At 71.7% G+C, this 115,343-nt stretch carries 93 protein-coding genes, 2 tRNA genes, 3 pseudogenes and 1 riboswitch (1 of these 99 running past the window's edge); of the genes and pseudogenes, 54 read left to right on the top strand and 44 right to left on the bottom strand.

Features of this window, described 5'->3' with window-relative positions; genetic code table 11:
• Positions 1–798: the 5' portion of a sodium:solute symporter family protein gene (locus ACIHAA_RS22050; RefSeq protein WP_399819675.1), read on the bottom strand. Its footprint begins 903 nt before the window's first position; only the first 798 of its 1,701 coding nucleotides appear in the window; the start codon lies at positions 796–798; its stop codon lies beyond the left edge, outside the window.
• Positions 799–1,000: 202 nt separating this feature from the next.
• On the opposite strand from ACIHAA_RS22050, the gene galT reads away from it, so the two are divergent.
• From galT to galK, 3 genes are read left to right on the top strand one after another with little or no spacing between them, the layout of a single operon-like run.
• Complete coding sequence (gene galT / locus ACIHAA_RS22045) at positions 1,001–2,068, top strand: galactose-1-phosphate uridylyltransferase (RefSeq protein ID WP_399819673.1); 1,068 nt, start codon at positions 1,001–1,003, stop codon at positions 2,066–2,068.
• The gene (gene galE / locus ACIHAA_RS22040; RefSeq protein ID WP_399819671.1) at positions 2,065–3,030 is read left to right on the top strand and encodes a UDP-glucose 4-epimerase GalE; all 966 of its coding nucleotides are present in this window, start codon (positions 2,065–2,067) and stop codon (positions 3,028–3,030) included. Before galT ends, galE begins: the two co-directional genes overlap by 4 nt.
• A 3-nt stretch (positions 3,031–3,033) precedes the next feature.
• Positions 3,034–4,176, top strand: a complete 1,143-nt coding sequence (gene galK / locus ACIHAA_RS22035) for a galactokinase (RefSeq protein ID WP_399819669.1) — start codon at positions 3,034–3,036, stop codon at positions 4,174–4,176.
• Here galK and ACIHAA_RS22030 read toward each other — a convergent pair.
• On the bottom strand, positions 4,118–4,624 hold the full coding sequence (locus ACIHAA_RS22030; protein ID WP_399819863.1) for a GNAT family N-acetyltransferase: 507 nt from the start codon (positions 4,622–4,624) through the stop codon (positions 4,118–4,120). The genes galK and ACIHAA_RS22030 overlap by 59 nt on opposite strands.
• Positions 4,625–4,878: 254 nt before the next feature.
• On the opposite strand from ACIHAA_RS22030, the gene ACIHAA_RS22025 reads away from it, so the two are divergent.
• Positions 4,879–5,643, top strand: a complete 765-nt coding sequence (locus tag ACIHAA_RS22025) for a LuxR C-terminal-related transcriptional regulator (RefSeq protein WP_399819667.1) — start codon at positions 4,879–4,881, stop codon at positions 5,641–5,643.
• Here ACIHAA_RS22025 and ACIHAA_RS22020 read toward each other — a convergent pair.
• Both ACIHAA_RS22020 and tamR read right to left on the bottom strand, forming a co-directional pair.
• Positions 5,624–6,484 (bottom strand): annotated as a pseudogene (locus tag ACIHAA_RS22020) (IS5 family transposase). The gene ACIHAA_RS22025 and the pseudogene ACIHAA_RS22020 sit on opposite strands and share 20 nt — an antisense overlap.
• Positions 6,485–6,521: 37 nt before the next feature.
• Complete coding sequence (tamR, locus tag ACIHAA_RS22015) at positions 6,522–7,019, bottom strand: MarR family transcriptional regulator TamR (RefSeq protein WP_399819665.1); 498 nt, start codon at positions 7,017–7,019, stop codon at positions 6,522–6,524.
• A gap of 167 nt (positions 7,020–7,186) precedes the next feature.
• On the opposite strand from tamR, the gene ACIHAA_RS22010 reads away from it, so the two are divergent.
• Together ACIHAA_RS22010 and ACIHAA_RS22005 are read left to right on the top strand one after the other, a co-directional pair.
• Positions 7,187–7,996, top strand: a complete 810-nt coding sequence (locus tag ACIHAA_RS22010; protein WP_399819663.1) for a trans-aconitate 2-methyltransferase — start codon at positions 7,187–7,189, stop codon at positions 7,994–7,996.
• A 3-nt stretch (positions 7,997–7,999) separates the two neighbouring features.
• The gene (locus tag ACIHAA_RS22005; protein ID WP_399819661.1) at positions 8,000–8,371 is read left to right on the top strand and encodes a VOC family protein; all 372 of its coding nucleotides are present in this window, start codon (positions 8,000–8,002) and stop codon (positions 8,369–8,371) included.
• On the opposite strand, the gene ACIHAA_RS22000 is transcribed toward ACIHAA_RS22005, so the two are convergent.
• The 3 genes from ACIHAA_RS22000 to ACIHAA_RS21990 all read right to left on the bottom strand — a co-directional run bounded on the left by ACIHAA_RS22000 (position 8,358) and on the right by ACIHAA_RS21990 (position 10,765).
• Positions 8,358–8,972: a Uma2 family endonuclease gene (locus ACIHAA_RS22000; RefSeq protein WP_399819659.1), complete on the bottom strand. Its 615-nt coding sequence runs from the start codon at positions 8,970–8,972 to the stop codon at positions 8,358–8,360. The two genes, ACIHAA_RS22005 and ACIHAA_RS22000, sit on opposite strands and share 14 nt — an antisense overlap.
• A 99-nt stretch (positions 8,973–9,071) precedes the next feature.
• Positions 9,072–9,758: a TetR family transcriptional regulator gene (locus tag ACIHAA_RS21995; protein ID WP_399819657.1), complete on the bottom strand. Its 687-nt coding sequence runs from the start codon at positions 9,756–9,758 to the stop codon at positions 9,072–9,074.
• Positions 9,755–10,765, bottom strand: coding sequence for an acyl-CoA desaturase (locus ACIHAA_RS21990; protein WP_399819655.1), 1,011 nt, complete (start codon positions 10,763–10,765; stop codon positions 9,755–9,757). Before ACIHAA_RS21990 ends, ACIHAA_RS21995 begins: the two co-directional genes overlap by 4 nt.
• A 309-nt stretch (positions 10,766–11,074) precedes the next feature.
• Here ACIHAA_RS21990 and ppc point away from each other — a divergent pair, with 309 nt between their 5' ends.
• Positions 11,075–13,819: a phosphoenolpyruvate carboxylase gene (ppc, locus tag ACIHAA_RS21985; protein WP_399819653.1), complete on the top strand. Its 2,745-nt coding sequence runs from the start codon at positions 11,075–11,077 to the stop codon at positions 13,817–13,819.
• An 82-nt stretch (positions 13,820–13,901) separates the two neighbouring features.
• Here the strand turns inward: ppc and ACIHAA_RS21980 are convergent.
• The 7 genes and pseudogenes from ACIHAA_RS21980 to ACIHAA_RS21950 all read right to left on the bottom strand — a co-directional run bounded on the left by ACIHAA_RS21980 (position 13,902) and on the right by ACIHAA_RS21950 (position 19,476).
• Positions 13,902–14,382, bottom strand: a pseudogene (locus ACIHAA_RS21980) (hypothetical protein).
• Entirely contained in the window at positions 14,331–14,933 is a 603-nt protein-coding gene (gene pth / locus ACIHAA_RS21975; protein ID WP_399819651.1) for an aminoacyl-tRNA hydrolase, read from the bottom strand. The pseudogene ACIHAA_RS21980 and the gene pth overlap by 52 nt, the downstream one beginning before the upstream one ends.
• Before the next feature lie 77 nt (positions 14,934–15,010).
• Complete coding sequence (locus tag ACIHAA_RS21970; RefSeq protein ID WP_399819649.1) at positions 15,011–15,610, bottom strand: 50S ribosomal protein L25/general stress protein Ctc; 600 nt, start codon at positions 15,608–15,610, stop codon at positions 15,011–15,013.
• A gap of 219 nt (positions 15,611–15,829) precedes the next feature.
• Positions 15,830–16,804, bottom strand: coding sequence for a ribose-phosphate diphosphokinase (locus tag ACIHAA_RS21965; RefSeq protein WP_399819647.1), 975 nt, complete (start codon positions 16,802–16,804; stop codon positions 15,830–15,832).
• Positions 16,805–16,950: 146 nt separating this feature from the next.
• Positions 16,951–18,396 carry a bifunctional UDP-N-acetylglucosamine diphosphorylase/glucosamine-1-phosphate N-acetyltransferase GlmU gene (glmU, locus tag ACIHAA_RS21960; RefSeq protein ID WP_399819861.1) on the bottom strand — a complete coding sequence of 482 codons (1,446 nt, stop codon included), beginning with the start codon at positions 18,394–18,396 and terminating at the stop codon, positions 16,951–16,953.
• Between the two features lie 122 nt (positions 18,397–18,518).
• Positions 18,519–18,592, bottom strand: a tRNA-Gln gene (locus tag ACIHAA_RS21955).
• Positions 18,593–18,615: 23 nt separating this feature from the next.
• Positions 18,616–19,476, bottom strand: coding sequence for a hypothetical protein (locus ACIHAA_RS21950; RefSeq protein ID WP_399819645.1), 861 nt, complete (start codon positions 19,474–19,476; stop codon positions 18,616–18,618).
• 166 nt (positions 19,477–19,642) lie between these two features.
• Here ACIHAA_RS21950 and ACIHAA_RS21945 point away from each other — a divergent pair, with 166 nt between their 5' ends.
• Entirely contained in the window at positions 19,643–20,959 is a 1,317-nt protein-coding gene (locus ACIHAA_RS21945; RefSeq protein WP_399819643.1) for a sensor histidine kinase, read from the top strand.
• 39 nt (positions 20,960–20,998) lie between these two features.
• Here the strand turns inward: ACIHAA_RS21945 and ACIHAA_RS21940 are convergent, their stop codons facing one another.
• Positions 20,999–21,532 (bottom strand): SUKH-3 domain-containing protein, encoded by a 534-nt coding sequence (locus ACIHAA_RS21940; RefSeq protein ID WP_399819641.1) that lies wholly within the window; start codon positions 21,530–21,532, stop codon positions 20,999–21,001.
• Between the two features lie 192 nt (positions 21,533–21,724).
• Complete coding sequence (locus ACIHAA_RS21935) at positions 21,725–22,225, bottom strand: YwqJ-related putative deaminase (RefSeq protein ID WP_399819639.1); 501 nt, start codon at positions 22,223–22,225, stop codon at positions 21,725–21,727.
• A gap of 265 nt (positions 22,226–22,490) precedes the next feature.
• On the opposite strand from ACIHAA_RS21935, the gene ACIHAA_RS21930 reads away from it, so the two are divergent.
• From ACIHAA_RS21930 to ACIHAA_RS21920, 3 genes are all read left to right on the top strand, one after another.
• Positions 22,491–23,525, top strand: coding sequence for an SMI1/KNR4 family protein (locus ACIHAA_RS21930; protein ID WP_399819637.1), 1,035 nt, complete (start codon positions 22,491–22,493; stop codon positions 23,523–23,525).
• Between the two features lie 9 nt (positions 23,526–23,534).
• Complete coding sequence (locus ACIHAA_RS21925; RefSeq protein ID WP_399819635.1) at positions 23,535–26,534, top strand: SUKH-4 family immunity protein; 3,000 nt, start codon at positions 23,535–23,537, stop codon at positions 26,532–26,534.
• Positions 26,535–26,866: 332 nt separating this feature from the next.
• Positions 26,867–27,751 carry a cellulose-binding protein gene (locus ACIHAA_RS21920; RefSeq protein WP_399819633.1) on the top strand — a complete coding sequence of 295 codons (885 nt, stop codon included), beginning with the start codon at positions 26,867–26,869 and terminating at the stop codon, positions 27,749–27,751.
• Between the two features lie 24 nt (positions 27,752–27,775).
• On the opposite strand, the gene ACIHAA_RS21915 is transcribed toward ACIHAA_RS21920, so the two are convergent.
• Positions 27,776–29,299: an MFS transporter gene (locus ACIHAA_RS21915; protein ID WP_399819631.1), complete on the bottom strand. Its 1,524-nt coding sequence runs from the start codon at positions 29,297–29,299 to the stop codon at positions 27,776–27,778.
• A 575-nt stretch (positions 29,300–29,874) separates the two neighbouring features.
• Between ACIHAA_RS21915 and ACIHAA_RS21910 the strand changes: the two genes are divergently transcribed.
• The 4 genes from ACIHAA_RS21910 (at position 29,875) to ACIHAA_RS21895 (ending at position 38,063) form a co-directional block, all read left to right on the top strand.
• Positions 29,875–30,663, top strand: a complete 789-nt coding sequence (locus ACIHAA_RS21910) for an ABC transporter ATP-binding protein (RefSeq protein WP_399819629.1) — start codon at positions 29,875–29,877, stop codon at positions 30,661–30,663.
• Positions 30,660–33,236, top strand: coding sequence for an ABC transporter permease (locus ACIHAA_RS21905; RefSeq protein ID WP_399819627.1), 2,577 nt, complete (start codon positions 30,660–30,662; stop codon positions 33,234–33,236). The genes ACIHAA_RS21910 and ACIHAA_RS21905 overlap by 4 nt, the downstream gene beginning before the upstream one ends.
• Positions 33,237–33,490: 254 nt before the next feature.
• Positions 33,491–37,030 carry a transcription-repair coupling factor gene (gene mfd / locus ACIHAA_RS21900; RefSeq protein ID WP_399819625.1) on the top strand — a complete coding sequence of 1,180 codons (3,540 nt, stop codon included), beginning with the start codon at positions 33,491–33,493 and terminating at the stop codon, positions 37,028–37,030.
• Between the two features lie 259 nt (positions 37,031–37,289).
• Positions 37,290–38,063, top strand: coding sequence for an HNH endonuclease family protein (locus ACIHAA_RS21895; protein ID WP_399819623.1), 774 nt, complete (start codon positions 37,290–37,292; stop codon positions 38,061–38,063).
• Between the two features lie 70 nt (positions 38,064–38,133).
• On the opposite strand, the gene ACIHAA_RS21890 is transcribed toward ACIHAA_RS21895, so the two are convergent.
• On the bottom strand, positions 38,134–38,883 hold the full coding sequence (locus ACIHAA_RS21890) for a hypothetical protein (protein WP_399819621.1): 750 nt from the start codon (positions 38,881–38,883) through the stop codon (positions 38,134–38,136).
• Positions 38,884–39,141: 258 nt separating this feature from the next.
• Between ACIHAA_RS21890 and ACIHAA_RS21885 the strand changes: the two genes are divergently transcribed.
• The 3 genes from ACIHAA_RS21885 (at position 39,142) to ACIHAA_RS21875 (ending at position 43,547) form a co-directional block, all read left to right on the top strand.
• Complete coding sequence (locus ACIHAA_RS21885) at positions 39,142–41,292, top strand: N-6 DNA methylase (RefSeq protein ID WP_399819619.1); 2,151 nt, start codon at positions 39,142–39,144, stop codon at positions 41,290–41,292.
• A 150-nt stretch (positions 41,293–41,442) separates the two neighbouring features.
• Positions 41,443–42,027, top strand: coding sequence for a hypothetical protein (locus ACIHAA_RS21880; RefSeq protein WP_399819616.1), 585 nt, complete (start codon positions 41,443–41,445; stop codon positions 42,025–42,027).
• Complete coding sequence (locus ACIHAA_RS21875) at positions 42,024–43,547, top strand: protein kinase (RefSeq protein ID WP_399819614.1); 1,524 nt, start codon at positions 42,024–42,026, stop codon at positions 43,545–43,547. The genes ACIHAA_RS21880 and ACIHAA_RS21875 overlap by 4 nt, the downstream gene beginning before the upstream one ends.
• A gap of 49 nt (positions 43,548–43,596) precedes the next feature.
• Here ACIHAA_RS21875 and ACIHAA_RS21870 read toward each other — a convergent pair whose 3' ends face one another.
• Positions 43,597–44,040 (bottom strand): hypothetical protein, encoded by a 444-nt coding sequence (locus ACIHAA_RS21870; RefSeq protein WP_399819612.1) that lies wholly within the window; start codon positions 44,038–44,040, stop codon positions 43,597–43,599.
• 396 nt (positions 44,041–44,436) lie between these two features.
• Between ACIHAA_RS21870 and ACIHAA_RS21865 the strand changes: the two genes are divergently transcribed.
• The 12 genes from ACIHAA_RS21865 to ACIHAA_RS21810 all read left to right on the top strand — a co-directional run bounded on the left by ACIHAA_RS21865 (position 44,437) and on the right by ACIHAA_RS21810 (position 58,280).
• Entirely contained in the window at positions 44,437–45,264 is an 828-nt protein-coding gene (locus ACIHAA_RS21865) for a glycoside hydrolase domain-containing protein (protein WP_399819610.1), read from the top strand.
• Positions 45,265–45,446: 182 nt separating this feature from the next.
• Positions 45,447–46,100, top strand: coding sequence for a SurA N-terminal domain-containing protein (locus ACIHAA_RS21860; protein ID WP_399819608.1), 654 nt, complete (start codon positions 45,447–45,449; stop codon positions 46,098–46,100).
• 124 nt (positions 46,101–46,224) lie between these two features.
• Positions 46,225–47,247, top strand: a complete 1,023-nt coding sequence (locus tag ACIHAA_RS21855; protein WP_399819607.1) for a nucleoside triphosphate pyrophosphohydrolase — start codon at positions 46,225–46,227, stop codon at positions 47,245–47,247.
• Positions 47,244–48,614, top strand: coding sequence for a cytochrome P450 (locus ACIHAA_RS21850; protein ID WP_399819605.1), 1,371 nt, complete (start codon positions 47,244–47,246; stop codon positions 48,612–48,614). The genes ACIHAA_RS21855 and ACIHAA_RS21850 overlap by 4 nt, the downstream gene beginning before the upstream one ends.
• A gap of 177 nt (positions 48,615–48,791) precedes the next feature.
• Positions 48,792–49,868 (top strand): transglycosylase family protein, encoded by a 1,077-nt coding sequence (locus ACIHAA_RS21845; protein WP_399819603.1) that lies wholly within the window; start codon positions 48,792–48,794, stop codon positions 49,866–49,868.
• 210 nt (positions 49,869–50,078) lie between these two features.
• Positions 50,079–50,248: riboswitch (cyclic di-AMP (ydaO/yuaA leader) on the top strand.
• Positions 50,249–50,251: 3 nt separating this feature from the next.
• Positions 50,252–50,965, top strand: coding sequence for a transglycosylase family protein (locus ACIHAA_RS21840; RefSeq protein ID WP_399819601.1), 714 nt, complete (start codon positions 50,252–50,254; stop codon positions 50,963–50,965).
• A gap of 336 nt (positions 50,966–51,301) precedes the next feature.
• Positions 51,302–52,588, top strand: coding sequence for a phosphopyruvate hydratase (gene eno, locus ACIHAA_RS21835; protein WP_399819600.1), 1,287 nt, complete (start codon positions 51,302–51,304; stop codon positions 52,586–52,588).
• A gap of 101 nt (positions 52,589–52,689) precedes the next feature.
• The gene (locus tag ACIHAA_RS21830; protein WP_399819599.1) at positions 52,690–53,166 is read left to right on the top strand and encodes a septum formation initiator family protein; all 477 of its coding nucleotides are present in this window, start codon (positions 52,690–52,692) and stop codon (positions 53,164–53,166) included.
• Positions 53,167–53,224: 58 nt separating this feature from the next.
• Positions 53,225–53,893 (top strand): DUF501 domain-containing protein, encoded by a 669-nt coding sequence (locus ACIHAA_RS21825; protein ID WP_399819597.1) that lies wholly within the window; start codon positions 53,225–53,227, stop codon positions 53,891–53,893.
• Positions 53,890–54,831: an exopolyphosphatase gene (locus ACIHAA_RS21820; protein WP_399819595.1), complete on the top strand. Its 942-nt coding sequence runs from the start codon at positions 53,890–53,892 to the stop codon at positions 54,829–54,831. Before ACIHAA_RS21825 ends, ACIHAA_RS21820 begins: the two co-directional genes overlap by 4 nt.
• A gap of 497 nt (positions 54,832–55,328) precedes the next feature.
• Positions 55,329–56,711, top strand: a complete 1,383-nt coding sequence (locus ACIHAA_RS21815; protein WP_399819593.1) for an NAD(P)/FAD-dependent oxidoreductase — start codon at positions 55,329–55,331, stop codon at positions 56,709–56,711.
• A gap of 273 nt (positions 56,712–56,984) precedes the next feature.
• A complete protein-coding gene (locus tag ACIHAA_RS21810) occupies positions 56,985–58,280 on the top strand; it encodes a class I SAM-dependent methyltransferase (protein WP_399819590.1) in 1,296 nt (431 codons plus the stop codon).
• Positions 58,281–58,357: 77 nt separating this feature from the next.
• Here ACIHAA_RS21810 and ACIHAA_RS21805 read toward each other — a convergent pair whose 3' ends face one another.
• Together ACIHAA_RS21805 and ACIHAA_RS21800 are read right to left on the bottom strand one after the other, a co-directional pair.
• Positions 58,358–60,886 carry an ABC transporter permease gene (locus tag ACIHAA_RS21805; protein WP_399819588.1) on the bottom strand — a complete coding sequence of 843 codons (2,529 nt, stop codon included), beginning with the start codon at positions 60,884–60,886 and terminating at the stop codon, positions 58,358–58,360.
• Between the two features lie 71 nt (positions 60,887–60,957).
• Entirely contained in the window at positions 60,958–61,728 is a 771-nt protein-coding gene (locus ACIHAA_RS21800; RefSeq protein WP_399819586.1) for an ABC transporter ATP-binding protein, read from the bottom strand.
• A gap of 451 nt (positions 61,729–62,179) precedes the next feature.
• On the opposite strand from ACIHAA_RS21800, the gene ACIHAA_RS21795 reads away from it, so the two are divergent.
• Positions 62,180–62,262, top strand: a tRNA-Leu gene (locus tag ACIHAA_RS21795).
• 575 nt (positions 62,263–62,837) lie between these two features.
• Entirely contained in the window at positions 62,838–63,725 is an 888-nt protein-coding gene (locus tag ACIHAA_RS21790; protein ID WP_399819583.1) for a Bax inhibitor-1/YccA family protein, read from the top strand.
• Positions 63,726–63,812: 87 nt separating this feature from the next.
• Here the strand turns inward: ACIHAA_RS21790 and ACIHAA_RS21785 are convergent, their stop codons facing one another.
• Positions 63,813–64,040: a DUF4287 domain-containing protein gene (locus ACIHAA_RS21785; RefSeq protein ID WP_399819580.1), complete on the bottom strand. Its 228-nt coding sequence runs from the start codon at positions 64,038–64,040 to the stop codon at positions 63,813–63,815.
• Between the two features lie 101 nt (positions 64,041–64,141).
• Here ACIHAA_RS21785 and ACIHAA_RS21780 point away from each other — a divergent pair, with 101 nt between their 5' ends.
• Complete coding sequence (locus ACIHAA_RS21780) at positions 64,142–64,453, top strand: hypothetical protein (protein WP_399819578.1); 312 nt, start codon at positions 64,142–64,144, stop codon at positions 64,451–64,453.
• A 330-nt stretch (positions 64,454–64,783) separates the two neighbouring features.
• Here ACIHAA_RS21780 and ACIHAA_RS21775 read toward each other — a convergent pair whose 3' ends face one another.
• The 3 genes from ACIHAA_RS21775 to ACIHAA_RS21765 all read right to left on the bottom strand — a co-directional run bounded on the left by ACIHAA_RS21775 (position 64,784) and on the right by ACIHAA_RS21765 (position 68,272).
• Entirely contained in the window at positions 64,784–65,596 is an 813-nt protein-coding gene (locus tag ACIHAA_RS21775) for a hypothetical protein (protein ID WP_399819858.1), read from the bottom strand.
• 287 nt (positions 65,597–65,883) lie between these two features.
• Positions 65,884–67,104, bottom strand: coding sequence for an acetyl-CoA C-acetyltransferase (locus tag ACIHAA_RS21770; RefSeq protein ID WP_399819576.1), 1,221 nt, complete (start codon positions 67,102–67,104; stop codon positions 65,884–65,886).
• Positions 67,105–67,237: 133 nt separating this feature from the next.
• Positions 67,238–68,272: an SGNH/GDSL hydrolase family protein gene (locus ACIHAA_RS21765; protein ID WP_399819574.1), complete on the bottom strand. Its 1,035-nt coding sequence runs from the start codon at positions 68,270–68,272 to the stop codon at positions 67,238–67,240.
• A gap of 176 nt (positions 68,273–68,448) precedes the next feature.
• Between ACIHAA_RS21765 and ACIHAA_RS21760 the strand changes: the two genes are divergently transcribed.
• A complete protein-coding gene (locus ACIHAA_RS21760; protein WP_399819572.1) occupies positions 68,449–69,837 on the top strand; it encodes a cystathionine beta-synthase in 1,389 nt (462 codons plus the stop codon).
• Between the two features lie 455 nt (positions 69,838–70,292).
• On the opposite strand, the gene ACIHAA_RS21755 is transcribed toward ACIHAA_RS21760, so the two are convergent.
• Positions 70,293–70,727, bottom strand: a complete 435-nt coding sequence (locus ACIHAA_RS21755) for a hypothetical protein (RefSeq protein WP_399819570.1) — start codon at positions 70,725–70,727, stop codon at positions 70,293–70,295.
• A gap of 10 nt (positions 70,728–70,737) precedes the next feature.
• On the bottom strand, positions 70,738–71,463 hold the full coding sequence (locus ACIHAA_RS21750; RefSeq protein ID WP_399819568.1) for a carbonic anhydrase: 726 nt from the start codon (positions 71,461–71,463) through the stop codon (positions 70,738–70,740).
• A gap of 314 nt (positions 71,464–71,777) precedes the next feature.
• Between ACIHAA_RS21750 and ACIHAA_RS21745 the strand changes: the two genes are divergently transcribed.
• Both ACIHAA_RS21745 and ACIHAA_RS21740 read left to right on the top strand, forming a co-directional pair.
• Entirely contained in the window at positions 71,778–72,620 is an 843-nt protein-coding gene (locus ACIHAA_RS21745) for a MurR/RpiR family transcriptional regulator (RefSeq protein ID WP_399819566.1), read from the top strand.
• A 145-nt stretch (positions 72,621–72,765) separates the two neighbouring features.
• Complete coding sequence (locus tag ACIHAA_RS21740) at positions 72,766–73,359, top strand: hypothetical protein (protein ID WP_399819564.1); 594 nt, start codon at positions 72,766–72,768, stop codon at positions 73,357–73,359.
• A gap of 19 nt (positions 73,360–73,378) precedes the next feature.
• Here ACIHAA_RS21740 and ACIHAA_RS21735 read toward each other — a convergent pair whose 3' ends face one another.
• The 5 genes and pseudogenes from ACIHAA_RS21735 to ACIHAA_RS21715 all read right to left on the bottom strand — a co-directional run bounded on the left by ACIHAA_RS21735 (position 73,379) and on the right by ACIHAA_RS21715 (position 77,869).
• Entirely contained in the window at positions 73,379–73,753 is a 375-nt protein-coding gene (locus ACIHAA_RS21735; RefSeq protein WP_399819562.1) for a hypothetical protein, read from the bottom strand.
• A 16-nt stretch (positions 73,754–73,769) separates the two neighbouring features.
• Complete coding sequence (locus tag ACIHAA_RS21730; protein WP_399819560.1) at positions 73,770–74,288, bottom strand: roadblock/LC7 domain-containing protein; 519 nt, start codon at positions 74,286–74,288, stop codon at positions 73,770–73,772.
• A gap of 715 nt (positions 74,289–75,003) precedes the next feature.
• Positions 75,004–75,753, bottom strand: a pseudogene (locus ACIHAA_RS21725) (hypothetical protein); the annotation flags it as partial.
• Entirely contained in the window at positions 75,750–76,148 is a 399-nt protein-coding gene (locus ACIHAA_RS21720; protein WP_399819558.1) for a hypothetical protein, read from the bottom strand. The pseudogene ACIHAA_RS21725 and the gene ACIHAA_RS21720, both read right to left, overlap by 4 nt.
• A 332-nt stretch (positions 76,149–76,480) precedes the next feature.
• A complete protein-coding gene (locus ACIHAA_RS21715; RefSeq protein WP_399819556.1) occupies positions 76,481–77,869 on the bottom strand; it encodes a diaminopimelate decarboxylase in 1,389 nt (462 codons plus the stop codon).
• A 251-nt stretch (positions 77,870–78,120) separates the two neighbouring features.
• On the opposite strand from ACIHAA_RS21715, the gene hutU reads away from it, so the two are divergent.
• The 4 genes from hutU to hutI all read left to right on the top strand — a co-directional run bounded on the left by hutU (position 78,121) and on the right by hutI (position 83,607).
• Positions 78,121–79,788 (top strand): urocanate hydratase, encoded by a 1,668-nt coding sequence (gene hutU, locus ACIHAA_RS21710; protein WP_399819555.1) that lies wholly within the window; start codon positions 78,121–78,123, stop codon positions 79,786–79,788.
• Between the two features lie 68 nt (positions 79,789–79,856).
• Positions 79,857–81,065, top strand: coding sequence for an allantoate amidohydrolase (locus ACIHAA_RS21705; protein ID WP_399819856.1), 1,209 nt, complete (start codon positions 79,857–79,859; stop codon positions 81,063–81,065).
• Positions 81,056–82,396 (top strand): formimidoylglutamate deiminase, encoded by a 1,341-nt coding sequence (locus tag ACIHAA_RS21700; protein ID WP_399819553.1) that lies wholly within the window; start codon positions 81,056–81,058, stop codon positions 82,394–82,396. The genes ACIHAA_RS21705 and ACIHAA_RS21700 overlap by 10 nt, the downstream gene beginning before the upstream one ends.
• A gap of 35 nt (positions 82,397–82,431) precedes the next feature.
• The gene (gene hutI / locus ACIHAA_RS21695; RefSeq protein WP_399819551.1) at positions 82,432–83,607 is read left to right on the top strand and encodes an imidazolonepropionase; all 1,176 of its coding nucleotides are present in this window, start codon (positions 82,432–82,434) and stop codon (positions 83,605–83,607) included.
• Positions 83,608–83,748: 141 nt separating this feature from the next.
• Here hutI and ACIHAA_RS21690 read toward each other — a convergent pair whose 3' ends face one another.
• A complete protein-coding gene (locus ACIHAA_RS21690) occupies positions 83,749–84,675 on the bottom strand; it encodes an RNA polymerase sigma factor SigF (protein WP_399819854.1) in 927 nt (308 codons plus the stop codon).
• A gap of 249 nt (positions 84,676–84,924) precedes the next feature.
• On the opposite strand from ACIHAA_RS21690, the gene ACIHAA_RS21685 reads away from it, so the two are divergent.
• The 4 genes from ACIHAA_RS21685 (at position 84,925) to ACIHAA_RS21670 (ending at position 88,424) form a co-directional block, all read left to right on the top strand.
• Positions 84,925–85,293: an STAS domain-containing protein gene (locus ACIHAA_RS21685; RefSeq protein WP_399819549.1), complete on the top strand. Its 369-nt coding sequence runs from the start codon at positions 84,925–84,927 to the stop codon at positions 85,291–85,293.
• A gap of 273 nt (positions 85,294–85,566) precedes the next feature.
• Positions 85,567–86,109 (top strand): ATP-binding protein, encoded by a 543-nt coding sequence (locus ACIHAA_RS21680; RefSeq protein ID WP_399819547.1) that lies wholly within the window; start codon positions 85,567–85,569, stop codon positions 86,107–86,109.
• 242 nt (positions 86,110–86,351) lie between these two features.
• Entirely contained in the window at positions 86,352–87,035 is a 684-nt protein-coding gene (locus ACIHAA_RS21675; RefSeq protein ID WP_399819545.1) for a peptidase, read from the top strand.
• Positions 87,036–87,140: 105 nt separating this feature from the next.
• Positions 87,141–88,424, top strand: a complete 1,284-nt coding sequence (locus ACIHAA_RS21670; RefSeq protein ID WP_399819543.1) for a hypothetical protein — start codon at positions 87,141–87,143, stop codon at positions 88,422–88,424.
• Here the strand turns inward: ACIHAA_RS21670 and ACIHAA_RS21665 are convergent.
• Complete coding sequence (locus ACIHAA_RS21665; RefSeq protein ID WP_399819541.1) at positions 88,396–89,934, bottom strand: peptide MFS transporter; 1,539 nt, start codon at positions 89,932–89,934, stop codon at positions 88,396–88,398. The two genes, ACIHAA_RS21670 and ACIHAA_RS21665, sit on opposite strands and share 29 nt — an antisense overlap.
• A 575-nt stretch (positions 89,935–90,509) precedes the next feature.
• On the opposite strand from ACIHAA_RS21665, the gene ACIHAA_RS21660 reads away from it, so the two are divergent.
• A complete protein-coding gene (locus ACIHAA_RS21660) occupies positions 90,510–91,187 on the top strand; it encodes a response regulator transcription factor (RefSeq protein ID WP_086747411.1) in 678 nt (225 codons plus the stop codon).
• Between the two features lie 184 nt (positions 91,188–91,371).
• On the top strand, positions 91,372–92,649 hold the full coding sequence (locus ACIHAA_RS21655; RefSeq protein ID WP_399819539.1) for an ATP-binding protein: 1,278 nt from the start codon (positions 91,372–91,374) through the stop codon (positions 92,647–92,649).
• Positions 92,650–92,715: 66 nt separating this feature from the next.
• On the opposite strand, the gene ACIHAA_RS21650 is transcribed toward ACIHAA_RS21655, so the two are convergent.
• Positions 92,716–93,267 carry a GtrA family protein gene (locus ACIHAA_RS21650; protein WP_399819537.1) on the bottom strand — a complete coding sequence of 184 codons (552 nt, stop codon included), beginning with the start codon at positions 93,265–93,267 and terminating at the stop codon, positions 92,716–92,718.
• Between the two features lie 232 nt (positions 93,268–93,499).
• Here ACIHAA_RS21650 and ACIHAA_RS21645 point away from each other — a divergent pair, with 232 nt between their 5' ends.
• The 3 genes from ACIHAA_RS21645 to ACIHAA_RS21635 are packed head-to-tail and all read left to right on the top strand — an operon-like array spanning position 93,500 to position 96,353.
• Positions 93,500–94,639, top strand: coding sequence for a 5-(carboxyamino)imidazole ribonucleotide synthase (locus ACIHAA_RS21645; RefSeq protein ID WP_399819536.1), 1,140 nt, complete (start codon positions 93,500–93,502; stop codon positions 94,637–94,639).
• Positions 94,636–95,166: a 5-(carboxyamino)imidazole ribonucleotide mutase gene (gene purE, locus ACIHAA_RS21640; RefSeq protein WP_399819533.1), complete on the top strand. Its 531-nt coding sequence runs from the start codon at positions 94,636–94,638 to the stop codon at positions 95,164–95,166. Before ACIHAA_RS21645 ends, purE begins: the two co-directional genes overlap by 4 nt.
• Positions 95,167–95,171: 5 nt before the next feature.
• Complete coding sequence (locus ACIHAA_RS21635) at positions 95,172–96,353, top strand: dipeptidase (RefSeq protein ID WP_399819852.1); 1,182 nt, start codon at positions 95,172–95,174, stop codon at positions 96,351–96,353.
• Positions 96,354–96,394: 41 nt separating this feature from the next.
• Here ACIHAA_RS21635 and ACIHAA_RS21630 read toward each other — a convergent pair whose 3' ends face one another.
• From ACIHAA_RS21630 to ACIHAA_RS21620, 3 genes are all read right to left on the bottom strand, one after another.
• Complete coding sequence (locus tag ACIHAA_RS21630) at positions 96,395–96,910, bottom strand: CbrC family protein (protein WP_399819531.1); 516 nt, start codon at positions 96,908–96,910, stop codon at positions 96,395–96,397.
• 151 nt (positions 96,911–97,061) lie between these two features.
• Positions 97,062–98,030 (bottom strand): hypothetical protein, encoded by a 969-nt coding sequence (locus tag ACIHAA_RS21625; RefSeq protein ID WP_399819529.1) that lies wholly within the window; start codon positions 98,028–98,030, stop codon positions 97,062–97,064.
• Between the two features lie 359 nt (positions 98,031–98,389).
• Positions 98,390–99,547: an acyl-CoA dehydrogenase gene (locus ACIHAA_RS21620; RefSeq protein WP_399819527.1), complete on the bottom strand. Its 1,158-nt coding sequence runs from the start codon at positions 99,545–99,547 to the stop codon at positions 98,390–98,392.
• Positions 99,548–99,774: 227 nt separating this feature from the next.
• Here ACIHAA_RS21620 and ACIHAA_RS21615 point away from each other — a divergent pair, with 227 nt between their 5' ends.
• On the top strand, positions 99,775–101,118 hold the full coding sequence (locus ACIHAA_RS21615) for a UDP-glucose dehydrogenase family protein (RefSeq protein ID WP_399819524.1): 1,344 nt from the start codon (positions 99,775–99,777) through the stop codon (positions 101,116–101,118).
• A 201-nt stretch (positions 101,119–101,319) separates the two neighbouring features.
• On the opposite strand, the gene ACIHAA_RS21610 is transcribed toward ACIHAA_RS21615, so the two are convergent.
• The gene (locus ACIHAA_RS21610; protein WP_399819522.1) at positions 101,320–102,591 is read right to left on the bottom strand and encodes an LCP family protein; all 1,272 of its coding nucleotides are present in this window, start codon (positions 102,589–102,591) and stop codon (positions 101,320–101,322) included.
• A 120-nt stretch (positions 102,592–102,711) separates the two neighbouring features.
• Between ACIHAA_RS21610 and ACIHAA_RS21605 the strand changes: the two genes are divergently transcribed.
• Entirely contained in the window at positions 102,712–103,308 is a 597-nt protein-coding gene (locus ACIHAA_RS21605; RefSeq protein ID WP_399819520.1) for an acyl-CoA thioesterase, read from the top strand.
• A gap of 15 nt (positions 103,309–103,323) precedes the next feature.
• On the opposite strand, the gene ACIHAA_RS21600 is transcribed toward ACIHAA_RS21605, so the two are convergent.
• Complete coding sequence (locus tag ACIHAA_RS21600; RefSeq protein WP_399819850.1) at positions 103,324–104,712, bottom strand: LCP family protein; 1,389 nt, start codon at positions 104,710–104,712, stop codon at positions 103,324–103,326.
• A gap of 222 nt (positions 104,713–104,934) precedes the next feature.
• Here ACIHAA_RS21600 and ACIHAA_RS21595 point away from each other — a divergent pair, with 222 nt between their 5' ends.
• Positions 104,935–105,963: a glycosyltransferase family 2 protein gene (locus ACIHAA_RS21595; protein ID WP_399819518.1), complete on the top strand. Its 1,029-nt coding sequence runs from the start codon at positions 104,935–104,937 to the stop codon at positions 105,961–105,963.
• A 63-nt stretch (positions 105,964–106,026) separates the two neighbouring features.
• On the opposite strand, the gene ACIHAA_RS21590 is transcribed toward ACIHAA_RS21595, so the two are convergent.
• The 4 genes from ACIHAA_RS21590 to ACIHAA_RS21575 form a co-directional block, all read right to left on the bottom strand.
• Positions 106,027–107,697, bottom strand: coding sequence for an LCP family protein (locus ACIHAA_RS21590; RefSeq protein ID WP_399819516.1), 1,671 nt, complete (start codon positions 107,695–107,697; stop codon positions 106,027–106,029).
• A 215-nt stretch (positions 107,698–107,912) separates the two neighbouring features.
• Complete coding sequence (locus ACIHAA_RS21585) at positions 107,913–109,649, bottom strand: LCP family protein (RefSeq protein WP_399819514.1); 1,737 nt, start codon at positions 109,647–109,649, stop codon at positions 107,913–107,915.
• A 238-nt stretch (positions 109,650–109,887) separates the two neighbouring features.
• The gene (locus ACIHAA_RS21580; protein ID WP_399819848.1) at positions 109,888–111,099 is read right to left on the bottom strand and encodes an LCP family protein; all 1,212 of its coding nucleotides are present in this window, start codon (positions 111,097–111,099) and stop codon (positions 109,888–109,890) included.
• 262 nt (positions 111,100–111,361) lie between these two features.
• Positions 111,362–112,135 (bottom strand): TIGR03089 family protein, encoded by a 774-nt coding sequence (locus ACIHAA_RS21575; protein WP_399819512.1) that lies wholly within the window; start codon positions 112,133–112,135, stop codon positions 111,362–111,364.
• A 138-nt stretch (positions 112,136–112,273) separates the two neighbouring features.
• On the opposite strand from ACIHAA_RS21575, the gene ACIHAA_RS21570 reads away from it, so the two are divergent.
• The gene (locus ACIHAA_RS21570; RefSeq protein WP_399819510.1) at positions 112,274–113,761 is read left to right on the top strand and encodes a peptidoglycan recognition protein; all 1,488 of its coding nucleotides are present in this window, start codon (positions 112,274–112,276) and stop codon (positions 113,759–113,761) included.
• Between the two features lie 282 nt (positions 113,762–114,043).
• A complete protein-coding gene (locus ACIHAA_RS21565) occupies positions 114,044–115,126 on the top strand; it encodes a sugar phosphate nucleotidyltransferase (protein WP_399819508.1) in 1,083 nt (360 codons plus the stop codon).
• Positions 115,127–115,343: the final 217 nt, after the last annotated feature.

Genomic DNA, 115,343 nt, shown 5'->3' with positions numbered 1-115,343 from the left:
GCCGAGGCCGAGGACGATGGTCAGCCAGTTGGCGCCCAGCGGGTTGGCGTGGCCGATGCCGGTGCCGCCCCACGCGGTGACGAAGTCATGGCCGTGGGCGGCGCTGAGCTTGTCGGTCAGCCCGTCCCAGCCGCCCGCCTTCTTCAGGCCCAGCACGGTGAGCGGGATGAGGGCCGCAAGGATCACGAAGAACTGGAGCACCTCGTTGTAGATCGCGGAGGACAGCCCGCCGAGGGTGATGTAGGCGAGGACGAAGAATCCGGCGACCACGATCGCCACCCACTGCGGCCAGCCGAGCAGCGCCTGGACGACGATCGCGAGGGCGTAGAGGTTCACCCCGGCGATCAGGATGGCGGCGAAGGCGAACAGGGCGGAGCTGAGCAGATGCGCCGACTTGTTGAAGCGGAGCAGCAGGAACTCGGGGACCGAGCGGACCTTGGAGCCGTAGTAGAAGGGCATCATCACCAGGCCCAGGAAGACCATGGCCGGGATGGCGCCGATCCAGTACCAGTGCACGGTGTAGGCGCCGTACTGGGCGCTGTTGGCGGCCATGCCGAGGATCTCGGTGGCGGCCAGGTTCGCCGAGATGAACGCCAGACCGGTGATCCAGGCAGGCAGGGACCGCCCGGAGAGGAAGAAGTCGAGGCTGGTCTTCACGGAGCGGCGGGCGGCGAAGCCGATGCCCAGGACCACGACGAAGTAGATCGCGAGGATCGCGTAGTCGAGTCCGTTGGTCGGGAGTCTGAGCCCGGCGGCCAGCACTGTGGGGCCGTCGGCCAAAGGAACGGGGATCTGCATGAGTACTCGCTTCGTTGCGTGAACCGAACTGTGCGGAACCTACGCCCCCTCGTTCGATTTTTGAACAGTTTTGATGATGCTCTTTGTTGGATTGTGATGTTGACTGGTGTGGTGGGTTGTGATTTGTTGTGTTGGGTTATGTTTGAAGGGCGGCCCCGGTACGGATGAGGCGTCCGGCAGTGCAGCAGAAAGGCAAGGCGTCGTGAAGAAGACCCCGACCCGGCTGGCCGACGGTCGCGAACTCATCTACTACGACCTCCGCGACGACGTCGTACGGGACGCACCCGACCGCCGCCCGCTGGAGCGGACCGTCACCACCTCCGAGATCCGCCGGGACCCGCTGCTCGGCGACTCGGTCGCCGTCGCCTCCCACCGTCAGGGCCGCACCTATCTGCCGCCCGCCGACGAATGCCCGCTGTGCCCCTCCGACGGGGACCGGCTGAGCGAGATCCCCGACTCCGGCTACGACGTCGTGGTCTTCGAGAACCGCTTCCCCTCGCTCGCCGGGGACTCCGGGCGCTGCGAGGTCGTCTGCTTCACCCCCGACCACCACGCGTCCTTCGCCGACCTCACCGAGGAGCAGGCCCGGCTGGTCCTGGACGCCTGGACCGACCGCACCGCGGAGCTGTCCCACCTGCCCTCCGTCCGGCAGGTCTTCTGCTTCGAGAACCGCGGCCGGGAGATCGGCGTGACCCTCGGCCACCCCCACGGCCAGATCTACGCCTACCCCTTCACCACCCCGCGCACCGCCCTCATGCTCCGCTCGGTCGCCGCCCACAAGGCCGCCACCGGCGGCGAGAACCTCTTCGACGCCGTCCTGGCACGCGAGCTGGCCGGTGAACGGGTCGTCCTGCGCACCGAGCACTGGGTCGCCTTCGTCCCCTACGCCGCGCACTGGCCCTACGAGGTCCACCTCTACCCCCGGCGCCGCGTCCCGGACCTGCTCGCCCTGGACGAGGCCGTCCGCGCCGAGTTCCCCCGGGTGTATCTGGAGCTCCTGGCACGCTTCGACCGGATCTTCGGTGAGCAGGAGGCTCCGACGCCGTACATCTCCGCCTGGCACCAGGCACCGTTCGGCGCGCCCGAGGAGTGCGGCGGCACCGTCGTCGGCCGTGACGACTACGCCCTCCACCTCGAGCTTTTCACCATTCGCCGCACTTCCGGCAAGCTGAAGTTCCTCGCGGGTTCCGAGTCCGGCATGAACGTGTTCATCAACGACGTGCCGCCGGAATCCGCGGCCCAGCGACTGCGAGAGGTAGCGAGTTCATGAGTGGGAAGTACCTGGTCACCGGTGGGGCCGGTTATGTGGGCAGTGTGGTCGCGCAGCATCTGCTGGAGGCGGGCCACGAGGTCGTCGTGCTCGACAACCTCTCCACCGGCTTCCGCGAGGGTGTGCCGGCCGGTGCTTCCCTGATCGAGGGCGACATCCGTGACGCCGCCAAGTGGCTGGACCCCGGCTTCGACGCCGTCCTGCACTTCGCCGCGTTCTCCCAGGTCGGCGAGTCCGTCGTCAAGCCCGAGAAGTACTGGGACAACAACGTCGGCGGCACCATGGCGCTGCTCGGCGCGATGCGCGAGACGGGCGTGCGCAAGCTGGTCTTCTCCTCCACCGCGGCCACCTACGGCGAGCCCGAGCAGGTGCCGATCGTCGAGACCGCCCCGACCCGGCCCACCAACCCCTACGGCGCCTCCAAGCTCGCCGTCGACCACATGATCAGCGGCGAGGCGGCCGCGCACGGCCTGGGCGCGGTCTCCCTGCGCTACTTCAACGTGGCGGGCGCCTACGGCAGCTGCGGCGAGCGCCACGACCCGGAGTCCCACCTGATCCCGCTCGTCCTCCAGGTCGCCCAGGGCCGCCGGGAGGCCATCTCCGTCTTCGGCGACGACTACCCGACCCCGGACGGCACCTGCGTCCGCGACTACATCCATGTCGCGGACCTCGCCGAGGCCCATCTGCTGGCCCTGGACGCCGCCACCCCCGGCGAGCACCTGATCTGCAACCTCGGCAACGGCAACGGCTTCTCGGTGCGCGAGGTCGTCGAGACCGTCCGCCGGGTCACCGGCCACCCGATCCCCGAGGTCATGGCCCCGCGCCGGGGCGGCGACCCGGCGGTCCTGGTCGCCTCCGCGGACACCGCCCGCGAGCGGCTCGGCTGGAACCCCTCCCGGGCGGACCTCGCGGGCATTGTCGCGGACGCCTGGGAGTTCGCACAGAACATCACAAGGGAGTAGCAGGTGGGCGTACGCGAGGGCTTCACGGGCCTCTACGGCAGGGCACCCGAGGGGATCTGGTCGGCCCCGGGCCGGGTCAACCTGATCGGCGAGTACACGGACTTCAACGAGGGCTTCGTGATGCCGTTCGCCCTGCCGCACACCGCCCTCGCCGCGGTCTCCCGCCGCACCGACGGCGTACTGCGCCTGCACTCGGCGGACATCCAGGGCCCGGTCGTCGAACTCGACGCCGACGCCCTGACCCCGCAGGAGGGCCACGGCTGGGCCGCCTACCCGGCGGGCGTCGTCTGGGCGCTGCGCCGGGCGGGCCACCCGGTCACCGGCGCCGACCTCCATCTGTCCTCGACGGTGCCGACGGGCGCGGGCCTGTCGTCCTCGGCGGCCCTGGAGGTGGTCACCGCCCTCGCGCTCAACGACCTCTACGGGCTCGGCCTGAGCCGCCCCGAGCTGGCGCGGATCGCCCAGCGCGCGGAGAACGACTTCGTCGGCGTGCCCTGCGGCGTCATGGACCAGATGGCGTCCGCGTGCGGCACCGAGGGCCACGCCCTCCATCTGGACTGCCGTGACCTGTCCACCCGCCAGATCCCCTTCGACCTCACGGCCCGGGGGCTCGCACTCCTCGTCGTCGACACCCGGGTCCAGCACGCGCTGGGCGACGGGGCGTACGCCGAGCGGCGCGCGGGGTGCGAGGAGGGCGCGCGGCAGCTCGGGGTCTCGCATCTGCGGGACATCGCCTACGAGGACCTGCCGCACGCTCTCGCGCGCCTGTCGGACGAGCGGGTGCGCCGCTATGTGCGCCATGTGGTCTCCGACGACCGCCGGGTGGCGGAGGTCGCCGCCCTGCTGGACGCGGGCGAGGTCCGGGCGATCGGGCCGCTGCTGACGGCGGGTCATCTCTCCCTGCGGGACGACCTGCGGATCTCCTGCCCGGAACTGGACCTGGTGGTGGACACGGCGAACGCGTCCGGCGCGCTGGGCGCCCGGATGACGGGTGGCGGCTTCGGCGGCTCGGCGGTCGTCCTGACGGAGGCCGCGGACGCGGACACCGTGGCCAAGGCGGTCGAGGAGGCCTTCGCCGCCGCCGGATTCACGGCGCCCCGGGTGTTCCCGGCGGCGCCGTCGGCCGGGGCCCGCCGACTGGACTGAGCCTCTTCACCAGCGTGTACTCCGTGGTCCCCGGCGGATAGTCGGGGACCACGCCCACCACGTCGTAGCCCTGCTTCCGGTAGAAGTCCGGCGCCTGGAAGTCCCAGGTCTCCAGGCGCGCGGCCACACAGCCGTGTTCCTCGCGCGCCAGGCGCTCCGCCTCGGCGAGCAGCCGCGCGCCCAGGCCCGCCCCGCGATGGCGGTCGTCCACCCACAGCAGGTCCACATGCAGCCAGGCGGCCCAGGTGTGACCGGCCAGTCCGCCTGCCGGCTCCCCCGCCGCGTCCCACGCCCAGACCTGGAGCGGGACATCGCGCTCCGCCGGGGTGCCGCGCAGCGCGCGCAGCACCGGTGAGGCCGCCGTGTTCGTCTCCCGCAGCCGTGCGCGGAGCAGATCGCGCCGCTCGTTGTCGACTTCCGCCTCGATACGAAACATGCGGCACACCATAAACGCCCTGGCCAACCAGTTCTGCAAATGTCCTTCCGCTCCAGGCCCACGGCCCTACCCTGTGATGAACAGCGCCGGTGGGGGCCGGTGCTGATCAGGGGGCGAAACAGTCGGGTACGACGCCCGGGGCGGGGGTAGCAGTTCCGGCACGGCGGCTGCCGTGCCGGGCGGCGCCCTTCCCAGGCGGACAAACCGGGGAACATGCCGGGCGTCGTACGCGCGCCGGACGTCCCCCGAGCAGTGGGGGTTTTTCAGTGGTGCGCATCCGAGTCCTGGTCGTCGACGACCACCGCATCTTCGCCGAGTCGCTCGCGGCCGCCCTGGCCGCGGAGCCCGATGTCGACGTGTCCGCCGCGGGCAGCGGTCCGGCAGCCCTGCGCTGCCTGGACCGGGCGGCCGCGGACGGGCGCAGATTCGATGTGATGCTCGTCGACGCGGACCTCGGCGGGAATCTGCCCGGACCGCGTCTGGCGGTCCCCGTCCAGGAGGCCGACAAGGACGGGCTCGTCGACGGCATCTCCCTGGTGACCGGGGTCCGCTCCGGGCATCCGGGCGTGAAGACCGTCGTCCTCGCCGAGAAGGACGACCCGCGCCGGGCGGCCCTGGCGCTGGGCGCCGGTGCCTCCGGCTGGGTCGCCAAGGACTGCTCGCTGTCCCGGCTGCTCACCGTCATACGGGGCGTGCTGCGGGACGAGACACACCTTCCGCCCGCCCTGCTCACCGGTGTCCTGCGGGAGCTGACCGCGGCCCGCAAGCACCGCACCGAGAGCGAGCGGCTGGTGGAGTCCCTGACGCCCCGGGAGCGGGAGGTGCTGCGGTGCATGGTCGCCGGGCTCGGCCGCAAGGCCGTCGCCGAGCGGCTGTTCCTCTCCCCGCACACCGTCCGCACCCATATGCAGAACGTGCTGGGGAAGCTGGGCGTCCACTCCACCCTGGCCGCCGTCGCCCTCGCCCGCCGCGCCGGGGTCGGCCCGGCCGACCTAGGTTCTGTCTCTTTGGTCAGCGCCGGGTCCAGATGAGGATGCCCGCGAGGTGGAGTGCGGCCTGGTAGGCGATCGCCAGCTTGTCGGTGCGGGTGGCCAGGCCGCGGCCACTGCTTGAGGCGGTTGATGCACCGCTCGACGGTGTTCCGCTGCTTGTATGCCTCGCTGTCGAAGGCGGGCGGACGGCCACCGAGTCGGCCTCGCCGCAGTCGGTGGCCCACCTGGTCGGACGGCTGCGGGATGACCGCACGGATGCCCCGGCGCCGCAGGTGGCTGCGGATGGCACGTGAAGAGTAAGCCCGGTCGGCCAGAACCGTTAAGGGCCGGGTCCTGGGCCTGCCAGGGCCGGTGCGGGGCACGCGGATGCGGGACATCACCGTTTCGAAGGCGGGTGCATCACCTGCCTGGCCTGCGGTGACGGTGAAGGCCAGGGGCCGAGCGTGGCCGTCCGCGGCCAGGTGGACCTTGGTGCTCAGCCCGCCGCGGGAGCGTCCCAGCGCGTGATCGGCGGGCTCTTCCGGGCGGGCCGCCCCCTTTTGCGTGCTCCAGCAGCGTGCTGGTGGGCCCGGACGACCGTGGAGTCCACTGACACCGTCCAGTCGAGGTCGTCGTCGGCGTCCGCTGCCGCCAGGACGGCGGCGAGGATCATCTCCCAAGTGCCGTCGATCGCCCATCTGATCAGCCGTTTGTGAGCGGTCTGGAAGGAGCCGAGCTCGTCGGGAAGGTCCCGCCAGGGCGAGTTGGTGCGGTACTTCCACGCGATGGCCTCAAGAGTGCGGCGATGGTCGGCCCATCGCCGCCCGCGGACCGGATCGGCTGGCATCAGCGGCTCGATCCGGTCCCACATAGCATCGGTGATCACTAATCGGACAGACACATCCGATCAACTGACCAACCCATCAAAGAGACACGCTCTAGCCGGGGATGTTGTCGAACGGGGCGGTCAGCTGGCGTAGCAGCGCGGCCAGTTCACCGCGCTGGGCCGCGCTCAGCTCCGCCAGGATCGCGCGCTCCTGGGCGAGCAGCCCGGCGAGCGCCTGGTCCGCCCGGTCCCGGCCCTCGTCGGTGAGGCGCACCAGCACCCCCCGGCGGTCGCTGGGGTCGGGCAGCCGTTCCACCAGGCCCTTCTTGGCCAGGCGGTCGACGCGGTTGGTCATGGTGCCCGAGGTCACCAGAGTCTGCGTCAGCAACTGGCCGGGGGAGAGCTGATAGGGGCTGCCCGCCCGGCGCAGCGCGGTGAGGACGTCGAACTCCCAGGGCTCCAACTGGTGCTCGGAGAACGCCAGTCGCCGCGCACGGTCGAGATGCCGGGCCAGTCTGCTCACCCGGCTGAGGACCTCGAGCGGTTCCACGTCGAGGTCCGGGCGCTCCCTGCGCCATGCCGCGACCAGCCGATCGACCTCGTCCTCCATGGCGGCCAGTGTAGTGGTTGTGTCGACGTGAAGTCTCTTCATGTGAAGTCTCTTGACGTCGAGATAGTTGGGGTACGAGGATGGACGAGGTGTACGGAGGTGTCGTCGAACGGGGGTGACACCTCCGTACGCGGACATCGAACCGTGCACCACGAGGAGGCCCCGCCATGCCCGCCGCGCCCACCTGGGATCCCGCCCAGTACCTCCGCCACGCCGGTCACCGCGCCCGTCCCTTCCTCGACCTGCTCGCCCGGGTACCCGAACCGGGGCCCGGACACCCGCTCCGCATCGCCGACCTCGGCTGCGGCCCCGGCAATGTCACCGCCCTGCTCGCCGACCGCTGGCCCACCGCGCACATCACCGGCTACGACAACTCGCCCGAGATGCTCGACGGGGCCCACACCCACCACGAGGGCCCCACCGGGGGCGGCGGGCGGCTCGACTTCGCCCACGCCGACGCCCGCACCTGGACGCCCTCGGAGCCGTACGACCTGATCATCAGCAATGCCACCCTGCAATGGGTGCCCCAACACGCCGGACGATTCCCCGACTGGGTGGCGGCACTGCGGCCCGGCGGCGTCTTCGCCTTCCAGGTCCCCGGAAACTTCGACTCCCCGAGCCACCGGCTGATGCGGGAACTCGCCCACTCCGCCCGCTGGAAGGACCGCCTCGCCGACACCCTCCGCCACGACGACGCCGTCCTCACCCCCGAGGCCTATCTGGAACACCTCATCGGCACCGGCTGCGCCGCGGACGTCTGGGAGACCACCTATCTGCATCTGCTCCAGGGCGAGGACCCGGTCCTGGACTGGGTGAAGGGCACCGGCCTGCGCCCGATCCTCACCGAGCTGGGCGAGGAGGCGGAGGACTTCCTCACCGACTACCGCGCCGCCCTGCGCACGGCCTACCCGGCCACCGCCCACGGCACGGTCTTCCCCTTCCGCCGCATCTTCGCCGTCGCGACCAGGAAGGGCTGAGCGATGCTCACCGCCGTCGACCACGTCCAGCTCGCGGCCCCGCCCGGCTCGGAGGACCTGCTGCGCGCGTACTACGCGGATGTGCTCGGCATGACCGAGATCCCCAAACCGCCGGTGCTCGCCGCGCGCGGCGGCTGCTGGTTCCAGGCGGGCACGGTGCAACTGCACCTGGGCGTCGAAGAGGATTTCCGGCCCGCACGGAAGGCGCACCCGGGACTGCGGGTCACCGGCATCGAGACCTACGCCGCCCGGCTCGCCGCCCGGGGCGCCACCGTCACCTGGGACGGCAATCTGCCGGGCCATCGGCGCTTCTACTCGGAGGATCCGGTGGGGAACCGGCTGGAATTCCTGGAGCCGGTGGCTACAGACGCCTGAGGGCGTCCAGGGTGATGTCGATGTCGATGCTGTAGGGCACGGTGAGGTCCAGCTTGTCGTGGTGGATGCCGGTCAGGGCGTAGACCTTGTTGACCGGGTCCAGCTCATAGGTGCGGACCACCGGGTGCTGATTGCCCTCGGCCATCTCGACCAGCCAGAAACACGGGATCCCGGCGGCCGCGTACTTCAGCGGCTTGGCCTCGTGATCGCGCGCCTCGGAATCGGGGGACACCACCTCCACGGCGAGGAGCACGTCCTCCGCCGCGAAGCGGGTCTGCTCAAGACCGGTGTCCGCGTCCGCACGGATCACGCTGATGTCCGGCTCCGGAGCGTTGCGACGGTCGAGCACGACCGTCATCTCCTGCTTGACCTTGAGATGGCCCGGCACGGTCGACCGCAGCCCATGAGCCAGCAAGTAGATCATCAGCATATGGAAATTCCGCTGCGGACTCACGAAGACCAAGCTCCCGTCGATCAACTCGGTGTGCGGCGGGAGGTCCGGCAGGGTGAACAAATCATCGACCGTGAAGCCCTCGGGCGGCGGCACGGGCAGGTGGATGCCGGGCTCGGACTCGTGTGCGGCGAACGGCTCGGCAGACATGGTGATTCCTCCCATGAACGGGATTCTCGGACCGTGTACCCACCGTAGCGGCCGGAACCGACAAAGGTCATCACATCGGGTGATCAACGCCCCCGGGCGTCAGTTCTTGCGGTGACCGATCAGCCGCGGCTTCGGCTCCAGGCCGTCCAGACCGTGCCACGCCAGGTTCACCAGATGCGCCGCCACCTCGGCCTTCTTCGGACGGCGCACGTCCAGCCACCACTGGCCCGTCAGCGCCACCATCCCGACCAGCGCCTGCGCGTACAGCGGGGCGAGCTTCGGATCGAAGCCCCGGCTCTTGAACTCACGGCCCAGGATGTCCTCCACCTGCGTGGCGATGTCCGAGATGAGCGAGGCGAAGGACCCCGTCGACTGCGGAATCGGCGAATCGCGCACCAGGATCCGGAAGCCGTCCGTGCACTCCTCGATGTAGTCCAGCAGTGCGAAGGCCGCCTGCTCGCACAGCTCACGCGGATGCCCGGCCGTCAGCGAACTCGTCACCATCTCCAGCAGGCGCCGCATCTCGCGGTCCACCACCACCGCGTACAGGCCCTCCTTGCCGCCGAAGTGCTCGTACACCACCGGCTTGGAGACCCCGGCCTTCGCCGCGATCTCCTCCACCGACGTGCCCTCGAACCCCTTCGCGGCGAACAGCGTCCGGCCGATCTCCAGCAACTGCTGGCGGCGCTCCGCCCCGGTCATCCGGGTGCGCCGGACGCGCCGCGGTTTGTCGGTGCCGGTCGTTCGGGGAGTGCTGGAGGAGTCGGTCGCCACGCCGTCAATCATGCCGTGCCGGCGGTCGTCCTCCCGCGCCGGGAGCCCTCCCCGTCGGCGGCACGCCGGGAATCGATACGGGAGCGTGACGGCCAGCGCACGTCATACGCCCAGCCCAGCAGCTCGAACCAGCGGATGATCCGCGCCGAGGAGTCCAGCTGCCCCCGCTCCACACCGTGCCGCGCCGACGTCGGATCCGCGTGGTGCAGGTTGTGCCAGGACTCACCGCACGACAGGACCGCCAGCCACCACACGTTCCCCGAACGGTCGCGCGACTTGAACGGCCGCTTGCCCACCGCATGGCAGATGGAGTTGATCGACCAGGTCACATGGTGCAGCAGCGCCACCCGCACCAGCGACCCCCAGAACAGCGCCGTGAAGGCGCCCCACCAGGACATCGTCACCAGACCGCCGATCAGCGGCGGCAGCAGCAGCGACAGGCCCGTCCACAGCACGAACTGGCGGGAGACCGCCCGCAGCGCCGGGTCCTTGACCAGATCCGGCGCGTACTTCTCCTGGGACGTCTGCTCCTCGTCGAACATCCAGCCGATATGGGCCCACCACAGGCCCTTCATCAGCGCCGGCACCGTCTCCCCGTAACGCCACGGAGAGTGCGGGTCGCCCTCCGCGTCCGAGAACTTGTGGTGCTTGCGGTGATCGGCCACCCAGCGCACCAGCGGCCCCTCCACGGCCATCGACCCCGCGATCGCCAGAGCGATCTTCAGCGGCCGCTTCGCCTTGAACGAGCCATGGGTGAAGTGACGGTGGAAACCGATCGTGATGCCGTGGCAGCCCAGGTAGTAGAAGAAGACCAGCAGGCCCAGATCGAGCCAGCTCACACCCCATCCCCAGGCCAGCGGCACCGCCGCGACCAGCGCCAGGAACGGGACCGCGATGAACATCAGCAGCGTGATCTGCTCGATCGAACGCTTCTGTTCGCCGCCCAGCGTCGCCGAGGGCAGCGGAGTGTCGTCGGGCGCCTGCGGGGCGTCATCGATCACATCGGAGCTTGTGGCCATGGGGCGTCCCCTGTGGGGTCGAGGGTCGAGGCAGATGCCCGGAATACGGAGTGCAGGATGCCCCCGGGAACTGACGGGAGACCCTACGGCTCCGTAACCTACGGCGACGTAAGTATGGCAGTGCGCCGCCCACCGGCAAGAGCCCGCGAGCCTGCGCGTCCGTGTGGACACCTATCCTGGGAACCGGTCGGACAGCGCGGTCCGCTCTGATTTCTTCCCGGATGCCCGGTCCGCATGCGGTACCCGCCGCGCGGCACCCGTCCGGGGCCCCCTCCCAGACGAGCTTCACCACTGCAAGGAGCCGCACCTGTGAGCAGTGCCGACGACCAGACCACGACGACCAGCAGCGAGTTGCGCGCCGACATCCGCCGACTGGGTGATCTGCTCGGCGAGACCCTCGTCCGGCAGGAGGGCCCCGAACTCCTGGACCTGGTCGAGCGAGTCCGCCGGCTGACCCGTGAGGACGGGGAGGCCGCCGCCGAACTGCTGCGTGGCACCGAACTGGAGACCGCCGCCAAGCTGGTGCGCGCCTTCTCCACCTACTTCCATCTCGCCAACGTCACCGAGCAGGTCCACCGCGGCCGCGAGCTGCGCGCCCGGCGCGCCGCCGAAGGCGGACTCCTCTCCCGCACCGCCGACCGCCTCAAGGACGCCGACCCCGAGCACCTGCGCGACACCGTCGGCAACCTCAATGTGCGCCCCGTCTTCACCGCGCACCCCACGGAAGCCGCCCGCCGCTCCGTCCTCAACAAGCTGCGCCGCATCGCCGCGCTCCTGGACACCCCGGTCATCGAGAGCGACCGGCGCCGCCACGACACCCGGCTCGCTGAGAACATCGACCTCGTCTGGCAGACCGACGAACTCAGGGTGGTCCGCCCCGAACCCGCCGACGAGGCCCGCAACGCCATCTACTACCTGGACGAACTCCACGCCGGAGCCGTCGGCGACGTCCTGGAGGACCTCACCGCCGAACTGGAGCGGGTCGGCGTCAAGCTCCCCGACCACACCCGCCCCCTCACCTTCGGCACCTGGATCGGCGGCGACCGCGACGGCAACCCCAATGTGACCCCCGAGGTCACCTGGGACGTCCTCATCCTCCAGCACGAGCACGGCATCAACGACGCCCTGGAGATGATCGACGAGCTGCGCGCCCTGCTCTCCCAGTCCATCCGCTACACCGGCGCCACCCAGGAACTCCTGGACTCCCTCCAGGCCGACCTCGACCGGCTCACCGGCATCAGCCCCCGCTACAAGCGCCTGAACGCCGAAGAGCCCTACCGCCTCAAGGCCACCTGCATCCGGCAGAAGCTCCTGAACACCAGGAAGCGCCTCGCCAAGGGCACCCGGCACCAGCCCGGCCGCGACTACCTGGGCACCACCGAACTCCTGAACGACCTCCGGATCGTCCAGACCTCGCTGCGCGCCCACCGCGGCCACCTCTTCGCCGACGGCCACCTCGCCCGCACCATCCGCACCCTGGCCGCCTTCGGGCTCCAGCTCGCCACCATGGACGTCCGCGAACACGCCGACGCCCACCACCACGCCCTCGGACAGCTCTTCGACCGGCTCGGCGAGGAATCCTGGCGCTACGACGACATGCCGCGCGAGTACCGGCACAAGCTCCTCGCCAAGGAACTGCGCTCCCGGCGCCCCCTCGCCCCCACCCCCGCCCCCCTCGACGCCGCGGGCACCAAGACCCTCGGCGTCTTCGAGACCGCCCGGCGGGCCCTGGACGTCTTCGGCCCCGAGGTCATCGAGTCGTACATCATCTCCATGTGCCAGGGCGCCGACGACGTCTTCGCCGCCGCCGTCCTCGCCCGCGAGGCGGGCCTCGTCGACCTGCACGCCGGCTGGGCGAAGATCGGCATTGTCCCCCTCCTGGAGACCACGGACGAGCTCAAGGCCGCCGACACCATCCTGGAGAACATGCTCGCCGACCCCTCCTACCGGCGTCTCGTCGCGCTCCGCGGCGACGTCCAGGAGGTCATGCTCGGCTACAGCGACTCCTCCAAGTTCGGCGGCATCACCACCTCCCAGTGGGAGATCCACCGCGCCCAGCGCCGCCTGCGCGACGTCGCCCACCGCTACGGCGTACGGCTGCGCCTCTTCCACGGCCGCGGCGGCACCGTAGGCCGCGGCGGCGGCCCCACCCACGACGCGATCCTCGCCCAGCCCTGGGGCACCCTCGAGGGCGAGATCAAGGTCACCGAGCAGGGCGAGGTCATCTCCGACAAGTACCTCATCCCGTCCCTCGCCCGGGAGAACCTCGAACTCACGGTCGCCGCCACCCTCCAGGCGTCCGCCCTGCACACGGCACCCCGTCAGTCCGACGAGGCGCTCGCCCGCTGGGACGCCGCCATGGACGTCGCCTCCGAAGCCGCCCACTCGGCCTACCGCCGCCTGGTCGAGGACCCCGACCTCCCCGCCTACTTCTTCGCCTCCACCCCCGTGGACCAGCTCGCCGAACTCCACCTCGGCTCCCGTCCCTCCCGCCGTCCCGACTCCGGTGCCGGCCTCGACGGGCTCCGCGCCATCCCCTGGGTCTTCGGCTGGACCCAGTCCCGGCAGATCGTCCCCGGCTGGTACGGCGTCGGCTCCGGCCTCAAGGCACTGCGCGAGGCGGGCCTGCGGGACGAGGGCGACACCGTGCTCCGCGAGATGCACGAACACTGGCACTTCTTCCGCAACTTCATCTCCAACGTCGAGATGACCCTCGCCAAGACCGACCTGCGGATCGCCGGTCACTACGTCGACACCCTCGTCCCCGGCGAACTCAAGCACGTCTTCGAGACCATCCGGGCCGAGCACGAACTGACCGTCAGCGAGGTCCTGCGGATCACCGGCGAGAAGGAACTGCTGGAGGCCGACCCCGCCCTCCAGCAGACCTTCGCCATCCGCGACGCCTACCTCGACCCGATCTCCTACCTCCAGGTCGCCCTGCTCAAGCGCCAGCGCGACGCCGCCGCCACCGGCGCCGAACCCGACCCGCTGCTCGCCCGCGCCCTGCTGCTGACCGTCAACGGTGTCGCGGCCGGACTGCGCAACACCGGCTGACCCTCGTCGGCACACAGCACGGTGCCCCCGTACGCACTGCGTACGGGGGCACCGTGCTGTTGTCGAATCCCGGGCGGCCTTACTACAAGGCCAGGAACGCCACCCCCGCTCCCGCCATCACCCAGGCCGTACGCGTCGCCCGCAGCCCCCCCGGCCACCACCACCGACGCCAGCAGCAGCGCGCCCGCCAGCGGAATCCAGGCGTAGAGCACACCTCCCGGACCCGTTCGCACCACCTCGTCGGAGTCCGGCTTCACCGCCACCGTCAGGACCTCGCCCGCCCGTACCCCCACCGGTGACCGCAGCCCCACCCGTCCGCGCGCCGCGGACCTCGCCGACAACGGCGCGTACGGGTCCGCGCACACCTCACCGGAACACCCGGACACCGTCATCGTGCCCTGCTCGCGGCCCTTGGTCAGCATCACGTACTGCCCGGTCCCCCGACATGGCCGCGCTCCTTGGCCATGCCTGCACTCCCGGTCAACTCCCGGCCGTCCCGCCGACGGACACGTCAGGAGTTGTACGTGCTTTGCGCCCGCTCCAGCCCCTCGATCACCAGACACTCCACCGCGTCCGCCGCACGGTCCACGAAGTAGTCCAGCTCCTTGCGCTCCGCCGAGGAGAAGTCCTTCAGCACGTAATCCGCCACCTGCATCCGCCCCGGCGGACGCCCGATGCCGAACCGCACCCGGTGGTACTCCGCGCCCATCGCCTTGGTGACCGACTTCAGCCCGTTGTGCCCGTTGTCCCCGCCGCCCAGCTTCAGCCGCAGCGTCCCGTAGTCGATGTCCAGCTCGTCGTGCACGGCCACCACATTCGCCGCCGGCACCTTGTAGAAGTCCCGCAGCGCGTTCACCGGGCCGCCCGAGAGATTCATGTACGACATCGGCTTCACCAGCACCACCCGGCGGTTCGCGGGACCCGGCGGACCGATCCGCCCCTCCACGACCTGCGCCTGCGCCCGGCCCGCCCGCTTGAACTTCCCGCCGATCCGCCCGGCCAGCAGATCGGCCACCATGAACCCCACGTTGTGCCGGTTCATCGCATACTCGGGCCCCGGATTCCCCAGACCCACGATCAGCCAGGGACCGCCCGCTTCGGTCGTCACGTCCATGTCTCCTTGATACGCGCCAGCCGCTGCCCCACCCGGGAACAGCGGCTGACGAAACGACGAAACAACGACCGCGAGGATCAGTCCTCGGCGGCGGCCTCCTCGCCCTCGGCCTCCTCGGCCTCCGGGGCCTCCTCGGCCTGCGCGGCCAGCACCTGGAGGACCACCGCGTCCTCGTCGACGGCCAGCGTCACGCCGTTGGGCAGCGAGATGTCCTTGGCGTGGACCGAGGCACCGGCCTCCAGGCCCTCCACCGACACCGTCACGGCCTCGGGGATGTGCGTGGCCTCGGCCTCGACCGGAAGCGCCACGAGCACGTGCTCCAGCAGGTTGTTGCCCGGGGCCAGCTCGCCCTCGGCGTGCACCGGAACCTCGACCGTGACCTTCTCGCCGCGCTTGACCAGCAGCAGGTCGACGTGCTCCAGGAAGCCCTTCAGCGGGTCGCGCTGCACGGCCTTCGGGATCGCCAGCTCGTTGGTCTTGCCGTCGATGTCCAGCGAGATCAGGACGTTCGGGGTACGCAGCGCCATCAGCAGCTCGTGGCCCGGCAGCGTCAGGTGCAGCGGCTCGGTGCCGTGCCCGTACAGGACACCCGGAACCTTGTGCTCGCGGCGGACACGACGGGCGGCACCCTTGCCGAACTCGGTGCGCGTCTCGGCGGCGATCTTCACCTCGGACATGATCACTCCTCGTAGAAAACAGTCAGCGAACGTGGTCACCCGGCCACGAACGGCCTGCTACGAAGAGCGCGTCGATAACGGACAGCCGTACATGAGTACGGCCTCCCTCGCCGAGCAACTCGAGAAGTCTACTCGGAGGGGAGGCCGTACCCAAAAGGATCATCGGCGGCGCCGGATCAGCGGCCCGGCACCCTCACCGGCCCCCGACCCGGGCAGCCGTCACTGCTCGTCGAACAGGCTCGTGACCGAGCCGTCCTCGAACACCTCGCGCACCGCGCTCGCGATCGTCGGCGCGATCGACAGCACCGTGATCTTGTCGAGCTCCAGCTCACCCGGCGTCGGCAGCGTGTTCGTGAAGACGAACTCGCTCACCTTCGAGTTCTTCAGACGGTCCGCCGCCGGACCCGACAGCACACCGTGCGTCGCCGTCACGATGACGTCCTCCGCGCCGTGCGCGAACAGGGCGTCCGCGGCCGCGCAGATCGTGCCACCGGTGTCGATCATGTCGTCGACCAGGACGCAGATACGGCCCTTCACATCACCGACGACCTCGTGCACCGTCACCTGGTTCGCCACGTCCTTGTCGCGGCGCTTGTGCACGATCGCCAGCGGCGCGCCCAGCCGGTCGCACCAGCGGTCCGCGACCCGCACCCGGCCCGCGTCCGGCGACACCACGGTCAGCTTGTTCCGGTCCACCTTCTGGCCCACGTAGTCCGCCAGCAGCGGCAGCGCGAACAGGTGGTCCACCGGACCGTCGAAGAAGCCCTGGATCTGGTCCGTGTGCAGATCCACGGTGAGGATCCGGTCCGCCCCGGCCGTCTTCATCAGATCGGCGATCAGACGCGCCGAAATCGGTTCACGTCCGCGGTGCTTCTTGTCCTGCCGCGCGTAACCGTAGAAGGGCACGATCACCGTAATGGAGCGGGCCGACGCACGCTTCAACGCGTCGATCATGATCAACTGCTCCATGATCCACTTGTTGATCGGCGCCGTGTGGCTCTGGATCAGGAAGCAGTCGGCACCGCGCGCCGACTCCTGATAGCGAACGTAGATCTCACCGTTCGCGAAGTCGAAGGCCTTCGTCGGGACAACCCCGACACCCAGCTGGTGGGCGACCTCCTCGGCAAGCTCGGGGTGGGCGCGGCCGGAGAAGAACATCAACTTCTTCTGGCCGGTCGTCTTGAACCCGGTCACGGCACTGTCTCCTCAGAGGTGTTCTCAGCATGGTGCGAGAGGCCTTGCGCAACCGCGCACCCGCGGGATACGCAGGCCGTCTCGGCTGGTGGGGGTACGGGTGTGCACTTCTCACGGTACGCCGTGTCCGGCGCACCTGTTTCCGCTCAGTCCTCGCCGCCCGGCTCCCGGGACGACGTCTCGGCCGCCTTCGCCGCCGCGCTTCCCGGACGCTTGCGGGCCACCCAGCCCTCGATATTCCGCTGCTGACCACGGGCCACGGCCAGCGAACCGGGCGGCACATCCTTGGTGATCACGGAGCCCGCCGCGGTGTACGCACCGTCCCCGATCGTGACAGGAGCCACAAACATGTTGTCCGAACCGGTGCGGCAGTGCGAGCCGACCGTCGTGTGGTGCTTGTCCTGCCCGTCGTAGTTCACGAACACGCTCGCCGCACCGATGTTGGTGTACTCGCCGATCGTCGCGTCCCCGACGTACGACAGGTGCGGCACCTTCGTGCCCTCGCCGATCGCGGCGTTCTTGGTCTCCACATACGTACCGACCTTGGACTTCACGCCCAGCCGCGTCCCCGGCCGCAGATACGCGTACGGACCCACCGACGCCTGCGGCCCCACGACCGCGCCGTCCGACACCGTGTTGTCCACCCGCGCCCCCGCACACACCCGGGTGTCCTTCAGCCGCGAGTTGGGCCCCACCTCGGCACCCTCACCGATGTGCGTCGCCCCGGTCAGCTGCGTCCCCGGCTGCACCACCGCGTCCTGCTCGAAGGTCACCGTCACATCGACCCATGTCGTCGCCGGGTCCACCACCGTGACGCCCGCCAGCATCGCCGACGTCAGCAGCCGGTCGTTGAGGATGCGGCGCGCCTCGGCCAGCTGCACACGGTTGTTGATGCCGGCGATCTCCCGGTGGTCGCCCGTGACCGAGGCGCCGACCCGGTGCCCGGCCGCCCGCAGGATGCCGAGGACATCGGTCAGATACTCCTCGCCCTGGCTGTTGTCGGTCCTGACCTTCTTCAGGGCCTCGGCGAGCAGCTGCCCGTCGAAGGCGAAGACGCCCGAGTTGATCTCATGGATCGCACGCTCGGCCGCGGAGGCGTCCTTGTGCTCGACGATCGCGGTGACGGCGCCGGAGCCGTCCCGGACGATCCGGCCGTAGCCGGTGGCGTCGGGGACCTCGGCGGTGAGCACGGTGACGGCGTTGCCGTCCTCCTGGTGCGTACCGGCCAGGCGCCGCAGCGTCTCACCGGTGAGCAGCGGGGTGTCGCCGCACACGACGACCACGGTCCCGTCGACGGCGCCGCCCAGCTCCTCCAGGCCCATCCGGACGGCGTGGCCGGTGCCGTTCTGCTCGGCCTGGACCGCCGTGCGGACGTCCGGGTCGATCTCGGCGAGATGCGCGCCGACCTTCTCCCGGGCGTGGCCCACGACGACGACGAGGTGCTCGGGCTCCAACTCGCGCGCGGCGGCGAGTACATGCCCGACGAGGGAACGGCCGCAGATGTCGTGCAGGACCTTGGGTGTGGCCGACTTCATACGGGTGCCCTCACCCGCTGCGAGAACGACGACGGCGGCCGGGCGGATGGCGCTCACGGGGATGCCCTTCGGCTTCTGGGGTGGGGTGGACATCCGCAGGATACCGGGGCGTTCCTGAGGCGACATGAGAGCGGGCCCTGACGGGGAGGTCAGGGCCCGAACCTGGCTCATGTGTGCCGTGGCTCCCGGAGAAGGATTCGAACCCTCATTCAACGGACCAAAACCGTTTGTCCTGCCCTTAGACGATCCGGGATGGTATGCGCACTCTGTCCGATTTCATTGATCGGCAACGCGTGCGGACTCCACTATGCCGTACCAGGCACCCTCGATGCGACGGTACAAGTCGGCACCCTTGAGGACTTTGAGGCCGAGGCAGCCGCGATAGGAATCGCCCGTGTTCTTGCGGGCCGTCCTGGGGGTGTGCCGCTTGAGGGCCGTCTTGTTGAACGCGGAGCGGTCGGCCCCGACCAGGTCGGCCCAGTACTGCTCGGCGGCCGCGGCATCGGCCCTCTCGTGGATCATGACTGTGTACCGCAGGCGGCAGCGCTCCACGCCCATCTGGTCGAGCCAGGCGAGAAAGACCCGGATCATTCCGGGGTCGCTGTTCACGAAGATCACCTTCTCGCGGCGGTCGTACGGCTTGTCCTTGCCGCCCTCCGCCCAGTAGAGCCCCACGCCCACCAGGAAGAGCTCGCGCGGTGACAGGTCCCCGACCGCCTGCTTGGCCGCCTCCTTGGTACGCCGACGCTCCTCGTCCCGGATCCGCAGCTTCTCCTCCCAGCCCCGCCGGGCGATGGCCGCGGACTCCTCCCGACTTCGCTTCCGCTCCGGCTTCGGCAGGTCCCGTACCCACAGGGAGATCGAGCTCTTCGAGCAGCCCAGCTCCAACTGGATCCGGTCGTACGTCCAGCCCCGGAGTCGCAGCTCGCGGGCCCGCTCGCGGAGGTCGTCCTTCGCCCGGGGACGAGTGGTCCAGGCGGGTGGGGGCTCGCCCTTGACCAGTCGCCCGAGGAGGTCGTTGTTGAAGATCTTCAGCTCGTCGCGGATCTGCCGGAGGCTGTAGCCGGCGCGTCGCAGTGCCACCGCCTGCTCCCGCAGGCGCTCGAAGTCCGACTGTGTTCCCCGTGTGTGTGCCATGGGTCCAACCTCGGGGGGAATCCGGGCTTCCGGGGTCGAACGGTGCGCGATTCGACAGTTCGAGGGATTCCCGTCGGTTTCGCTTTTGTTTGATTACGGACTGTGGTGTGACGCGGCCGTCGAAACTCACCGGAAAACCCCTGCTTTCCGCCCGTAGGCTGGGAGCATGACCACGACGGGGGAAGTCCGCGCAGGGGCCGGGGAGGGCCCCTGGTGGTGGGTGCGGCGGCGCAGTGCCGTGCTCGACGTATCGCTTGCCGCGCTGTCCGCCGCGGAGTGCGGGCTTGAGGGGATCCAGTTCTCGCGGGACGCCGGTCTGTTCGTCCCTGTGGGGATGGTGTTCGGGCTGCTGGCCGGTTGCACCCTGCTGCTGCGGCGCCGGTGGCCGGTGGCCGTGGTGCTGGTGTCCATAGCGATCACGCCCGCCCAGATGGGCTTTCTGATGGGCGTGGTCGGGCTGTACACGCTGGCGGCCTCGGAGCTGCCCCGGCGGATCACGGCCGCGCTGGCGGGCATGTCGTTCGCGGGGATGTTCATCGTGACGTATGTGCGGGCGCATCAGGGGATGGTCCGGGGGGAGCTGTCGATCACCGGCGGCGTCATTCCGTTTCTGTCCGTGACCACGGCGCTGGGGATGACGGCTCCGCCGGTGCTGCTGGGGTTGTACATCGGGGCGCGGCGGCGGCTGATGGAGAGCCTGCGGGAGCGGGCCGACTCGCTGGAGCGGGAGCTGATGCTGCTCGCGGAGCGGGCGGAGGAGCGGGCGGAGTGGGCGCGGAACGAGGAGCGGACCCGGATCGCCCGGGACATGCATGACGTGGTGGCGCACCGGGTGAGCCTGATGGTGGTGCATGCCGCGGCGTTGCAGGCGGTGGCGCGGAAGGATCCGGAGAAGGCGGTGCGCAACGCCGCGCTGGTCGGGGACATGGGGCGGCAGGCGCTGACCGAGCTGCGGGAGATGCTCGGGGTGCTGCGGACGGGGGAGTCCGGGGAGCGGCCCGCGCGGTCGGGGGTGCCGCTGGCGGCGGTGGGGGCGGCTGCCGCGGCCGCGGCGTCGCGGGTGGCGGAGGATCCCGCCGAGGGGCCGTGCCTGGCGGAGCTGGAGGAATTGATCGGGCAGTCGGCGGCGGCCGGGATGGTGGTCAGTCTGTCGGTGGAGGGGGAGGCGCGTCCGTATGCCCGGGAGGTCGAGCAGACCGCGTACCGGGTGGTGCAGGAGGCGCTGACCAATGTGCACAAGCACGCGGCAGGGGCGAAGACGCGTGTGCGGCTGGCGCATCGGGCGGCGGAGATCGCGATGCAGGTGGAGAACGAGCCGCCCGAGGAGCCGGGGTCGGCGCGCGCGGCGCGGCTGCCGAGTGGGGGCAATGGCCTGGTGGGGATGAAGGAGCGGGTCGGCGCGCTGGGCGGGGTGTTTGTGTCGGGGCCCACGGACGCGGGCGGGTTCCGGGTGTCGGCGGTGATTCCGGCGGGGGCGGTGTAGCGCGAGCGGTGGGGGGACCGCCGGGGTACGGGGGCGGGGTCACCCGGCGGTGAGGCGTACCGGTTCGATGCCGGTGAGCAGTGCGGTGAGGGCGTGGTCGATGTCGGGGCCCGCGTACCAGTCGCCGGTGTGGTCGAGGACGTGGACGCGGCCTTCGGCGTCGATGGCGAGAAGGGCGCGGCTGTCGGTTTCCTCGCCGAGGGGGCACACATCGGTGCCGAGTGCGCGGCCGAGGTCGCCGAGGGTGCGGGCCAGGTGCAGGCCGTGCAGCGGGTCCAGGTGGAGGGCGGCCGGGGCGACCCGGCGGCCGGGGCCCTGGGGGGTGAGGCGGAGGTCGCCGAATTCCGCCCACGCCTCGACGGCCGCGGGGAAGACCGTGTGCCGGTGGCCCGCCGGGGAGGTGTGGCCGCGCAGGGTGTCGGCCCAGAGTTCGGCCTGCTTTATGTTCCAGCGGCCGGGCTGCCAGCCGGCGGCGCGCAGTGCGGTGTCCACGAGGGCGGGAAAGCGGGTGGGCGGTCGTCCCTGGTCGAGCGGGGTCGAGGGCTGAGGGACGGGGGAGCGGTCGGCGTGCATCTGCCCTTCGTTCGTCGAGTGCCGTGGACCGGCGCGTGGGGTGTCCCGTGGTCGGGTGGGTCTTCGTGTGGTGCGGTGTGGTCCGGTGCGCGTTCGTGCGGGTGCGGTCGGGTGTTGCGTCGTGCGGTGTGGTGCGGTCGGTGAGGGGACGTGTGGTCCGGGTCGAGGACGTGTGGTCCGGGTCGAGGGGGGTCAGTTCTGTGCCGTGGGGTCGACGATGCGGACGCCGAAGTGGCTGCTGAGTGCGGTGCAGGCGCGGCAGGGGGCGGCGAAGCTGCCGTGCAGCGGGTCGCCGTCCTCACGGATGCGGCGGGCGGTGAGTTTGGCGTGCTTGAGGGCTTTGCGGGCCTCGCCGTTGGTCATCGGCTTGCGGGAGGCGCGTTTGCTGCGGGTGGCGTCCGCCGAGGTCAGATGGCGCGAGATGAGGATGGCTTCGGCGCAGCGTCCGGTGAAGCGGTCGCGCCGGCTGCTGCTGAGGCTGTCGAGGAAGTCCTGGACGAGGGGGTGCAGGGCGGGGGGCTGGTCGCCGCGTGCGGCGGTGCCGGTGAGGGTGGTGCCGCGGACGGAGAGCGCGGCGGCGATGGTGGGGAGTATGCCGTCACGGCGGTGGCGCAGCGTGGGGGTGGGAACCGTCTCGGCGGTGCTCCAGCCGATGCGCGGGTCGCCTGTGGTGTCCGTTGGTGTCGCGTTCATGATTGCTTTCCCCTCCCTTGCATCCCCCCGGGCGGGACACAGCCTGCCAAATGCCGTGGCCGGTGCGGAAGCTGGGGCACCGCGACACGCCCGGCGCCCGTTGTCCGGTCACGGCCGGTCACGGCTGGTCACGGTACCTGTCGGGCGGCGCGCGGGGGCGGTTCCGGCGGCCGGTGACCGGTGTCGTCGTACCGCATAGGCTGTCGGCGTCCGTGAACGACACCGCCGTACAAGGCCAGACAGATCGCCGCAGGGGGCAACCGTCATGACGACAGGTCGGCTCGGGGTGGGGATACCTCCCGGCAGCCGGGCCGGAGGGCGCCCCACGCCGCCCAACGCGGCCTATGCGGGTCAGGTCGTGCACTTTCCGGATCCGGTCCGGGCCGCTCGTCATCCGGGCGGGGTGCGGGTGGACGCGTACGGCTATCCCGATTTCTCGCCCTACGCGCGTGCGGTGGCGGAGATCGCGGATCCGCCGGAGGGCTTCGGGGTCGACGAGTTGCGGCTGACGGACTGCGTGTCGGCGAACGCGGTGCTGGCGGCGTCCGGGCATGAGCTGTGGGAGACGGTGCCCGCGGTGGCGACGCCGCACGGCTGGACGTGGCACCACGTGCGCGGGTCGCGTCGGCTGGAGCTGGTTCCGGTCGAGGTGAAGGCGCTGCTGCGGCATCACGGGGGGATCGCCACGGCGGCCGTGGACCAGGAGAAGCGGGGGACGCGTTCGCTGGCGGAGACGCGCCCGGCGCACTTCGGGCTGCCGAGGTCCGCGGTGGCGGTGACGGAGCAGCAGGTCCTGGGTGTCGAGGAGGACTTGGGGTACCGGCTGCCGGGGGCGTACCGGTCCTTCCTGAAGGCGGCGGGCGGGTGCGCTCCGGTGGGTGTGGCGCTGGACGTGGAGTGGGGGCTGCTGGTCGACCAGCCGTTCTTCACGGTGCGCGACGAGGCCGCGGTCAATGACCTGGTGTATGTGAACAAGTGTCTTCGGGACCATCTGACGAAGGACTATCTGGGCGTCGCCTTTGTGCAGGGCGGCCTGCTGGCAGTGAAGGTGCGGGGGGACCGGACCGGTTCGGTCTGGTTCTGCGCGTACGACGATGTGCGGGACGTGGACGCGTCGTGGACGCCCGCCGAGCGGGTGGAGCGGCTGCTGCTGCCGTGCGGTGACGACTTCGACGGCTTTCTGTCCCGGCTGGCGGGCAGCCCGCCGGAGTTGGAGACGGTGGCGGATCTGATGGTGGACGGCGGGTTCGCGCGTGCGGTGCCGGTGCCGGTGCCGTCGGCGTCCCGGGCAGGGGAGTGAGTACGGGCCATGGTGACGTTCGCTCAGGCGCAGGAGCGCGCGGAGGAGTGGATCAACGGGGACGTTCCGGCCTACCAGCATCGTGAGGTGCGGGTACGGGAGTTCGGCCTCGGTTTTGTGGTGTGGGCGGAGGACCGCGCCGAGGGGCCGCGGTCGGACGGGGGCGCGCAGCGGCTCGTCGTCGCCCGGGACAGCGGTGAGGCGACGCTGTGGCCGGGACTCCCGGTGGGCGAGGTGATCCGGCGCTACGAGGAGGAGTACGCGGCGCAGGGCGCGACGGCCGGGCAGACGCCGCCGCCCGCGGCCCGGGCCGACCTCAACCAGACGTCGTTCCTGCTGAGTCCGCCCGAGTGGTTCGAGGAGGGCCCGGAGCCGGTGGAGGGTCCGGGGGCGTCGGTTGGTACGCCTGCGTCGCCCGGTACGTCTGCGTCTATGTCTACGTCGGCGGGTGCGGTTACGGCGTCGTGGCCGGTGGCCGGGGGCACTGACGAGGTGCGGGACGCGGTGCCGGGGGTTCCCGAGGGTGCCACGCCGTGGGCGGGGACGGACACCAACGCCGAGGAGGGCGAGGACCGTTCGGTGCCGCTGCCGGAGATCGTGTCCGCTTCGCCGATGAGCGACAACGGGGACGGTGCGCCGCCGCCCGTGTCCGCGCCGGAGGCGGAGACCGTGTTGCAGAGTGCGATCTCCGGCGATTTCGCTCTCGGGGCACCGGGCGGCGGGACCCATGGTTCGGACGCGCCGTCGTCTTCGGCTGTGCCGCAACCGCCCGGGATCCCTTCGGCTTCGAGCACGCCACCGGTTTTGGGTATGCCGCCGGTTGCGGGCGCGCCGCAACCGCCTGCCGTGCCGCAGCGGCCCGCTGTGCCGCAGGGTCCGCCTCCACCGCCGGGGCCCGCGCCTGCGGAAGGTCCGCAGCCGCCCGGCATCCCCTCGGCTCCGCCCGCGCCGCAACCGGCTGGTGTGCCGCAACCGCCCGGTGCGCCGCAGGCTCCGGTCGCTGCGGCTGCGGCTGCGGCTGCGGCTGCGGCTGCGGCTGCGGCTGCACCCGCGTCCGGGCCCGACCCGGCGTCCGGGCCGCGGCTGGCGCCGGACGCGGAGGACATCGCCGATGCCGTCACCAGCAAGGCGGCGCCGCCGCGCGCCGCGGGCGCCGGTGGTGTGCCGCATCCGCCGGGCGCTCCCGGTGCGCCGGGGGCGCGACCCGGTGCCATGCCCCAGGCTTCCGCCTCGGCCGCCCCGGTGGCCGGTTACGTCCCCACGCAGATGGTCTCCTCGCCCGGCCCGGACGCTCCCGCCGCCCCGGCGGTGCGCCCGGCTGCCGAGCAGGCCCCGGGAGCGCCGCAGCCTTCGGGTGCCGCGACTCCGCCGATGGGTACGCCCACCGGTGCGGACCACGCGCCCACGATGCTGGCGGGTCCGCCCGTCGGCCCGGGGGTGCCGTCGGGTGCTACGGGCGCTTCCATGCCGCCGGTTGGGCAGGGTGCTCCAGGCACGCCCATGCCTGTGGTTCCGCAGGGTGCTCCCGGTGCGCCCATGCCGCCGGTGCCGCCGGCAGCCCCGAGTGCGCCCATGCCTCAGGTTCCGCCCGGGGGCGCGGGCATGTCCGGCAAGGCCGGAATCCCCGCCGCTCCGGGCACGCCGGGCGCCCCCGGCGTCCCGGCAGCCCCGGGCCCCGCCCCTTCACCCGTCTCTGCCCCTGCCCCTGCCCCTGCCCCTGCCCCTGCCCCTGCCCCTGCCCCTGTGCCTGCGCCCGGCGCCGCCCCCGTGTCTGGCGCCGTCCCCACACCTCTCCACGGAAGCACCCCTCCCGCTCCCACTGCCCCCACCCCTCCCCCTCCCGGTGCGGTGCACCACGCCGAAACCGTGCTGGCCGGACCTCCCGCGGGTGGTCCGGGGGCGCCCCCGCCACCCCCGAGCGCCCCCGGTGGGCAGTCCGGAGCGCCCGGTGGGCAGCCCGGACCGCCCGGTGGGCACCCCGGTGCCTCGCAGCCGACGCCCGGTGCGGCGCCGTCGTACGGCTATCCGCAGGGCAGGCCGACTGTCGGCCCCGGCTATCAGGCCGTGCTGCGCTACCGCGCACAGGACGGCTCCGAGCAGCAGTTGATCCGGCGTTCGGCGCCGGGCACCCCGCACCCGGAGTGGCAGATCTTCCACGAGCTGCGGGCCATGAACGTCCCGCCGGACCAGGTCCTTGAGCTGCACACGGAGTTGGAGTCGTGTGAGCTGCCGGGTGCCTACTGCGCGCGGATGATCCGCGAGAACTGGCCCCAGGCCCGGATCGCCAGCATCGCCCCGTACGGCACCGACCACGCCTCACGCCGGCAGGGCATGCAGCAACTCCTCGCACATCAGGGTGAGTTGCACCAGGTCGCGGACGGTCCGGCGCGCCCCGGTCCGGTACGTGCGCCGCTGCCGTCGGTGCAGCCCGCGCCGCCGGTCCCGCCGGAGGGCATCGCGCAGGAGCTGGCTGCCGCGTTCGGGCCCGGGGTCTTCCGGTTCGAGCAGGCCGCGGTCGCCCGGCAGGGGGTCCCGCCGATCGTGGCGCGGCTTCTGATGGTGGCGGGGCTGCCGTACGACATGGGTCCGTTCTTCTGGGCACAGGCGCAGCCGGGCCGACCGGTGCCGACGCTGGCCGAACTGGCGCAGGAGCGCGGCTTGCAGCCGGCGGCGGACGCGGGCTCGTATCTCGTCCTCGGCAGCGACTTCGGCAAGGCGGTCTGTGTGCAGTACGGCACGGCGCACATCGTCGCGGTGCCCGTGGAGGCGGGGCCGGGCGGCGCCCCCGTACCGCCGCAGTATGTGAACACGGGGCTGCCCGAGTTCGTGCGCTGTCTGGCGCTGCTCGGCGGGATGTGGCGGCTGCGGTACGGGCTCAACCAGGAGCAGGCGGGGCGCTGGACCGTCGACTTCCAGGCCCGGCTGGCCGCTCTCGACCCGGCGGCGCTGGCCTCGCCGGACAGCTGGTGGTCGGTGCTGCTGGAGCAGATGTGGGACGGTCTGCTGTGACCGGCCGCCGCTGACATACCGTCAAGGGCCGGGTCCGATCACACTCCTTCGTGCGACCGGACCCGGCCCTTTTCGGCCTGCGCGCGCGGAGGCGTACGGCAACGCCCCGGGCGCGCGATGCGCCAGGGGTGTGCCGTGGCGTACGGCGGCGCCCGCGACTCCTGCGCGACCCCGCGCGCATCTCCCCGCCCGTATCTACCCACCTGTATCTACCCGTCCACCCCTGTCCATTGCTTATGCGCGGAGTGTCGTGTTATGAACACTTCCGTCTGATCCATAAGGATGTGCGCGAATCGTCGCTTCGTGTGGGTCAGGTGGAGAGGGGTTCCACGATGAGCAGCGCATCGGGGTCGCCGTACGGCTTCGCGTCCGTGCGGCGCGGCTACCGTCCCGACCAGGTCGACGCGTACACCGCCGCCCTCTCCCGGGAGCGTGACGGCGCCTGGGAACGGGCCGCCCGGCTGACCGTCCTGGCCCGGGACATGGAAGCCGAACTGGCACGGCTGCGCGAGACGGTGGCGCAGCTGCTCCCGCAGACCTACGAGTCGCTCGGCGAGGGCGCCCGGCGGCTCTTCGACCTGGCGCAGGAGGAAGCCCGGGCGGTGCGCGAGGGCGCCCGGGAGAACGCGACGCGCCGGGTCACCAGGGCGGAGGAAGAGGCGCGCCGGGTGCGGGAGACCGCGCAGGCGTACGCCGACGAGACGCGCGGCGAGGCCGAGGAGCGGATCCGGACCCGGCTGTTGGCTGCCCGGGCCGAGGCCGACGATGTGCGGGTCGCGGCGCGGCGCGAGGTGAAGGAGGGGCGCGCGGAGGCGCTGGCCGCGCTGCGGGAGGTGCGGCAGCGCACGGAGACCCTGCTGGCCGAGCAGGAGCGGGAGCAGGCCGAGCGCTGGGCGGACGAGGAGCGCGCGGAGGCGCAGCGGCTTGCGGAGCTCCAGGTGTGGGAGGAGCAGCAGGTGGCGCAGGCGGAGGCAGCCCTCGCGGAGGCGGAGCGGGCGCTCGCCGAGGCGGAGGAGGCGGGGCGGCGGGTGCAGGCGGACGCCGAGGCGCATGCCGCCGAACTGGTCGCCGGGGCGCGGCTGCGCGAGGACCGTATCGCGCGGGAGACGGAACGGATCCTGCGCGAACACGGCGAGACCTGGGACTGCGTCCAGGCCCAGATGGACCATGTCCGCAACAGCCTCGCCATACTGACGGGCCGGGCCGCCGCGGAGTAGACCGGGAGAGGCCCAGGGGCCCCCTCAGTCCCCCGAGTTTCCCAGCACCGGGAAGCGGCGCGGTGCCCAGCACAGCAGGACCGCGAAGGCGAGCGCGGCCGCGCAGGACGCGCCCAGGTACACCGCGTGGACCGCGGCCGCGATCGCCCGGCGTGTCGTCTCGGCCGTGGCGCCGGTGCCGAGGCCCCGGGCGATGGAGTCGAGGTCGCCGGTGCCGCCCAGACGTGCCGCCAGTACGCCGTTGGCGACCGCGCCGAAGAGGGACGCCCCCACGGTCTGACCGGTCTGCCGGCAGAAGAGCACCGAGGCGGTCGTCGTGCCGCGTTCCGCCCAGCCGACCGTCGACTGGACGCCCACGATCAGCGGAAGCTGGAAGAGGCCGAGTGCGCCGCCCAGCAGCAGCATCAGCAGGACCGGCTGCCAGGCCGCGCCCGGGTACGGCAGAAAGGGAAAGGCCAGCAGGAGCAGCGCCGCCACGCCGATGCCGAGCAGGGCGGTGTCGCGGAAGCCGAGGCGCCGGTACACATGCTGGCTCAGCGCCGCGGACAGGGGCCAGCTCACCGTCCACACGGACAGGACGAACCCGGCCGTGACCGGGGCGAGTCCGAGCACTCCCTGCGCATAGGTCGGCAGGAACACCGTCGGGGCGACCATCAGCAGCCCCAGCGCGCCGAACGCCAGATTGACCGCGGCGATCGTACGGCGCCGCCACACCCATCCCGGGATGATCGGCTCCGCCGCCCGCCGCTCGATCGCCACCACCAGCGCGACCAGGGCGAGTCCCGTCCCGAACAGCGCCAGCGAGGGCGGCGACAGCCAGGCCCAGGCCACCCCACCCTGGACCAGCGCCGTCAGCAGAACGCCCCCGCAGGCGAACACCGCGAGCGCGCCCGCCCAGTCGATACGGGGCCGGGTGCGCACCGCGCGGTGCGGTTCGTGCAGATGGCGGACGATCAGCCACAGGGCGAGGGCGCCGATCGGCAGGTTGACGAGGAAGATCCAGCGCCAGTCCGCGTAGGCGGCGAGGATCCCGCCGAGCGCCGGGCCCGCGATCGCGGACACCGCCCACACCGTGGACAGCCTGGCCTGGATCTTCGGCCGTTCCTCCAGCGGATACAGATCGGCGGCCAGCGTCTGGACCGTGCCCTGGAGCGCGCCGCCGCCCAGTCCCTGCACGACACGGAAGGCGATCAGCGCCCCCATGTTCCAGGCGGCCGCGCACAGCAGGGAGCCGAGCAGGAAGACCGCCGCGCCCGCGATCAGCACCGGCTTGCGGCCCACGGTGTCGGAGAGTTTGCCGTAGACGGGCAGGGTCACCGTCACGGCCAGCAGATATCCCGAGAACAGCCAGGAGAAGACGGAGAAGCCGCCGAGGTCGCCGACGATCTGCGGTACGGCCGTCGACACGACGGTCGAGTCGAGCGCGGCGAGTGCCATCGCCAGCATCAGCGCGGCGACGACGGCGCCGCGCCGGTCGGTTCCCGTGCGCCGCGCGGTCTCGCGCAGCGCGGGTGTCGTCCTGTCCACCGCTTCCCCCTGGTGCCTCATGCCTGGTGCCTGATGCTCAGTGCCTGACGCTTGGTGCCTGACCCTTGCTACTTGCTGCCCGTTGACCACCGTCCGTGGCCCGCTCGCTTGTTGTCCGCCGCATGCAAGCTTCCCACTTGACCCTGACGCGACGGGAGGGTGGAAATTCGGACTTCCGGGGGGTGGAGCCGACCCTGAGAAAGGAGCCGCCTGCCGCGGGGCAGCCCCTAGGGGTGCCTCCGTGGCAGGGCTCGGGGGCGGTTCGTTCCGGCGGAGGACGAGCGGACGGCCGGGGCGTCCTTAACCTGGCTTTATGCCGCTGGGGAGCGGCCGGCACGCACGGGGGTCGTGTCGGCCGCAGTGGAAGGGGTGGGGTTTTCCCCAGCGGAAGACGGGGCCGGGCACCAGCGCGGACGGGCTCCTGCGCCAGCAGACTGATCGATGTATCCAGTCATCCCCGTGGTCCATGTCCTCCACGTGGTCCAAGTCAGCCACGTGATCCATGTGATCCACCCGGCGCGCCACCGCGCGTCCACTTCGCTGATCCAACAGTCGACCTACAGCTGACCACAGCTGACCTGTAAGGGAGTTTTGTCATGACAACGGCCGTGACCGTTCCGAGGCATGGGGGCACAGGAGGGCGTACGGCCGTTGCCGCGCGAGCGCGGCAGGTCGTCAAGGCCTACGGGGCCGGGGAGACCCGTGTCGTCGCACTCGACCATGTCGATGTGGACATCGCCAGAGGCCAGTTCACCGCGATCATGGGCCCCTCGGGGTCCGGCAAGTCCACGCTGATGCACTGCCTCGCCGGCCTCGACACCGTGACGAGCGGTCAGATATTTCTCGACGAGACCGAGATCACCGGTCTGAAGGACAAGAAGCTCACCCGGCTGCGCCGGGACCGGATCGGCTTCATCTTCCAGGCGTTCAACCTGCTGCCGACGCTCAACGCGCTAGAGAACATCACGCTGCCCATGGACATAGCGGGCCGCAAGCCCGACCGTGCCTGGCTGGACCGTGTCGTGGAGACCGTGGGCCTCGCGGGACGCCTCAAGCACCGGCCCAACCAGCTCTCCGGCGGCCAGCAGCAGCGCGTCGCCGTGGCCCGTGCCCTGGCGGCCCGGCCCGAGATCATCTTCGGCGACGAGCCCACCGGAAACCTCGACTCACGGGCCGGGGCGGAGGTGCTGGGCTTCCTGCGCCGCTCGGTGGACGAACTCGGCCAGACCATCGTCATGGTGACGCACGACCCGGTCGCCGCGTCCTACGCGGACCGGGTGCTGTATCTGGCCGACGGGCGGATCGTCGACGAGATGCGGCAGCCCACCGCGGACCAGGTCCTCGACCGCATGAAGGACTTCGACGCCCGGGGGCGTACGTCATGACCGTGCTGAAGACCTCGATGCGCAACTTCTTCGCGCACAAGGGGCGGATGGCCCTGTCGGCCGTCGCGGTCCTGCTGTCGGTGGCGTTCGTGTGCGGCACGCTCGTGTTCACCGACACCATGAACACGACGTTCGACAAGCTGTTCACGGCCACCTCCTCCGATGTCACGGTCAGCGCCAAGGGTGCCTCGGACACCGGTGAGACCAGCTCGGGCAACGGCAGACCGCCCGTCTTTCCCTCCCCCGTCCTCGACGAGGTGCGGCGCACCAGCGGGGTGAAGTCCGCGGAGGGCACCGTCTTCTCGACCTCGGTGACCGTCGTCGACTCCGGCAAGCACAACCTGTCGCCCAAGAGCGGCGCGCCCACCATCGTCGGCAGCTGGAACAGCAACGACGCCCGCACCATGAAGATCACCTCCGGTGCGGCCCCGCACGGCTCCGGCCAGGTGATGATCGACGCCGACACCGCCGACCGGCACCATCTGGCGCTCGGTGACGAGATCGGTGTGATCAGCGCGGTCGGCACGCACACCGCGAGGATCTCGGGCATCGCCGAGTTCACCGTCACCAACCCCGGTGCCGCGATCTTCTACCTGGACACCAGGACCGCCCAGCAGACCCTGATCGGCAGGACGGGTGTCTACACCGACGTCAATGTCACCGCCGCGGCCGGGGTGAGCGACACCCAGCTGAAGCGGAACGTGTCGGCCAGGCTCGGCGGCGGCTACAAGGTGCAGACCGCCAAGGAGGTCTCGGACGCCAACCAGAAGAGCATCGCGAGCTTTCTGAACGTGATGAAGTACGCGATGCTCGGCTTCGCCGGGATCGCCTTCCTCGTCGGCATCTTCCTGATCATCAACACCTTCTCGATGCTGGTCGCCCAGCGCACCCGGGAGATCGGCCTGATGCGGGCCATCGGCTCCTCCCGGAAACAGGTCAACCGCTCCGTCCTGGTGGAGGCGTTCCTGCTCGGCGTGTTCGGGTCGGTGCTGGGCGTCGGCGCGGGCGTCGGTATCGCGGTCGGTCTGATGAAGCTCATGGGGTCCATGGGCATGGAACTGTCCACCGACGACCTGACGGTCGCCTGGACCACCCCGGTGACCGGCCTGGCGCTGGGCGTGGTGGTCACGGTCCTGGCCGCCTATCTGCCCGCCCGGCGGGCCGGGAAGGTCTCCCCGATGGCGGCGCTGCGCGACGCGGGCGCCCCCGCGGACGCCAAGGCCGGACGGGTGCGGGCCGTGCTGGGGCTGCTCCTCACCGCGGCGGGCGGTGCCGGTCTGTATCTGGCCGCCGCGGACGACCGGGCCCGGACCGGTTCGCTCTGGCTCGGCCTCGGCGTGGTCCTTTCGCTCATCGGCTTCGTCGTGGTCGGTCCGCTGCTCGCGGGCGGAGTCGTCCGGGCGCTCGGCGCGGTCCTGCTGCGGATCTTCGGCCCGGTCGGCCGGATGGCCGAGCGCAATGCCCTGCGCAACCCGCGCCGCACCGGAGCGACGGGCGCCGCGCTGATGATCGGACTCGCGCTGGTCGCCTGTCTGTCCGTGGTGGGCTCCTCGATGGTGGCCTCGGCGACGGACCAGCTCGACAAGACGGTCGGCACCGACTTCATCATCCAGTCGGACAGCGGCCAGCTGATCACTCCCCAGGCGGTGCGGGCCGTGAAGTCGACGCCGGGCCTGAAGCGGGTCACCGAGTACCGGGCGGTGGACGTCTCACTGACCATGCCCGACGGCCGCACCTCCAAGGAGACCCTCAACGCCACCGACCCGACCTATACGCAGGACCTGCGCACCAAGATGGTCGCGGGCAAGCTCGCGGACGTCTACCGGCCCGACTCGATGTCCGTCCACCAGAGCTTCGCCGAGAAGCACGGCATCCGGCTCGGTTCGAAGGTCACGGTCGGCTTCCGCGACGGCAGGACGGCCCGGATCACGGTCCGCGCGATCACCAGCGACGACGTGGTGATCGACAAGGGCGCGATGTATGTGTCGACCGCGACGGTGGCGACCTATGTGCCGGCCGACAGGATGCCGCTCGATGTGCTGGTCTTCGCCTCGGCCAAGGACGGGCAGCAGGCCGCCGCGTACACGGCGCTGAAGTCGGCGCTGCACGACTATCCGCAGTACACGGTCCGTGACCAGACCGACTACAAGAAGGCGCTGAAGGACCAGATAGGCCAGCTGCTGAACATGATCTACGGCCTGCTGGCCCTCGCGATCATCGTTGCCGTCCTGGGTGTGGTGAACACGCTGGCGCTGTCGGTGGTGGAGCGGACCCGTGAGATCGGCCTGATGCGCGCGATAGGCCTCTCCCGCCGTCAGCTGCGCCGGATGATCCGCCTGGAGTCCGTGGTGATCGCCCTCTTCGGCGCCCTGCTGGGGCTGGGCCTGGGCATGGGCTGGGGCGCGACGGCCCAGAAGCTGCTCGCCCTCCAGGGACTGAAGGTCCTGGACATCCCGTGGCCCACGATCATCGCGGTCTTCATCGGCTCGGCCTTCGTGGGCCTGCTCGCGGCACTGGTCCCGGCCTTTCGCGCGGGCCGGATGAACGTACTGAACGCCATCGCCACGGAGTAGTCCCGGCACCCGAAGCCGCCCCGGGGCTGCCCGGCCCTCGTACGGGGCCCGGCAGCCCTCGGGCGTCCCGGCACCCGCACGAGGGCCCGGCCGCCTTCCTTCCGCCGGGTGGCCCGGCACCCTCCTGTGGGCCCGGCACCCTCGTGCGGGGCCCGGCGTCGGGAGAGGCGGCGTCGTAGGCTGGAGACCCCCGGCCCCCCGACAGCCTCGTGGCCGGGTGTTCGTGTTGCCCACCCGGGACGGGATACCCCCTCATGAGCCTGCACGGTCTGCTCGACGCCGTCGTCAAGGACGCCGCACTCACGGAAGCGGTCAAGGCCGCGACCGACGGCAACCGGATGCACGTCGACCTGGTCGGCCCCCCGGCCGCCCGTCCCTTCGCCGTGGCCGGGCTGGCCCGGGACGCGGGCAGGCCCGTCCTCGCCGTCACCGCGACCGGACGCGAGGCCGAGGACCTCGTCGCCGCCCTCCGCTCCCTGCTGCCGCCGGACCGCGTCGTGGAGTACCCGTCGTGGGAGACGCTCCCGCACGAGCGGCTCAGCCCGCGCAGCGACACCGTGGGCCGACGCCTCGCCGTTCTCAGACGCCTCGCCCACCCCAGCCAGGACGATCCGGAGACCGGCCCCGTCTCCGTGGTGGTCGCCCCTGTGCGCTCCGTGCTCCAGCCCCAGGTCAAGGGCCTGGGAGACTTGGAACCTGTCGCCCTGCGCACCGGTCGGCAGGCCGACCTGAACGATGTGGTGGACGCCCTCGCCGCGGCCGCGTACTCCCGGGTGGAGCTGGTGGAGAAGCGCGGCGAGTTCGCCGTGCGCGGCGGCATCCTGGATGTCTTCCCGCCCACCGAGGAACACCCGCTGAGGGTCGAGTTCTGGGGCGACGACGTCGAGGAGATCCGCTACTTCAAGGTGGCCGACCAGCGCTCCCTCGAGGTCGCCGAGCACGGCCTGTGGGCACCGCCGTGCCGTGAGCTGCTGCTCACCGAGGAGGTGCGAGGCCGGGCCGCCGCCCTCGCCGAACGCCACCCCGAACTGGGCGAACTGCTCGGCAAGATCGCCGAGGGGATCGCCGTGGAGGGCATGGAGTCCCTCGCCCCCGTACTCGTCGACGACATGGAACTCCTGATCGACGTCCTGCCCCGGGGCGCCATGGCCGTCGTGTGCGACCCGGAGCGGGTGCGGACCAGGGCGGCCGACCTGGTGGCGACCAGTCAGGAGTTCCTCCAGGCGTCCTGGGCGGCCACGGCGGGCGGCGGCGAGGCACCGATCGACGTCGGCGCGGCCTCCCTGTGGTCCATCGCGGACGTCCGGGACCGCGCCCGTGAGCTGGGCATGATGTGGTGGTCGGTGTCGCCGTTCGCGGCGGGCGACGACGACCTGGTCCTCGACGGGGACACCCTCAAGCTGGGCATGCACGCCCCCGAGACCTACCGCGGCGACACCGCCAAGGCCCTCGCCGACACCAAGGGCTGGCTCGCCGACGGCTGGCGCGCGGTCTTTGTGACGGAGGGCCACGGCCCGGCGACCCGCACGGTCGAGGTGCTCGGCAACGAGGGCATCGCGGCCCGGCTGGACGCCGACCTCGGGGACCTGTCCCCCTCGGTGGTGCAGGTGGCGTGCGGATCCATCGAGTACGGCTTCGTGGATCCGGCGCTGCGGCTCGCCGTCCTCACCGAGACCGACCTCACCGGCCAGAGGACGGCCGGACGTGACGGCGCCCGGATGCCGGCCCGCCGCCGCAAGACGATCGACCCGCTGACCCTGGAGTCCGGCGACTACATCGTCCATGAGCAGCACGGCGTCGGCCGCTACATCGAGATGGTGCAGCGCACGGTCCAGGGCGCGACCCGCGAGTACCTGGTGGTGGAGTACGCCCCCGCCAAGCGCGGCCAGCCCGGTGACCGGCTCTACATCCCGACCGACCAGCTGGAGCAGATCACCAAGTACGTCGGCGGCGAGGCCCCGACCCTGCACCGCCTCGGCGGCGCCGACTGGACGAAGACCAAGGCGCGCGCGAAGAAGGCGGTCAAGGAGATCGCCGCGGACCTGATCAAGCTGTACAGCGCGCGGATGGCGGCGCCCGGCCATGCCTTCGGCCAGGACACGCCGTGGCAGCGGGAGTTGGAGGACGCGTTCCCGTACGCGGAGACCCCGGACCAGCTGACCACGATCGCCGAGGTCAAGGAGGACATGGAGAAGACGGTCCCGATGGACCGCCTGATCTGCGGCGACGTGGGCTACGGCAAGACGGAGATCGCGGTGCGGGCCGCCTTCAAGGCGGTGCAGGACGGCAAGCAGGTCGCGGTCCTCGTCCCCACCACCCTGCTGGTGCAGCAGCACTTCGGCACCTTCTCCGAGCGCTACTCCCAGTTCCCGGTGAGTGTGAAGGCGCTCTCCCGCTTCCAGACCGACACGGAGGCCAAGGCGGTCCTGGAGGGCCTGCGCGAGGGCGCGGTGGACATCGTGATCGGCACGCACCGGCTGTTCTCGTCGGAGACGAAGTTCAAGGACCTGGGCCTGGTCATCGTCGACGAGGAGCAGCGCTTCGGTGTCGAGCACAAGGAGCAGCTGAAGAAGCTGCGCGCCAACGTCGACGTCCTGACCATGTCCGCGACCCCCATCCCGAGGACTTTGGAGATGGCGGTGACGGGCATCCGGGAGATGTCCACGATCACCACACCGCCCGAGGAGCGCCACCCGGTGCTCACCTTCGTCGGGCCGTACGAGGAGAAGCAGATCGGCGCCGCCATCCGCCGTGAACTGCTGCGCGAGGGACAGGTCTTCTACATCCACAACCGGGTGGAGTCGATCGACCGGGCCGCGGCGCGGCTGCGCGAGATCGTCCCCGAGGCGCGGATCGCCACCGCCCACGGCCAGATGTCGGAGCAGACGCTGGAGCAGGTGGTCGTCGACTTCTGGGAGAAGAAGTACGACGTCCTGGTCTCCACCACGATCGTCGAGTCGGGCATCGACATCTCCAACGCCAACACCCTGATCGTGGAGCGCGGCGACAACTTCGGACTCTCCCAGCTGCACCAGCTCCGCGGCCGGGTGGGCCGCGGCCGCGAGCGGGGCTACGCCTACTTCCTGTACCCGCCGGAGAAGCCGCTGACGGAGACGGCCCACGAGCGTCTGGCGACCATCGCCCAGCACACGGAGATGGGCGCGGGCATGTATGTGGCGATGAAGGACCTGGAGATCCGCGGCGCGGGCAATCTGCTCGGCGGCGAGCAGTCGGGCCATATCGCGGGCGTCGGTTTCGATCTGTACGTACGGATGGTCGGCGAGGCGGTCGCGGACTACCGGGCGTCCCTGGAGGGCGGTGTGGAGGAGGAGCCGCCGCTGGAGGTCAAGATCGAACTGCCGGTCGACGCGCATGTCCCGCACGACTACGCGCCCGGCGAGCGGCTGCGCCTCCAGGCCTACCGCGCGATCGCCTCCGTGAACTCGGAGGAGGACATCAAGCACGTACGCGAGGAACTGACCGACCGCTACGGCAAGCTCCCCGAGCCGGTCGAGAACCTGCTGCTGGTGGCGGGCCTGCGGATGCTCGCCCGCGCCTGCGGTGTCGGCGAGATCGTGCTCCAGGGCACCAACATCCGTTTCGCGCCGGTGGAGTTGCGGGAGTCCCAGGAGCTGCGCCTGAAGCGCCTGTACCCGGGGACCGTCATCAAGCCCGCCCTGCACCAGGTGCTGGTGCCCCGCCCCAAGACCGCGAAGGTGGGCGGCAAGCCACTGGTCGGACGGGAACTGCTGGGCTGGGTGGGGGAGTTCCTGACCACGGTCCTGGGCTCCTAGGCCCGGAGCGGCGGTCGGTCCCCCTTGGGCCCGGCCCGCTCCGCAGAACTACCCCCACCGCCCCACCCCGCGCACACCGCCTCGCCCCGCACGCCCGGCCGCACGCCGCCGTGCCCCGTACACCCCGCGCGCCCGGCGTGCATCGTGGCCGACGGGGCAGCCGTAGGGCATGACGTACCGGCAGCTACCGTGGGACCGGCCATGCCGCGGGCCTGCGCGGCGGGCCGGACGAACGGTACGGGCAAGGGGAGGGCTTCGCGTGCAGCAGTGGAGGGGCGGGGTCGCAGCCGCCGTCCTGATCGTGGTCACCGTGACCGGTTGCCGGGAGGGCGGTGCGCCCGCCGCCGGCGCACCCTCGGGTTCCTCCGCCTCCTCCGCGGCGGGCGCCGGTGACGGCCGTGCCGTCAGCCCGCTGGACAACCCGGACGGCACGAAGCCCGGTCTCGGGGCCATCACCTCGGCCGCCGACCGGGCGAAGGCGCGGACGCTGATCGGCAAGGTGGCGACCAAGGGGCGCGGCCCCAAGACGGGCTACTCGCGGGACGAGTTCGGCTACGCGTGGATGGACTCGGCCCCCGGTGACGTCCCGTTCGCCCACAACGGGTGCGACTCCCGGAACGACCTGCTCAAGCGGGACGGGCAGGACGTACGGTTCCGGTCGGGGTCGAACTGCGTCGTGGCCTCCATGACGCTGCACGATCCGTACACCACCAAGACGATCCAGTGGGCCAAGTCCCATGCGACCACGGTCCAGATCGACCATGTCATGCCGCTGTCCTACGACTGGCAGATGGGCGCCGCCCACTGGACGAAGGGCAAGCGGGAGGACATCGCCAACGACCCGCTCAACCTGATCCCGGTGGACGGACCGACCAACGGCGCCAAGAGCGATTCCGGCCCGGCGACCTGGCTCCCCCCGAACAAGCAGATCCGCTGCTCGTACTCGGTGCGCTTCGCCCAGGTGTCACTGAAGTACGAGCTGCCCGTGACGACGGCCGACAAGCACATGATGCTGGAGCAGTGCGGCAGTTGACCCGCCGCTGAGGGTGGCTGAGGGTGTGGGTCCAGACGCGGGGACCAGGACCGGCACCCACCCGTGCCGGTCAGCTGCCCAGGGCGTCCAGGTCGAGCACCTTGCCCTGGGGCTTGTCGGCCGGTACCCGCTGCTCGTAGTCGCCGAAGGTGAGCGTGCCCGGGTCCTTCTTCGACGTGCTCGTGATCTTCAGCAGATACGGCTTGCCCTGCGTGGCGACGTAGAGCGTGTAAAGGTCCTTGCCGTCCTTCTCGTGCAGCACGATCGCCGGGGTGCCGTCGAGCGTGGTCGTCGTGGACCGTGTCGCGTCGGAGTTGAGGTCCCTGGTGTCGCCCAGCACCGTGTTCAGGTCGCAGAACCCCGCTATGTCCTTGGCGTCCTTGCCCTTCGCGGACATCTTGGTCCACTTGCCGGCCATCATGGCCACGACCGCGTCGGTGTCCGACGTGGAATCCCCCTTGCCCTGCGCGCGCAGGAACGCCTCGTCGTACTTCATGTAGACCGTGTCACCGGTCTTGATCAGCTGTGCCTTGCCCTGGCCGCCCATGGCCATGGTCCCTGCGCACTCGCCCTTCTTGTTCAGGGCCATGTCGATCCGGATGGTGCCGTTGCTCTCGTCGTCGGGGACGTCCCCCGTCAGGCGGAGCGATGTGGCGCCGGTGGTGGCCTTCATCGCCCGGTCGGCGATCTCGCCGCCGGTGAGCCCGGCGAACGGGCCCTTGGGCTTGCCGTTGGCCGAGTCGGAGCCGGGCAGGCAGCCGGTGAGTCCCGCGGTGGCCGCGGCGGCGAGGCAGAGAGCGGCAAGTGCGGTGCGACGCATGAGAGTTCCTTGAGGTGAGTGGCGCGCGGTGAGCGCACGCAGGAGTGCCTGTGCGGGACGCCTGCCGATCCGGCGAGGCTGCCCGTTCACGGGGTCAATATGAGCAGACGCTGTGAACCGAGTCAACACGTCAATCATGACTTAGTCTGTACACGCGTGTGAAGCGGCATATCCGGTTCACCTCGGTATGCTCGACGTCACGAGGTCGACAGCGGGGCGACGGACAACCGACGACGGCAGACCAAGGGGGCCGGGCGGGTGCAGGGCAATGGGACGGGTGGGACAGAAGGGCCGGACGGGGCGGAGGTGACCTCCGCCGGGATCGCCCGGCTCGCGGGCGTCGGCCGCGCCGCCGTCAGCAACTGGCGCCGACGCCATGCCGACTTCCCCAAGCCCGTCGGAGGCACCGAGACCAGCCCCTCCTTCGCGCTCGCCGAGGTCGAGCACTGGCTGCGCCGACAGGGCAAACTCGCCGAAGTGCCCCTGCGGGAACGCGTCTGGCAGCAGATCACCGGCCACCCGGAGGGAGCCGTCACCGCCCTGGTCCACGCGGGCCGCGTCCTCGTCCTCGTCCAGGAGCGCCCCACCGTCTGGCAGGAGGCGAGCGCCGGTTCCGACGCCCGCCTGGCCGCCCTGCTGCCCACCGCCCTCGACCAGGTCCTCACCCCCCGCCTCGGCAGCCCCCGGGGGTCCGCCCTGCCCTCCCCGACCTCGCCGGAACTCCTGCCGTCGGTCCCGCTGCTCCGCGCCGCCGCGGACCTCGCCGCGGAACTGGGCCCCCGGCAGGCATACGAGTTCCTGCTCGGACGGCATCTCGACGCCAACCCCCGGCAGTACACCCTCACCCCCGCGGATCTGGCCGCGCTGATGGCCGATCTGGCGGGTCCCGCCCGCAGCGTCCTGGACCCGGCCTGCGGCACCGGAGCCCTGCTGCGCGCCGTCGCCGACACCACCGCACCCGGCCCGGACGGCAGCCCGGACGGCAGCCAGGACGAGACGCAGGAGACCCGGCAGCACACCCGGAGCCGGGACGGCCGCACGGACGAATCCGGCCCTCGGGAACTCCGCGGCCAGGACAGCGATCCCGGGCTGGCCGCGCTCACCGGTCTGCGGCTGGCGCTGCACACCAGGGCCGTGGTGCGCACGGCCGCGGGGGACAGCCTCCGGGCCGACGCGTTCGACACCCTCAGGGCGGACGCCGTGCTGTGCCACCCGCCGTTCAACGAGCGCACCTGGGGCCATGACGAACTCGCCTACGACCCGCGCTGGGAGTACGGCTTCCCGGCCCGCACGGAATCCGAACTCGCCTGGGTGCAGCACGCCCTGGCCCGGCTGCGGGACGGCGGCACCGCCGTCCTGCTGATGCCGCCGGCCGCCGCCTCCCGACGTTCGGGCCGCCGTATCCGCGCCGATCTGCTGCGCCGCGGCGCCCTGCGTGCCGTGATCGCCCTGCCGGTGGGCGCGGCGCCCCCGTACAACATCCCCCTCCATCTCTGGGTGCTGCGTCGGCCCGGCGAGGCGCCCGCGCACCCCGAGTTGCTGCTCGCGGACACCGGCGCGCTCGCCGCCGAGGGCCGCGGCGGCCCGGACTGGCCGGCCGTACGGGAGACGGTGCTCGGAGCCTGGCGCCCCTTCGCCCGGACCGGCACCGTGCCGCAGGTGCCGGGTGTGAGCAGGTCCGTGCCGGTCATCGAACTGCTGGACGACGATGTCGACCTGGCCCCCGGCCGCCATCTCCCGCCGCCCGCGGTGAGCGGCGGAGCGGAGGAACTCACGGCGCTGCGCGCACGTCTCGACGAGACCCTCCGGCTCACCGTCGACCTCAACCCGCCCGCGCACGACACCGCCGACCGGACCCGCTGGCCGCTCACCACGGTCGGTGAACTCGCCCGCGGCGGCGCCCTGGTGATGCGTACCGGCGGCCATGGCCCCCATCAACGGGTGCTCACCGACCACGACGTCCTCGCCGGTACCGCGCCCTCCGGGTCGCTGCCCGGGACCGGGGAGGAGCCGGTGCTCGTCGCGGAGGGCGATGTGGTCGTTCCCGTGCTCGGCGGCGGCGCCGTGGCACGGGTGATCGACGGGGCGACCGCGGGGGCGGCCCTCGGGCGCCATCTGACGCTGCTGCGCCCGGATCCGGCGGCGCTCGATCCCTGGTTCCTGGCCGGTTTCCTGCGGGGCACCGCCAACAACCGGCAGGCCAGCAGCTATGCCTCCACGGCCACCCGGCTCGATGTGCGCCGCCTTCAACTGCCCCGGCTCCCGCTGGAGCAGCAGCGCCGTTTCGGAGAGCGGTTCCGGGCGCTCGCCGGGTTCGAGGACGCCCTGCGGCTGGCCGGCCGCCTCGGCGAGCAGCTCGTTCGCGGCCTGTACGACGGCCTGACGGACGGCACGGTCGCACCGGACTGAGAGACCGCCGAACACCCCCTGCCCCCGCCCCGGATGCGGTACGACTACGGTTCCGTACAACCCGGACCGTCCGTCGGAGCCGGGCTATACGCTCGGACGCCGACACTCGTACGTCCGTACGTCCGTCCTCATCCGGTCCCAGGAGCAGTCATGTACGGCCATGGCGCGGCCCCGCCGCCCACCCGCACGCCGGGCGCGGTCATCACTTTGCGGGTGCTGTTCGTCGTCGCCGGCTTCCTCAGCTGCGGACTGCTCACCTGCCTCCCTCTGTTCCGGATCGCCGTGCTGCGCGGCCGTACCGTGGACTGGCTCCTGGCCTGGCTCAGCCTGCCCGTGAGCATCGGCTGCCTCGCGTTCGTCGGCTCCGTCCCGGAGAACGACCACCGGGGCGACCTCGGACTCACCACCGTGCTGGTCCTCGGAGCAGCCAGCGGGGCGTACTTCCTGGTGTTCGACATACGCCGCCACCGCGGTCTGCCGCCCGGGGCCCCGGTGCCCCCGCGGGCCACCGGCTACACACCGCCCCCGCCGGGCTACGGCTACCCGGCCGCGGGCCCCTACCCCGCGGCACCGCCCACCCCGGCCCCGCCGTCCGCCCCGGTCCGGCCCCCGCTGCCCCCGTACGGATCCGTGCCGCCGCCCCCGCAGCGCCCCGCCCCCGCCCGGATCGACCAGGTCCGCGCCGAACTCGACGAACTGAGCGACTATCTGCGCCGCCACGAGGACGGCAGATGAGCGCGGCGGCCGGACGCGTCGTCGCCCAGCGCTACGAGCTGTCCACGCTCATCGGCCAGGGCGGCATGGGCCAGGTCTGGACGGCGTACGACCGCCGTCTGGACCGGCGGGTCGCCGTCAAGCTGCTGCGGCCGGACAAGGTCGCGGGGCAGGAGGCCGACGAGCTGCGCCGCCGGTTCCTGCGCGAGTGCCGGGTCACCGCGCAGGTCGACCACCCGGGTCTGGTCACCGTCCATGACGCGGGCAGCGAGGGCGAGGAGCTGTACCTCGTGATGCGGTACGTCGACGGGGCCGACCTCGCCGACCATCTCGCCGAGCACGACCCCTATCCCTGGCCATGGGCGGCGGCGGTCGCGGCACAGCTGTGCGCCGTGCTGTCCGCCGTGCACGCGGTGCCGATCGTGCACCGCGATCTGAAGCCCCGCAATGTCATGGTCGGACAGGACGGCACGGTCACCGTCCTCGACCTCGGCGTGGCCTCGGTGATGGACACGGACACCACCCGTCTCACCCACACCGGTTCACCGATCGGCTCGCCCGCCTATATGGCTCCGGAGCAGGCGATGGGCGGTGCGGTCGGCCCGTACACCGACCTCTACGCCCTCGGCGTGCTTCTGCACGAACTGCTCAGCGGGGAGGTGCCGTTCGCTGGCTCGACCGCGCTCGGTGTGCTGCACCGCCATCTGTACGAGCCGCCGCTGCCGGTGCGCCGACTGCGGCCGGAGGTCCCCGAGGCGCTGGAGGCGCTCGTGCTGCGGCTGCTCGCGAAGGACCCGCAGCACCGCCCGGCCTCGGCCCAGGAGACCTACGAGCAGTTGCTGCCGCTGCTCCCGGCGCGCGGCACCCCCTCGGGTGCTCCGCTCGACCCGACGCGCTCCTTTCTGCGTCCGCACGCCCCTTGGCCGGACCGGGCCCGCACTCCGGCGCCTCAGCCCCAGGCGGCACCGACGGCGGGGACGGCCGATGTCGCGGGCGCCGTCGACGAGGTCAAACGCCTGCTCGGCGAGGGCCGCATCACTCAGGCGGTGGACATCCTCGGCGCGATCCTCCCGGCGGCGGCCGACCAGCACGGCGAGCACTCACCGGTCGTCCGCACCCTGCGCAAGCAGTACGCGGCCACACTGATGGACGACGGCCAGTACCGGCGCGCACTGCCCGAACTGCGCCGCCTCGCCGACGAACGCGCGACCGAGTCGGGCCGGGCCGATCCCCAGTCCCTGCGTTTCCGCCACGAGGTCGCGCAGTGCCTGGAGCAACTGGGCGAACCGGCGGCCGCGCTCGCCGAGTACCGGGCGCTGCTGCCGTACTACGAGAACCAGTACGTCGCGGGCGATCCGGAACCGGCCCACGACGTCCGCCGCCGCATCGGCCACCTGCTGCTCGCCCTCGGCGACCGCGCCGCCGCCCACGACACCCTCGTACGGCTGCTGCACGACGTCGAGCGGCTGCGCGGACCGGGGCATCCGCTGGCCGGGGACCTGCGGCGCACCCTCCAGTGGCTGGGGCAGGTGCGCGGCTGAGGCCCCTGCCTCCTCGCCGCCCCGGCAGGAACGCAGGGGCGGCGTTCCCTCAGCCCGCGGTCGGCAGGGCCGCCGCGAACCGGTGTCCGTCCGCGCGGTGCTGGACCGGGAAGGTGACCTTGAGGCCCGTCTCCTGACCGGCCACCGACAGCCGGGTGACGTACTGGAGGCCCAGGAACGCCTTCTTGGAACCGCTCGCGGAGACATACGGGCGCGGCAGCTCGATCACCAGCTTGCCGGGCTTGCCGCCGCGGTTGCCGTCGAAGAGGAGGATCCGGCGGTCGGTCAGGGCGATGTACATCGGGCGGGGCGTGACGGTGGCCATCACGGTGCCACCGCTGACCACGCCGACCACGGCCGCGGTCAGCGCCATCCTGCGCACGGAGACCGAGCCGACGCCCGCGAGGGTCGTCAGCTGTATCCGCTCGCCCTGAAGCAGCAGGGGGGCGGCGGCCTCCGTCAGCTGGCGGGCGCGGCGGGTGTTGAGGGCCATGGGGACTCCTGGTTGCGGGGGGAGGCGCCGGTCCGCGCGGCCGCCCCGCGTGCCCGGGGGCGCTCGCAGGAGCAACCGGTGAGCAGGCCGAAAGGAGCGGCGCGCGGAGGGCAACGGGTGATCAAGACGGGCGCACGCTATGGAGGAATGGTTAACTCCAGGTAGATACAAGGTAAGTGAATGCCCAAGGGGTGGTCGTGGCTTTCCTGGAGGGGCCGGATTCCGGGCGGGGGAGGGGCATGGCCCGGGAAGGTGTAAATTTCAGCCATCCTCGGACGTCCGTGCGATCCCTGCGATGGGCTCGACCGCGCCGCCTGCGCGCCGGCGCCGAGGACTCGAAGACTCTTTCTCCGGCGGCCGCCGCACGCGTGCCGCCTGCTTGAAGTGGGGTGCGGGATGGCCGGTCATCGGCGGTCCAGGAAGTTCAGATACCTCTCGTGGGCGGCGGCCGGTGCCGCCGTGGTCGCGGGGGCCGGGATCGCGGCGGGGACCTCGATGGCCGCCCCGGCCTGGCCCGCCCAGAAGACCTTCACCGGGCGGGCCTTCGACACCTGCACCGCGCCCTCGCTCTCCGCGATGAAGGCCTGGCACGACGGCTTCTACGGGGCCGCCGCGGTCTACGTCGGCGGCAAGAACCGCGGCTGCAACCAGCCCAACCTGACCGCGTCCTGGGTGAAGTCCGTCAGTTCCACCGGCTGGAAACTGATCCCGATCTACGTCGGCGCCCAGCCGTCCTGCCAGACCGGCTCCAACCCGGAGAAGCTCACCCCTTCCAACGCGACCTCCCTCGGCACGAGCGACGCCTCGGACGCGGTCGCCAAGGCGTCGGCGCTCGGCATCAGGGCGGGCAGCCCGGTCTACCTCGACATGGAGCCGTACGACACCGCCAACATCTCGTGCAACAACGCCGTGCTGGCCTATGTCCGCGCCTTCGACAAGCAGGTGCACGCCAAGACCTACCGGGCCGGGTTCTACGGCTTCACCAGCTCCAGCGCCAAGGCCGTGGCCACCGCCAAGGACCGGACCGACCTGCCGGGCAACCTCTGGTACGCCCTGTGGGACAAGACGTACACCACCACCACGGACTGGCCGTGGGGCTCCGGCCAGTACACCGGCCACAGCCGCGCCCACCAGTACCTGGTCAACAGCAAGGAGACCCACGGCGGTTACACCCTCACGGTGGACCGCGACGCCTGGGACGCACCCGTCGCGATCACCGGCTGACCGGCTGGTCCGGGGCTCCGGGTGACCGGGCCCCGGCCGGATCGGGAGGCGTGCGGAGGACGACGGTGCCTCAAGTCGCGGTGAATCGTTGGTCGTACGGGTTGGCCGGAGCAGGGCCACTGCCTACCATCGATCACCGCAAGACCTTGTGCACCGTCGCACAATCTCCTCGGGAGGCCACCTTGCACCGCCGTCGCACCGCGATCGCCCTCAGCGCCGCCCTCGTCGCGGCTCCCGTCCTCACTGCGTGCGGCGACTCCGGGCACCCGGGTGCCGCCGCCGTCGTCGGAGGGCAGCGGATCACGGTCGCCCAGCTGGAGAGCCGGGTGAAGGAGGTGCGCACCGCCCAGCGCGCCGCAGCCCCGGACGCCACCCAGTACCAGCAGACGGTCGCCCGGACCGGGGGCCTCGCCCGCGACACCCTCCACAGCCTGGTCCTGGAACGGGTCCTGGACCGGGCCGCCAGGAACGCGGGCGTGACCGCCACTCGCCGGGACGTCGAACAGCTCCGCACAAGCCTCGAACAGCAGGCGGGCGGCGCGGGGGCGCTGAAGTCCATCTGGCTCGACCAGTACGGTGTGGCCCCCGGCCGCATCGACGACAACCTCCGCACCGAGGTCGAGGCGCAGAAGCTGTCCGCCGCGCTCGGCGCCGACATGAACACGACCGACGGCAAGGCCGTGTTCTGGAAGGCGATGGCGGGGGCCTCGAAGGAACTCCACATCGACCTCAACCCGCGCTACGGCACCTGGGACGTGCAGAAGAGCAGCCGGGTGGACGCGAAGACCCCCTGGGTCAAGGAGGCCTCGGCCACCGGGACACCGCAGACGGCGTAGCACCGGCACCGGCACCGGCACTGCACCGGCACCGGCACGGGACCGGTGATGCGGCCGGTCCCGTCCGCCCGTCCACCTGTGGATAACTTCCGGGCCCCTCGGCACCGTGGGTTACGTTCGAGGGGTGAACGCAACCAGCTCCGAAGGCGCCCCCGGCCGCGTCGTCCTGCTCACCACCAGCCACCGGGTCGCGCCCGGCCTGCTGTCCTGGCCCGCCTGGCAGGCGCTGCGCGACGCCGACCTGGTCCTGTGCGCGGACGGCGCCCACCCGCAGCTGCCCTATCTGCGCGAAGCCGGAACGGCAGTCCGGGAGGGCGCCCTCACCGCCGAGGAGGTGGTCGACGCCTGTGCCGGCGGCCGCACCGTGGTCGTCGTCGCGACCGGCGAGGGCGAGCCCCGCCTCACCGACGGCCTGGCCCGCCTGGCGGGCTCGGGACGGGTGCGGATGCCCGAGCTGGAGCTGCTCCCCGCCTCGTACGACCTCCCGGGCGCCCGCCTCCTCGACCTGGTGCAGGTCATGGACCGCATCCGCGCCGAGTGCCCCTGGTCCTCGCGGCAGACCCACCGGGGCCTCGCCAAGTACGGCATCGAGGAGGCCTACGAGCTGGTCGAGGCGATCGAGGCGGGCGACCGCGAGGAGCTCCGCGAGGAGCTGGGCGACGTCCTGCTCCAGGTCGTCTTCCACGCCCGGATCGCCGAGGAGGACCCGGACGCCCCCTTCTCCGTCGACGATGTGGCGGGCGGCATCGTCGCCAAGCTGATCCACCGCCATCCCCATGTCTTCGGCGACGCGACCGCGACGACACCGGAGGAGGTCAAGGAGCACTGGCTGCGGACCAAGGCGGTGGAGAAGCGCCGCGCCTCGGTGACCGACGGCGTCCCCCTCGGGCAGCCGGGCCTGGCCCTGGCGGCGAAGCTGTCCTCCCGGGTGCGCACGGCGGGCCTCGACGTGCCGCTCCCCCAGGGCGAGGGCATCGGCTACGAGCTGCTGGCGCTCGCCGCGCGCGCGGAGGCCGACGGCGTGGACCCGGAAGCCGCCCTGCGCGCCGCCGCCCGCGCCTACCGGGACGCGGTACGGGCCGCCGAGGGCCTCGGACCGCGGACCGGCGGCACGGAGGACGAGCAGGACGGGACGGGGGAGCAGTGAGCGGACAGACCGGCGCGGCGGGAGGACGGACTCCCGGACCTCCCCCCGAACCCGCCTCCGGGCTTTCCCCCGAACTCACCCCCGGGCTCTCCCCCGAACTCTTCAGCTGGGAGTTCGCCGCCGACCCCTATCCCGCCTACGCCTGGCTCCGCGAGCACGCCCCCGTGCACCGCACTCGGCTGCCGAGCGGTGTGGAGGCCTGGCTGGTCACCCGCTACGCCGACGCCAAGCACGCCCTCGCCCACCCCGCGCTCAGCAAGAACCCGGCGCATCACGACGAACCCGCGCACGCCAAGGGGAAGACCGGTATCCCCGGCGAGCGCAAGGCCGAGCTGATGACGCATCTGCTGAACATCGACCCGCCGGACCACACCCGGCTGCGCCGACTGGTCTCCAAGGCGTTCACCCCCCGCCGGGTCGCCGAGTTCGCGCCCCGTGTGCAGGAGCTGACCGATCAGCTGATCGACCGGTTCGCGGACCGCGGTTCGGCCGACCTCATCCATGAGTTCGCCTTCCCGCTCCCCATCTACGCCATCTGCGACCTGCTCGGCGTCCCCCGCGAGGACCAGGACGACTTCCGGGACTGGGCGGGCATGATGATCCGGCACGGGGGAGGGCCCCGGGGCGGGGTCGCGCGGTCCGTGAAGAAGATGCGCGGCTATCTCGCCGACCTCATCCACCGCAAGCGCGAGGCACTGCCCGATGCGCCCGGCCCCGGCGAGGATCTGATCTCCGGGCTCATCCGCGCCTCCGACCACGGCGAGCACCTCACCGAGAACGAGGCCGCCGCCATGGCCTTCATCCTGCTCTTCGCCGGCTTCGAGACCACGGTCAACCTCATCGGCAACGGCACCTACGCGCTGCTCGGCCACCCCGGTCAGCGGGCCCTCCTCCAGTCCTCTCTCGCCCGGGGGGAGCGGGACCTCCTGGAGACCGGGGTCGAGGAACTCCTGCGCTACGACGGCCCGGTCGAGCTGGCCACCTGGCGTTTCGCCACCCGGCCGCTGGCCATCGGCGGCCAGGAGATCGCGGCCGGGGACCCGGTCCTGGTGGTGCTCGCCGCCGCCGACCGGGACCCGGAGCGGTTCACCGACCCCGATGTCCTCGATCTCTCCCGCCGTGACAACCAGCACCTCGGTTACGGGCACGGCATCCACTACTGCCTCGGCGCACCCCTGGCCCGGCTGGAGGGTCAGACCGCGCTCGCCTCCCTGCTGACCCGCCTTCCGGACTTGCGACTCGCGGTGGATTCCACCGAATTGCGCTGGCGTGGCGGGCTGATTATGCGTGGATTGCGCACCCTTCCGGTGGAGTTCACACCGGTTGCGAAGAAAGATCACCGGCCTGTCCCCGGCGCCGGGGGGTGAGGCGGCGGCCACGCCGACGGTCACAGGACGGTGACATTTTCTCAATCCTGTGATCTTCACGTGATCTGCGCTGCATTGACTTGTGACAAGTGATCCACTGCGGCTACCTTCACGCAGCAACGCGGCGGTCGCCACAGCCGCCGCGTTGGTCACTGCTGTCGCGCGAAAGGCAACCGCATGCTCTCCGGGAACGGTCGACACCGTCGCCCTCGCCAGGCTCCGGCTCTCCTTGTCGCGGCAGGAGTCACCGGCTCGGCGATCGCGATCCCGCTCCTCGGCGCCACCGGTGCGAGCGCGGCCAGCGGCACCACCTGGGACCGGGTCGCGGAGTGCGAGAGCGGCGGCTCCTGGAGCGCCGACCACGGCAACGGCCGCTACGGCGGGCTCCAGTTGACCCAGGAGGACTGGGACACCTACGGCGGCCTGGACTACGCCCCGAGCCCCGACCAGGCGAGCCGCTCCCAGCAGATAGCCGTCGCCGAGAAGGTCCTCGACCACAAGGGCGTCTCCGCCTGGAGCACCTGCGCCCTGGTCTCCGGCCTGTCCCAGGACTCGTCGGCCACGGGTGTCGACACCGGTATGGCCGACGCGGACTCCGGTGACGGCTCCGTGTCCTTCTCCGGCTCCGGCATGGACATGGGCGTGCCGAAATCGTCCAACTCGTCCCAGTCATCCCAGTCGTCCCCCTCCCCGTCCGGCTCGCCTTCCGCGCCGCACGCGCCGGAGTCCTCCGCCTCGGGCACCGCGTCCTCCACGCCGTCCTCCACGCCGTCCTCGTCCTCCTCCGCGCCGTCCTCCTCCCCCTCGGGTACGACCACCGGCCCGGCCGCCAACGGAACCGGTGGCGCCACCGACCCGAGCGGATCCAAGAGCCCCGGCACCACCCCCTCGACCGCCACCAAGAGCGACGAGTCGGACAAGGTCGGGCAGAACGTGGCATCTTCGGGCGATGATGCGGACGGAAGCGCCGGGGCGGGACGCCACCGTGGCGGCACTGGCGACGAGGGTGCCGAGGGTGACCCCGCCGGCCGTCACGCCTCGCGCGGCACCACCGAGGGGCGCGAGACCGCCGACGGCTCGTACACGGTCCGCCCCGGTGACAATCTCTCCGCGATCGCCGACTCCCTTGACCTCAAGGGCGGGTGGGCCGCCCTCTACGACGCGAACAAGGAGACGGTCGGCACCGATCCGAACCTCATCCTTCCCGGTCAGAGCCTTGCGGTCGCGGGTGGGCCGTCTGCGGACGCCTCCTGAACTCCCGCCTGATTGACCCCACTTCGCCCCCTGCTTCTCGTCCTACTTCGCGCTTAATGTCCGAATTGGCGAGAGTGAGATATGAGTCTCACAAGCCCTGATCGTCTTTGAAATTCGGCGCTTCGACTGCTTACGGTCGTGATCGCTCGCCACAGCGGGCCCCGACGGTCGCAACGCCGAATCCTGCCAGCGGCCGTACGGGAACAGTCGTCGCGTCAAGCGCCGTAGGCAGGAGCGGGGGACCCAAGGTAGGTGCCGCGCCCGGGAGTTGACCGGGTGTGGCTAGGGGTGGAGCCGCGCGCCCGGGGAGGGCGTGCGGCCGGGCAACTCAACCGGCCCGAACCCGACAGCTCACCTCGCAGGCGTCGGTGAGGGGATCAACCATGCTGTGTTCCGGTAAGGGCAAGCACCGTCGCCCGTCCAAGGCCGTCCGCGCCATCACGCTCGCCGGTGTCACCGGTGCCGCCGTCGCCGCCCCGCTGATGGCGGCCGGCAGCGCCTCCGCCGCCACCTCCTCCCAGTGGGACGCCGTCGCCCAGTGCGAGTCCGGCGGCAACTGGTCCATCAACACCGGCAACGGTTTCTACGGCGGCCTCCAGTTCACCAACTCGACCTGGGCCGCCTACGGTGGCAGCGCCTACGCCGCGCGGGCCGACCTGGCCTCCAAGTCGGAGCAGATCTCCGTCGCCGAGAAGGTCCTCGCGGGCCAGGGCAAGGGTGCCTGGCCGGTCTGCGGCACGGGCCTGTCCAGCGCCCCCTACGACGGCGCCCCGGCCTCCTCCGGCAGCTCCAGCGGCTCCAACGGTTCCGCCGGTGCCCAGGACTCCACCAAGAGCACCACCACCCGCTCGACCGAGCCGCAGGCCGCCAACCGCTCCGAGCAGCGTCCGGCCCCGCAGAAGACCGTCACCACCCCGACCGGCGAGAAGGTCAAGAAGGGCGACGGCGAGTACAAGGTGGTCACGGGCGACACTCTCAGCACGATCGCCGAGAAGCACCACGTCCAGGGCGGCTGGCAGAAGCTGTTCCAGCTGAACAAGGACATCGTCGACAACGCCGACCTCATCTACCCGGGCCAGCAGCTGCACCTGAAGTAACGGCTGCCCGGCGGCCGGCCCGCCCCCTCCCCGTGCCCCGACCCCGGCACGGGGGAGGCCAGGGGCGCAGCGCCCCCGTCCCCATGCTCCCCGCTCCGGTGCGCGTTCCCCCGTGCGCGCCGGGGCGGGGCCTTTTTGTCCGCCCGCCCTCCCGGCTTTGTCCGCCCGCCCTCCCGGCCACCCCTCTTTGTTCACCGCGGGAACAATGTGTACCGTCACCCTGTCCACGGGACGGTCGGTCGGCTGGCCGATGCCCCGGGGCGGTTAGGCTCTAGTCGCAAGGCACAGCCGTAAGGCACACAGCCCCGCACTTCCAGCGTCACATCCAAGAAGGAGATGCTCGTGCCGTCCATCGACGTCGTCGTAGCCCGGGAAATCCTGGACTCCCGAGGCAACCCCACGGTCGAGGTCGAGGTCGGCCTCGACGACGGCAGCACGGGTCGTGCCGCCGTCCCGTCCGGCGCCTCCACCGGTGCCTTCGAGGCCATCGAGCTGCGTGACGGCGACCCGGGCCGCTACCAGGGCAAGGGCGTCGAGAAGGCCGTCCTCGCGGTGATCGAGCAGATCGGCCCGGAGCTGGTCGGCTACGACGCCACCGAGCAGCGCCTGATCGACCAGGCGATGTTCGACCTGGACGCCACCGACAACAAGGGCTCGCTCGGCGCCAACGCCATCCTCGGCGTCTCCCTCGCCGTGGCCCACGCCGCCTCCGAGGCCAGCGACCTCCCGCTCTTCCGCTACCTGGGCGGCCCGAACGCGCACCTGCTGCCGGTGCCGATGATGAACATCCTGAACGGCGGCTCGCACGCCGACTCCAACGTGGACATCCAGGAGTTCATGATCGCCCCCATCGGCGCGGAGTCGTTCTCCGAGGCGCTGCGCTGGGGCACCGAGGTCTACCACACCCTCAAGAAGGTGCTGAAGAGCAAGGGCCTGTCCACCGGCCTCGGCGACGAGGGCGGCTTCGCCCCGAACCTCGGCTCCAACCGCGAGGCCCTCGACCTGATCCTCGAGGCCATCAAGGAAGCCGGGTACGCCCCCGGCGAGCAGATCGCCCTCGCCCTCGACGTCGCCGCCTCCGAGTTCTACAAGGACGGCAAGTACCTCTTCGAGGGCAAGGAGCGCTCCGCCGCCGAGATGACGGAGTACTACGAGGAGCTGGTGGCGGCCTACCCGCTGGTCTCCATCGAGGACCCGCTGTTCGAGGACGACTGGGCCGGCTGGAAGATCATCACCGACAAGCTCGGCGACAAGGTCCAGCTGGTCGGCGACGACCTCTTCGTCACCAACCCCGAGCGCCTCGCCCGCGGCATCGAGGAGGGCGCGGCCAACGCCCTGCTGGTCAAGGTGAACCAGATCGGCTCGCTGACCGAGACCCTCGACGCCGTCGAGCTGGCCCAGCGCAACGGCTTCAAGTGCATGATGTCCCACCGCTCCGGCGAGACCGAGGACGTCACCATCGCCGACCTGGCCGTCGCCACCAACTGCGGCCAGATCAAGACCGGCGCCCCGGCCCGCTCCGAGCGCGTCGCCAAGTACAACCAGCTGCTGCGCATCGAGGAGATCCTCGACGACGCCGCGGTCTACGCCGGCCGCAGCGCCTTCCCGCGCTTCAAGGGCTGAGCCCCCCAGGGCCACGCCCTGGCCGGTCGTCCGTACGTCCCCGTACGCGGTCCCGTACCGTGTGCGGGGACGTACGTACGTGTGAAGGGGAGGCGGGAGACATGGCCGTGAAGGACCGTGACCGGTTCTCCACCGCGACCAGGCTGCGGCTGCTCGGTGAGCAGACGGCGGCCCGGGTCTACCGCTCCCAGACCAGGCGGCAGGCCCGCCGCTCCCGGCTCACCGGCCGGGCCGCCCTGCTCGCCCTCGTCCTGTGCTCCCTGATCGTGGCCCTCGCGTACCCGCTGCGGCAGTACGTCTCCCAGCGCGCCCAGATCACCGGCCTGGAGCGGCAGCGGCAGGAGGCCCGCGACCGGGTCGAGCAGCTGCGCGACCTCAAGGCGCGCTGGCAGGACGACGCGTACGCGGAGCAGCAGATCCGCGCCCGGCTGCACTATGTGATGCCGGGCGAGACCGGGTACACCGTGGTCGACCCGGACCGGGCCGGGCACTCCACGGCCCACCGGACGTCCCTGACGCGCCCCTGGTACGCGGGCGTCTGGGACGGGGTGGACAAGGCCGACGCGTCCGACCAGTGAACCCGGCCGGCCCGACCGGGCCCGGCCCGACACAGACACAAGAGAGACTTCGCACCGCATGGAAACGCCCCCGCCGCCCACGCCGCGCACCGAGCCCACGGACGCCGATGTCGCGGCCATCGAGCAGCAGCTCGGCCGCACCCCGCGCGGACTGCGCGCGATCGCGCACCGCTGCCCGTGCGGGCAGCCGGACGTCGTGGAGACCGCGCCGCGGCTCCCCGACGGCACCCCCTTCCCGACGACGTACTACCTGACGTGCCCGCGCGCCGCCTCGGCGATCGGCACGCTGGAGGCCAACGGCGTCATGAAGGAGATGACGGAGCGCCTGGGGGCCGATCCGGAGCTGGCCGCCGCCTATCGCGCCGCCCACGAGGACTACATCGCCCGCCGCGACGCCGTCGAGGTCCTGGAGGGCTTCCCGAGCGCGGGCGGCATGCCGGACCGGGTGAAGTGCCTGCATGTGCTCGTCGGCCACTCGCTGGCCGCGGGTCCGGGCGTCAACCCGCTCGGCGACGAGGCGATCGAGATGCTGCCGGAGTGGTGGCGCAAGGGTTCATGCGTGTCGCCCGGCGCCGGGGCGCCGCCCGCCGGTGACGCGTGGGAGGTGGAGACGGCCGACACCGGCTGGCTCGCCGTCCAGCCCGTGAGCCCCGCCGCCAGGGAGCCGCAGTCCGGGCAGGAGCAGGCCGGGCAGGAGCAGTCCGGCCGGAAGGGGCAGGGCCAGTGACACGCGTCGCCGCCGTCGACTGCGGTACGAACTCCATCCGCCTGCTGGTGGCGGACGCCGACCCGGCCACCGGTGAACTCGTCGAGCTGGACCGCCGGATGACCATCGTCCGGCTCGGGCAGGGCGTGGACCGCACGGGGCGCCTGGCCCCGGAGGCGCTGGAGCGCACCTTCGCCGCCTGCCGCGAGTACGCGGAGGTCATCAAGGGCCACGGCGCCGAGCGGGTCCGCTTCGTCGCCACCTCCGCCTCCCGGGACGCGGAGAACCGGGAGGACTTCGTCCGCGGGGTCCTGGACATCCTCGGCGTCGAGCCCGAGGTCATCTCCGGCGACCAGGAGGCGGAGTTCTCCTTCCTGGGTGCGACCAAGGAGCTGACCGGCCGGGACGACCTCGCCCGGCCCTACCTGGTGGTGGACATCGGCGGCGGCTCCACGGAGTTCGTCGTCGGCGAGGACCGGGTGCGGGCCGCCCGGTCCGTGGACATCGGCTGCGTTCGGATGACGGAGCGCCACCTCGTGCACGGGGGCGCCGTCGCCGACCCGCCCGCCGAGGAGCAGATCGCCGCCATACGGTCCGACATCGAGGCCGCCCTCGACCTGGCGGAGCGGACCGTGCCGCTGCGGGAGGCGCGGACCCTGGTCGGCCTCGCGGGCTCGGTCACCAGCGTCTCGGCGATCGCCCAGGACCTCCCGGAGTACGACTCCGCGCGGATCCACCACTCCCGTGTCTCCCTGGACCGCGTCCGGGAGATCACCGAGCGGCTGCTGCGTTCCACGCACGCCGAGCGGGCGGAGATCCCCTCCCTGCACCCCGGACGCGTGGACGTCATCGGCGCGGGGGCCCTGGTCCTCCTCGCGATCATGGAACGCATCGGCGCCCAGGAGGTCGTGGTCAGCGAACACGACATCCTCGACGGCATCGCCTGGTCCCTCGCCTGACGACCGCGGGCGGCCCGACGGCCCGCGCAGGCAGGGGTTCTGACGGGGAGTCGGGGGTGTGCGGGGCGGTTTTTCCTACTCGTCAGTAGCCTCTCTTGAGCGTGTTGGGTAACGTATGAGCGCGCTCAAGGGGGGCTTCGCGCCTTCGCGCGGGTGCCCCGCGCGGAATGTTCGTGAAGTTCTTCACAAGGAAAATCGCGCCTGGTGGCGGCGCCATGGGTCCCATGGCCCGTTCGGGGGGCTCAACGGCCCTTGCGGGGTGCTCACGCGAGCGTTTCCGGTGGAGGGTGCGTGGGTCCGGACAAGGCCGGGTAAGAGGGCGGTGAAGGCCACAAGGGGCAGCTCACGAGGCCTTGACAACGATCCGCCCACCCCCGCGGTTCCCGGTCCGCGCCATGATCTCCGTCACGCGGGCCGCGGAGTGTAGCAGACGCCCCCCTCAAGCTTGTGAAGGGGCGCACGAGCGACCCCCCATGGGCAGGTGGATACTCGATGGCATGAGCACCACGGAGCGTCCCAGGATCCTCGTAGTAGGCGGTGGGTACGTAGGCCTGTACGCAGCTCGACGCATCCTGAAGAAGATGCGCTACGGCGAGGCGACCGTCACGGTCGTCGACCCGCGCTCGTACATGACCTACCAGCCCTTCCTCCCCGAAGCTGCCGCCGGCAGCATCTCCCCCCGGCATGTCGTCGTCCCGCTGCGGCGCGTCCTGCCCAAGGCGGAGGTCCTCACCGGCCGGGTCACCACCATCGACCAGGACCGCAAGGTCGCCGTGATCGCCCCGCTGGTCGGCGAGGCGTACGAGCTGCCCTTCGACTACCTGGTGATCGCGCTCGGCGCGGTCTCCCGCACCTTCCCGATCCCCGGCCTCGCCGAGCAGGGCATCGGTATGAAGGGCGTCGAGGAGGCCATCGGCCTGCGCAACCACGTCCTCGAGCAGCTCGACAAGGCCGACTCCACGACCGACGAGGAGATCCGCCGCAAGGCGCTCACCTTCGTCTTCATCGGCGGCGGCTTCGCCGGTGCGGAGACCATCGGTGAGGTCGAGGACATGGCCCGGGACGCGGCCAAGTACTACAAGAACGTGTCCCGCGAGGACATGCGCTTCATCCTGGTCGACGCCGCCGACAAGATCCTCCCCGAGGTCGGCCCCAAGCTCGGCCAGTACGGCAAGGAGCACCTCGAGGGCCGTGGCGTCGAGGTCTACCTGTCCACCTCCATGGAGTCCTGCGTCGACGGCCATGTGGTGCTGAAGAACGGCCTCGAGGTCGACTCCAACACCATCGTGTGGACGGCGGGCGTCAAGCCGAACCCGGCACTCGCCCGCTTCGGCCTCCCGCTCGGCCCGCGCGGCCATGTGGACACCGCCCCCACCCTCCAGGTCCAGGGCACCGACTACATCTGGGCCGCCGGCGACAACGCCCAGGTGCCCGACCTCGTCGGCCGCAAGGCGGGCAACGAGAACGCCTGGTGCCCGCCGAACGCGCAGCACGCGCTGCGTCAGGCCAAGGTCCTCGGCGACAACGTGGTCTCCGGCATGCGGGGCTTCCCGCAGAAGGAGTACTCGCACGCCAACAAGGGCGCGGTGGCCGGTCTCGGCCTCCACAAGGGCGTCGCGATGATCGTCCTGGGCAAGACGAAGATCAAGCTCAAGGGCCGTCTCGCCTGGTACATGCACCGTGGCTACCACGGCCTGGCGATGCCGACCTGGAACCGCAAGATCCGGATCTTCGCGGACTGGACGCTCGGCATGTTCCTCAAGCGCGAGGTCGTCTCGCTCGGCGCGATCGAGTCCCCGCGCGAGGAGTTCTACGAGGCCGCCAAGCCCGCCCCGGTCGCCCCCGCGGCCAAGACCGAGGAGAAGGCCAAGGCCTCCTGACCCCCGGTCACCGTTCCAGCCGAAGGGCCTCCCGCCATCCGTGGTGCGGGAGGCCCTTCGGCATGCGGCGCACCGCACGCGCCTGACCTCGCACGGCGGCCTGCGGCACCCCCGGGACCCGGGCATTTTGCCCAGCCGTAACGCCATTGGGGGACTGCGGCCCGGCCCCGCAGGTGTTTACGTGGTGGGACATCCCGGAAACTCTCCCCTGTCCGGTCCCTGCGGAGACGTGGCGCGGACCGGACAGGTGATACCCCATCGGAGGTGTGCGCCATGGCCGACGCCGCGCCGCGGCTGAAAAGCCTCGTAGAACAGTTGTTGGGGACGCCGCTCCCGTTGCGCATCCGCGCCTGGGACGGTTCGGAAGCGGGCCCGCCCGGCGCTCCCGTCCTCGTCGTACGCAACCGCCGCGCCCTGCGCCGCCTGCTGTGGAAACCGGGGGAGTTGGGGCTCGTCCGCGCCTGGGTCGCCGGGGACCTCGCCGTCGACGGCGACCTCTACACCGCCCTCGATCTGATGGCCGGGCTGGTCTGGGAGCGCGGCGAGGACGCCCGCACGCTCGCCCAGGCCCTCCGCGACCCGCAGGTGCGCGCCGGTGTGCGCGGGCTGGCCCTGCTGGCCCGCCCCCTGCCGCCGCCCCCGCCGCCCCGGGAGGAGGTCCGCAGGGCGCCCGGCCGCCGTCACTCCCGGCACAGCGACAAACGCGCCATCAGCCATCACTACGACGTGGGCAACGACTTCTACGAGATCGTCCTCGGCCCGTCCATGGTGTACTCCTGCGCCTACTGGGAGTCGCCGGACGCCACCCTGGAGGACGCCCAGCGCGACAAGCTGGAACTCGTCTGCCGCAAGCTCGGTCTGACCCCCGGTCAGCGGCTCCTCGACGTCGGCTGCGGCTGGGGCTCCATGGCGATCCACGCCGCCCGCGAGCACGGGGTGAACGTCGTCGGCATCACCCTCTCCCAGGAGCAGGCCACCTACGCCCGTAAGCGCATCGCCGACGAGGGCCTCGCCGACCTCGTCGAGATCCGGGTGCAGGACTACCGGGACGTCGACGACGGCCCCTACGACGCGATCTCCTCCATCGGGATGGCCGAGCACGTCGGCGCCGAACGGTACCTGGAGTACGCCCGTGATCTGCACGCCCTGCTCACGCCCGGCGGGCGGCTGCTCAACCACCAGATCGCCCGGCGCCCCCGCCGGGACGAGACCGCGTACTCCGTCGACGCGTTCATCGACGCCTATGTCTTCCCGGACGGTGAACTGGCGCCCGTCGGCACCACGGTGACCCAGCTGGAGCGCGCGGGGTTCGAGGTGCGGGACGTGGAGGCGCTGCGCGAGCACTACGCCCTCACCCTGCGCGGCTGGGTCGCCAACCTGGAGGCCGAGTGGGGCCGCGCCCTGGCCCTCGCCGGGGCCGGCCGCGCCCGTGTGTGGCGCCTCTACATGGCCGCCTCCGCCCTGGCCTTCGAACGCAACCGCATCGGCGTCAACCAGGTCCTCGCCGTGCGGACCCCGGAACCCGGTTCCGCCGGACTGCCGCTGCGCACCCGCACCTGGCACGCCTGACGGGGCGTCCGGTCGGCGCGCAGACGGCGAAGGGGCCCGTTCCCTCTGCGGAACGGGCCCCTTCGCGACGGCTGCCGCTACTCCGACTTGATCGCCGCCAGCATGTTCAGCCGGGCCGCGCGCCGGGCGGGCCACAGCGCCGCCAGCACGCCGACCACCCCGGCCAGCAGCAGGAAGACGGCCATCCGGCCCCAGGGCAGGACCAGTTCGTACGTCGAGATGCTGGTGCCGAGCAGTTCACCGGCCGCCCAGCCGAAGAACACACCAAGGCCGATGCCGAGCACCCCGCCGAACAGCGAGATGACCAGGGACTCCAGCCGGACCATCCGCTTGATGCCCTTGCGGTCCAGGCCGATGGCGCGCAGCATGCCGATCTCCTGGGACCGCTCGAACACCGACATGGCCAGGGTGTTGACCACCCCGAGGACGGCGACGATCACCGCCATGGCCAGCAGGCCGTAGAGCATGTTCAGCATCAGGGTGAAGAGCTGCGCGATGCCGTTGGAGATGTCCTGCTTGTCCTGGACCTTGATGGCCGGGTTGTCGCCGAGCGCCTTCGCCAGCCCGTTCTTGGCCGAGTCGGTGGCGCCGCCCGCGGTCTTCACCATGACCTGCATGTCCGCCGGGTCGCTCTGGTGCGGGGCGAGCGTGGCGGTGTCCAGCATGATCCCGCGCATCATCTCGGTCCGCTGGTAGACACCGGCGACCGTCAGCTGCTGCTTGCGGCCGTCCTCGTAGGAGACCGTGAACCGGGAGCCCGTCGTCCAGTGGTGGGACGTGGCCGTCTCGTTGTCCACGACGACCTGGCTGCCGCCGACCTTGAAGGTGCCCTTGTCGAGGGTGAGGGCGGTCAGCTTGCCGATGGTGGCGCCGTTGACGCCGGTCACGTACTCGGTCTCGCCCTCGATGCGGGTCGGTGCCTGGCGCACCGGGCTGACCGCGGTGACCCCGTCGGCCGTGCGGAGCGTCTTCTCGACATCGGGCGACAGCTCGTGCCCGTTCGCCATGGACACCACGTAGTCGGCCTTGATGGCGGAGGACGCCATCTTGTCGATCGCGTGCTGGAGACTGCCCGCCATCACCGTCAGACCGGTGATCAGGGTCAGGCCGATCATCAGGGCCGAGGCGGTGGCCGCGGTGCGGCGCGGGTTGCGGACCGAGTTCTGCCGGGCCAGCTTCCCGGAGATCCCGAAGACCCGCAGCAGGGGCGCGGCGGCCGCGATCAGCGGGCGGGACAGCAGCGGGGTGAGCACGAAGACGCCGATGACCAGGAGGACCGCGCCGATGCCCATCGGGCCCTGGCCGTCCGAGCTGCTCAGGGTGGTGGCGTAGAGCACGGTGGCGACGCCGGACCCGGCGAGCAGGGCGCCAAGGGTGTTCCGTACGACCAGCGACCGGGTGGTGGCCTTGGCGTGGACGCTGCTCATCGCAGCGACCGGCGGGATCTTCGCGGCGCGGCGGCCCGGCAGCCAGGCGGCGAGCATCGTGATCAGGATGCCGACGGCGAGAGCCGCGAGCACCGTGCCCGGGGAGACGACCAGCGGCCCGTCCGGTACGTTCCCGCCCAGGCTGCTGGTCAGCGCGCGCAGCCCGGCGCCGATGCCGATGCCGGCCACCAGACCGGTGACGGCCGCGACCGCGCCGACCACGAACGCCTCGATGAGCACGGACCGGGTGACCTGGCGGCGGGAGGCGCCGACCGCGCGCAGCAGCGCCAGCTCCTTGGTGCGCTGGGCGACCAGCATGGTGAAGGTGTTGGCGATGATGAAGGTGCCGACGAACAGCGCGATGCCCGCGAAGACCAGCAGGGTGGTGCGCATGCTGCTGGTCGCGTCCGCGATCTGCCGGGCCTGGTCGTCGGCGAGCTGCTTGCCGGTGACCGTGGACGCGGTGTCCTTCGGCAGGATCCCGTCGAGGGCGTTGCGCAGCGCGGTCTGGCTGGTGCCGGGGGCCGCCTGCACGTCGATCTCGTCGTAGGCGCCTTCCTTGTGGAACAGGCGCTGGGCGGTCGGGGTGTCGAAGAGGGCCAGGCTGCCACCGGCGGCCACATTGCCGTCGTCGGTGGTGAAGATGCCGGTGATCCTCGGGGTCAGCACCGGGCCGTCGATCGACAGCCGCACGGTGTCGCCCACCTTGTATCCGGCGCGCGCGGCGGTCTTGGAGTCGAGGAGGATCTCGTTCTGACCCTGGGGAGCGTGCCCGTTGACGATCGGGTACCGGGGGTCGCCGGCCTTCCCGTAGTTGCCGCCCTGCGACTGGAAGCCGTCGCCGAGGAGCTTGCCGTGCTTGTCGGCGATGGCGGTGAAGCCGCTGACGACGCCGACGGCCGACTTGGCGCCCTGGACGCGGGTGGCCTTGTCGAGCAGGGCCTGGGTGAGCTGCGGCTCCTTGCCGACGGTGTCGCCGGTGTCCTGGCGGCCCTCGGGCCGGATGGCCACGTCGACCTGGTCGAAGCCCTTGGCGGAACTCTTCTGGTAGGCGTCCGAGAGGGTGTTGGTGAAAACCAGGGTGCCCGACACGAAGGCGACGCCGAGCATCACGGCGAGGACGGTCATGAGCAGCCTGGCTTTGTGCGCGAGCACATTGCGCAGGGCGGTACGGAACATTTGTCTTCCAGGGCTGGGGCGGGAGGGTGGACGGCCGTTCGGGCCGAGGGGACCGGGGCGGGGCAGGGCCCTCAGCTGGTGCGGCCCTTGGCGTCGAACTGCTTCATGCGGTCCAGCACCGCGTCCGCGGTCGGCTCGTGCAGCTCGTCCACGATCCGGCCGTCCGCCAGGAAGACGACCCGGTCCGCGTAGGCGGCCGCCACCGGGTCGTGGGTGACCATCACCACCGTCTGCCCCAGCTCCCGCACGGAGTTGCGCAGAAAGCCCAGGACCTCCGCGCCCGAGCGCGAGTCCAGGTTTCCGGTGGGCTCGTCACCGAAGATGATCTCCGGCTTGGAGGCCAGCGCCCGCGCCACCGCGACGCGCTGCTGCTGGCCGCCGGACAGCTGTGCGGGCCGGTGGCCCAGCCGTCCCGAGAGGCCGACCATCTGGATCACGATGTCCAGCCATTCCTTGTCCGCCTTGCGGCCCGCGATGTCCATCGGGAGGGTGATGTTCTCCAGCGCGGTCAGGGTCGGCAGCAGGTTGAACGCCTGGAAGATGAAGCCGATCTTGTCCCGGCGGAGCCTGGTGAGCTGCTTGTCCTTCAGCGAGCCCAGTTCGACGTCGCCGATGCGCACGGAACCCGAGGAGAAGGAGTCCAGGCCCGCGACACAGTGCATGAGCGTCGACTTGCCGGAGCCCGAGGGGCCCATGATGGCCGTGAACTGGCCCTGCTGGAAGTCGACGGACACCCGGTCCAGGGCCACCACCTGGGTTTCGCCCTGCCCGTAGACCTTCGACAGGTCCGTGGCGCGGGCGGCCACCGTGGTGGTCCGGTCGGCGAGAGGTGTGCTGGTCACGGGCGGGTGCTCCTGTCGGGACGACGACGTTCGAGGGGACGTCTTCCATCGTGGCGGCCCATTACTCCCCCGGAGTCAGCCGCTGTTCCCGTTCCCGGGACAGCCTCGAGTCGGACCGGGTCCGCTCGTCTCATACCTGGGGATGAGAAGCACCCCTGAGAAGCGCCCCTGAGAGTGTCCGGAGAGCGTCCGGAGAGCGACCGGTTCGAAAAGCGGTTGATCAGCCGTTTCAGAGGGCTCTGGATGCCCTCCTTCAGGGCGGTGAAATTCCGTCATTCCGCATACACGGCCCACGGCCGCCCGAAAGGCTATTGGCAAGTGCGGATGGCTCGTACCGCGTGCTGATGCACCCTCAGACCTCAATAAAATAAGACAACATCGCATCGTGCACCCCCTGTTGGGGGGACGGGTCCCGATAGGCTCGGAACGCTCGATGCGGAGCCCATGGCCTGCCCGGATGGTGGAATGCAGACACGGCGAGCTTAAACCTCGCTGCCCCTCGCGGGCGTACCGGTTCAAGTCCGGTTCCGGGCACCTTCGCCGACACTGTGCCGACCGGCAAACGGCGGGTTCGGGGCCCTCGGTTTCGTGCTCGCGGTAACGCGGGGGGAACGCCGGGGGTCGAGCCTGCTTCCGGGGAGTGTCCGCCGCGCGGAACAACGGCCGACGGTGAAGTGCAACCTCCATTTTCCGGGCCTGTGCCGTGGGTGCCGTCAAAGCCTTTCGTATCGGCCTGCCGGGAATGGACCGGGGCGCGGCCTCGATGCCCCCGCTCCGTCCCTAGCTCGAACACGTGTACCTATGTGGTGCCGGTCCTCACCGGTGGGCTCCGGTGTTGTCCGGTGCCGTCCGGAGCTCCGCGCCGCCCTCCCGGGTGGTGCGCCGCCATCGTGTGCCGCCCGTACGGGTGAGGGAAGGTTCCCGGCAGGTTGCGACTCTGTTCCGAGCCGGTCATGACCCGGCCCCGCCGAGTGCGGGGAATCACGCAGGTGCGTAGCGTGTTGCGCGCACGGACGAGGGAAAGATCCTCCCCAAGCAGTAGGGTCAGTCCTTTGCCTACCTATTACTCTTGAGCCCAAGGCCACGCAGGGTGGCCATGGAGGAGTGCAATGAGGAGCAGCAACCCGGTCTTCTCGCGACGGGGGTTCAGCCGCGACAACGGCTACGCGGGCTTCAACGCCGCGCCGCAGGCCGGGGGAGCCGCCGTCGGCACGCAGGGCAACCCGTACGCGCAGAACCCGTACGCGGGCGGCAACCCCTACGCGCAGAACCCGTACCCACAGCAGACGCAGTACGGCGCACCGCCGCAGGCCCCGGCCTCCACCGGCCGGATGACGATGGACGACGTCGTCATGCGCTCGGCGATGACGCTCGGCACGGTCGCCGTCGGCGCGATCCTCTCCTGGGCGCTGCTGCCGGTCTCGGCCACCAGCTACGGCCTCGCGGTCGGCTCCGCCCTGATCGCGTTCGTGCTGGCGATGGTGCAGTCCTTCAAGCGGACGCCGTCGCCCGCCCTGATCCTGGGGTACGCCGCCTTCGAGGGCGTCTTCCTGGGTGTCATCAGCGAGATGTACAACGCGCGCTGGTCCGGCGCGCCCTTCCAGGCGGTCCTGGGCACCATGGCGGTGTCCGGCGCGACCCTGCTCGTCTACAAGGCGGGCTGGGTCCGGGTCACCGCGCGCTACGCCCGCATCGGCATGGCCATCGCCATCGCCTTCGTCCTGGTGATGGCGGTCAATCTGCTGCTGGTCGCCTTCGGGGCCGCCCCCGACGGCGGGCTGCGCAGCATGGGCCCGCTGGGCGCGCTCGTCGGCATCATCGCGATTCTGCTCGGCGCGTTCTTCCTGACCCTCGACTTCAAGCAGATCGAGGACGGCATCGCCTACGGCGCGCCGCGTGAGGAAGCCTGGCTGGCCGCGTTCGGCCTGACCATGACCCTGGTCTGGATCTACGTCGAGATGCTGCGGCTGGTCGCCATCTTCAGCAGTAACGACTGACGGCCGGCCGCCGGAGCGGCCGTCGTGCCGAAGGGCCCGCGAACCACGGTTCGCGGGCCCTTCGCTGTCCGGTGGGTCGGCGCGCGCTCAGGCGAGCTTGCGGGCCGCCCTTCTCAGGTCGTACTCATGGATGATCGCCTTGGCGTGGCCATAGGCGAGATTGTGCTCATGTCGCAGCCAGGTGACCTTCTCCTCGAAGCAGAGCGAGGGGCCTTCGTCGACGGCGCGAAGCCAGTCGGAAACTTCACGACCGGTGCAGTGCGGGATGCGGGCGAGCAGATTGCGATGGGTCTCTTCGGAGAAGACTTGGGACATCGGCGCCTCCGGACGCATTCGATGAAGCCGGTCCTTCAGGTCACCGTGCCTGAGTGTTCGCCTGTTGGCAACAGTCCCGCCGCGACGCGTAGTCTCGCGGCGTGCTTGATACGACGGCTTTGACCCAGGCAGTGGATCACTTCGCCGACCGGCTGCGGGCCGCCCCCCAGAGCCGGCTGCAACGCAGCGCCGCGGCCGAGGCGCTCGGCCTGGCGCGGGAGTTGGCGCGCCGCGCCCAGCTGCTGGAGGATCCCTCGGCCGAGCCCCGCGACATGCCGGACGCGGGCATGTTCGCCGTCGCCGACCAGATCACCGTCGCCGCACACGATCTCGCCGTCGCGCTGACGGACGAGGAGCAGCTCGCCGGGGCGGTGGCCCTGGTGAAGGAGGCCCAGCAGCGGGCCGGGGTCTGACCGGAATACGCACACGGCGGGGCGCCGGTACAGGCATGGCGGGGCCGTCGGTAGGTGTACGGCGACGCGTCGGTACGGGCATGGCGGGGCGTCGGTACCCACACGGTGGGGCCGTCGGTACGTGTACCGCGGGCCGGGGTGCGCACGCCGCGGTGTGCAGCCATGGTTCGCGGTCGCCGGGACGGGGCTGTGGCTCAGCGGCCGTCGGGCCGCGAGCGCGGCTCTGCGCGGGCCCTGCGACGGCCCGGCGGGCGGGAGGGAGTCCGGCGGGCCGGGAGGCGGCCCTGAGGTGGCTCGGCGGGCCGGGGTGCGTCCCGGCGGGGCCGTCGGTTACAGGGTCGCGATGACCCGGTCCGCCAGGATGTAGACGCTCTCGTCGCCGCACTCGAACGTCAGCGCGTACGCGCCCGAGACGCCCGAGCCGCCGAGCAGGATCGGGGCGTGGCCCGCGTCCAGGGCCGCGTTCAGCCGCTCCGCGGTCTCCCGGTGGCCCGGGGTCATGCACAGCGTCGTACCGTCCGCGAAGACATAGACGTCCAGGGTGCCCAGCGGGCCCGGCCGCACATCGGCCAGTACGGTCCGGTCCGCGGCCAGTTCCTCCAGGCGCGCGACCGTCCGCTCGTGGTCGCCCACGACGGGCGACGGGACGAAGTCGGGATGGGAGGGGTGCCGACGGCGGGCGGCGGCCAACTCGGGGGAGTCCCCCGCGAGGCCCTCCTCCGGGGAGCCGTTCTGGGCGAACTCGCTCTTCTCGTACGAGGTTTCCGCCACCGGCTCCAGGCTGTCGTGCTCCAGCCCCGCGAAGTCCGACTGGCGGGGCAGGAGCAGCTCGGTGTCGGTCAGGCCGAACAGCGTGGGGGCGTCGGCGACGTCCCGCGCCTCCTGAGCGGCCCAGAAGGCACGCGCCTCGGCCAGTTCACGTTCCCGCTCCTCGGCGAGAGCCTCGGCCACGGCGCTGCGTATCTCCTCCGCGTCCGCGCCGGAGCGGGCCGCGGGCACCGGGCCGGGCGCCGGTGCGGTGCGGCTCGCGGCGAGTTCGCCGCGCAGGGACGCGACCTGTCGGCGCAGCGTCCGCACGCCGCACAGGACGGCGACGCCCACGCCCGCGGTGGCGGTCGTGGTGAGCAGCAGGGCAATCGGCATGGCGCTCACTGACGTACTCCCGGTTCATGGTCGGCCCCGGACTTCCTACATCAGCTTGAAGGGTGGACTAACCAGCTGTCAGTGCGTAACGTCACGAAACGGACAGGAATCGGGTGTGAGGACCACCCCCGGCAGCCATCCTGACCTGCATCGACCCTCGCCGGAGGGAGATAGGTCACATCCTGGGGGAGATTGCATCACAGAACGGCCCGGGGCCCTGAAAAGGGACTCCGGGCCGTTCTGTGCGCGCCGCGGGAGGAGCGGAGGGACGCGAGGACGCGCGCGGGTCAGCTCAGGCGCTCGATGACCATCGCCATGCCCTGGCCGCCACCGACGCACATCGTCTCCAGGCCGAACTGCTTGTCGTGCCACTGGAGCGAGTTGATCAGCGTGGTGGTGATGCGCGCACCGGTCATGCCGAAGGGGTGGCCCACGGCGATCGCGCCGCCGTTGACGTTCAGCTTGTCCAGCGGGATGCCCAGATCGCGGTAGGAGGGGATCACCTGGGCGGCGAACGCCTCGTTGATCTCGACGAGGTCGATGTCGCCGATGCCGAGACCCGCGCGCCGGAGCGCCTGCTTGCTGGCCTCCACGGGGCCGTATCCCATGATCTCGGGGGAGAGTCCGGAGACGCCGGTGGAGACGATCCGGGCGAGCGGGGTCAGCCCCAGCTCCCGGGCCTTGGTGTCGCTCATGATGACCAGGGCGGCGGCACCGTCGTTGAGGGGGCAGCAGTTTCCGGCGGTGACACGGCCGTCGGGGCGGAAGACGGGCTTGAGTCCCGCCACGCCCTCCATGGTCACGCCCGCCCGCGGGCCGTCGTCCTTGCTGACGACCGTTCCGTCGGGGAGGGTCACCGGGGTGATCTCCCGCTCCCAGAAGCCCTTGGCGATGGCTTGCTCGGCGAGGTTCTGCGAGCGGACGCCGAACTCGTCCATCGCCTCGCGGGTGACGCCCTTCAGCCGCGCGAGGTTCTCGGCGGTCTGGCCCATCGCGATGTACGGGTCGGGGAAGAGGCCGTCCTCGCGCGGGTCGTGCCAGTCGGCGCCCTCGGACTCCGCGACGGCGACGGTGCGGGCCTCGGCCTCGGCGAAGAGCGGGTTGTGCGTGTCGGGCAGGCCGTCGGAGGTGCCCTTGACGCTGCGGCTGACCGTCTCCACGCCCGCGGAGATGAAGACGTCGCCCTCACCGGCCTTGATGGCGTGCAGGGCCATGCGGGAGGTCTGGAGGGAGGAGGAGCAGTACCGGGTGACGGTGCAGCCCGGGAGGTGGTCCATGCCCATCTGCACGGCGACGATCCGGCCGAGGTTGTGACCCTGCTCGCCGCCCGGGAGGCCGCAGCCCAGCATCAGGTCGTCGATGTCCTTCGGGTCCAGTCCGGGGACCTTGTCCAGGGCGGCCTGGATGATCGTGGCGGTGAGGTCGTCCGGGCGGAGGTCCTTCAGGGAGCCCTTGAAGGCGCGTCCGATCGGGGAGCGGGCGGTCGAGACGATGACGGCTTCGGGCATCACGGCTCCAGTGCACGAGAGAAGGCAAGGCTGTGGGGGAAGTTACCCGTACGTACGGTGGAGGTCACGGGCTGTGGAGTGTGACGCGGACCGCACTTTTCTAAGCGCTTGCTTTTTTGGTGGGCGGCGCCGGTCAGGGCAGGGGCTCGCGTTCGGTGGCCGGGCTGGCGTCCGGGGTCGGCAGGCGCCGCCGACGACGGCGCTTGAGGAGGGCCCAGGGGCCCCGGGGGCCCGTCGGCAGGGCCGCCGTGACCTCGGTGCCCGCCTCCGAGGCCGCCTCCGCCGCCGCGCGGGCCACCGGCAGGAAGCCCTCCCGGCGGGACGCGTCCGGGCGCTCCTCCTCGGCGGGCCACAGGCCCAGGGCCGCGCAGACCGTCGGCAGGACCGCCATGGCCGCCGTGGCGTAGCCCTCGGCCGACGGGTGGTAGTTGTCGGGCCCGAACAGCTCGCGCGGGTTCTCCTCGAACTCCGGGCCCAGCAGGTCTCCGAGCGAGACCGTGCGGCCGCCCTGCTCGACGACGCCGATGGTCTGCGCCGCGGCCAGCTGCCGGGAGGCCCGGCGGGCCAGCCAGCGCAGCGGCTGCTGCACCGGCTCGAGGGTGCCGAGGTCGGGGCAGGTGCCCACCACGACCTCCGCGCCCGCGGTGCGCAGCCTCCGCACGGCGGCCGACAGATGGCGCACCGAGCGGGTCGGCGGCATGCGGTGCGTCACATCGTTGGCGCCGACCATGATCACGCAGATGTCGGGAACCGGGCCCGGCCCCGCCAGTGCCAGCGCCACCTGGCGGTCGAGGTCGTCGGAGCGCGCTCCGGGAAGGGCGATCACCCTCAGCTCCACCGGGCGTTCCGCCACCGCCGCGAGCCCCGAGGCCAGCAGCGCGCCCGGGGTCTGCCGGAAGCGGCGCACTCCCTGGCCCGCGGCCGTGGAGTCACCGAGCATCGTCAGCCGCAGCGGCGGCCCGTCCAGACCGGCGTATCCGCGCCCGTAGAGGCCGTTCGCGCGCGGCGGCTGGGGGCTGTGCCCGTTGGCCACATGGCGTCTGGCCAGCTGCGCCTCGGCCAGGAGCAGACCGGCCGCGGCCACTCCGGCCAGGCCGATTCCGCCGCCGCCGTACGCCGCGCCCGCCGCGATGCGCCGGGCCACTCTCGCCCTCGACATGCTCGACATGCGTAGCCGCCACCTCCTCGTAGCCGTACACCCACTGCTTGCCCCGTACACACCGTTGTCCAATCTCAACGGGGTGTGATCCCGGGAGTGAGCCAGTGCCGACCGTCGCGGCGCGGGAGCGCTTACGCTGGCGGCACCACCACGACCACTTCCTTTGCAAGCAACCGGAGACAACGGTGCAATTCCACGACTCGATGATCAGCCTGGTCGGCAACACCCCGCTGCTCAGGCTCAACCGCGTGACCGACGGCATCCAGGCGACCGTCCTCGCGAAGGTCGAGTACTTCAACCCGGGCGGATCCGTGAAGGACCGGATCGCCCTGCGCATGATCGAGGCGGCCGAGCAGAGCGGCGAACTCCAGCCGGGAGGCACGATCGTGGAGCCGACCAGCGGCAACACGGGCGTCGGCCTGGCGATCGTGGCCCAGCAGAAGGGCTACAAGTGCATTTTCGTGTGCCCCGACAAGGTCTCCACCGACAAGATCAACGTGCTGCGGGCCTACGGCGCCGAGGTGGTCGTGTGCCCGACCGCCGTGGACCCGGAGCACCCGGACTCGTACTACAACGTCTCCGACCGGCTGGTCCGTGAGACCCCCGGCGCCTGGAAGCCGGACCAGTACTCCAACCCCAACAACCCCCTGTCGCACTATCACTCCACGGGTCCCGAGCTGTGGGAGCAGACGGAGGGGAAGATCACCCACTTCGTCGCGGGCGTCGGCACCGGGGGCACGATCTCCGGTACCGGGCGCTATCTGAAGGAGGCCAGCGACGGCCGGGTCAAGGTCGTCGGCGCCGACCCCGAGGGCTCGGTCTACTCGGGCGGCTCCGGGCGCCCGTACCTCGTCGAGGGCGTCGGCGAGGACTTCTGGCCGACCGCCTACGACCGGACCGTCGCGGACGAGATCGTTCCCGTGTCCGACAAGGACTCCTTCCAGATGACCCGCCGTCTGGCGAAGGAGGAGGGCCTGCTCGTCGGCGGCTCCTGCGGCATGGCGGTCGTGGCGGCGCTGAAGGTCGCCGAGGGCCTGGGCCCGGACGACGTCGTGGTCGTGCTGCTGCCGGACAGCGGCCGCGGCTACCTCAGCAAGATCTTCAACGATGACTGGATGGCGGACTACGGCTTCCTCGAGGACGCCGGTCCGAGCGCCCGCGTCGGGGACGTGCTGAACGACAAGGAGGACGGCATCCCCTCCCTCGTCCACATGCACCCGGACGAGACGGTCGGCGAGGCGATCGAGGTGCTGCGCGAGTACGGCGTCTCGCAGATGCCGATCGTGAAGCCGGGCGCCGGACACCCCGATGTCATGGCGGCGGAGGTCGTGGGGTCGGTCGTCGAGCGCGAGCTGCTGGACGCGCTGTTCACCCAGCGGGCCTCGCTGGACGACCCGCTGGAGAAGCACCTGTGCCCGCCGCTGCCCCAGGTCGGCTCCGGTGAGCCGGTCGCGGACCTGATGTCCGTGCTGGGCACGGCCGACGCGGCGATCGTCCTCGTCGAGGGCAAGCCCACCGGTGTGGTCAGCCGACAGGACCTGCTGGCCTTCCTCGCCAAGGGCGGAAAGCAGTAGCCGACGCCCGGTGACGGGGGAGGGCCGCCGGGGCGAGTGTGTGACCCGTGCGGTGACACTCGGGGGCAGGGCTTCGCGGAAGTGGTACGAGCACGTCACGTTCGCGCAGCACCCGCTTAACACGCGTCCGGCACAGTGGTGGATGTCGGCAGGGCGGGAGCGGCTCCCCGCCCCGGCCGGCGACCGATACGGCGCCCAGGACCTCCGGAGCGGCTCCCGGACCTCCACGGACGCCACGGACGCGCAAGCCCGGCCCTGACCCGGCCCGCGTCCCTCGCGGGGACCGCCGTCGTCCCGCCCCCCGGCAACGGGGGTGCGGCGGTCCCCGCGCACATCGGCCCGTGGCCTCCGCGCACGTCCCCGTGGGATTTCGCCCCGGTGGCTCCGCGCCCCGGTGTCCTGCCGGTGACTTGGTCCTCCCGGCCCTCGTCCCCCAACGTCCTGCCGGTGGTGGCTCAGTCTTCCCAGCCCTCGTCCCCCTGCGTCCGGCCGCGGCGGGTGAAGAGGCCGGGACGGCTGCGGGCCGCCTGGACGGCGTTGACCCCGACGATGCCCACCCAGGCCAGCACCAGCCCCGGCAGCTGGCCGACGACGCCCCCGACCGCCGAGAGCGGTATCGCCAGCACCAGAGACATGGCGCCCAAGCCGTGGCGCTCTCCCCAGGATTCGGTCGCCCGGGGGGACTGCGCGCCGCGTGCCCTCGCCGTCTGCTGCTCGGCCAGATGTCTGCGCAGTCGGCGGTCGACCGCGCCGTCGATGTGCTGGTCGACCTTCTCCAGGAAGGATTCGATCAGCGCCGGTTCGTACTCCTCGCCCAGCTCCTTGCGGATCCGTAGGGTGGCGTCCAGCTCTTTCCCGAGGTCGGTGCCCCGCGCGTCCAGTCCGGTCATGCCAACCACGTTAGGGAGCCGGGGGGTTCGCGGCACTGGGGAAAGCCCCCCTCTTCGGGGTGGGGGCCGCCGGGAGTGCTTCGGACGACCCCTGGCCGGGCTGCCGCTCCGGTGGTTCCAGCAGGGAGACCAGACCCGCGCCGTGGTCGAACCGGGCCGCCGCCACCGTGGCCGCCCCGAAGGCCGGGTCCGCGCGGATCGCGTCGCGCACCCAGGCGGTGTGTGCCCGCACCGTGTGGTCCAGCCAGTCGCCGGGCAGCCCCCGGGTGCGCCGGGCGGCCGGGGCGATCTCGTCCACCAGCAGCCGGAGATGACCGGGCACGGGCGCGCCCGTGCGGAGATGGTCCAGCGTCGCCGCCACCGCCCCGCACCGCTCATGGCCGAGCACGAGCACCAGCGGGATGCGGAGTTCCTCGACCCCGTACTGGAGGGAGCCCAGCACCGCCTCGTCCAGGACCTGCCCGGCCGTCCCCGCGCACAGCAGATCCCCCAGCCCCTGGTCGAAGACCAGCTCGGGCGGCACCCGGGAGTCGACACAGCCCAGCACCGCCGCGAACGGGCGGGATCCGGCGTCCGCGGCGTGCTGCCGGGCCGCCTCCCCGCGCGGGTGGCGGGGCCGTCCGCAGGCGTAGCGCCGGTTGCCCGCGAGCAGTTCGGCCAGGGCGTCGTCGGCGGTGCGCGGCGCCCGGGCGGAGGGGCCGGCGGGCTTCGGAAAGGCCCTGCACTCTGTGGCCATGACGCTCCCTCAGGGGTCGTACGGCCCTCGGACGGGAGGAGCGCCGCGCTCACCGGGGGCATTGAGCGCGGCGCGTGTTCACCGTAGGCACTCGTGTGGTCACCGAGTGTGCCGGTTTAACGTCGCTTGGTGTTTTCGTCGGCGGATCATCGCCGCCGCGATACCGCGGCTTGGGCGTTCCCCGGCGCATGCGTCCGCACGCTCCGGGGCGTGCGCCGTGCGCCGGTGGATGCTTCGCCTGCATATCGCCATGCAGGATTCTTGGTGTTTGAATAGGTGGGCAACGACCCGGACCAGTTCAGGGGGAGGACGGGATGAGCGTGACCGAGGGCCCCGCGGCCCGGCTTCAGGCGCTCTTCGAGGGGCACCGGCTCACACCGACCCAGCGCCGTATCGCACACAGCATGGTGCGGCGCGCCGCCGACGTGCCCTTCCTGTCCAGCGTGGAACTGGCCGAACTCGCCGGGGTCAGCCAGCCGTCGGTGACCCGGTTCGCGGTCGCCCTCGGCTTCGACGGCTACCCCGCCCTGCGCAAGCATCTGCGTGATGTCGCGCCCGTGGAGCAGACGGCGGACCCGGCCGCGTACAACGAATACCAGCAGGCGGTCGAGGCCGAGATCGAGAATCTGCGGCATCTGGCCGAGGCGCTGGCCGATCCGGGGCCGGTGCAGCAGGCCGGGCGGATCCTCGCCGCCTCCCGCCCGCTGCTCGTGCTCGGTCTGCGTGCCGCGGCCTCCCAGGCGTACGGCTTCGCCTACTTCGCGGCCAAGGTCCATCCCGATGTACGGCTGCTGCACGAGGGCGGCACCATGCTCAACGACCGTGTCGACGCGGCCGTCCGGGCCGGTGCGCGCGCCCTGCTGTGCTTCGCGCTGCCGCGGCATCCGCGGGAGGTCCTGGACGCCCTCGCCTACGCCCAGGAGGCGGGGCTCACGGTGGTCACGGTGGCGGACTCGGCGTTCGCGCCGGTCGCCAAGGTCTCGGACCTGCTGCTGCCCGCGGCCGTCGGCACGGGGCTCGCCTTCGACACCGCCTGCGCGCCGATGCTGCTCGGCCGGGTGCTGCTGGAGGCGATGTGCGACGACCTGCCGGACGCCCAGGCGCGACTGGAGGAGTTCGACACCCGGGCGGTGTCCCGGGGGCTGTTCGTGGAGTAGCCGGGGGTAGCCGCGAGTGGCCAGGGGGCGCCCGTCCTCCCGGGGCCCGCGGGCGGGGCCTCAGGTGCGACTCAGACTCGTCTCACGTTCGCTCGTTAGCCTGCCCGCGCCCAGGACATGGGCGGTACGGGACGGGAGGCCGAGGATGGCGCGCGGAGGTCGCGGAGGTCAGGGGCTGGCACGGGTGGCCGTCGTGGTGCGGGCCGGAGCCGCACCGCTGTGGTGGCTCGGCGTGTGCGCGGCGGGCATCGGGATCCTGGTGCCCGGGGTGACGGGACGGCGGATCGGCGTCCTCGCGGGCGCGGCGCTGTTCGTCGTCGCGGCGGCGGTGGTCGCGGGTGCGCGCCGCAAGCGGTACGCGGCCCTTGCCCGCGGTGCCGCCCGGGCCGGAAAGTACGACGTGCTCCAGGACCGCCGGGTCACCGTCCGGGTCTGGCGGCACGGGCACCGCTGGTGGCTGCTCGCCGCCTTCGCGGCCGCGCTCGGCTGTTCGTTCGCGGTGCCCGCCGCCGGTGGGATGCTGCTGGCCGGGGCGGGGGCCGGGTTGTGGTTGAAGGCCGCCCGGCTCGGCCGTCGCGAGCGCGCCGACGAGTCACTGCTGTGGGTGCGCGTCGACTGGCTCGGCCGCCGTGGCGGCGCGCCCGCGGGCACCCCGGTCAAGGGCTACCGCAGCACCGGCGTCGCGGCCGGCGACGCGGCCCCGGGCGGGGCGCGCCGCCGTACCGCGGAGCTGGTGTAGCGCGGCCGGGAACCGGCGGTCAGACCTCCAGCTCCTCCTCGATCTTCTTCAACTGGTGGCGGGCCATCGCCAGATTGGCCCGCTTGCCGTCGAGGACCAGGTAGAGGAAGAGGCCGTTGCCGCCGCGGCCGGTGAGCAGCCGGATCAGGTGGTACTGGTCGGACAGTGTGATCAGGATGTCCTCGATCTGCGCCTTGAGCCCGAGGTGCTCCATGGTGCGCAGCTTGGCCCGGACGACATCGGTGTTCCCGGCCGCCGCGACCGTGAGGTCGAAGCTCTTGCTGCCGCCCATCGTGCCCAGCGCCATACCGCTGGTGTAGTCGACGAGGGCCGCCGCGGTCGCGCCCTCGATCGAGGCGAGCGCTTCTTTCAGCGTGGTTTCGGTGTTGGCCATTTCGGAGTGTGTCCTTTCAACTTTCCGTGGTGGTACGCGCGTTCGCGGCTGGACGTGGGCCCGCGGGCGGGCGCGCGGTGCGGGTCCGCAAAGGGGCGGACCTGACGGTGGCGGGAGTGGGGGTCCTGGCGGTGCGGGACCCCGGCGGCGGCTCGGCCGTGAGGGCGGCCTCGTCGATCAGTGCGCCGATACGGCTGCTCGCGCGGCGGCCCTCCAGATGCAGCCGCCCGACGTTGACGCGGTCCTCGGCGAGCAGGGTGAGGACGGCGCTGCGGCCCGCCGCGTAGGTGGCGACATAGCCGTGGACGCCGCGCACGAGTACTTCGCGGAAGTCGCCCTGCCCCGTGGCCTCCGCCAGCCGTACGGAGACGCCCAGTGCGGCGGCGGTGAGAGCGGCGACGCCCTCCGGTTCGACACCGGCGGTGTCCTCGGCGAGGACGAGTCCGTCGACGCTGGCGGCCAGGGCGCCGGTCAGCTGGGGGATACGGGTTCTCAGACGGCGGAGTTCGTCCAAGACCTCGGGCTCCGCGTCCATCAGGGGTCTCCTTTCGGCGGGGCGTTGGCGTTCGATCCGGTCAAAGGGCCTCCAGCGCATCCCTCAGCCTCTTCAGCAATGTGATGTGGGGGTCGGCGTACGGCGGCACTTCCCCGGCGGGCGCGGAGCCCGGCACCTCCCCGGCGGCCGACAGGGCCTGGGGAGAAGCGGCCGGGCCCGTGCCGTGGCCGGAGGCCGGAAGCGGGGCGGGAGCGGGAACGGGGGCAGGGGCAGGGAGGGGGACGGGGCCCGGGGTCCGGACGGGGAGCCGGGGCGGTGGAAGATCCGGTATCGGTCCTTGGCGCGGATCCGGGGCCGGAAGCGGTATCGGTCCTTGGCGCGGATCCGGCGCCGGAAGCGGTATCGGACCCTGGCCCGGATACGGCGCCGAAGGCGGGTGCGGGTGCGGGTGCGGGTACGGGTGCGGATGGGGATGCGGGTGCGGGTGCGGAGGCGGGATCGGGCTCTGAGCCTGCGCCTGGCCTTCAGCCTGCTCCGGGCCCTGAGCCTGCGCCTGGCCCGGAGCCAGGTGCGGCCCCTGAGCCGGTGGCTGCCTCTGATTCGGCGCCGGGCCCGAAGCCAGCGGTGGCCCCGGAGGCAGTGGGGGCCCCGGGATCAGCGGTGGTCCCGGGGGTAGTGGCGGGCCCGGTGGCAGCGGTGGGCCCGGGATCAGTGGTGGTCCCGGAGGCTGATCGGTTCCCGAAGCGGGCGCCGCGCCGGGGGCCTCCGGCGGTCCCTCCCCCCGGTCCGGTCGCGGACGGGCCGTGACGGCGCCCACCGCGGCCAGTCGGCGTACGTCGACCAGCGTGTGGAAGGCCGGGCGGCCCAGGGCCCGGGAGATGTCCGCCGCCGTGCGCACCCCGTCGATCCGGTCCAGCACCTCGCCCTGGCGGGAGGTGACCGCCGGGCCCGCCGGGTGGTCGGTGCGCAGCAGCGGAGCCTCGTCGATGGCCGGGTCGGGCCAGATGCGGTGCAGCAGCTCGCGGCGGCGCAGCGTCTCGCGCTCGACCCCGGCCACCGGCACCGGGTGCACGGGGCCCAGCCAGTGCGCCTCGCCGTAGCGGAAGCGGGCGGGGGCACTGCTGGGGCCCAGGACGAAGTACGCCGCGTCGTACAGCGCCCCCAGATGGCACAGCTCCAGGGCGCCTTCGCTGATCCGGCCGCTGTCGACCAGGAACCGGCCCACCCGCTGTCCGTCCCCCGCCTCGTCGACCGCCCGGCGCCAGCCGTCCGCGTCGAGCGCGCCGTGCGCGATCAGCAGGACGTCGAGGCCCGGGGTGGCGGGGCTCTCGGCGTACACCACCTCGCCGTCGGCCAGGTGGAGCAGGCCGCCCTCGCGCATCAGCACTCCGGTGGCGCGCTCGGTGGCGAGCCGGTCGAGCATGGGGGAGAGGCCGCCGCTCGGGATCCTGGTGTGCTGCCGTACGGGCAGCGGGGGCGGCGGAGGAGTCGCGACCATCGTCATCCCAGCACCAGCCGCCCGGCCATCTCGCCGAGCCGGATGCGGGCGAGGGCGAGGTTCCCCTCCGAGCGGGCGAGCCACAGATGCAGGAAGACGCTGCTGTCGAAGGTCGTGGGGACGAACCGCAGCAGGTGGTAGCTGTCCCGGTTGGAGATGATCAGGTCCTCGACCGGGCAGCCGTCGTCGGACCAGTCGGCGCCCTTCTCCGGGGCGAAGGCGCGGTGTTCGGCGGCCAGCCGGGCCAGTTCCGCGGCCTCCGCCGCGGTGGCCTCGTGGTCACCGCCGGGCGACTCCCCGACCGTGCCCAGCGCGAGCCCGCTGGTCCAGTCGACCACCGCGGCACCCCGGGCACCGGGCAGTCGCATGGCTTCCAACAGGCACTCGTCGATTCCGGGCACCGGCTCCCCTCCCGCCTCGGGTACGGCTGAGTGACCCAGACGCTACGCAACGTAGGCGCGGAGAGTGAGGCTTCCGGCATTTTCCAGTGGAACATGCGCGGGATCGCTAAAGTAGGTCAACTGACCTCGTGCACGCGGGTGTTGGTGCTCCCGTGGTGTCACCGCGCCGACCTGCGGAGACGGCCGTCGGCGTCCGCCCGGCCACCCGGGCCGCACCCACCCGGCGAGAGGCCCGCGCCCGCTCGCACCCGCTCGCAAGCCGCGCCCCCCGGCAACCCGCGCCCGCTCGCAAGCCCCCCACGGCCCGCTCCCCCCCCCCGCAACCCCCGCCCTCACAACTCCATAAGTGCCCCCATGCGCCCCCCGCCCGACTCGGCCACGATCTGTTCCACGGTCTGCGGGTCCCGTACGACCGCGAACCGCATCCCTCCGGCCCGGCCCGGCGCATAGCCGTACACCCCGGGGCGCGCCAGGGAGTTGTAGCCGTAGTGGTGCGCGAAGTAATACGCCCCGGTGTCCAGGGCCGCCACATGGTCGCCCGGCTCCAGCAGCGGCAGCGGGTGCGCCTGGGCCAGCAGATCGCCCGCGAAGCAGGCGGGCCCCGCCACGTCCTGTGGCACGAGGGAGCCCTCCTTGGGGTGCCCCTTGGCGTCGTAGGCCGCGATGCGCAGTGGCCAGGATCCCGGCGCGTACACCGTGCGGGTCGCGACCTGCACGCCCGCGTGGGTGATCGCCACGGCCCGGCCGCCCGCGCGCTTGGCGTACTCCACCCGCGCCACCACCGACCCGTGCTTGGCCAGCAGGGACCGCCCGAACTCGGTGACCAGCCCGTACCGGCCGCCGAACAGCCCCGGCACGGCCTCCGCGAGCAGCCGTGCGTACTGCGCGTACGTCGGTGTCGTCGTGTCGGACCCGAAATTGACCGGCAGTCCGCCGCCGATGTCGAGCGTGTCGATCTGGCGGCGGCCGAGGTGCCGGTTGATCTCCTCGGCGAGCGCGTAGCACTCCGCGATGCCCCGGGCCATCAGGGAGAGCGGGATCCCCTGCGAGCCGGAGTGCGCGTGCAGCCGGGTCAGCCAGGGCCGGTCGGCGTAGGCGCGGATCAGCCACTCGCGCGCGCCCTCGTCGCGGAGCGCCACCCCGAACTTGGAGGTCGTGGTCGCCGTCGACAGTGCGTCGATCGCACCCCCGCCGACCTGCGGGTTCACCCTCAGGCCGAGGGGGGAGGAGGTTTTCGCCTCCCGGACCAGGGCGTCGATGCGGTCCAGCTCCTGGGGGTTGTCGGCGTTCACCGCGATGCCCAGCGACAGCGCCTCCCGCAGCTCCTGGGTGGTCTTGGCGGGCGAGTCCAGCACCGTGTGTCCCGGCTCCAGCCCGGCGGCGCGCGCCAGCGCCAGTTCCCCGGGGCTCGCCACCTCGGCGCCGATGCCGGCCTCTCGCAGCAGCCGCAGCACCGGCACCAGCGGCGCCGCCTTCACCGCGAAGGCATGCAGCACCGTGGTGCCGGGCGCGGTCACCGCCTCGAAGGCCGCCTGCAGCGCGGCCGCCGAGTCCCGGATGCCGACGACGTCCAGCAGGCCGACCAGGGGCTTGTCGGACCCCAGCAGGCCCTGCTCCACCGCGCCGCGTACGGCCTCGTCCCGGCGCGCCACCCGCGCCGCGTCGTCGGGGCGGCCGTCCCCGGCCCGGTGGTCCTTGTGTCCTGTCGTGCTGTGGCTCATATTCACCGCGTCCCCCGTCCCGCCGTGTCTCATGTGCGCCGCGCCGTCCGTTCCCGGCGCGCTCCGCGGCCCCGCCCCCGGCCGGACATCCCGGCCACCGCGTCATGTCTCCAGCCAAACACCCCGGGCGCGCCCGCGCTGGCGCAAGAACGTATTGACTAGCTCTATTCATGAAGCGAGGATGTGAATAACCGCTGCAACAGACCTCGCGCGCCCCCGGCCGCGCCCGGCCGATCACCAGGAGGCAGAGCATGTCGTCAGGACCCCGCCCCGTCCGAGCGCCCCGCGGCACGGAACCGAGCGCCCTGGGATGGCAGCAGGAAGCCGCCCTGCGGATGCTCCAGAACAACCTGGACCCCGAGGTCGCCGAGCACCCCGACAAGCTCGTCGTCTACGGCGGCACCGGCAAGGCCGCGCGTGACTGGCGCTCCTTCGACGCGATGGTCCGCACGCTCAAGACCCTCAAGCAGGACGAGACGATGCTCGTCCAGTCCGGCCGCCCCGTCGGCGTGATGCAGACGCACGAATGGGCGCCCCGGGTCCTCATCGCCAACTCCAACCTCGTGGGCGACTGGGCCAACTGGGAGGAGTTCCGCCGCCTGGAGGCCCTCGGGCTGACCATGTACGGGCAGATGACGGCCGGTTCCTGGATCTACATCGGCACCCAGGGCATCCTCCAGGGCACCTACGAGACCTTCGCCGCCGTCGCCGCCAAGAAGTTCGGCGGCACGCTCGCCGGAACCATCACCCTGACCGCCGGACTCGGCGGCATGGGCGGCGCCCAGCCCCTCGCCGTCACGATGAACGACGGCGTCGCGATCTGCATCGACTGCGACCCGCGCGCCATCGAACGCCGTATCGAGCACCGCTATCTCGACGTGAAGGCCGACTCCCTGGAGCACGCCCTCCAGCTGGCCGTCGAGGCACGCGACCGCCGCAAGCCGCTGTCCATCGGCGTCCTCGGCAACGCCGCCGACCTCCTCCCGCAGCTGCTCGCCATGGGCGCGCCCATCGACATCGTCACCGACCAGACCTCGGCCCACGACCCGCTGGCCTATCTGCCGGTGGGGGTCGCCTTCGAGGACATGGCCGACGAGGCGGCGAAGGACCCGGCCGGTTTCACCACCCGCGCCCGTGAGTCGATGGCCCGGCACGTCGAGGCGATGGTCGGCTTCATGGACGCGGGCGCCGAGGTCTTCGACTACGGCAACTCCATCCGCGGCGAGGCCCAGCTCGCCGGTTACGGGCGCGCCTTCGCCTTCCCCGGCTTCGTGCCCGCCTATATCCGCCCGCTGTTCTGCGAGGGCAAGGGCCCCTTCCGCTGGGCGGCGCTGTCCGGCGACCCGGCCGACATCGCGAAGACCGACCGGGCGATCCTCGACCTGTTCCCCGAGAACGAGTCCCTCGCCCGCTGGATCAAGATGGCCGGTGAGCGCGTCCACTTCCAGGGCCTGCCCGCCCGTATCTGCTGGCTCGGCTACGGCGAGCGGGACAAGGCGGGCGAGCGCTTCAACGACATGGTGGCGAGCGGGGAGCTGGCCGCCCCGATCGTCATCGGCCGCGACCACCTCGACTGCGGATCCGTCGCCTCGCCGTACCGCGAGACCGAGGCGATGCTCGACGGCTCCGACGCGATCGCCGACTGGCCGCTGCTCAACGCCATGGTCAACGTGGCTTCCGGCGCCTCCTGGGTGTCCCTCCACCACGGCGGCGGAGTCGGCATGGGGCGGTCCATCCACGCCGGTCAGGTGACCGTCGCCGACGGCACCCCGCTCGCCGGGGAGAAGATCCGCCGCGTCCTCACCAACGACCCCGGCATGGGTGTCATCCGGCATGTCGACGCCGGATACGACATCGCCGAGTCGGTGGCCGGGGAGCGGGGCGTGCGGGTTCCGATGCGTGAAGGTGACGACGCGTGACGCACGGTGCAGACAGCCGGGCCGGGGCGGCCGCGCCCCGGCCCGCGCCCGGCCCCTCCTTCCACACGATGTGGCGGGAGCTGGCACCCATCGGCCGGCACCCGGGCTCCGGCGGCTACCGGCGTTTCGCCTGGACCGGTGCCGACGCCGAGTGCCGGGCCTGGTTCGAGGAGCAGGCCCGGGCCCGGGGGCTCGTCCACGAGGTGGACCGCAACGGCAACCAGTGGGCCTGGGCCGGTGACCCCGCCGCCGGGGACGCCGTGGTCACCGGGTCGCATCTGGACTCCGTACCCGACGGCGGCGCCTTCGACGGCCCCCTCGGCGTGGTGTCCTCCTTCGCCGCCCTGGACGAACTGCGGGCCCGGGGCACCGAGTTCCGCAGGCCCCTGGCCATCGTCAACTTCGGGGACGAGGAGGGCGCCCGTTTCGGGCTCGCCTGCGTCGGGTCGCGGCTGACCGCCGGGCAGCTCACCGCGGAGCAGGCGCACCGGCTCACCGACGGCGACGGCGTCACCCTGCCGCAGGCCATGGCGGCCGCCGGGTACGACCCCGAGGCCATCGGGCCCGACCCCGAGCGCCTCGGCCGCATCGGTGCCTTCGTCGAACTCCATGTCGAGCAGGGCAGGGCCCTGGACCTCAGCGGGGACCCCGTGGGTGTCGCCAGCGCCATCTGGCCGCACGGGCGGTGGCGCTTCGACTTCCGGGGCGAGGCCAACCACGCGGGCACCACCCGGCTCGCCGACCGCCGGGACCCCATGCTGACGTACGCCGAGACCGTCCTCGCCGCCCGCCGGGAGGCCGAACTCGCCGGTGCCGTCGCCACCTTCGGCAAGATCGCCGTGGAGCCGAACGGCGTCAACGCCATCCCCTCCCTGGTGCGCGGCTGGCTCGACTCCCGGGCCGCCGACCAGGAGCGCCTGGACACCGTCGTCGACGGCATCCGCGGGGCCGCCCGGGAGTACGCGGACGCCCACGGCATCGAACTCGACGTCGTCCGGGAGTCCTTCACGCCCGTCGTCGAGTTCGACCACGCCCTGCGCGACGAACTCGCCCGCGTCCTCGGCATGGACCGGGACCCGGCACTGACCGTCCCCGTCCTGGGCACCGGAGCCGGACACGACGCCGGGATCCTCTCCGGCAGCATCCCGACCGCCATGCTGTTCGTGCGCAACCCCACCGGTGTCTCCCACTCCCCGGCCGAGCACGCCGCCGAGGACGACTGCCTGGCCGGGGTGACCGCACTCGCCGACGTCCTGGAAGGGCTGGTGTGCAGGTGACACAGACGTACTGGCTGGAGCACGCCTGGCTCGACCCCGTCGTCGAGCGGGGGGTCGTCCTGGAGACCGCCGACGGCCGTATCGCCTCGGTCCGCACGGACGTCGGGGGCCCGCCGCCCGGTGCCGAGATCCTGCGCGGGCTCACCCTGCCCGGCCTCGCCAACGCCCACTCGCACGCCTTCCACCGCGCACTGCGCTCCACGGTCCAGGTCGGCTCCGGCACCTTCTGGACCTGGCGGGAGGTCATGTACGCCGTCGCCGACCGGCTGACCCCCGAGACGTACCACGCGCTGGCCCGCGCCGTGTACGCGGAGATGGCGCTCGCCGGGATCACCGCCGTCGGCGAGTTCCACTACGTCCACCACACCCCGGACAGCACCCCCTACGCCGACCCCAACGCCATGGGCGAGGCCCTGATCGACGCCGCCGCCGAGGCCGGTGTCCGGATCACCCTCCTCGACACCGTCTATCTCTCCTCCGGCTTCGGGCAGCCGCCCAACGCCCACCAGCGGCGCTTCTCCGACGGCACCGCCGAGGCCTGGGCCGAACGCTGTTCAGTTCTCAAGGAACGGGATCACGCGCGGATCGGTGCGGCCATCCACTCCGTACGGGCCGTACCCGCCGACCAGTTGGCGACCGTGGCGCAATGGGCCGGGGACCGGCGGGCCCCGCTGCACGTCCATCTGTCCGAGCAGACGGCGGAGAACGACGCCTGCCGCGAGGCACACGGCCGCACCCCCACCCGCCTCCTCGCCGACCACGGCGTCCTCGGGCCGCGCACCACCGGAGTCCACAACACCCACCTCACCGAGGAGGACATCCGGCTGCTCGGCGCCAGCGCCACCGGCACCTGCATGTGCCCGACCACCGAAAGGGACCTCGCGGACGGGATCGGCCCGGCCGTGGCCCTCCAGGCGGCGGGCTCCCCGCTCTCGCTGGGCTCCGACAGCCATGCCGTCATCGACCTGTTCGAGGAGGCGCGTGCCATGGAGCTGAACGAACGGCTGCGCACCCGCCGCCGCGGCCACTGGACGGCGGCGGCGCTGCTGCGGGCCGCCTCCGCCGACGGGCACACCGCGCTCGGCTGGGAGGGCGCGGGCATCCTGGAGACCGGCGCGCCCGCCGATTTCACGACGATCGCGCTCGACTCGGTCAGGACCGCGGGGCCGCCGCCGCGGCTCGGTGCCGAGACGGCCGTATTCGCCGCGACGGCAGCGGATGTGCGCCATACGGTCGTGGGCGGACGGCACATCGTCCGCGACGGGGCGCACACCCGCGTACCGGACGTGCCGCGGGCGCTGACGGACGCCGTCGAAGCCCTGCGCGCCTGACGCCCCCCACCGGACCGGCCACCCACGAGGAACCCATGAGCAGCAGCACGGTCATCACCAACATCGCCAGCCTGGTCACCAACGATCCCTCCCTCGGTGACACCTCTCCCCTCGGACTGGTCCGGGACGCGGCCGTTGTCATCGACGGCGACCGCATCGCGTGGACCGGTGAGTCGAGCAAAGCACCCGCCACTGACAACCGGGTCGACGCGGGCGGCCGGGCGGTGATCCCGGGCTTTGTGGACTCCCACTCCCACCTGGTCTTCGCGGGCGACCGCACCGAGGAGTTCAACGCCCGGATGTCGGGCCGCGGCTACTCCGCGGGCGGCATCCGCACCACCGTCGCGGCGACCCGGGCCGCCACGGACGCCGAGCTGGAGGCGGGTCTCGTCCGCTATCTCGCCGAGGCGCTCCGCCAGGGCACCACCACCTTCGAGACCAAGTCCGGCTACGGCCTCACCGTCGAGGACGAGGCCCGCGCCCTGCGCATCGCGTCCGCGCACACGGACGAGGTCACCTATCTCGGCGCGCACATCGTCCCGCCGGACCACGCCGACGACCCGGCCGGATACGTGGCCCTGGTCACCGGCGAGATGCTCGACGCCTGCGCCCCCCACGCCCGGTGGATCGACGTCTTCTGCGAGAAGGGCGCCTTCGACGGCGACCAGGCCCGGGCGATCCTCACCGCGGGCAAGCAGCGGGGCCTGCACCCGCGCATCCACGCCAACCAGCTGTCGTACGGCCCCGGTGTGCAGCTCGCCGTCGAACTCGACGCGGCCAGCGCCGACCACTGCACCCATCTGACGGACGCCGACGTGGATGCGCTGGCGAACAGCAGTACGGTCGCCACCCTGCTGCCCGGCGCCGAGTTCTCCACCCGCGCCACCTGGCCCGACGCCCGCCGGCTGCTCGACGCGGGGGCCACCGTGGCCCTGTCCACGGACTGCAACCCCGGCTCGTCCTTCACGTCCTCCGTGCCGTTCTGCATCGCACTGGCCGTGCGGGACATGGGGATGACCCCGGACGAGGCGATCTGGTCGGCCACCGCGGGCGGCGCGCGGGCGCTGCGCCGCACGGACATCGGCCGCCTCACCCCCGGCGCCTCCGCGGACCTGGCGCTCCTGGACGCCCCCAGCCATGTCCACCTGGCCTACCGGCCGGGCGTACCGCTGGTCAGCGGCGTGTGGCGGCGGGGCGTCCGGGTGGTCTGAGCGGCGCACGACGGCAGTGCGCGCCCCGGGTGTACGCCGGGGGCACGCCGAGGGGGCCCACCACGCAGAGCCGCCCCGTACCGACCGCCCGCGGTAACGGGGCGGTTCGGTGCGGGGCGGCTCTGCGTGAGGTGGTCGCGGTCACTCCTCGACGGTGAGGCCCTTGCGCAGCCGTACCAGCGTGCGGGTCAGCAGGCGGGAGACGTGCATCTGCGAGATGCCCAGCTCCTCGCCGATCTCGGACTGCGTCATATTGGCCACGAAACGCAGCGAGAGGATCTTGCGGTCCCGGGACGGCAGTTCGGCGATCAGGGGCTTCAGGGACTCGATGTACTCGATGCCTTCGAGTCCGTGGTCCTCGTACCCGATGCGGTCCGCGAGCGCGCCCTCGGAGTCGTCCTCGTCCGGCTGTGCGTCCAGGGAGCTGGCCGTATAGGCGTTCGAGGCCGCCATGCCTTCCACGACCTCGTCTCTGGACAGGCCGAGGCGCTCCGCCAGCTCCGTGGCGGTGGGCGCGCGGTCGAGCTGCTGAGCCAGCTCGTCGCCCGCCTTGGCCAGGTCGAGGCGGAGTTCCTGCAACCGCCGCGGTACCCGTACGGACCAGGAGGTGTCACGGAAGAAGCGCTTGATCTCACCGATGATCGTCGGCATCGCGAAGGTGGGGAACTCCACCCCCCGGCTGAGCTCGAAGCGGTCGATGGCCTTGATCAGACCGATCGTGCCGACCTGGATGATGTCCTCCATCGGCTCGCTGCGCGTGCGGAAGCGGGAGCCGGCGAACTTCACCAGTGCCAGGTTGAGTTCGACGAGGGTGTTGCGGACGTACGCGTAGTCGTGCGTGCCCTCTTCGAGTGACTCCAGCCGTTCGAAGAGCGTCCTGGACAGGGCCCGCGCGTCCACGGCCCCCACCTCGTCGTACGGGGGGATCTCCGGGAGATCGACCGGACCGCGCGGCGCGGGAACGCCGGGGTGGTGTGCGGAGCCGGCGGTGGGGTATTCGTCCGGTCGTACCGGAGAGGGTGCCGACGTCGCCCTCTGAGTCTGCGATGCGTCGAGCCGGGGTGACATGCTGTCCTCCATCGTTCTCGGCATAAGGCCGCCGATGCCTGTTCGTGCACTGCGGTGTGCGGCGCCTCCAAAGCCGGCCGTGTCGTACGGGTGTCTTTACTAGCCCTACCCGCTTTCATCAGGCCCTCGCAAGTGCATTTCATTGTGAAATGTCCCATTTAGTGGGGTTGTTCGGGTGTCGGGAAACGTGAGGAAGGCGTAGTGTTCGAGGGCGTCCACTATCAGCGACGACGTCGGGAGAGAGACGGCATGGACCGCGGGACGGTCGGCAGCGCACAGTCGGGTCGGCTTCTTGTCGAGGTGCGGCAGGAGGGCACGAGTGCTGTCGTGACTCCGGCAGGTGAGCTGGATCACCACACCGCCGATTTGCTGCGCGAACCCCTTGAGGACTGCCTCGGGAAGGGCTTCGCACGTCTGGTCGTGGACTGCTCGCGACTGGAGTTCTGCGACTCCACCGGACTGAACGTACTGCTCGCCGCCCGGCTGAAGGCCGAGGCCGCGGGCGGTGGAATCCATCTGGTCGGGATGCAGCCGGTCGTGGCCCGTGTGTTCGAAATCACGGGAGCCGACGCCGTCTTCACCGTCCACGACACGCTGGGCGCGGCCCTGACCGAGTAGCGCGTTGTACGGGCTCGTATGCGGAGGGTGTGCCTGTGTGACCGTTGCGTTACGGGTGTCACAGGTTCCGACCGAATCCATGGGTGTTCCGGCGTTCCGGTCGGGCAGGAGACATGCTGAGCATGTCGGCGGTCCGGCCCGAGGGGCGCAGGAGGAGAGCCCCGCCCACAGCAGGAGCAGCAAACCGGCGGCAACGCCGTCCATCCCCGTACTGAGTCTTGAATCGACTGAGTCTTGAATCGTGAACTGGTGAATCGGTGAGGTGAAGCGCTGATGAGCACCACCCGGCCCTACTCGCCGGGCGACCGCAGCCCCGAGCCCAGCGGCGCTTCCGGAATGCCCGCGCAGGAGGCCCTTGCGGGGAGCGTCGCTTCCGGCGTACCCGGCGAGGGGACAGCGGCCCGCGGCCGCGAGGTCCGCAGCCTGAGCTTTGACGACCAGAGCGGCGTCGTTCCGCTTGCCCGGGATTTCACCCGCCAGGCACTCCATGCGTGGGGCTGGCTGCCCGCCGCCACCGCCGACCGCAGGGCCGCCGCGGAGGATGTGCTGCTCGTGGTCTCCGAGCTGGTCACCAACGCCTGTCTGCACGCCGAGGGCCCGCAGGAACTGCGGATCGCCTGCGACAACAAGGTGCTCCGCCTGGAGATCACCGACCGGGGCACGGGCCAGCCCGCCCCGCGCACCCCGCACCGCGCCGGGCGCCCCGGCGGCCACGGAATGTTCATCGTGCAGCGGCTCTGCCTGGACTGGGGGGTCGTACGGACGCCGGGAGTGGCGGGCAAGACCGTGTGGGCGGAGCTGGGGGCTCCTGCCTGAGCGGGCCGCCCGCGCATAAACGGTCCGCCGCATGAACGGTTCGCCGCGCGAACGGTCCGCATGAACGGTTCGCCGCCCGAACGGTCCGCCGTGCTCGGGCGACCCGTCCCTGCTGATATGCCGTCGAAGGCGGCTCCCGCGCGCCGTTTCGCCGTGGACCGGGGACGCGTTGTGTCTTCCCTCCTCAAGGCCCCGGGCGTACCTTGACGGCCCATCTGATGTGCCGTCAGGAATGAGGGACCGTGCCGAACCTCAAGCGAACCGCCGCCCTCGCGTCCGCCGCGGCCCTGGCGGGCTCGGTGGTACTGCTGGCCGCGCCTGCGGCCAGGGCCGATGTCGTCGACGTCGACTACCGCTGCCAGACGCCCATCGGGGTCAAGACCGCCGTCTCGCCCATCGACATCAAGGCCGCCAGAAGCGGCAGCGGCTACCGGATCACCATGTCCTGGCAGAAGGGCGTCTCCTCCAGCCCGGTCGAACTGGGCCGGGGCGCGATGAGCCCCAGCGCCACCGTCGTGCTGGGCGGCGCCGACCACGGCACCCTGACGGTGACGGGCCCCGCCAACCAGGCGGCGATCCCCGCGAACACGCCGATCAAGGTCAGTGACCTGAGCGGCACTTACACCCCGGGGAAGACCGGCCGGGTCACCTTCACCGCGGGTGTGCTGACCATCAAGGCGCTCGGCACCACGACCACCTGCTCCCCCTCCAACAGCCCGGGCCCGGCCCTGCACATCGACGTCTCCGCCGCGGGCGGCGGCACCGCCGCCTCCGCACCCGGCGGCACGGACACGGGCGGACAGCTCCCGCGGACCGGCCCCGACGACTCCGTCGTCGCCCTGGGCACCCTCGGCGGCACGGTCCTGCTCACCGGGACGGCCGGAATGCTGTGGCTGTCCCGCCGCGGCCGGACGGCGCGCGGCTGAGCGCACCACCCACGGCACGGTCGTACGACAGGGCGGGCGCCGGTCCGCCGCGGCCGGGACGGCGCATCCGCCCTACGGACAGGTCGAGTTGACGGGAGCGGTGAGGTGAAGCGGTGTATCGCGGCACTGGCGGCGGTGCTCGCCGTCGCTCCGGCGGCCCTGGCGACACCCGCCCGGGCGGCCGGTGAACCGGCCGTCGCCCTGTCCGCCGCCCAGGCCGGAGCGGGCGGTTCGATCACGGTGACCGGCAGCGGCTGGCGGCCCGGCGCCCTGCTGACGGTCCTGATCTGCGGGGAGTCCACGCCGGACCGGGGGGTGACCGGCGGCACCGACTCCTGCGCCAACGCCGACGGGCGGGCCGTCACCACCGACGCCCGGGGAGCCTTCCGGCAACGGCTGCCGGTCGCGGAGCCGCCCGTTCCGTGTCCCTGCGTGGTGCATGCCGCCACCGTCACCGGCGCCGGTGCGGAGGCCGACGCGGCCCTCCGGGTCGCCGGGCACGCGGTCCAGCCCCTGCCCGCCGGGTCCGCCGCCGGGCGGCTGGCCCTGCGCACCGGCACCCGGCTCGACGGCGCCGACGGGCTGCTGACCCGGTTCGGGGCGCCGCCGTCCCGCACACTCGTCTTCACCGTCGGCAACATCGGCCCCTCGCCGGTGAAGGATCCCGTCTTCCGGGTCGGCACCTCCCGCGGGGTGTTCGCCCCGCAGTGGGACGAACGGCAGTGGCGCGGCACCCTCGCGCCCGGCTCCACGGCCCGGATCACCCTGCCCGTGGATCTCGCGGGGGGCGCCCACGGCGCGTACACGGTCACCCTGGAGTACGGCGGGCGGGTCCTCGCCGAGCAGCCCTGGAACGCGGGCCGCCCCTGGGGCGTCACCGTCTTCTGGATCCTGCTCTGCGTGGTCGTCCCGTCCGCCGCGTTCCGGCTCGGCCTGGCCGTCGTGGACCGGGTACGGCCACGCGGCCCCGCATCCGCACGCGGCCCCGCATCCGGGACGGCAGCCGACGGCCGTACGGACCCGCCCGTCCCCGACGGGAGCACGGGCTTGCCCGCACCTGACGGCCGTACGGGCTTGCCCGCCCCCGAGGGCCGTACGCCGCTGCCGACATCCGACCGCCGCACCCGGCTGTCGGAGCTCGCCCGCCGCCTTCAGGGTCCGCGCCCCTCCCCGTCGGACCCCGCGTCCCGCACCACGACCGCGCTGCCCTGGTTCACCCCGGACGTGCGCCGCCGGGGCACCGCCGAGCCCGGAACCGAGACCGAGCCCCGAACCGAGACCGAGTCCGGCACCGGCCCCACGCAAAGAGCCGCCGCACCCCAGGGGTGCGGCGGCTCTCGGCCAGGCGTCCGGGAAGACGTCAGTGGACGTCGCCCATCAGGGACTTGACCTTCCGGCGGTACATGTAGACCGCGATGCCCGCGAGGGCGGCGAGGACCGCCTCCACGGTCACGGCGCCCGTGCCGCTGAGGTCCACACCGGCCACGGCCGGGTTGGACAGCAGGCTGGTCACCGAGTCGCCCGCGGTGACCGCGAGGAACCACACGCCCATCATCTGGCTGGCGTACTTGGCCGGCGCCATCTTCGTCGTGACCGACAGGCCGACGGGGGAGATGCACAGCTCGCCGACGGTCTGGATCAGGTAGATGCCCACCAGCCACATCGGGCTGACCAGGGTGCCGTTGGTGGCCATGCCCAGCGGCAGCAGGAAGAAGAAGAACGAGACGCCGATGAAGAACAGGCCGACCGCGAACTTGGTGACCGTGCTCGGCTCCTTGTCCCTGCGGCTCAGCCAGATCCAGATCCAGGCGAAGACCGGGGCCAGGGCCATGATGAACACGGGGTTCAGCGACTGGTACCAGGAGGACGGGAAGTCGAAGCCCAGCAGGGAGCCGGAGGCCTTGGTCTCGCCGAACGCCTGGACCGTGGAGCCGCCCTGGTCGTAGATCATCCAGAAGACGGCGGCCGCGACGAAGAACCAGATGTAGCCGGTCATCTTCGACTGCTCGACGTCCGACAGCTCCTTGTCCCGCTTGATGCGGAGCAGCACACCGGCCGGGATGACCAGACCGATGACGGTGAGCGGGATCATCGCCCAGTTCAGGGTGAAGTGGCCGCTGAAGCCGACGATGCCGTAGAAGACGGCCGCGACGGCCAGCCACAGCAGACCCTTGCGCAGCCAGGAGGCGCGCTCCGCAGCCTCCAGCGGCTTCGGGACGACACTGCTCTGCGGGCTCAGGGTGCGGGTGCCGAGCAGGAAGGCCGCGAGGCCGATCGCCATACCCACGGCCGCCAGGCCGAAGCCCAGGTGCCAGCTCACCTGCTGGCCGACGGTGCCGATGATCAGCGGGGCGAAGAAGGCACCCATGTTGATGCCCATGTAGAAGACCGTGAAGCCACCGTCACGACGCGGGTCGTCCGGACCCTGGTAGAGGTGGCCGACCATGGTGGAGATGTTGGCCTTCAGCAGACCGGAGCCGAGCGCGACCAGCGCCAGACCGGCGAAGAAGGGCGCCTGGCCGCCGGGCAGCGCCAGCACCAGGTGACCGCACATGATCGTGATGGCGGCGATGGCCACCGTCTTGCGCGGGCCCCAGACGCGGTCGCCCAGCCAGCCGCCGGGCATGGCGAGCAGGTACACCATCGACAGATAGACCGAGTAGATCGCGGTCGTGGTGGCCAGGTCCATGCCGAGGCCACCGCCCATGCTGCCCTTCTTGGCGTCCGGGCCGCCGGAGAGCAGATAGACGACGAGCAGAGCCCTCATGCCGTAGAAGCTGAAGCGCTCCCACATCTCGGTCATGAAGAGGGTGGCCAGTCCGCGCGGGTGGCCGAAGAAGGTCTTCTCGGAACCGGGTGTGCCCGGGTGGACCGAGTCCTTCGTCAGGCTGGACGCCATGGTCGTTCCTTGCTGGTCGGGGCGCGCTGCCGTGGGGGTCCCTCCGCTCGGGCAATGCCGAGGACTGAAGGGGTCAGACGCGCCCGGTATGGGGTGGCCGGCACCGGCGGGACCGGTCGTCCACCCCCACGCCCACGGGGAGTCCGCCCCGGGTCACGGAGCGGAGGACGGCAGTCACCGGGATCCACGCCCCGGAGCGCGTCCATGCACTCGGGGCCCGGCCATAGGTCATTCCTTTCAAGGCTGGAGACATCCCAGCCCGCACGCAAAAGAGACCCTCAGCGTCGAGTGCCCGCCAAAGGTCTCTGGAGGTGCTACAGGCGTTTCGGTCACCCTACGACATGGGAGTGCCGGATATGGAAGGACTTGAGACAGGGATCACAGGTGATGCTGCAACCGTGGGTGGCCATTCGAAGGTCTCCGCCGGGAGGGCCCCTCAGGGGCGCAGGTATGAACACGCTCCGTGACCACGGGGGCGTCACCGGGCGGCGGCGGGGCGAAGGTAAGAGGTCAGTGTGCCGGTCACACCCCCGATCACACCTTTGCTCAGGTCGCGGGCGGACTACCATCACCCCATGACCCGTGTACTGCTCGCCGAGGACGACGCGTCCATCTCGGAGCCGCTGGCCCGTGCCCTTCGACGGGAGGGTTACGAGGTCGAAGTGCGCGAGGACGGACCCACCGCGCTCGACGCCGGAATGCAGGGCGGCGTCGACCTGGTCGTGCTGGACCTCGGGCTGCCCGGCATGGACGGCCTGGAGGTGGCCCGCCGGCTGCGCGCCGAGGGCCACACCGTCCCCATCCTCATCCTGACCGCGCGCGCCGACGAGGTGGACACCGTCGTCGGTCTCGACGCGGGCGCCGACGACTATGTGACCAAGCCCTTCCGGCTCGCCGAACTGCTGGCCCGCGTCCGGGCGCTGCTGCGGCGCGGCGCCACCGAGCCCGCGCAGCCGCCCGCCACGCACGGGGTGCGCATCGACGTCGAGTCCCACCGCGCCTGGATGGGGGACGAGGAGCTCCAGCTCACGGCGAAGGAGTTCGACCTGCTGCGGGTCCTGGTCCGGGACGCGGGCCGGGTCGTCACCCGCGACCAGCTGATGCGGGAGGTCTGGGACACCACCTGGTGGTCGTCCACCAAGACCCTGGACATGCACATCTCCTGGCTGCGCAAGAAGCTGGGCGACGACGCAGCGAACCCGCGCTACATCGCCACCGTGCGCGGAGTGGGCTTCCGCTTCGAGAAGAACTAGGGCCTCTCGTTTGGATCATGCCGGGCTCGCGGCCCGATCCAAACGAAAGACCCTGGACCGCCACGGCGGCCGGGCCGGGCCGTGTTCCCGGCCCGGCTCCCGCTCGGCGGCCGCCGCCCCTGTCCTGGGCCGCGGCGATTCCGGGGCACACTGGTCGTCGTAAAGCCACCGCCCGGAGGGCCCCGTGCGTCGTCGTCTCATCCAGTCCACCCTCGCCGTCGTCCTCGTCGTGATCGCCGTCTTCGGCGTCTCGCTCGTGATCGTCGAGACCCGGACGATCAGCAACAGCGCCCAGGAGCGTGTCGACTCCGAGGCGCTGCGGCTCGCCAGCATCGTGGACAGCAGGCTGCTCGGCCACGAGAAGGTCAGCCGCGAGGTCTTCAAGGCCCAGGTCACCGGCGACCGGTACGCGGTCATCGACATCCCCGGCCAGCCCTCCATCCAGGTCGGCCCCAAGCCCGCCGGTGACGTCATCCACTCCACGGCCAAGGGCGAGCAGGGCGAGACCGTACGGGTCGAGGAGCCCCGCTCCGCCGTGACCCGCGAGGTCGGCCGTACGCTGCTGATCATCGCCCTGGTGGCGCTGCTCGCGATCATCGCGGCGGTGCTGCTCGCCGTGCGCCAGGCGAACCGCCTGGCCTCCCCCCTCACCGACCTCGCGGAGACCGCGGAGCGCCTCGGCTCCGGCGACCCGCGGCCGCGCCACAAGCGCTACAGCGTCCCCGAGCTGGACCGGGTCGCCGATGTCCTGGACGCCTCCGCCGAGCGCATCGGGCGCATGCTGACGGCCGAGCGGCGGCTCGCCGCCGACGCCTCCCACCAGTTGCGCACCCCGCTCACCGCGCTGTCGATGCGCCTGGAGGAGATCACCCTCACGGATGACCCCGACACCGTGAAGGAGGAGGCGACCATCGCGCTGACGCAGGTGGAGCGGCTCACGGACGTGGTGGAGCGGCTGCTCACCAATGCCCGCGACCCGCGTACCGGCTCCGCCGTCTCCTTCGACCTCGACGAGGTCATCCAGCAGCAGCTGGCCGAGTGGCGGCCCGCCTACCGCAGTGCGGGGCGGGCGGTCGTCAGCTCGGGCAAGCGGCATCTGCGGGCCGTGGGCACGCCGGGCGCGGTCGCGCAGGTGCTGGCCGCGCTGATCGAGAACTCCCTGATGCACGGCGGCGGCACGGTCGCGCTGCGCACCCGGGTCACCGGCAACCAGGCGGTCGTGGAGGTCACCGACGAGGGGCCCGGAGTGCCGCCGGAGCTGGGCTCCCGCATCTTCGAGCGCACCATCAGCGGCCGGAACTCCACGGGCATCGGCCTGGCGGTCGCCCGGGACCTGGCGGAGGCCGACGGCGGGCGGCTGGAGATGCTCCAGGCGAAGCCCCCGGTCTTCGGGCTGTTCCTGTCCCGTACGCCGCTGCGGGTGCCCCCGCCGGACGACGACTCGGAGCCGACGGTCCGGTGACGCGGGCCGCCCTCGCGGGCCGGGGCCCGGCCCGGACCTCCCCGGGCCGCGGGGACCCCGTCGCCGTCAGCGATTGACGCGCTGCCGACGGCGGCTGCTGCGGCGGCTCCGCTCCGCCTCCTCAAGGATGGACTCCGCGCCCGCCACGGCCTCCCCGGCCGGCATCGCGCGGAAGACCCACGAGCGGTACGACCAGAAGCGGAAGAGCGTGCCGAGGCCGATGCCGAGGAACTTGAAGACGTTGCTCTGGAGCGGGCTGTCCCAGTGCATGCCGTACGTCGCGGCGAAGAGCACACCGTTCTCGATCAGCAGTCCCGCCGCGCTGAACAGCAGGAACAGCGCCAGCTCACGGGTGCGGCCGCTCTTTTCGCGGTCCCGGTAGGTGAAGTAGCGGAACCCGATGTAGTTGAAGGCGATCGCGACGACCGTGGCGATCACACTGGCCCGGACCACCTGGAGACCGGTGGCGCTGCGCACCAGGTTGAACACCACGAGGTTGACCAGCAGGCCCGCCCCGCCGACCGCCCCGAACTTGGCGATCTCCCGGGTCAGCTGCTCGACCTGGCGGCGTACCGCGCCGCGGGGTGTGTCCTGTAGGCCCGTGGAACCAGTGCCCATGGTGTTGCCAGCCCCCGTCGAGTCGGTCGTGGTCGTTCGTCGGCCGGAGGCGTCACTGGACGCGTCCGGCCCTTCGCGTCGGCCGTTCGGCAGGGTGCCGAGCGGTTACGTCAACCCCGCCATGCTAACCAGCGCCCGGGAACCACGCCCGTGGACGAGTGCATGAGGACGGAAAGAAAGCGGGAGGAGGGACGGAATCCGGCCGCCGTGGCGCGGCCGATACCCTAGGGGTGTGACGTTCCCGGTAGTCGGCATGGTCGGCGGCGGCCAGCTCGCTCGTATGACACACGAGGCGGGCATCCCGCTCGGCATCAGATTCAAGCTTCTCAGTGACACTCCGCAGGACTCGGCGGCGCAGGTCGTGCATGACGTGGTCGTCGGCGACTACCGCGATCTGGACACGCTGCGTGCCTTCGCGCGGGGCTGCGACGTGATCACCTTCGACCACGAGCATGTGCCCACCGAGCATCTGCGGGCCCTGGAGGCGGAGGGCATCCCCGTCCGCCCGGGCCCGGACGCCTTGGTGCACGCCCAGGACAAGGGCGTGATGCGGGCGAAGCTCGACGCGATCGGGGTGCCCTGCCCGCGCCACCGGATCGTGAGCGATCCGGCGGACGTGGCCGCCTTCGCCGCGGAGGGCGACGGCTTCCCGGTCGTCCTGAAGACGGTCCGCGGCGGCTACGACGGCAAGGGCGTCTGGGTCGTACGGTCGGCCGAGGAGGCCGCCGACCCGTTCCGCGCCGGTGTCCCGGTCCTCGCCGAGGAGAAGGTCGACTTCGTCCGGGAGCTGGCCGCCAACGTCGTGCGGTCGCCGCACGGCCAGGCCGTCGCCTATCCGGTGGTGGAGTCCCGGCAGGTGGGCGGCGTCTGCGACACCGTGATCGCCCCCGCCCCCGGCCTCGACGAGGAGCTGGCGCTGGGGGCCGAGGAACTGGCCCTGACCATCGCCAAGGAGCTCGGGGTCGTCGGGCATCTCGCCGTGGAGCTCTTCCAGACCCGCGACGGCCGCATCCTCGTCAACGAGCTGGCGATGCGCCCGCACAACTCCGGCCACTGGAGCCAGGACGGCGCGATCACCTCGCAGTTCGCCAACCATGTCCGGGCCGTCCTCGACCTGCCGCTCGGCGACCCCCGCCCGCGCGCCCGGTGGACCGTGATGGTCAACGTCCTCGGCGGCGACTACCCCGACATGTACTCCGCGTATCTGCACTGCATGGCCCGCGACCCCCAGCTGAAGATCCACATGTACGGCAAGGACGTGAAGCCGGGCCGTAAGGTCGGCCATGTGAACACCTACGGCGACGACCTCGACGACGTGCTGGAGCGCGCCCGTCACGCTGCCGGCTACCTGAGAGGGACGATCACGGAATGAGCCCGGTCGTAGGCATTGTCATGGGGTCGGACTCCGACTGGCCCGTCATGGAGGCCGCCGCCAAGGCCCTCGACGAGTTCGAGATCGGCTACGAGGTCGACGTCGTCTCCGCGCACCGGATGCCGCGCGAGATGATCAACTACGGCGAGCACGCGGCGGACCGCGGTCTGAAGGTGATCATCGCCGGTGCGGGCGGCGCCGCCCATCTGCCGGGCATGCTCGCCTCCGTCACCCCGCTGCCCGTCATCGGCGTTCCGGTCCCGCTGAAGTACCTCGACGGCATGGACTCGCTGCTGTCCATCGTGCAGATGCCGGCCGGTGTGCCGGTGGCCACGGTCTCGGTGGGCGGCGCCCGCAACGCCGGTCTGCTCGCGGCCCGCATCCTCGGCGCGCACGACGAGGAACTCCTCGGCCGCATGCGGGACTTCCAGCACGACCTCAACGACCAGGCCACCGAGAAGGGCAAGCGGCTGCGCGCCAAGGTCGACGGCGCGGCGGCCGGCTTCGGCTTCGGCTCGGGGAAGTGAGCGCGGTGAGCAACTCCCTCGAAACGGCCCGGGAACTCCTGCGCGCCCACCCGGTCGTCGACGGCCACAACGACCTGCCCTGGGCCCTGCGCGAACAGGTCCGCTACGACCTCGACGCCCGGGACATCGCCACACCCCAGAACGCCCATCTGCACACCGACCTCCCGCGGCTGCGCGAGGGCGGCGTCGGCGCGCAGTACTGGTCGGTGTACGTCCGCTCGGACCTGCCTGACGCGGTCCCGGCGACCCTCGAACAGATCGACTGCGTACGTCAGTTGATAGCCCGTCACCCGGGCGAGCTGCGTGCCGCGCTGACCGCCGCCGACATGGAGGCGGCCCGCGCGGAGGGCCGTATCGCCTCCCTGATGGGCGCGGAGGGCGGCCACTCCATCGCCAACTCGCTCGGCACCCTGCGCGGGCTGTACGGGCTGGGCGTGCGCTATATGACGCTCACCCACAACGACAACGTCGCCTGGGCGGACTCGGCGACCGACGAGCCGGTGGCGGGCGGTCTGACCCGCTTCGGCCGCGAGGTCGTCCGGGAGATGAACCGTCTCGGCATGCTCGTCGACCTCTCGCACGTCGCCGCGACGACCATGCGGGACGCCCTGGACACGTCGGACGCCCCGGTGATCTTCTCCCACTCCTCGTCCCGCGCGGTGTGCGACCACCCCCGCAACATCCCCGACGACGTCCTCGAACGCCTGCCCGCCAACGGTGGTGTGGCGATGGCGACCTTCGTCCCGAAGTTCGTCCTCCAGGCGGCCGTCGACTGGACCGCGGCGGCGGACGAGAACATGCGCGCGCACGGCTTCCACCACCTCGCCACCACCGCCGAGGCGATGAAGGTGCACCGCGCCTTCGAGGAGCGCAACCCCCGCCCGGTGGCCACGGTCGCGACGGTCGCCGACCACCTGGACCACATGCGCGAGGTGGCGGGCGTCGACCATGTGGGCATCGGCGGCGACTACGACGGCACCGCCTTCACCCCGGACGGCCTCGACGACGTCTCGGGCTATCCGAACCTGGTTGCGGAGCTGCTGGACCGCGGCTGGTCGGCCGCCGACCTGGCCAAGCTGACCTGGCAGAACGCCGTACGGGTGCTGGGCGCGGCCGAGGACGCGGCCCGCGACCTCCAGGGCCGCCGCGGCCCGTCGAACGCGACACTGGAGCAGCTGGACGGCTGACCGGGAGGGGCGCCGTCGCCGTAACGGCGCCCCTTCGTCCGTCAGGTGAAGTCCGCGTACGCCAGATGCTGCGCACAGCTGCGGCAGCGGAACAGATACGCGGTGGGCTGGCCTTCCGCGTCCAGCGACGCGTAGAAGGTCTCGCCCAGGGTCTCGCGCAGGCTCTGGGCCGCCTCCGGATGGTCCGCCAGCTCTCTGGCGCCCGCGCGCCCCAGATAGGCCGCGGCGTCCCCGCAGTGCGTCAGCCAGCGCTCCTGCTGCCAGCCCGCGAAGCCCGGCGTGAGCCGCTCCACGGCCCGCACCACCTCGCTCGGCGCCTCCCCCGTCACTTCCGTGAACTGCGCCCCGAAGCGCTCCGCCGCGCTGCCGTCCGCGATGCACCAGGGGCACAGCTCGGCGCGGATGTCCGCCACCGCGTACACGGGGCCCACATAGGCGTAGCCGCGCCGCAGCCCGCAGCACAGGCACTCCGTGTCCGCGACGACCACCGACCCGGTGGCCAGGGGGTCCGGATGGTACGGAAAGGACGGCAGCCGAGCCGTCACCGGATCACTCATGACCTCCACCCTGCCGCACAGAAGAACGGGGCACCCCGGAGGATGCCCCGAAAACCACCGCGCGTTGCCGCAGCCGACCCGCGCGCGCGGAACGGCGCACTACGGTTCCCGGCCGCGGGCGGCGGGTCGGCGACGTGCGGTCAGGTGCCGCTCAGCTGAAGATCACGTTGATGAGCATGGGCAGGACCGAGCCGAGGAGCCCGGCCACCGTGCTGGCCGTGACCTCTCCGGGGTTGACGCCCGTGCAGCTGGTCGCGCCGTCCTTCTTGGTGGACGCCGCCTGGTTGGCGCTGCTGGCCGCGGTGAAGTTGGAATCGGTTCCGACGCAGGTGGTTCCGGTGGTGTTGTACGCACCGTCGATGTGGTCACCCGCGAAGGCCCAGTTCGCCACCAGCTGGTCGTTGGAGCTGCCGCCGTAGGAACCGGTGTCACCGTCGTAGAAGGCGTAGTTGCCCATGTACCAGTTGGTGAACCTGCGCAGTTCCACGTTCCCGGTCACTTTGCCCGCCGGAAGGGTCTCGGTCCGGCACTGACCTGCCGGGAACGACTCGATGACCCTGCGGCCTCTCGTCTCGGCGTCGCTGCCCGGATCGTTCTGGACCTGGTAGTCGATCACTGCTCGGGTGTTGTAGCCCGCATGGTTGCAGACCATGACGTGGTTCTCGCCCAGCCCGATCGCCGCCTTCCTGCTCAGCGTCAGCTCTTTGGGAAGCGGGTTCAGCACCGTGTCGAAGGCGTCGGCGTCACCACTGTTGCAGTCGGTGAGGGAACGCCCGGTGCCGGTGGTGCACTTGTTGTCCCCGGCGTGCCGGATCAGTATCTTGTCGGCCGAGCTGTTCGGCTGGAGGTTCCAGTGGCTCGCCCCGCCGCACGGGGCGTTGGCGATGCCGCCGCTGCTGTCGGCAGCGAGGCACTGGTCCGGGTTCTCCTTGCTCATCAGGCGGAACGTGCCGCCCCCGGCGTCGGGCACCATGGAGTAGCTGCCCCAGTAGAGCCCGATGCTGTAGTAGTCGTCGGCCTGGGCGGCTGTCGCGGCGGGGAGCATCATGAGCCCCGTCACTCCGAGGGAGGCCGTGAGAGCCACGGCGCCGGTACGCAACTTCGAACTTCTGATCGGCACGGTCGATTCCATTCCTTGTCGCTTCAGGATCTGCGTCCGCTCCCGGACACAGCCAGGTCACCCACCGCAGCGCGCCTTCCGCGGCCGGGGCGGGGGGAACAGCGTTGCCTTCGCGACGAGTAGACCTTCTCCGGGAAGGCCGCTGAACCGTGGAACTACGCACATGGCTACCTGTGTCGGCGCCACCGCGCGGCGGCGGACGGACGCAGGTACCCCGCCGTGCCGGGGCGCCGCGCCCGCCCCACGGACGACAACGGACGACAACAGCCCCCGGCGGGAAGCCGGGGGCTGCGATGTCCGTGCAGGCCGAGGAGGTCCGTACGGCTCCTCGGAGCCGTCCCTGACCTGCGAGGGCCGCGCTAGGGAAGGTTCCTTGCCATCACGATCCGCTGAACTTGGTTCGTGCCCTCATAGATCTGGGTGATCTTGGCGTCGCGCATCATGCGCTCGACCGGGTAGTCGCGGGTGTAGCCGTAGCCGCCGAGGAGCTGGACGGCGTCCGTGGTGACCTCCATCGCCACGTCCGAGGCGAAGCACTTGGCGGCCGCACCCTGGAAGGTGAGGTCGCTGTCGCCGCGCTCGGACTTGGCCGCCGCCGTGTAGGTGAGCTGGCGGGCCGCCTCGATCTTCATCGCCATGTCGGCCAGCATGAACTGGAGGCCCTGGAAGTCACCGATCGGCTTGCCGAACTGCTTGCGCTCGCGCACGTAGTTCTTGGCGTAGTCGAAGGCGCCCTGGGCGACACCGAGGGCCTGGGCGGCGATGGTGATGCGGGTGTGGTCGAGGGTGCGCATGGCCGTGGCGAAGCCCGTGCCCTCCGCACCGATCATGCGGTCCGCGGGGATGCGGACGTTGTCGAAGTAGACCTCGCGGGTGGGGGAGCCCTTGATGCCGAGCTTCTTCTCCGGGGCGCCGAAGGAGACGCCCGGGTCGGACTTCTCGACGACGAAGGCGGAGATGCCCTTGGAGCGCTTCTCCGGGTCGGTCACCGCCATCACCGTGTAGTAGTCGGAGACGCCCGCGTTGGTGATCCAGCGCTTCACGCCGTTGAGCACCCAGAAGTCGCCGTCGCGCACGGCCCGCGTCTTCATACCGGCCGCGTCGGAGCCCGCGTCCGGCTCGGACAGGCAGTACGAGAACATCGCGTCGCCCTTGGCCAGCGGCCCCAGGTACTTCTTCTTCAGCTCCTCGGAGCCGGAGAGGATCACGGGCAGCGAGCCCAGCTTGTTCACGGCCGGGATGAGGGAGGAGGACACACAGGCGCGAGCCACCTCCTCGATCACGATGACCGTGGCCAGGGCGTCCGCGCCCGCGCCGCCGTACTCCTCGGGTACGTGCACCGCGTGCAGATCGTTGGCGACGAGGGCCTCCAGGGCTTCCTGGGGGAAGCGGGCCTCCTCGTCCACCGCGGCGGCGTGCGGCGCGATCTTCGCCTCGGCCAGCGAGCGGATGGCATCGCGGAGCATGTCGTGCTCCTCGGACGGGCGGTACAGGTCGAAGTCAGCCGATCCGGCCAAGGTGTCACGCTCCCAAGACGCTGGTGACGCTAATTACCGTTCAGTAACCAGAATTTTAGGGCCCTGCCCACGCGAGTGATACGTGAGCTTGGCGACAGCGGGAAACGTGCCCGTCTCAGGTCCCGGCTATGCTCGGGCACCGATTCACCACCGCGCGCACCCGTCGCCCGGCCACCACCTCTCACAGGACGGCGCGACGCGCCGGGACCTATTGGACGGGAGCAGCCATGAGCCTGAAGATCACCGTGATCGGCACCGGGTACCTGGGCGCCACACACGCCGCGGCCATGGCCGAGCTGGGGTTCGAGGTGCTGGGTCTCGATGTCGTCCCCGACAAGATCGAGATGCTTCAGCGGGGCGAGGTCCCCATGTACGAGCCGGGCCTTGAGGAACTGCTCCGCAAGCATGTCGCGGGCATCGAGGGCGCCACCGGGCGGTTGCGCTTCACCATGGACTGGGCCGAGGTGGCCGCCTTCGGCGATGTCCACTTCGTCTGTGTGAACACCCCGCAGAAGCACGGCGAGTACGCCTGCGACATGTCCTACGTCGACGCCGCGATCGCCTCCCTCGCCCCCCATCTGACCGGCCCGGCCCTGGTCGTCGGCAAGTCCACGGTGCCGGTCGGCTCCGCGGACCGCCTGGCGGCCTATCTCGCCGAGCACGCGCCCGCGGGCGCGGACGCCGAGCTGGCCTGGAACCCGGAGTTCCTCCGCGAGGGCTTCGCCGTCCAGGACACGCTGCACCCCGACCGGGTCGTGGTCGGCGTGCGCAGCGAGCGGGCGGAGAAGCTGCTGCGCGAGGTGTACGCGACCCCGGTCGCCGAGGGCTCGCCCTTCGTGGTGACCGACTTCCCGACCGCCGAGCTGGTGAAGACCTCCGCCAACTCCTTCCTCGCCACCAAGATCTCCTTCATCAACGCGATGGCGGAGGTCTGCGAGGCCGCGGGCGGCGATGTGGCCAGGCTCGCGGAGGCCATCGGCCACGACGAGCGGATCGGAAAGAAGTTCCTGCGGGCCGGTATTGGCTTCGGCGGCGGCTGTCTGCCCAAGGACATCCGCGCGTTCATGGCCCGCGCGGGCGAACTGGGCGCCGACCAGGCCCTGACCTTCCTGCGCGAGATCGACTCCATCAACATGCGCCGCCGTGGCCAGATGGTCGAGATGGCGCGCGAGGCGCTGGGCGGAGGCTCGTTCCTCGGCAAGCGGGTCGCGGTCCTCGGCGCCACCTTCAAGCCGGACTCCGACGACGTACGCGACTCTCCCGCGCTGAACGTCGCCGGGCAGATACACCTCCAGGGTGGCCAGGTCACGGTCTACGACCCCAAGGGCATGGACAACGCCCGGCGGCTCTTCCCCACGCTCGGCTACGCCGACTCCGCCCGGGAGGCGGTCCGCGGCGCCGATGTCGTGCTGCATCTGACGGAGTGGCGCGAGTTCCGCGAGCTGGACCCGGCCGAGCTGGGCACGGCGGTGACCTCGCGGGTCGTCCTCGACGGCCGCAACGCCCTCGACCCCGAGCTGTGGCGCCGTGCGGGCTGGACCTACCGCGCGATGGGCCGCCCCACCGCGTAGGCCCGGAGCGAACCGATGCACGCCGGTCCGGCCGAGGCTCAGTCGGCCGGACCGGCGTGCGCTTGCATTCTGCACCACGGCCGGGGCGGGCGAGGGGCCAGTACCCGGAATACCCGGAAGAACTGGACTGCCCGCCGACGGCCCGGGCCCGCCGGGCAGGACGCGGCGGGCCCGGTGCGCCAACGGCGCCGACCGGTCGGGTCAGTTGCCCGCGACCGTCACCTTCTCGTCGTTCTTCAGCTCGCCCACCAGCGTCTTGACCTTGGACTTGTCCCACACCAGGTTGCCGCCGACGGAGCCGGAGACCGGCATGTTCAGCGAGGTGCCGTCGCCGCCGTTGACGCCCTTCATCGCCCAGAACATCGACCCCAGGTCCCACAGGCTCATGCCCTTGTCGACGGTCAGGGAGTCCAGGCCCGCGCTCATCGTCGGGTAGAGCGTGAAGGGGTTGAGGACCGTGGACGGGGTGGCGACCTGGTGGGCCAGCGCGGCGAGGAACTTCTGCTGGTTCTTGGTGCGCTGGAGGTCGCTGGCCGCGAAGGCGTGCCGGGTGCGGACGAAGGCGAGGGCCTGCTCGCCGTTCAGCGTCTGCTTGCCCGCCTGGAAGTCGGCGCCCGAGTACTTGTCCTTGAAGGCCTTGTCGATGGTGATGTCCACACCGCCGACCGCGTCCACGATGTTCGCGAAGCCCGCGAAGCCGATCTCCACATAGTGGTCGAGGCGCAGACCGGTGTTGTACTCGATCGTGCGGACCAGCAGTTCGGGGCCGTCCTCCGCGTACGCCGCGTTGAGCTTCACATGGCGGCCCGTGCCCTGGTAGACCTTGCCGGACGTCGAGCCCTTGTAGGTGGGTATCTCCACGTCCGAGTCACGGGGCAGCGATATCAGGGTGTCGCCGTCGTCCCCGACGTGCAGGATCATCATCGAGTCCGTCCGCTTGCCCTCGGCGGACCCGGTGTGCAGCTTCTTCTTCTCCTCGTCGGACATGCCCGCGCGGCTGTCCGAACCGACGATCAGATAGTTGGTCCCCTTGCCCTCCTCGGGCCGGTCGATGACCTTGGAGAGGTCGACGTCCCGGTGGAGCTTGGAGTCGGCCCAGAAGTAGGTGCCCACCGTGGTCGCCGCGACCACGACGACCAGGGTGATCGCGGTCCACTTGATCCGGCGGCGCCAGTTCGGCGCCCGCCGCGGGCCGCCCGGGCCGGGTCCACCGGGTCCGCCGGGCCCCTGTGGGCGGCCGGACGGGGCGCCGTAGACCTGGCCGGTGTTGTAGTCGGTGTCGGGGCCGCCGTACTCCTGGTCGTAGGAGTGCTGCTGCGGCACCCCGCCGTACTGCGGCGCTGCCTGAGGGCCGCCCGGCTGCCGCCGGACCTGGCGCATCACACGGGCGCCCTCGGGCTGCGTGTGGGCGCTGCCGTGTCCGTAGCGGTTGCCGCGGTTGCTGTCGGACCATCCCTCGGGCCAGTCATTCATGCGCCCCAGTGTGCAGGGTCCTGGTATGGGCTCTACAAGAGGCGGTGGGAAACGGGGGCGGGCCTGTTGCGAAGCTGACACAAAGTCCCGGCCGCGGCGGCCCGGCATAAGGTGGGCGGCATGACAGACCAGGCCTCCGCCCCGGAATCAGAAATTCTGGGCGAAACCGCGGGTGACATACCCGGGAAGCCCACCTCGGCGTCCCGGACCACCCTCAGCCACATCATGACCCACAACGACACCAACCTGCTGGGCACCGTGCACGGCGGCGTGATCATGAAACTCGTCGACGACGCGGCGGGCGCCGTGGCCGGCCGCCACTCCGGCGGCCCGGCCGTCACCGCGTCGATGGACGAGATGGCGTTCCTGGAACCGGTCAGGGTCGGTGACCTGGTTCATGTGAAGGCCCAGGTCAACTGGACCGGCCGGACCTCCATGGAGGTCGGGGTGCGGGTGCTGGCCGAGCGCTGGAACGAGTCCACCCCGCCCACCCAGGTCGGCTCCGCGTATCTGGTCTTCGCCGCGGTCGACGCCGACGGCAAGCCGCGGCCGGTGCCGCCGGTCGTCCCGGAGACCGACCGGGACCGGCGCCGCTACCAGGAGGCCCGGATCCGCCGCACCCACCGCCTGGCGCGCCGCCGCGCGATCAAGGAACTGCGGGAGCGCAGCGAGGCACAGGGCGGCTACGCGGAGTACGAGGCGTCGGACGCCGGGTGACCCGGTGAGCACCCGCTAGGGGCACACCACCTCGTCCCCGGTCACCACCGTCGGCCCCGGCCCCGGTACGGCCGGAGGCGGTGTCGGCCGCACCGGCTGCACCTGCGTGAAGTCGGCCCCCGCGATCACCTTCAGGGCCGGCCCCTGCCCCGGTGCGGGGCGCAGCTCGCTGCCCGGCAGGGCCACCGCGAGGGCCTTCGCCGAACGGTCCCAGCGCGGGTCGTAGAGGATGACCGTGTGCCGCGCCGCCTGCTCCGTCGCGTCCACCGGCTGGTGCGTGGTGCGGAAGCCGGTGGCCGCCAGCTGGTCGTCCATCCGCCGGGCGAGCCCCGACACCGTCGTCCCGTTCTCCACCTGCACCCGGATGTCCCGGGGGTCCACATCCACCTGGACCGCCGCGGGGCCCTTCTTCCGGGGCGACCCGGGCGGGGTGAGCGGCCGGTCGTCGCGCAGCGCGGCGAACAGTGCCCGCGCCTTGGCGTCGTCCCACTTCACCGTCGAGCCGAGCCCCTTGACCTGGTACGTCATCTGTCCGATCGGCACGGTCGTGAACTCCGACGAGCCGGGCGAGAAGTCGTGCATCACCCGCCCCAGGTCGAGCAGCTGGTCCGTGCCGAAGCCCGGGTCCGCCCGCACCGAGCCGAGCGCGGCCCGGGTCACCTCCCGGAACTTCAGCGGGTTCAGCAGCATGCCGGAGGAGGTCGCCCGGTCGATCAGCGCCGCCAGGAACTTCTGCTGCCGCTGCATCCGGCCCAGGTCGGAGGCGCCGTCCACATGCCGTGAGCGCACGTACTGGAGCGCCTGGCCGCCCCCCAGGACATGGGTGCCGGGGGAGAGGTTCAGTCCGGTGTAGGGATCCTTCAGTGGCTGCGCGGTGCAGATCCGGACGCCGCCGAGCGCGTCCACGGTCTTCATGAAGCTGATGAAGTCGACCTCCAGATAGTGGTCGATCTTCAGATGGGTCATCTTCTCGATGGTCCGGACGGTCAGATTGGGGCCGCCCTCCGCGTACGCCGCGTTCAGCCGGAGCGGATGGGTGGCGGGGCCGGGTCCGGGCGTGCTCCCGGGCGGGACCGGCGTCGGCACCTCCGTGTAGGTGTCGCGCGGCAGGCTGACCACGGTCGCCCGCTCCCGGTCCTCCGACAGGTGCACGATCATGATCGTGTCGGTGCAGTGGCAGGGCGCGCCGCCGAGCCGGTACCGGCGGCGCTCCTTCTCGGTGATGCTGTCGCGGCCGTCGGTGCCCACCAGCAGCACGTTCATGCCGTGGCCCCCCGAGGGGCGGTCCTTCATGTCCTGGAACGGGTCGACCCGGCCGATGCCCTCGTCGAGGCCGGTGAGCACCGCGTGCCCGATTCCGGCCGAGGCGAGCACCGTCATGGAGAGCACGGTGACCGCCCGCATCGTCCAGCCGGTCTTCCGCCGCCGCGCGGGGGGCCGCCGGGCGGGGGAGCGGCGGACCGGCCGGGGACGCGCGGCCGGGCGGGACGGGGTGGGCACGGGGGAGACCTCCGCGAAAGTGGATGGGGCATCCCTGGGCACCGTAGGCCGACGGGATCCGGGGCTCCCGGCGGCGCCCGGGCGGCGCGCACCCGTGTCCCCCGTTCGCGGTAACGTGAGCCTCCTATGAACGCCAATCCCGACGTGCGACTCCCCGCCGTTTCCGTGATCATGCCCGTGCTCAATGAGGAGCGGCATCTGCGCGGAGCCGTCCAAGCGATCCTCGCCCAGGAGTACGCCGGCGAGATGGAGGTCGTGATCGCCCTCGGTCCGTCCGCGGACCGCACGGACGAGATCGCGGCCGAGCTGGTCCGCGAGGACCCGCGGGTGCACACGGTCCCGAACCCGACCGGCCGCACCCCCGCCGCGCTGAACGCCGCGATCAAGGCGTCCCGTCACCCGGTCGTGGTGCGCGTGGACGGCCACGGCATGCTGTCGCCGAACTACATCGCGACCGCCGTACGGCTCCTTGAGGAGACCGGCGCGCAGAACGTCGGCGGCATCATGCACGCCGAGGGCGAGAACGACTGGGAGCACGCCGTCGCCGCAGCCATGACCTCGAAGATAGGGGTCGGCAACGCCGCCTTCCACACCGGCGGCCAGGCGGGCCCGGCGGACACGGTCTACCTCGGCGTCTTCCGGCGCGAGGCCCTGGAGCAGCAGGGCGGCTACAACGAGGAGTTCATCCGCGCCCAGGACTGGGAGCTGAACTTCCGGATCCGCGAGGCGGGCGGCCTCATCTGGTTCTCGCCCGAGCTGCGGGTGTCCTACCGGCCCCGCCCGAGCGTGAAGGCGCTGGCCAAGCAGTACAAGGACTACGGGCGCTGGCGGCATGTCGTCGCCCGCTACCACGAGGGCTCCATCAACCTGCGCTATCTCGCGCCGCCGACCGCGGTCTGCGCGATCGCGGCCGGGCTGGTGGCGGGCGCCGCGCTGACCCCGTGGGCCCTGGTGGTCCCCGGCGGCTATCTCGCGGCGATCGTGCTGGGCTCCGTCCCCGCGGGCAGGGGCCTCGCGGCGGGGGCCCGGCTGCGGATCCCCGTCGCCCTCGCCACCATGCACATGTCCTGGGGCTGGGGCTTTCTGACGAGCCCGAAGTCCCTGGCGAAGAGGGTCATCGCGTCCCGCAGGCCCGCGGTCCTCGCCTCCCGCTGAGCGGGGCCGCGACGGCGCCGGGCCCCCTGCGCACGGCGGGGGACCCGAGGAGCCGGGCGGCGGTCACCAGGTGTAGGCGGGATCCACCTGCATGCACTGCTGCGTCGCCCCGTTGAGGATGTTCGCCGAGGAGGGCGTCTTGTCGTCCTGCTTCGGCGCCCGGTAGGCGGTGCCCGTCCGCCAGTCGCCGCCCACGACCAGGGTGACCCCGGAGACGTCCGTGGACCGCACCACCGAACCGGCCGGGATGCCCAGGGCCTTCGCGACCTGCTCGGCGTCGCCCTTGAGGTCGGCGCTCGGATAGCGGACCACCGTCCTGTCCTCGGAGAGCACCGTCGAGCCGTCCGCCCGGGCCTCGGTGAAGCCCTTGCCGGTGAGCAGATCCGCCACGTCGCCCGCCCGTCCCGCGGCGGGGGCCAGCTCGGCGGTGCGGGTGCCGTTCTGCACCTGGACCGCGATCTTGTCGTCGGGGTCCGTCGGAGCCGCCGTCGGCTCGGCCGCGGGCTTCTTCTTCGCCGTGCCCTTGCCGTCCAGCGGGATGTCCTCGCGCACCAGGCGGAACAGCTGGTCCGCGTCGCCGGGCTTGGGCACCACGCGCTCCCCGGCGTAGTCGTAGGGCATCGTGGTCATGGTGATGCGGTCGGTGGGCACCTTCTTCAGCTCGTTGCTCAGGTCGTAGAGCTTGGCGACCGTGCCGAGGCCCTTGTCGACGGTGAGGGACTGCGTCGCCTTCTCGGCGAGATTGCGCAGTTTGTCCGGGTTGCTGAGGGTGGCGTTGGCGCGCAGCTGGCGGACCATCGCGCTCATGTACTGGTGCTGGGCCTTGGTACGGGCGATGTCGCTGCCGTCCTCGAAGCCGTACCGCGTGCGCAGCCACTGCAGGGCCTGGGTGCCCTTGACGTAGGTGGTGCCCTTCTTCAGCTTCAGGCCCGAGCCGTGGCCGGTGGAGGTGTGCGAGTAGATGTTCTTGTCGACGCAGACCGGGACGCCCCCGATCGCGTCAGCCATGGACACCACACCCGAGAAGTCGACCATGATGAAGTGGTCGACATGGATGCCGGTGAGCTTCTCCCAGGTGGCGACCGTGCAGCCGGGACCGCCGCGGCCCAGTGAGTCGTTCGTCATGGCCTGGGCCGACGCCGGGTAGACCTGGCCCTTGGCGTCGGTGCACTCGGGGATGGGGAGCAGGGTGTCGCGCGGCATGCTGACCACCGACATGTTGGTGCGGTCGGCGGAGATGTGCAGCAGCATCTGGACGTCCGCGCGGGGTGCCGCACCGAAGGTGTCCTTGGCGCCGCCGAGTGCCTGGTTCTCCTTGGAGTCCCGGGCGTCCGACCCGAGGAGCAGGATGTTCAGCGGGGTCTGGCCCGCCGCGTTCGGCTTCGACTCGGCCGCCCGGTCCTTGGCGTCGCCGATGTTGAGGTCGTCCTTCTTCAGGTTGCCGTTGAGGTGCTGGTAGTAGAGGTATCCCGCCCCGGCGGTGCCGAGTATGACCATCGCGAGGACCGTCGCCGACCAGCGCAGAACGCGGCGTCTGCGGCGCGGGCGGCCCCCGTCGGCGCCGCCGGGACCGTCCCCGCCGCCGTCCGGGCCGCCGCCGTCCGCCGCGGTCCTGGGGCGGTCCGCGCCGTCCGGGGCGCCGCCGCCCCCGTACAGACTCTCGTCCCAGCCCAGTTCATCGGCGTCCCGGACACGGGGGCCCGCCCCCTTCCCGCGCACATTGCTCTGCACCACGTCCTGCCTCCCCACCCTGCACCCGGACGGCGGGCCCGTCCCGGGTGCCGGGATCGGCCCAGCCCACCGCTCTGGGACCTTCGTCGAGGGCGGGGCGCCCTGTGCGCACCCCGCCGATGTCTCCCGCGTCCAGTTGGACGCTTGGCCCGCCCGACGGGATGTACGCCCCCCGGGCGGGACTTGCGCCCAGTAAGACGCACGACGGGGCCCTCAGGTCACTTGGCGCACTGAACCTTGTCCGCGGTGGACTTGTCCACGTCCGGTGCCTTGGTCGGCGCCGTCAGCGACACCCCCGCGCCCTTGAAGTCCTTGCCGAGGGTCAGCTTGACCGCGGGCAGGCCCTGGGCGTTCTTCTCACTGCTGCCCGGCTTCAGCGCGGACGCGGGCAGGCCCATGATGTCGGCCAGCTTGCGCGCCTGGTCGGCCTGGTCGGGGCCGTACTCCAGGGTCGTCTTGTCGAGCGTCACACCGGCGTTGCCGAGCTGGCTGGACTTGATCACGCCCTCGCTGTTCTGGAGCCAGTTGAGGGTTTCCTGCGCGCTTCCCGCCGCGGCACCGCCGTTGTAGATGTCGACGCGGACGTCGGCGGCGGCCGAACGGGAGCCCTTCAGCCGGGCGTCCGTGGCGGCCTTCTCCTGCTTCTTGGCGTCGCTGAAGGAGACGTCCGCCCTGATCGCCTGGAAGACCTGGGGCGCCGTGTTGGGGTCGAGGATGACGGTCTTGTGGACCGCCCCGTCCGCGGGGTTGTCGAGGACCGGCACCGTGGTGAACGTCAGATTCTTCGGGTTGAGCTTGCCCAGCTCCAGACCGAGGTCCTTGAGCTTGCCGATGCTGTCGATCTTCGAGTCGACGGTGAGCGCCTTGGTGGCCGCCTCCGCCACGTCCAGCATCTTGCTGGGGTCGCTGAGCGTGGAGTTCGACTTCAGCTTGCGCATCAGGGCGCTGAGGAACTGCTGCTGGAGCCCGATCCGGCTCAGGTCGCCGCCGAAGCCCACGGCGTGCCGGGTCCGTACGAAGGCCAGCGCCGTCTCGCCCTGGATATGGCGCATGCCCTTCTTCAGATCGAGGTGCGAGTCCGGGTCGTGTATGTCCTTGCCGAGGCAGACGTCCACACCGCCGACGGCCGACGTCAGCGTCTTGACCGCGTTGAAGTCGGCGACCATGAAGTCGTCCGGGGTGATCCCGGTCAGCGCGGTGACCGTGCGCATGGTGCAGCTCGGAGTGCGGTCGTCCTGGCCGAGGCTGGTGTTGAAACGCGCGCCCTTCGTGCCGGGGATGACCTTGGTGGTGCCGTCGGGCTGCTTCGTCGGGCAGTCCGGGACGTCCACGATCAGGTCGCGGGGGATGCTCAGCGCGGTCGCGTTCGAGCGGTCCTTGGAGACATGCAGAAGGATGTTGGTGTCGGCGTGCCCGACGCTTCCGGCGTCGCCGTAGCCCGTGTTGCCCTTGCCGGTGCGCTTGTCGGTGCCGATCAACAGGATGTTGATCGCCTGGTCCTTCTGGAAGCCGCCGGTGCTCGCGCCGTCGTCGGAGACGGACGTGATGTTGTCGTTGAGGTGCTTGATGTAGAGATAGCCCGCCGCGGATACCGCGACCAGCACAAAGGCCATACCGCCGCCGGTCCACAGCAGCACCTTCTTGGCCTTGCCCTTCTTGGGCCTGGTCCGCCCCCGGCGGCGGCCGGGCGGCGGCTCCTCGGGTGCGCCCCGGCGCCGCCGCGGCCCCGGAACGGTGTCCGGCGGCGCGGTGTCGGGCACGGGCCCCCGGGGGCCGGGCGCCGTCCGGGTTCCTCCGCGGCCGCCCGGGCCAGGAGCTCCCCGGCGGGGTCTCGGCACCGACGACTGCGGTGCGGAAGGGGGCAGTCGCAGTTCGTATTCACCAGTGTCCGGGTTGAGCACCCATTGATCTGCGGGGTCGATGTTGTCCGCCCGCCCACGGCCTTGCGCGTCCACGGTTGTCCGAATCCTCCGTCGGGGCCACGCGGCGCCTTCCCCTCAAGGCGCTCGGGTCTCTTCAGTCAGTGCGCGACCCAGGACGGATCTCGTGGGCAGGGCACCGGATCGCTCACACTATCCGCCCAGTTCGGCGTCGAGCGACGGCGGTGACACATTCCACTCCCCTACAACCGGGCAATCCGCCCTAATTCCCGGAGAGTTCTTAGCTCACGCGTTCCCCGCCTTGGGGCGCACTTTACCCGCAGACGTCCTGGGCAGCCGTGTTCCCGGGAAAAGTGGGCGCGGGTTCGGAGGCGCGCGGCGGAAGGGCGGGGGCAACGGGCGGCTTTCCGGCGGACATTCCGTTGTCGTACGACTCCGTGCGGTCACGGAGGCCGTCCGATGTGGTGTTCGTTTTTGCGGGCGAATCAGCCGGAAGGCCCCGGCTGACCACGACCGGACGGTCCCTGCGCAGCAGTTCGAAAAGGTCCCCCGCCGCGGGCTGCACCAACTGGTCGCGATTGACGTCACCCGGGTACGGCGTGCGCGGAACGGTAAGAAACTGCATGTGTTCGGTGGTGAGGTTCCGCAGTCCCCGCACAAGTTGGTAAAGCCCGCGCAGATTCGCCAGGGCCGGGTCGGTGGTCAGGGACGAGGTGGCCGCGTCCAGCACGGGATACAGCTTCACCGGATTGAGGAGTACGTCGTCGCCGCGCGCCTTGCCGGCCAGGGCGCCGAGGAAGAGCTGCTGGCGCTGCATCCGCTCGGTGTCGCTGCCGTTGCCGAGGCTCTTGCGGGCGCGCACATAGCCGAGCGCCTGTTCCCCGTCGAGCGTCACCCGGCCCGCGGGCAGCTTCAGCCCGGCGGCCCGGTCGTCGATCGGCTCCTTCAGACAGACCGGGACGCCCTGGAGGGCGTCGACCATCTTCTTGAAGCCGTTGAAGTCGACGACCATGAAATGGTCGATCCTGATGTCCGTCAGCTTCTCCACGGTCCGTACGGTGCAGGCCGAACCGCCCGTCGCGAACGCGTGGTTGAACATCGTGAACTCCGCCCCGGCCCGGCTGCCGTCCGGCCGCCTGCAGTCCGGCACGTCCACCATGAGGTCGCGGGGCAGGGACACGGAGACGGCGGTACGGCGGTCCGCCGCGAGATGCAGCAGGATCGCGGTGTCGGACCGCGCACCCCCCGGATCACGCCCGTAGCGGCCATTGCCGGTGCCCGACCGCCGGTCGGACCCGATGACCAGGATGTTCTGCGCCCCCGGCACCAGTACGGGCGGCCGCTCCCTCTCGTACCTGGCCAGCTCGGACGCGGCGTCGCGGTCCGCGGTGAGGTTCGAGTTCAGCTTCTCGTACGCGGCCCAGCCGAGCCCGCTGGTCCCGAGCGCCAGCACCGCGAGGCCGAGCGCGGAGCGGCGCACCCAGCGCCGACGTCGGCGGGGCGGTCCTCCCGCGGTGCCGTGGATCGTCACTGCCGGGTGCACCCCCTTGGGGCCGTGCGAGCGATACGGGCTCTTACGACCATCGCCCGGAGCGCCGCCCGCGGGCGGCTGATACTGCTCCGAACGGGGGATGCGCCCGGCGGGACCTCGGGTGTCCGCGGCTGACCGGGGGCGGGGGGTTTTTACGTGAGGCGTGGCGCGGGAGGGGCTCCGTACGAGCGGTGGTGGCGGTTGCCCGGTCGGAGTCCTCAGTCGGCGGTGGCGGCGTTGGTCCCGGGAGGAGCCCTCAGTCCGTGGTGGCGGACGCGGTGGCGGTGGCCGACACGCGCTCGCTCTCGATCCGCTGGGCGAGCGCCTCCTCGCCGAGCCGGTCCAGATGGCGGCAGAGCACCACCGAGCCGGCCGTGGCCAGCGGCGCGTAGAGCCCGGCGGTCAGGCCCTCCCAGGTGTCGTACGGCAGTCCGGAGAGCAGCCGTGAGCCGGGGCCGGTCAGACCGAGGGCGGGCGCGTCGGCGCGGGCCCGCTCCACGACCTCCGCGCCCGTGTACTCCGCACCGGCCACGATCAGCGCCGGAGCCTCCGGGTCGACCGGTGCGTACGGCTGGAAGCGGTCGCCCTGGCCGGGCACCTCGGCCGCGTAGTCGAGGAAGCCCGCCGGGGTCTGCGGGAAGCGTCCGCCGAGGGGGCGCAGGGCAAGGGCGACACGCTCCCCGGAGCAGGAGCGCGCCGCGTCCAGCGTCCCGGGCCCGCTGACCACCAGATCGGCCGCGGCCGGGTCGCCCCCGATGTCCGCGAGGAGACCCGTGGACGCGCAGGCGAGCAGCCACACGGCCGTCTGCCAGTGGGCGGGCAGCAGCACGGCGACCCGGTCCCCGGGCTCGGCGGCCAGGTCGCCCTGGAGCAGATTGGCGGTTTTGGCCACCCAATTGGCGAAGGTGGCGACGGAGAGTTCGACGCGTTCGCCCGTGGCGTCGTCGTAGAAGGTCACCAGGGGGCGTGAGGGATCCGCGGCGAGCGCGGAACGCAGCAGGTCGGCAGGGGTGCGATCGGTGGCGTTCACCCGGGCAAGCGTACGCGGGGGCGGCAGCCGCGGTGGTGCGGCGGGGGCGCGGGGGGCCACCGGTTCGGCCGAGCGCAACCGACGACCCGTCAGTTCCTTGATGGACATATATGTCTGACTATGTCCAAGATCATGGGCATGCGTCGATTCCTCGCTTCCTCGATCGGTGTCAGCTGCGCGGTACTCGCCCTGCCTCTCGCGCCCCCGGCCGCGGCGGCCGGGCGGGTCGCCGCGGCGGCCGTCCCCGGCAGCACCCAGTCCTTCCCCCTCGCACCCCTCAGCACCTCGCGCACCCCCGGCCCCGCGGCCGAGCGCGGCCTCGCCCCGCGGACCGTCCGCTCCTTCTCCCTGATCGGTGTCGTCTGGGACGACCCGGCCGCCCAACTCCGCGGCCAGGTGCGGGTCCGCACCCGGGCGCACGGCACCGGCCAGTGGTCCGAGTGGCAGGACCTGGAGGCGAACAACCAGGAGCACGGCCCCGACCCGGGCACCGAGGAGAGCCACTCGAACCGGATGCACGGAGCGACGGCGCCCCTGTGGGTGGGCGCCTCGGACGGTGTGCAGGTCTGGGTACGGGCGGCGAAGGCCGGTCCCGGCACCACCCGCGCCCCCAGGCTCCCCGAGGGCCTGCGCGTCGCACTGGTCGACCCGGGCACGCGGCCGGGGGAGGACGCGCCCGCCGGGCCCCTGGGCGACGTCGGGGAACCGGACCGCCCGGGCGCGGACGCCCCGGCCCCGGCCGCCGGCGCGCAAGCGGGCGCGCAGACGATCGCAACGGCCGTCGACTCCGCCCTCGCGCCCCTCAACGGGCTGAAGATCCCGGGACCTTGGAGCGGCCCGAAGCAGCCGAAGGACCTGTCGGACCCGGTGAACCCGGCGGAGACGACGGACCCGGCGGGGCAGACGGAACCGGACGGACCGTCGGCGGCGTCGACCAAGGCGTGGGCAGAAGCGGGGACAAAAGCGGGGACCGCGGCGGGCGGAACCGGCGCGCCGGACGAGCGCGGGGGACTTCGGCAGTACACCGCCCCGCGCCCGCCCATCGTCTCCCGCAGCGGCTGGGGGGCCGACGAGAGCCTGCGCGAGGACGACTTCCTCTACACGGACACCGTGAAGGCCGCCTTTGTGCACCACACCGCCACGGGCAACAACTACACCTGCGCCCAGGCCCCTTCCGTCATCCGCGGCATCTACCGCTACCACGTGGTGAGCAACGGATGGCGGGACATCGGCTACAACTTCCTCGTCGACAAGTGCGGAAACATCTACGAGGGACGTGCGGGGGGCGTGGAGAAGCCCGTCATGGGCGCCCACACCCTCGGGTTCAACGGCGACACCACGGGGATCGCCGTCATCGGGACCTACAGCAGTACCGCCCCCTCGGCCGCCGCGGTGGACGCCCTCGCCCGGCTCACCGCGTGGAAGCTCGGCCTCTTCGGCATGGATCCGCGTGCCAAGACATATCTGCTGTCCGCGGGTGGCAATCTCTACGCAAAGGGTGAGAACGTACGACTGAACGTGATCTCCGGTCATCGGGACGGATTCGCCACGGAGTGCCCCGGAAGGCTGCTCTACGGTGAACTCGGCCAGATCCGCTCCATGGCGGCCCGCTACCAGGGCCGTTGAGGACGGGGCGGTCGCCGGACGCCGTACGGGACCGCCCTCACGACGTCGTGCGGTGACGCCACGCCACCGCACGACGGTCCGCAGACCGCCGTACGAGACCAACCGCGCGAAGGTGTGCGGGGGACATCTCCCCCCCCACAGCCGTCGAAGGACACCCCACTGTCGTCGAAGGCACCTCTCACGGTCCTCATAACGCCTTTAGCGGTCCTCATAACACGGTCTGCATACACTGGCCGGCCGATGGACAGTTCGGCCGGTCCCGGCAGGAAGCAGAGACGACAGGTGACAGAAGCGATCCTCCTGGTCGGCGGCAGAGGCACCCGGCTACGCCCGCTCACAGTGCACACCCCCAAGCCCATGGTTCCGGCGGCCGGGGTCCCGTTCCTCACCCATCAGCTGGCGCGGGCCAGGGCGGCGGGCGTCGAGCACATCGTGCTCGCCACCTCCTACCTCGCTGAGGTGTTCGAGCCCTACTTCGGGGACGGGTCGGCGCTGGGCCTCCGGCTGGAGTACGTGACGGAGGAGGAGCCGCTCGGCACGGGCGGCGCCATCCGCAATGTGGCGGACCGCCTCCACTCGGGGCCCGACGAGCCGGTCCTCATCTTCAACGGGGACATCCTCACGGGCCTGGACATCCGGGCCCTGGTCCGCACCCATGAGACGACGGGCGCGGACGTCTCCCTCCATCTCACCAAGGTGACGGACCCGAGGGCGTACGGCCTGGTCCCCACCGACGAGACGGGCCGGGTCACGGCGTTCCTGGAGAAGCCGCAGACCCCCGAGGAGATCGTCACCGACCAGATCAACGCCGGTGCCTATGTCTTCCGCCGCTCGGTGATCGACACCATCCCGGTGGGCCGCCCGGTGTCGGTGGAGCGGGAGACCTTCCCCGACCTCCTGGCCGCGGGCGCCCATCTCCAGGGCATGGTGGACTCGACCTACTGGCTCGACCTGGGCACCCCGGCCGCCTTTGTGCGCGGTTCGGCGGACCTGGTCCTGGGCCGCGCCCCCTCGCCCGCGGTGCCCGGCCGCTGCGGCGACCGCCTGATCCTGCCGACGGCATCGGTCGCCACGGGCGCCAAGCTGACGGGCGGCACGGTGGTGGGCGAGGGCGCCTCCGTCGGCGAGGGCGCCCGGATCTCCGGCAGCACTCTGCTCCCGGGGGCGGTCGTGGAACCGGGTGCGGTCATCACCGATTCCCTGATCGGCGCGCGCTCCCGCATCGGTGAGCGCTCGGTCATCACCGGCGCGGTGATCGGCGACGGCGCCGTGGTCGGCGCGGACAACGAACTCCGCGACGGCGTACGCGTCTGGTGCGACGCCAGGATCCCCGCGGGCGCGGTGCGCTTCTCCTCCGACCAGTAGGACCGGCAGGGAGCAGGGAGCAGGGAGCAGGGAGCAGGGAGCAGGGAGCAGGGAGCAGGGACCGACCGGCAGGCCAAGCGGGACGGACGGGTGGGGGGGGCCGGGGCCCCGGCCCCCCCCCCCCCGCCCCGGGCCCCCCCCCCGCGGGGGCGCCCCCCCCCCCCCCCCCCCACACCCCCCCCCCCCCCCCCCCCCCCCCACCCCCGGGCCCGCGGGG

The sequence above is a fragment of the Streptomyces sp. NPDC052040 genome (genome assembly GCF_044548405.1).
Lineage (GTDB): Bacteria > Actinomycetota > Actinomycetes > Streptomycetales > Streptomycetaceae > Streptomyces.
Note: the sequence above shows the minus strand (reverse complement) of the source record. Positions and strands in the feature narration are given on the sequence as shown.

Coding starts and splice junctions, on each gene's coding strand:
- galE (WP_399819671.1), top strand. CDS start 2,065: ATGAGTGGGAAGTACCTGGTCACCGGTGGGGCCGGTTATGTGGGCAGT.
- ACIHAA_RS22030 (WP_399819863.1), bottom strand. CDS start 4,624: ATGGTGTGCCGCATGTTTCGTATCGAGGCGGAAGTCGACAACGAGCGG.
- tamR (WP_399819665.1), bottom strand. CDS start 7,019: ATGGAGGACGAGGTCGATCGGCTGGTCGCGGCATGGCGCAGGGAGCGC.
- ACIHAA_RS22010 (WP_399819663.1), top strand. CDS start 7,187: ATGCCCGCCGCGCCCACCTGGGATCCCGCCCAGTACCTCCGCCACGCC.
- ACIHAA_RS22005 (WP_399819661.1), top strand. CDS start 8,000: ATGCTCACCGCCGTCGACCACGTCCAGCTCGCGGCCCCGCCCGGCTCG.
- ACIHAA_RS22000 (WP_399819659.1), bottom strand. CDS start 8,972: ATGTCTGCCGAGCCGTTCGCCGCACACGAGTCCGAGCCCGGCATCCAC.
- ACIHAA_RS21995 (WP_399819657.1), bottom strand. CDS start 9,758: ATGATTGACGGCGTGGCGACCGACTCCTCCAGCACTCCCCGAACGACC.
- ACIHAA_RS21990 (WP_399819655.1), bottom strand. CDS start 10,765: ATGGCCACAAGCTCCGATGTGATCGATGACGCCCCGCAGGCGCCCGAC.
- pth (WP_399819651.1), bottom strand. CDS start 14,933: ATGGACGTGACGACCGAAGCGGGCGGTCCCTGGCTGATCGTGGGTCTG.
- ACIHAA_RS21970 (WP_399819649.1), bottom strand. CDS start 15,610: ATGTCCGAGGTGAAGATCGCCGCCGAGACGCGCACCGAGTTCGGCAAG.
- ACIHAA_RS21950 (WP_399819645.1), bottom strand. CDS start 19,476: ATGGCACACACACGGGGAACACAGTCGGACTTCGAGCGCCTGCGGGAG.
- ACIHAA_RS21945 (WP_399819643.1), top strand. CDS start 19,643: ATGACCACGACGGGGGAAGTCCGCGCAGGGGCCGGGGAGGGCCCCTGG.
- ACIHAA_RS21940 (WP_399819641.1), bottom strand. CDS start 21,532: ATGCACGCCGACCGCTCCCCCGTCCCTCAGCCCTCGACCCCGCTCGAC.
- ACIHAA_RS21935 (WP_399819639.1), bottom strand. CDS start 22,225: ATGAACGCGACACCAACGGACACCACAGGCGACCCGCGCATCGGCTGG.
- ACIHAA_RS21930 (WP_399819637.1), top strand. CDS start 22,491: ATGACGACAGGTCGGCTCGGGGTGGGGATACCTCCCGGCAGCCGGGCC.
- ACIHAA_RS21925 (WP_399819635.1), top strand. CDS start 23,535: ATGGTGACGTTCGCTCAGGCGCAGGAGCGCGCGGAGGAGTGGATCAAC.
- ACIHAA_RS21920 (WP_399819633.1), top strand. CDS start 26,867: ATGAGCAGCGCATCGGGGTCGCCGTACGGCTTCGCGTCCGTGCGGCGC.
- ACIHAA_RS21915 (WP_399819631.1), bottom strand. CDS start 29,299: ATGAGGCACCAGGGGGAAGCGGTGGACAGGACGACACCCGCGCTGCGC.
- ACIHAA_RS21910 (WP_399819629.1), top strand. CDS start 29,875: ATGACAACGGCCGTGACCGTTCCGAGGCATGGGGGCACAGGAGGGCGT.
- ACIHAA_RS21905 (WP_399819627.1), top strand. CDS start 30,660: ATGACCGTGCTGAAGACCTCGATGCGCAACTTCTTCGCGCACAAGGGG.
- mfd (WP_399819625.1), top strand. CDS start 33,491: ATGAGCCTGCACGGTCTGCTCGACGCCGTCGTCAAGGACGCCGCACTC.
- ACIHAA_RS21890 (WP_399819621.1), bottom strand. CDS start 38,883: ATGCGTCGCACCGCACTTGCCGCTCTCTGCCTCGCCGCCGCGGCCACC.
- ACIHAA_RS21880 (WP_399819616.1), top strand. CDS start 41,443: ATGTACGGCCATGGCGCGGCCCCGCCGCCCACCCGCACGCCGGGCGCG.
- ACIHAA_RS21875 (WP_399819614.1), top strand. CDS start 42,024: ATGAGCGCGGCGGCCGGACGCGTCGTCGCCCAGCGCTACGAGCTGTCC.
- ACIHAA_RS21870 (WP_399819612.1), bottom strand. CDS start 44,040: ATGGCCCTCAACACCCGCCGCGCCCGCCAGCTGACGGAGGCCGCCGCC.
- ACIHAA_RS21865 (WP_399819610.1), top strand. CDS start 44,437: ATGGCCGGTCATCGGCGGTCCAGGAAGTTCAGATACCTCTCGTGGGCG.
- ACIHAA_RS21845 (WP_399819603.1), top strand. CDS start 48,792: ATGCTCTCCGGGAACGGTCGACACCGTCGCCCTCGCCAGGCTCCGGCT.
- ACIHAA_RS21840 (WP_399819601.1), top strand. CDS start 50,252: ATGCTGTGTTCCGGTAAGGGCAAGCACCGTCGCCCGTCCAAGGCCGTC.
- eno (WP_399819600.1), top strand. CDS start 51,302: ATGCTCGTGCCGTCCATCGACGTCGTCGTAGCCCGGGAAATCCTGGAC.
- ACIHAA_RS21830 (WP_399819599.1), top strand. CDS start 52,690: ATGGCCGTGAAGGACCGTGACCGGTTCTCCACCGCGACCAGGCTGCGG.
- ACIHAA_RS21825 (WP_399819597.1), top strand. CDS start 53,225: ATGGAAACGCCCCCGCCGCCCACGCCGCGCACCGAGCCCACGGACGCC.
- ACIHAA_RS21815 (WP_399819593.1), top strand. CDS start 55,329: ATGAGCACCACGGAGCGTCCCAGGATCCTCGTAGTAGGCGGTGGGTAC.
- ACIHAA_RS21810 (WP_399819590.1), top strand. CDS start 56,985: ATGGCCGACGCCGCGCCGCGGCTGAAAAGCCTCGTAGAACAGTTGTTG.
- ACIHAA_RS21805 (WP_399819588.1), bottom strand. CDS start 60,886: ATGTTCCGTACCGCCCTGCGCAATGTGCTCGCGCACAAAGCCAGGCTG.
- ACIHAA_RS21790 (WP_399819583.1), top strand. CDS start 62,838: ATGAGGAGCAGCAACCCGGTCTTCTCGCGACGGGGGTTCAGCCGCGAC.
- ACIHAA_RS21785 (WP_399819580.1), bottom strand. CDS start 64,040: ATGTCCCAAGTCTTCTCCGAAGAGACCCATCGCAATCTGCTCGCCCGC.
- ACIHAA_RS21775 (WP_399819858.1), bottom strand. CDS start 65,596: ATGCCGATTGCCCTGCTGCTCACCACGACCGCCACCGCGGGCGTGGGC.
- ACIHAA_RS21770 (WP_399819576.1), bottom strand. CDS start 67,104: ATGCCCGAAGCCGTCATCGTCTCGACCGCCCGCTCCCCGATCGGACGC.
- ACIHAA_RS21765 (WP_399819574.1), bottom strand. CDS start 68,272: ATGTCGAGCATGTCGAGGGCGAGAGTGGCCCGGCGCATCGCGGCGGGC.
- ACIHAA_RS21755 (WP_399819570.1), bottom strand. CDS start 70,727: ATGACCGGACTGGACGCGCGGGGCACCGACCTCGGGAAAGAGCTGGAC.
- ACIHAA_RS21750 (WP_399819568.1), bottom strand. CDS start 71,463: ATGGCCACAGAGTGCAGGGCCTTTCCGAAGCCCGCCGGCCCCTCCGCC.
- ACIHAA_RS21745 (WP_399819566.1), top strand. CDS start 71,778: ATGAGCGTGACCGAGGGCCCCGCGGCCCGGCTTCAGGCGCTCTTCGAG.
- ACIHAA_RS21740 (WP_399819564.1), top strand. CDS start 72,766: ATGGCGCGCGGAGGTCGCGGAGGTCAGGGGCTGGCACGGGTGGCCGTC.
- ACIHAA_RS21735 (WP_399819562.1), bottom strand. CDS start 73,753: ATGGCCAACACCGAAACCACGCTGAAAGAAGCGCTCGCCTCGATCGAG.
- ACIHAA_RS21730 (WP_399819560.1), bottom strand. CDS start 74,288: ATGGACGCGGAGCCCGAGGTCTTGGACGAACTCCGCCGTCTGAGAACC.
- ACIHAA_RS21715 (WP_399819556.1), bottom strand. CDS start 77,869: ATGAGCCACAGCACGACAGGACACAAGGACCACCGGGCCGGGGACGGC.
- hutU (WP_399819555.1), top strand. CDS start 78,121: ATGTCGTCAGGACCCCGCCCCGTCCGAGCGCCCCGCGGCACGGAACCG.
- ACIHAA_RS21705 (WP_399819856.1), top strand. CDS start 79,857: ATGTGGCGGGAGCTGGCACCCATCGGCCGGCACCCGGGCTCCGGCGGC.
- hutI (WP_399819551.1), top strand. CDS start 82,432: ATGAGCAGCAGCACGGTCATCACCAACATCGCCAGCCTGGTCACCAAC.
- ACIHAA_RS21690 (WP_399819854.1), bottom strand. CDS start 84,675: ATGTCACCCCGGCTCGACGCATCGCAGACTCAGAGGGCGACGTCGGCA.
- ACIHAA_RS21685 (WP_399819549.1), top strand. CDS start 84,925: ATGGACCGCGGGACGGTCGGCAGCGCACAGTCGGGTCGGCTTCTTGTC.
- ACIHAA_RS21680 (WP_399819547.1), top strand. CDS start 85,567: ATGAGCACCACCCGGCCCTACTCGCCGGGCGACCGCAGCCCCGAGCCC.
- ACIHAA_RS21665 (WP_399819541.1), bottom strand. CDS start 89,934: ATGGCGTCCAGCCTGACGAAGGACTCGGTCCACCCGGGCACACCCGGT.
- ACIHAA_RS21660 (WP_086747411.1), top strand. CDS start 90,510: ATGACCCGTGTACTGCTCGCCGAGGACGACGCGTCCATCTCGGAGCCG.
- ACIHAA_RS21650 (WP_399819537.1), bottom strand. CDS start 93,267: ATGGGCACTGGTTCCACGGGCCTACAGGACACACCCCGCGGCGCGGTA.
- purE (WP_399819533.1), top strand. CDS start 94,636: ATGAGCCCGGTCGTAGGCATTGTCATGGGGTCGGACTCCGACTGGCCC.
- ACIHAA_RS21630 (WP_399819531.1), bottom strand. CDS start 96,910: ATGAGTGATCCGGTGACGGCTCGGCTGCCGTCCTTTCCGTACCATCCG.
- ACIHAA_RS21615 (WP_399819524.1), top strand. CDS start 99,775: ATGAGCCTGAAGATCACCGTGATCGGCACCGGGTACCTGGGCGCCACA.
- ACIHAA_RS21610 (WP_399819522.1), bottom strand. CDS start 102,591: ATGAATGACTGGCCCGAGGGATGGTCCGACAGCAACCGCGGCAACCGC.
- ACIHAA_RS21605 (WP_399819520.1), top strand. CDS start 102,712: ATGACAGACCAGGCCTCCGCCCCGGAATCAGAAATTCTGGGCGAAACC.
- ACIHAA_RS21600 (WP_399819850.1), bottom strand. CDS start 104,712: ATGCGGGCGGTCACCGTGCTCTCCATGACGGTGCTCGCCTCGGCCGGA.
- ACIHAA_RS21595 (WP_399819518.1), top strand. CDS start 104,935: ATGAACGCCAATCCCGACGTGCGACTCCCCGCCGTTTCCGTGATCATG.
- ACIHAA_RS21570 (WP_399819510.1), top strand. CDS start 112,274: ATGCGTCGATTCCTCGCTTCCTCGATCGGTGTCAGCTGCGCGGTACTC.